This is a genomic window from Dyadobacter diqingensis (assembly GCF_024220585.1).
Classification (GTDB): domain Bacteria; phylum Bacteroidota; class Bacteroidia; order Cytophagales; family Spirosomataceae; genus Dyadobacter; species Dyadobacter diqingensis.
This window is the reverse complement of sequence record NZ_JAMXKF010000014.1, coordinates 1-115,343: the sequence shown is the minus strand read 5'-3', so window position 1 is coordinate 115,343 and position 115,343 is coordinate 1. Positions and strand designations below refer to the sequence as shown.

Below are 115,343 nucleotides of genomic sequence, written 5' to 3'. Positions count from 1 at the left end.
AAGGATACCGAAAATTCGACTTCACTGCATGCGCTGATCAAAACGGCCGATGTTATTATGCCCTGGGCAGTTGGCCGGTATGACGCATCCACCTATATCAGCGTTGCCGGAACGACTTTGCCGGGTGACATCACCTGGTGCAAAACGAACAAAATCGACTACGCGCCGCTGGTTTTTCCGGGATTCAGCTGGGGGAATTTAAAGAACGACAAATCCCTTTATAACCAGATCCCAAGGGCAAAAGGCGATTTTCTCTGGCAGCAAATTGCCGGTGCAAAAATGTCGGGCGCAGAGGCATTGTACGTGGCCATGTTTGACGAGGTAGACGAAGGGACAGCCATTTTCAAGACAAAAAAGATCGGAGAATTACCTTTAAATGGTGACGGTAAATTTGTCGGCATTGAAGCGGACCTGGATTCTGATTTTTATTTATGGCTTACAGGTGAAGGCGCAAAATGGTTTCATGGAGCCAGCGGTTATGGTGTGCAAAAACCGGTGCGGGCTAAATAGGAATCAAAATTGGTTTCTTATATAGAAATAAATCGTTTTCTTAGCCGGCCAATCAATCTGCTAGCGAATGAAATTTATCCCTGCCGTCTTTATTCTGATATTGCTTTTTGCCGGAAATACATTTGCTCAAAAGCTCAATCCGGGCCCGGTTATCACTTACCGGAATCCGGTTATTGCCGGTGATTTTGCTGACCCGTCGGTAATCCGGGTAGGAGATACTTATTATGCCGTCGGCACTTCTTCGGAATGGGGACCGGCTTATCCGATTTACAGCTCTAAAAATCTGGTCGACTGGCAATATGTCGGGCCGGTATTTGCCGAGCTGCCGGAATGGACAATGGGAAGTTACTGGGCACCTGAGCTGTTTTTTAGGAATGGTACTTTTTTTGTTTACTACACGGCACGAAGGAAATCCGATAAGCAGTCGTTTATTGGCGTGGCCAGCACGAAGGATCTGAAAAAAGGTTTTACAGACCACGGCCTGATCATAGAATGGACGAAGGAAGCGATTGACGCTTTTGTGGTTGAGGATAAAGGGAAATTGTTTATAACCTGGAAAGCATACGGACTGGACAAGGACCGGGGCATAGAAATTCTTGGCGCCGAGCTTTCTCCGGATGGGCTAAAAGTCATCGGCAAGGAATTCAGCCTGATCAAGGCAGATCCGACAGGCTGGGAATCCGGCGGTGCCGAAGGCCAGGCTATTTTCAAAAAAGGAAATTTTTGGTACATGCTGTACTCCGGTAATGCCTGCTGTGGTGATAAATGTGATTATCAGGTTGGATTTGCCAGAGCGGAGAAATTGCAGGGCCCCTGGACAAAGTATACGGGAAACCCGGCTCTTTTTGGCGATGATACCTGGAAATGTCCCGGGCACGGAACAGTCGTGGTGACACCGGATAACCGATATTTTTATTTGCACCATGCTTATAACGGTGTTGATTTTACATTTGCTGGCCGGCAGGGAATTCTTAGTGAACTGGTTTGGGACGAGACTTCCAAATGGCCAGCGTTCCGATATGGCAAAACACCTCCCGCACAGGCAGAATCGCCAATGGGCGCGAGCGCGCTGATTAGCGCAAACCTGTTGATTAACTACGATAAGGATACCCTGAAAGCACCATGGGTTTTCGACGTGAGTTTTCCAAAACCGGAATACCGGATCGAAAATGGCGGACTTCAAATCGAAAACAGCAATCATAACCCGACAGGGAATTTTCTTGGTCTGGTGGTCAAAAAGGGTAACTACACATTCAGTGCCGAAGTTGTCACGAAAGACGATCTTATGCAGAATATTGTCGTTTATGGCGATGCCAGTAATGCTGTTGGTTATGGCATTCGTAAAAATGTTATAGAATTATGGCAGGTAAAGGACGGCGTGCATGAAATCCTCAAACAGCAGCAGATTCCTGAAAAATATAAAGGCATCAGGCTTAAACTGGAAAGCAGATATGGACGTTTTTACGAATTCAGCTGGGATGTAAAAGGACAAAAAATTGACTCGCTGACCAGTACCGTTAAAATAGAAACACCATGGCTCCCACGCTGGGACAGAGCCCCGCGCGTAGGAATCAATGTTTCCGGGGATAAATCAGGGAAGGGTGATGTTCGTGCGATTCAGATGAAGTACGACTAAACTTTTCAGGAATGTAAAACTTCCGGCATATCCTTCTGAAAATCTTCACCATAAATCCGGTTATATTCTCTGGCAAAATTCTCGTACGTAGTTTTTGCCAGAGAATGTTTTCCCAAATGTGCCAAGGCCTTGCATTTGATAATCATCGCCTCCTCGTTCACCGGATCAAAGTAAAAAATATAGTTGGCCAGTTTAATCAGAAACTCGGGATCGTCGGCAATTTTCATTGTGGCGGCAAAGCGCAGATAGGTGTCTACGATTTCATTGGAAATCTCGGATTTAAAAGTATCAAGCCATTCATATTCCACGTTGGAAAGAAAATTTCCGCGTTTGGTAATGTTGGCCAGCTCCATAATATTCTGCTTGTTGAGTGCCTTTTTATTCCGGATCAGCGTCAGATAATGCGTGTAATCGACATGGATTTTTTCGAAATCGATCTTTATTTTCCAGTAGCCGGTTTCCTTTGAAACCTGGCAATATTTCATTTTGTCCAATATTCCTTTCAGCTTGGCGATATTCACCGAGCGGTTGTTACGCGCACTTTCCGACGGTTTATCGAACCAGAGCAACTCCTTTAATTTTTCAGAACTGATCCCTTCCCAACGAATAGAATAAAGCAAAATCACGAGGAAAAGCTCCTTCACCAGCGGACTGAACTGTTTTGTAATTTCATTGCCTTCTTCATCAAACAGTTGAAGGTTTCCAAACAAGAAGATGCTGCTGTGAAGCGCCTCACTCGTTATCTCAGAATGGTCATCCATTGCCGAAACAGATTCCGTATCAGAAGAATTTACCGAAACAGCAGGCACCGTACCAGGCGAAAGGGCAGAATTTCCCGGTTTCCTCTTTTTATAATAATTGAAATAAACATAAGCCAGCAGACCTGAGAGAAGCAAACCGCCAATCAGCCAGAAAGTTTTATCATTACCAGCTGTTGCTACGGTAACGGGCGGAACGGATTGCAGGGGCGGTGCATTCAGCGAATAAATGGAAACTTTTGTCTGGTTGTTTTCACCCAGGTACAGCGTCACGGCGACAAACCGGTTACTGGAATAATCAAAAAACAGGTCAGCGTACGACTGTATATCAACAAACTGGTAAGGGATTTTAGATCCAACCATTTTAAAGTCCGGGTCCGTAAGCGAACCTTTGATGAGCTGCAATTCAGAATTGAACTTATCCTTAGGGAAAATCAGGGTGTAAAAAGAGTTTTCTTTTTCATTGATGATCATCGAATTACTGAAAACGAAATCTTCTTTCGGCAATTTTAGCTCGTAACGTTTCTGGAAAGTCTTCGTTTTGGTATTAAAAAAAAGCAGGTCATACCAGTTGCGCGGGTTCAGCATTTGTTGTCCCGTTGAACTGCCATATCCTCCCAGTATATACGCGCCGTCCTTCGCCGGACCCAGCGCCGCCAGATAACGTGGCGTGAACAGCGAATCTTTCAAATTCAGGTCGGTCCAGGTTTTGGAAGGCACATGGTAACGTTGGATATTCTTTTTGTAGGATAAATGGCCATAACCTCCCAGCAAATAAATGGCAGAATCGGAAGGAGAATAAAACTTGTTGGCATGGATAAAGTGCGTTTTATCCACTGGTTTTACCCCGTTTTTATCCCAGCTGCTTGTTTTGAAATCGAAAGTGGAAACCTGTTTTTCATCAATATAAATGTGATAAAGCTTCTCGTTTAACTTGTCAAACAGCAACTGGTTATCGACATACACGGGCTGTGCGCCGGCTTCATGTTTTACTGAAACAGACTTATTGGTCGCAACCTTATAACTGATCAGTGAATCTTTGCCAACAATATGCAAAATGCCCTTGTTTTCATCGAATCCGACCCTGATATAATCTTTTAAGGTGATGGTTTTGGCCAGTTGCCATTCATAATGCAGTTTTTTTATCCAGACCGGGTTTGCAGCAACAGCATCCTTTCCCTGAATTTCCTCAATGGCTTTTGCCCCGTCAGTTTCATCAAGCGCCCACCGGAATTTTATTTTGGCATCTTCCGAGATGACGACATTCCGGATTTTCATTGGCGGGACGTCCGTCGATTTGAAATCCTTATACTGATTGGCACCAAAAAGGATTTTGAAGCAGCCTTCCCCGGAAAGTTTTACAGGCTGAGAAAAACTTTTGTCGCCATAAATAACCTGGATATTACTCGTTGCCTTATTGAATTTCAGCGTAACCTTATTCCATTTTTTGTATAAGTCCCCGTTTGGAAAATCGAAAGAAACGCGGGAGAATTTATCTCCGATCACCAGTTTGAAATGCTGATTGTCGGAGCTATTATCGTAGATCAGGTCGATGTTCTGTTTGTCATTTTCGATCAGCCGGACGATGTATCCGAAATATGTTTTTTTGTCGGATAAAAAGGAAAGCTCGAACGATAACGCGAAATCTTTTTTGAAGCAAAAAGTATTGTCGGGGCTTAAATCCAGTCCCGTTCTTTTGTCCTGAACCACTTCGTAGCTGTCAAAACCAAGACCATAGGATTGCGCCTGGCAAAAATTAATTGCGCCGGGAATCATTTGAAAAACTAAAAAAAGTAACAGGATTTTAAATTTCATAAGAATAAGATGGAGAGAAATGAAATAAAATTTCCCTCAGGCAGTCATTAAGGGTTTTGTTAATCAATTATTAATCCTTTTTTAATTGGTCAATGTTTATTTGGCATTTCTGTTCCTCTAGTCCAAATATGACATTATTGATTTAAAGTTAAACAATTGTTAGTGTTTTTAATAGCTATCGGGACGGATTAAAAAGTTTAGAGGCAAATGTGCTATCTATACCAGACAAAGAGAAAATCGTTAAAATTATAAGCACCATTACAGTAAATAAAATTTCAGTAAAGCATGATCCAATCCTTTAAAACATTAAAAATTTCCAGTTTAATAGTACTTAGTTGTTGCATTAATTTCAATTCGGAAGCACAAAAAAACGAGGTTTCCGGCAATCTTAAATATGTTGATTTACGCGTAGGAAATGTTGGCCAGCTTTTGGAACCGACCCGCCCGACGATCCAGCTTCCTAACCAGATGGTTCGGATGTTTCCGGAACGCAAAGATTATCTTGACGATCAGATCACGAGTTTTCCCCTTATCGTCGTTTCGCACCGTCTTGGGCAGGCCTTTTCAATCAAGCCATTTGTTAAACCGATCTCGTCGGTTAATTACAAGGAAAAACTGGCTTATGACCATGACCTGGAAATTACCCAGCCCTGGTATTACTCAACATACCTGATCGACGACGAAGTGCAGGTAGAATTTACGCCGGGTAAAAAAACAGGTATTTATCGCTTCGATTTTACAGGGAAAGCTTCGAAAAGCCTTCTATTCAATTTATACAACGGGGGAGAAGGATCCTGGAAATTTATTTCGGATCATGAAATTGTAGCTACTGAAACCTACCATGGCGACATTCCCGTGTACATGTACGGTGTTTTCAGCGAAAAAGGAACGACCGGACTGATCGACGGTGACAAGGCATTGACCGAGAAAAGTGCCAAAGGGAAAAAGGTAAAGGCCTGGATCAGTTTTCCGGATAATAAATCGGGAAAAATCGACTTTAAATATGCGATTTCTTACATCAGCCCGGAACAGGCCAAAAAGAATTTTGACAAGGAGTTACAATCAGCCGGGTTCGAGGATTTGAAGAAAAGCGGCGAAAAAACCTGGGGCGAGGTAATCAACCAGATTCAGGTTGAAGGCGGTACAGAAGCGCAGAAACGCAGTTTTTATTCTTCGCTGTACAGAACGTATGAGCGTATGGTTGATATCTCGGAAGACAACCAGTATTACAGCGGTTTTGATAAAAAAATCCACAACAGCACACGCCCGTTTTATACGGATGACTGGACCTGGGATACCTACCTGGCGCACCATCCTTTGCGGATTATCCTGAACCCGGCGAAGGAAGAAGATATGTTGAATTCGTTTGTGAACATGTACGAGCAAAGCGGCTGGATGCCGACGTTTCCGGTACTTTTCGGAGATCATGCCTGTATGAATGGTTTTCATTCTTCGGTTACGTTTCTGGATGGTTACAGAAAAGGGCTGAGGAATTTCGATGTCTCAAAGGCGTATGCGGGCATGTATAAAAACGCCACACAGGCGACAATGCTTCCGTGGAGAAACGGGGCTAAATGCGAACTGGATGATATTTATCGTACCAAAGGTTATTTCCCGGCGCTGCGACTGAACGAAAAAGAAAATGTGAAACTGGTTGACCCTTTTGAAAAACGTCAGGCCGTTGCGGTTACGCTGGGTGGAAGTTATGACGACTGGGCGGTTGGTGAATTGGCGAAAGATCTTGGCAAGACGGAAGATTTTAAAACTTTTAACGCCCGTGGTTTAAACTACAAAAACCTTTGGAATAAGGACAAAAGCATGTTCCTTCCGAAGGACGATAAAGGAGAATGGGTTTCAATTGATCCGAAATTTGACGGCGGCATGGGTGGCCGTGATTATTATGACGAAAATAATGGTTATACCTACAAATGGCAGGTTCAGCATGATATCAGCGGGCTGATCGGTCTGATGGGTGGCAAGAAAGGTTTTGAAAACGAGCTGGATCAGCTTTACCGGGAAGGGCTGGGGCGCAGTAAATATGAATTCTGGAGTAAATTCCCGGATGCAACCGGTCTGGTGGGGCAGTATTCCATGGGGAATGAACCTAGTTTTCATATTCCTTACCTGTATAATTACACCGATGCGCCCTGGAAAACGCAAAAAAGAATTCGTTTTCTACTCGATGTATGGTTCAAGGATAACATTTTTGGTATCCCCGGAGACGAGGATGGTGGTGGTATGACAGCGTTTGTCGTTTTTTCTTCCATGGGTTTTTATCCGATAACACCCGGAAAACCTGAGTACACGATTGGTAGCCCCGTTTTTGAAAAGGTGACAATTGATCTTCCAAACGGTAAAAAATTCAGAATGATCGCCAACAATTGTTCGGTGACCAACAAGTATATCCAAAGTGCCAAACTGGATGGGAAAGTATTAAATGTGCCATCCTTCACACATGATCAGCTAACGGCAGGCGGAACGCTGGAACTGGAAATGGGACCAAAACCAAATAAAACATGGGGGCTAGGCAACTAAATTTTTGACAGCCATTAAACCTTTTCCCCTAAACCGGCTCTTATCGTTAGCCATGAATTTTAAAATACAAACTATTCCTACCCCTGACTTTTATCTGTAAATCCACTTTTTGGAAAACACAAAAATCCGGCATCACTTACACTGATGCCGGATTTTCTTTTGGATTTTAAGTAACCAGGTTAAGCTATAAGTCACTATACCTGAGGATAGTTTTAAAAAGCCGGTGATTTGCACTAATCATGAATAACTATTGTTGCCTAATGGAGATTTAATCGTGAAATATTTTGGAACAAACGTTCTAAATAGTAAATTTGCAGTATGGCACGTAAAAAAGAGTTTGATCCGGAAGAAAGGATGGAAAAAGCGCGTGATCTTTTTTGGGAAAAAGGTTACAATGCGACTTCCATGGAGGACCTCGTACAGACCATGGGACTGAATCGGGGTAGTATATACGATACTTATGGCGATAAGCATAGTCTTTATCTGCAGTGCTTGGGAAACTACGCTGCGGAAAAATTAAGAGAGCATAAAGAAGCGGCACTGGGAACTTCACCCATGGAAAAGGTGGAAAATATGATCCTCAGTGTTGTGGAAGCGACTGTCAATACGGGTAAATGCTGTATGGCGGTTAACTCCACGTTTGAGCTTGCAACGGTTGACCAGAGTGTTCATTCCATCATTAATAACAACTGGAAGGATATCGTCAACTTTTTTGAGCAGCTCTTAACGGATGCAAAAAAGGTTGGAGAAATTTCATCCGATAAGGATCCAAGGTTGCTGGCGGAGTTTATCGCAGCGAATTTTACAGGGCTGTGGCAGACATACATTTTGTCACGGGACAAGAAACAGGTTGAAAAGCTGGCCCAGTTTCTGATTGGGATGATTAAGCACTAGTTTCTTTTTTATTTGAATTAATACGGAACAAAAATTCCTGAATTGATATTTCCGGCTTCGTTGTGTGAAGCGGATCGATATCAATTCAGGAATTTTTTTGTGCAGAAAATCAGATGATTAAGGGCTGAATATCCGAGTTTTTTATGCGTTTTAAGAATAATATTTTTTTGTATTTTTTGATATTATAATATTATTATTTTGTTTGTGACCGACTGGCGTTGAAAAAGTCTTATTGCTGAGTATTTATTTTGCATAACACACACTTAACCAGAGGACAAATGAAAAAAAGACAGCGAAAAAAGGCTTATAAAAAGCTGGTCGCGTGGTGGATCAGAAACTCCGATCGTTTCAGCGATGAAATAATTCAGTACCATCCGATCAACATTTTGTCGTAGGAGCGCGGTTGGCTGGAAGCAGTCATTTGTGGGCAACACGTGCATTAGTCCCGCTATTAATTGTCAAATATTCATATAGCTACTATCTTTGGATCATGTCAAAAATGATTACAGAAGATTTCAGAGCGATCATGATCCAGAATGCTTTCGAAGTTCAAAATGAACTTGGGAAAGATCATGCCCCGGTAGTTAAATTACATTCTCAATACGGTAAAGCGATCTGGTTATTATCAGAGCTTGATTCCGTTAATAATATTGCTTACGGTCTGTGCGACCTTGGACAGGGTACGCCAGAGTTAAGTTATGTCTCCATCGAACACCTCGAAAGTATCAAACATGCCAGGCTGAAAGTGCCGATGGTGGAAATGGATAAGGATTTCGTGGGGCAATATCCGATGAGTGTTTATTTTGAAGCTGCGAAAATGGTTAAAAGAATCACCGACGATGACGAGATTCTGAAACGGGCTGTCCGGGCCATCGCGGATCGCGAATTCAATTAAACCGGTATTTTTCAAAGTGTGAGGGGTCATTTTTGATCGCTGCCTTACACTTTGAATTTCATTTTTTTGCCGGATATTCTCCCTTACTCTGTATAAAATCCTTTCCTGCACAGGAAGTCCCGGAATTACCACGCTGCATTAAATAATTTCTTCTGCACTTAAGATTGAAATGTAAGGTTTCCTCGTAAATTTAAAAGTAGAAATAGTTCGAAAGAATATTTCGGTGCTTTACTCGCGTTAGTTGTAATCAGACTCTTTGTGCCCTCATGATGAAGCTGGGATTTTTACAAGTAATAACCTTCTTCCTGCTGATCACCAATTCCCGGGCACAGACCGTTGCACACGTATATCGTTTTGATAATAACCTCGAGGTAGCTCAGCCAACCTGCGGGCCTGATCTGGTCGCTGTGAATGCGCCGGGTAGTTGTGCCGTTGCGGGTAATGCCGGCAATTTCACAGAGGATGTTTTGTCCTGTGGTTTGCAGCGAAAGTTATACCACAATAATCTGCATGGCGGGTTGATGTATGCCAACAATGAGGGGACGATTACCGATACTTATACGATCCAGATGTATGTGAAAAATGTAAGCTGGGGTAAGATCAGGACCCGTATCATTGATTTTTCAAACGGGCAGTCGGACCAGGGAATTTATTTTAAGGACCTTGCAGGTTCTCCCGACCGTTGCCTTGATTTTTATCCGGGCGGCGGGGCAGGACCATGTCCTTTTTTTAACGCAAACACGTATTATTTACTGACGTTCACACGTAACGGACAAAGCGGAAAGATGGATGTGTACGTTAATAATACGCTTTTTGTTACTTACAATGACGCTGATAAGCGGTATGTAGGGAAGACGGGGACACCGGTTTACGTTTACAGGGACGATGGGCAGGTGACCTGTGAGTCGGGCGAGGCTAATTTTGCCTATTTGTCGTTCGCCAACTATTTTTCCGACCAGTCAGCAGTGTCTAAAACCTATCAGGATATCTGTGCGGTTTCCAGTATCAACGTCACGGCCGACTTTCTGATCAATCCCAATCCTTCCTGTGGCAACGGGAATATCAAAGTAGCGTATACCGGTGTTTTGCCTGCGGGATCAGGTTACACTTTTGAATGGGATTTCGATGGAGCAACCATCCTCAATGGTAGCGGAAGGGGGCCTTATGCGCTGCGATGGACTACAACGGGAACAAAAAGTGTAAGTCTTAGGATCATTAATGAAACCTGCGGCAATGCGATCATCAATATTAAAAAGACGACGGTAACTTTTCCGGATGTATCGGTATCCGTAAAGCAGGATGAATGCCAGATCGGGGCTGACCTGGTAATAAATGCTTCCAACGGTACATCACCATTTCAATATTCGCTGGACTCGGTCAAGTTTCAGGCGTCAGGTACGTTTAAAGTCGCTTCGGGTAGTTTCAGGATTTTTGTAAAAGATGCCAATGGTTGTATCAAGGAAACTTCGGTGGATGTGCCCTCTACTGGTGCAATTCAGCTGAGAACCCTTGCAGACACGATCATTTGCCTGGGACAAAAAGTGCAGTTACTGACAACCGGCAATGTTACAGATTATAGCTGGGCACCGGCCGATGGCCTCGATAATCCATCGGCGAAAGACCCGTTTGCGTCACCGGTACAGACCATGGAATACATTGTGAAGGCGGTAAAAGGTAACTGTTCCCGGCAGGACACCGTTTTGGTTACGGTTATCCCGGCCATTGAGGTTTCAGTTTCACCGGATGCCTTGATCCCTTATGACAAACCCTATCAGCTTTTTGCTTCTTCGGCTCAGCTAAACGGGATATCAGGTGTAAAATATAGTTGGCTTCCAGCGACCGGTCTGGATGATCCGGCCGTGGCAAATCCCCGGGCAACATTAAAGAGTAGTCAGGCTTATACCGTGGAGTTAAGTACCCCACAAGGCTGCAAAGGGCAGGGAAAAGTAAATTTAACAGTCATTCCGCCCGCCTGGATCGTACTGCCCGACGTGTTTACGCCCAACGGAGACGGTAAGAATGAAATACTTCTGCCCGTTGCGAAAGGAATATCTTCCCTGAAATATCTGAACGTTTACAACCGTTGGGGCGAAGTCGTATATTTTGGCAGTCAGCTGAGCGAAGGTTGGGATGGCCGGATAAAAGGGATTGAAGCAGCAAGCGGGACCTATGTCTGGAAACTTGAAGCAGTAACTGAGGATGGCGAGCGGATTACCGGTAAGGGGACGGTTTTGTTGATACGGTAATGCTTTCAAGCAAAAAGCACTGTGATGATGGTCATTTGTAAGACGCAAAGTGCACTATTTATGAAAAACGAGCCGGTTTACATTTCGACAATTATTAAGTCAATTTTTTTAATCGCACAACGCGTTTGGGAATTTGAATGAAGAAGAATACGGGTATCATCCATATTTTGGGGCTTACAAAAAGTTACTTAAGAAAAAGAATCAAATGGAAGATCCGGATCGCGAGGTTAAAAGTAGTATTTCCTTCACAAAACGGAATGGTATCGTGATCAGGATGGAGAACTGAAGCAGATAACTATTAAAACTTAGCTTTGGGAGTCAATCCATGTTTTCTGTATTAGTTGAGACTTAATCTGAAGCCTACCTATTTTACTTGAGAGTGTTTTTTAATTAGTACCTCTTTATTTTTTAATCTTACATTAACTAGTGAATCTACTCGCGAGTTTATAGCCTTACTGTTAATAGTTGGCGTAGAAATAACCAATGCATAGATAGTAGAAATGGCCAATCCAGCTATTAAAATCCAGTGAATCCATGGAATTTTTTTTATTGCAAATGAACTTTCCCGAGTAATCATCCAGATTATGATAATAAAAAGGATCATAACATAGGCGAAAATTAACATAAATCTTAATGCATCTTCAATAGTTTCTGTTTTGTTAAACACTTGAATATTTGACGAAACAAAAAGCACAATTGCTGCAAAAACACTTAAAATCTCAATATGTTTTTTATCTGTCTTCTCAATCGTTTCCTTGATATCTTGAATTTTTTTAATGTCAACTAAGATACTGCTTTGAACCTTTGAAATTGTCTCTAATTTAATATAATCAGAAGTTACAGTTGCCACATCTTTTTGAACACGTTCGTAATCAATAGGTAAAACAATCGAAGAAGCTAAAAATACCTGCACTTGATGTTCATCACGCTCAACCGTTCTTGTACATTCAGATATTGGCATTTGATAAGGAGAGAAATTACGATCCTTACACCAATCAAAGTTTTTCTTAAGTATTTCCTGAAATTGTCTGAGATATTTAAAATAGTAAATTATTTTTTCGAAATTCTCATCATACTTAGATTGTCTGCCGGGCTCAAGAAGTGAATCTAATTGTTTAGTTAGGTGTTGACAAATTTTTAAATACGGGAAATAGTTAAAAACTTTCGTTTCCTGCTGTAAAAAATCTATGTTATTGATTTCTTTCAATAATTCACTGAAAGGTATGTGATCGATATTCGTTAGGACTGAAAATCTATTATTGAATATGTAATTTTTAGTAATCTCATAAGCCCTTTTGTCAAAATCATTTATTTCTTCACTTTGGAAAGAAAAATGAGATGTGAACTTGTCCGAAATTTCGATAAGTTTACTTTCACTAACATTAAGGATCTTGTACTTTTTTACAATACAATGAAAGTTCTCATAAGTTAGGTTTTGATTATTTTGGTAGTTCCTAAGCGCTGTATTTAAGGTGCTTGTAAAATCCCTTGATGAAACACCGTTATCCACATCATAATGTAATTTCGTAATTACGCTAAAATCTTGGAAAAAGTATTGATCAAGATTTTCATCATTCAATTCTCTTTCGACAAAGTCAATTGCGTATAAAAAATTTTGTTCGCTTTGCTTATAACGATAGCTTATTTTTTGCAAAAGGAAGACACATTTATCAAGTAGTATCGAATAGATTATATTACTTTCTTGAGATCGCTCCTTCAGATTGTGAGATAATAAGACTAGCTCTTTTAAGATGTTGGGCCTAGCCGAAATATGATGATCGTATTCGGCGAGTTTTATATTAATCGTCCGAAATTCGTGAGCCTGATCAACCACTGATGCCAGTGAGGCTGGCATGTTGTCAAACCGCATGCTTTTTATTGCATTGAATCGAATTGAAGTATCAATTGAATTATAGTCTCGCGTAACGTTCGAATGAAAGTGCTTATAATTTCTTAAAGAATAGCTGTATATTTTAAATGCTGATATTATTAGATTGTTGAGTTGATTTACACTTTCGTCATCTGTAACTGATTGATCAAAGTAATAACTTGGGGAAAACAATTGCAGAGTACTTTCTAAATTATTCAGAAATTCAGGCTCTCGAATATATTCCCCCGAAATCAAAGAAAGATTTAAATTTTTATAAAAATCCTCCGAGAATGAAAGTAGTAAGTTTGTGGTTGCAACGATCTTGTTTTCAGTGTTTTGGCTGTTGGTTAAAGGGTCTAAGCCAGAAGAAAATGGATCACTAAAGGAGGATTGGATAGCACTTAAATACATTACGACTGGTATCTTAGTCTATATATCTTACTTTCTTTCTTTATAATCAGCGGATCAATGGGTAAAGAAAACTTGTTGATACTTCTCGCTAGGCTAAAGGTGCTTTTCCATGAATACCACTGATGACTCAGCTCTACTAGGTCGGAGGCAGAATAAGAAACCAAAGATCTATTTTTTAAAATTAAGGATTTTAATGATTCGTCCAATCTAGCTTTTAAATGATCAATTTCATCGTAGTAGCCTTCGGGTACAATATTTCTTGATATTCCACTTCTCGCGAGAGTATACTTAACGCTCTGGCCAAGGTTGTCATAAACGTCACTTTCCACGTGACCGAAAGGTAAGGCATAAAAATTGTTAAACACATCCAACAAGCCATCGTTGTCTGTGTCTGCGTTAACTGCAGATACAAAAAATAGAAGTTTGATTAGCTTCAACTTGGTGAAGTCCGAGGTATAGTCAGAATTAGGCTTCTCTCTTGTGTACCAAGTGACAAATCCGTCTATGAGGTACTCAAATGCCTTAACCTTAAACATAATTTTGAAAGTGTTTTATGTAGCAGAGATAAAACTAATATTTATCTACTTATAAATATTATTTATTTTTTTAAGGGACATTTAATGGGGGGATTAAATGTTGCTATTGAATCTATATATTTATAAGTTATTTCAATAACCACCGATTAAAATATCTGATTTTAGTTTAATAAATCGACTCTCAATCACATAACGGATTAATAGATAAAAAGATTTAAATGTAACACATCTGATGCCAATTTGATACCTTAACTGAAATAAATAAGGTAAGTTGTTTTATATAAATGTGTTATATATTCCCGTCACGATCACAACGGTCAATTGAATAAAAAAACAACTAAAGAGCGGTTCTAAGATTTTTTTGCTATCCTTGGCTGACAATACTAATTAACTGTTGTTAGTAACAAATGCGAGTAAGAAATTAAGACATTATCTGAGGGGGAAGATAATGGGATGTGGGAGGATTTTCGAATGATAAAAAAACAAAAAGAGGTCAATCAAATTTCTTGATTAACCTCTTTTTGTTTTCTCATTAGCCTTAATTTTTTTATTCTGAGAAAATTAAGTGCTTCATTTTTGTCGGGGAGACAGGATTCGAACCTGCGACCCTCTGGTCCCAAACCAGATGCGCTACCGGGCTGCGCCACTCCCCGAATCAAGAATTTTTCTTTTCAGTAAAAAGCACTTATCGGTTTGATAAGTGCTTTTTTGTGGACTTGTAGGGATTCGAACCCCAAACCTTCTCATCCGTAGTGAGATGCTCTATCCAATTGAGCTACAAATCCATTCCTTGAATTGGACTGCAAAGGTAGATGATGGATTTTTTGTATGCAAGTAAAAGAGGGAAAAATTTTAATATTTTTCAAATTATTTATTAGTTGCCTTGATAATCAGGTCGTTTCTTTTGTAAAAAAGATGAGATACCTTCCGCGGCATCCCGGCTGTGATACAGCTTTTCCTGGCTTTCTGCTTCAAGGTTCAGGATTTCGGCAAGATTTGATTCATACGATTTGTTAAAAACCTGTTTCATCAAACCGATTGCCAGTGTTGGCGCCTGCCGGTAATAAGCGACAGCTTGTTCGATCGCTGCATCAAGGTTTTCTCTGGGAACAGATTTGTTGATCAGCCCCATCTGTGCTGCTTCCGGTGCATAAACCTTACGGCCGGTCGAAGCCAGTTCAAATGTCCTGGCCATGCCGATCAGTCTTGGTAAAAAGAAACAGGAGCCGGCATCAGGCATCAGACCAATTTGCACAAAAATCTGGCTGAGGTACGCGTCTTCACTGGCTATAACCAGATCGCAGGCCAGAGCGAGGGAGCAGCCAGCACCGGTAGCCAGACCGTTGAGCCGGCAAATAACCGGTTTGGGAATATTTCGGATGGCCTGGATCATGGGATTAAAATCTTCCCGCAACATTTCTCCCGCAGTCTTTCCCGATTCCATGGCAGCTTTTAAATCGGAACCTGAGCAAAATGCCTTATCGCCTTCACCGGTCAAAACAATGACACGAGCCTTCGGATCGTTTTGGGCTTCGGTAATGGCTTGGGTAATTTCCCGGATCAGTGCCGAATTTAGGGCATGGTGTACATTCGTCCGGTTCAGGTTTATCCTGACAACCCCGTCGTTATGCTGAAAAAGAAGATGTTGGTACATGGTTATAGCATTGGGATGAAGATATGAAATCAGGGACTTAATATAGGAAAAATTAAGTCGCTAAGTTGCTGTCCCGATGCGATTAACGCTTAAAATAAAAAATATACCGTTGCACTGCTGACCGCCAATCCGCAGGCGACCCCTGCAACGATTTGTCCTGGTGTATGCGCATTCAGATAAAGCCGCGCACTTAGTAAAAAACCGGTGATCAAAACGACGATCAGTAACGGGGCCAGTAACAAGGGTTCGTCGAAACGGATGAGCATAGCAGTAAGTACACCCATAGCTCCCCCCATTCCGGTTGCGTGCGCACTGATTTTCCATGATAAACTGATCAGGGCGATCAGGATCATGGACACCGTTACACTGCCAAGCAAAATGGCTATCTGAGGCGCCAGTTCTCCGATGGGCTGCAACTGCCAGCCAAACAGATATGTAGCGATCGCATAAATGATTGCACAGGCGAGGTAGGGCAGGCGCCTTTCACGTAAAGAATCTACATGTAAAGTGCTGATAATACCGAGCCGGTAAAAGTAATAGACAACAATCGTGGGTGCTATAAATGTATTCAGAAATATCAGGAGTAATAAGCTGCCGATAGCAGGTAATTCCAACGCACTAACGCCCATAAGATCAGGAACTATAAAAAAGAGAAGTCCAAAAAGATACGTAGTGATGATCAATGGGTGGAACACTACGGATAATATTGTGGCGGTGCGGTTATTCAAAACAGAAAATACGTTAGTCATCGTTTGCAAGAAACAAAATTAAGCCATAAACCAGTTCAGACAATAGTCTTTTGGTACATAAAAGTAAGTTGGGTTTTTAGAATAGGTTTTCGTAGGGTATTTTGTAATTTTGCGCCTCATTAGAATGAAAAGGAAGTTTATAGTTGAGTTTATATAAGGATTGAATTTATATTAAGATGGGACCTTTGCAGATCAAAGAATTATTACAACAGACTCCGGATGCAAAATCCGTTACCCTGAAAGGTTGGGTACGTACGAAACGTGAAAGTAAAAATGCTATCTTCATAGCGCTTAACGACGGATCGACCATCCATAATATACAGGCGGTTGCAGCACCGGGCCAATTCTCTGCTGAACTTTTGCTTACGGTTACAACAGGTTCTTGTCTAAAAATAACGGGCCAGCTTGTAGCATCTCAGGGTTCTGGCCAGGCTGTGGAGGTTAAAATTGATGATATATTTGTTTATGGAACGGCAGATGTGGATTCGTATCCGTTACAGCCTAAAAGACATTCGCTTGAATTTTTACGTGAAATCGCGCATTTGCGTCCACGGACCAATACGTTCGGTGCAATCCTGCGTATCCGTCATTCCCTGGCTTTTGCGGTGCATCAATATTTTAATGAAAAAGGATTTTTCTACCTGCATACACCAATTATCACCGCTTCGGATGCGGAAGGTGCGGGTGAAATGTTCCGTGTAACGACTTTGGATCTTGACAAACTTCCAAGAACAGACGAAGGAGTGATTAATTTCAAAGAAGACTTTTTTGGAAGAGAGGCAAACCTGACTGTTTCCGGGCAGCTGGAAGGAGAGCTGGGTGCTATGGCCCTTTCCAAAATATATACTTTTGGCCCTACGTTCCGTGCTGAAAATTCAAACACAACACGCCATTTGGCAGAGTTCTGGATGATTGAGCCTGAAATGGCGTTTTTCGAGCTGGAAGATAACATGGAGCTTGCAGAGGATTTTGTGAAATACGTGATCCGTTATGCGCTTGAAAACTGCAAAGATGATCTGGCTTTCCTTGAAAACCGTTTGGCAGAAGAAGATAAAAACAAACCACAAAACGAACGTTCAATTCCACTTTTGGAAAAACTGAATTTTGTTGTTGAAAATGCATTTGAGCGTCTGACTTACACAGAAGCGATCGATATTCTGTTAAAATCAAAACCGCATAAGGAAAAGAAATTCCAGTATCCTGTGGGTTGGGGAATTGACTTATCCAGCGAGCACGAGCGTTACCTGGTTGAAAAACATTTCAAAAAGCCCGTGATCCTGACGAACTATCCACGCGAGATCAAATCGTTTTACATGAAACTGGATGACGATGGAAAAACGGTACGTGCGATGGACGTTCTTTTCCCGGGTATCGGTGAAATTATCGGCGGAAGTCAGCGCGAGGATAATTATGAAAAATTACTGGAACGTGTCCATGAAGTAGGAATCGATCCGGAAGTGATCTGGTGGTATCTGGAAACGCGTAAATTTGGTACGGCGCCTCACTCCGGGTTTGGACTTGGTTTTGAGCGTCTGGTATTGTTTGTAACGGGTATGAGCAACATTCGCGACGTGATTCCTTTCCCAAGATATCCAAAAAGCGCTGAGTTTTAATCAGCGCTTTTTGAAAACTATTTTTCACCGTAATAGCAGGCAAAAACGCTGTTGCGGTGGAGAATATCATAATGAGAAAAACCGGCATATCTCAGCAAACCAAGCTGAAATGGCAACGACCTCGGAGAGTCTTCCTTATCGATATAAGCGAAGACTTTTTCTTTATAATCCGGTCCGCCGATGGATTCAAGATAATCGCCATAACGCTTCCACATCACGTCATGCACGCCACGCTGGTCGAAGGAAACCAGATCCGAAACGTAAATCCGTCCTCCCGGTTTTAGCCACTTATAAAGTTTCTCGAAGGTTTCCTCCCAATCTTCGTCGTCGCGCAGGTGATGCAAAACCGCTCCTGCCAGAATACAATCAAAAGAGTTTTCTTCAAAATCCAGTTCGCGAAGATCCGAATGATAGGTTTGTACATACTTCACGCCGGATGCTTCCACACGCTGGCTGGCACGTGTCAGCATGGGTTGGCTAAGGTCTACCAAATGGCATTCGAGCGGGTGTACTTCCTGCAAAACACGCAAGGTGAAATTACCGGCTCCGCAGCCCAGATCGAGGATTACGTCATTACGTCTTAAATGCAACGCAGCCGTTTCTGCAACCAGGTCAAGAACCAATGGGGCATCAATAGTAGCCTGTTGGCCTGTTTCCAGTTTGCTAAACCGCTCTACATCATTGTCAAACCTCTGCTGGATTTCTCTGGTAGATGATTTTTGTTCTAATGGAGTCATCATATTGTTGTACTAATTATGTAGGATACTAAGTTATTTTGGAATCAATCTAAATGAGCGTTAGGGTCATTACTTTCTAATTTATATCTTTGTAAGCCTGGGAAATTTCGGTTTGTATATTGTTTTCGTTTACAATGAAGTACGAAGATAACGGATTCCATGGTTGCGGATACATTGAAATACATTAGATAAATTATAAAAATGCTGACAGATTATCGTTAGTATATTACGTTTGAAAACTTAATGGCCAAAAGCCTATGTTGAAAAAAGTGCAGCCGAAAATGTGGTGGGCGGCGTTGCTGGCCGTATTAGTAATAGTGATCTCGTGGGGATTGGTGAGGAAGAGTAACTCTGACGATCTTGTTAATTTCAAAAGAAATGCGAGGTCTAATCCAAATCTTGATCCTACGGAAATTAAAAATCCTGATGCCAAAACGACCCTGAAAATATCACAAATAGAGGATATATTTAGAAGAAAAAGGAATGCCGGATTTAATGGAAACGTGCTTGTCGTTCAGAAAGGCGAGATACTTTACCAGAATTCCTTTGGTTATGCACACCTGAAAGACAAGGATTCGCTTCAAAGTCATTCCAAATTTCAGCTGGCTTCTTTGTCCAAACCATTTACCGCTGTTGCGGTTTTAAAACTGGTGCAGGAAGGAAAGGTAAGTCTGGAAGATTCGATACAACGGTTTTTTCCTGATTTTCCATACCATGGTGTGAAGGTGAATATGCTGTTGAGTCACAGAAGTGGTTTGCCAAACTATATTTATTCTTTCCCTGACAGCGTCCGTCACGGCAGGAAATACCCGACCAACATGACGATTATGGACTGGTATGCCAAAGTGGTTCCGACTCCGCAGGCTTATAACCGTCCGGGACGTTCTTTTAACTATTGTAATACCAACTATTGCGTGCTTGCGGCGATTGTGGAAAAGGTTAGCGGCAGTTCTTTTGATCAGTACCTGCACAACGAAATTTTCACACCGCTTGGAATGAAAAATACCGTTTTGGTGACGGACACATCCGAAGCTGCAATGTCCTACCGCACCGTAGGCCATCAGTACGGGCGGTTTGTTGCCAAGGATTATTACGATGAAGTTGTCGGAGACAAGGGTTTGTATGCTACCACAGGTGATATTTACCGGTTTTATGCCGGCCTGACGTCGGGTTTATTGCTTAATAAAAACCTGCTGACCGAAGCCTGGACACCGAGGAGTTTTGAGCGCGAAGGCATCCGGAATTACGGTTACGGGTTCAGAATGCACGTAAAACCGGATCATTCCACGAGGTTTATTTATCACGGAGGCTGGTGGAAAGGATATAATTCCATGTTCTGGATTTGTCCGGAAGATGAAGCGGTTATTATTATTTTAGGAAATTCATACAACAGAAATATTTACGATATCAAGGAATTACTGCAGGTGCTGCACGGTGGTGACAGCGGTAAACTGGAAGATATCGAGAAAGACCTTTAGCATAGTTTGAAATCGGCGGCTAATTCAGGATATTTGCCGGACTTAACGAATACTCACCTCAATGTCAGAAACTGCTTATACTGTACCTGCTTCACTTCTTCTGGGTTTACCGATTCTGGCATTTTTTATTTTGTGGCTTGGCGGGAAAAAACTGAATAAGCCAGCGGGCTGGATAGGTGCTTTTGTAACGGCAATCGGGTTGGCTGTCAGCATAATCTATGCCGATCTTGAAACGCTTCATATTGTAAAATTCGACTGGCTGGTTATCGGGCAGACCAAAATCGTGCTTTCTTTCCGGTTTGATGAGCTCACGGCCATCATGCTGATCATCGTTCATTTTGTCGCACTGCTGGTTCAGATTTATTCTATGTCGTACCTGCACGATGACCAGAATTTACACCGTTATTTTGCCTTTATACAGCTTTTTCTTTTCTCCATGGTGGGGATCGTACTTGCCGGAAGTCTTTTGGTAATGTATATTTTCTGGGAACTGGTGGGGCTTTCGTCTTATCTGCTGATTGGTTTCTGGTATTTTAAACCGAGAGCAGTTTGGGCAGCACAAAAGGCATTTGTTTTAAACAGAATTGGGGACGCAGCTTTCCTGACAGGAATTTTAATGCTGTTTTACTATATTGGTTCTACCGACTTTGAGGTGCTTGTCACTTCTGTCACTTCACTGGATCCCGGCGTTTTGACAGCCATCGGGTTATGCCTGTTTGGCGGATGTATGGGGAAATCGGCCCAGTTCCCGTTGTCCGGCTGGCTGCCTGATGCGATGGAAGGGCCTACGCCGGTATCGGCACTGATCCACGCGGCAACCATGGTGGCGGCTGGAATTTTCCTTATTGCACGGATTTCCTTTCTTTTAACACCCGAAGCTCAAATCGTCATTGCCTGTATTGGAGCCATTACGATGGTCATTGGCGCGGTCAAAGCCACGCAGGTTTGGGATATTAAAAGGGTGTTGGCGTATTCAACCATGTCTCAGTTAGGGTTAATGGTAATTGCGGTTGGCCTTGGAAGCTGGCGTACAGCCCTTTTTCACCTGGCTACCCACGCATTTTTCAAAGCCGGATTATTCCTTTCGGCAGGTTCTGTTATTCATGCGGTGACCCCTGCTGATACGGATGAAACGTTTGATCCGCAGGACATGCGTACCATGGGCGGGCTGAGAAAATATTTGCCGATCACATTCATTTGTTTTGTCATCTGCTCTGCGGCGTTGGCTGGTCTTCCGTTTTTCTCAGGATTTTTGTCAAAGGATGCCATCATCGTAGAAGCATTTTTCTGGGCAGAGGCACATGGAATCTGGGCCTATTTGTTCCCGGTTATTATCATGCTGTCGGCCGGACTCACCGCGTATTACATGACGCGTCAGGTTTGGCTTATATTTTTGGGAGAAAAAAGATATCAGATCTTCAAATCCGTTCATCCACACGAATCGCCTGTGATGATGTGGGGGCCGATGGCTTTGCTTGCTGCACTTTCGGTTTTTATCTGGTTTTCCTGGAATCCTTTCGATGCGTCGTATGGCTGGTTTTTGGAGCTGGTCGGTGCGGAAGAATTCGGTCATATCATTTGGGTACCTTTCGTTGCCACAGGTGTGACTCTTATTGCGATTTTCCTCGCGTTCAGAGAAACGAAGGCGGAAGATCCTTTTTCAATTTATGCGGGTAATTCCAAAAATGCGATTCCTTTATTGCAGAAGCTGGCCGGACTTAATGAGTTTTCAAGAGATGTGTTTTTTATCAAGTCATTTCAATTGCTTTCCAATGGATTGAAACGATTTGAAGCACGGCTTATCGACGCCTTTGTAGATGGTTTTGCCAAATGGAGCGTGGTACTTGCGCATATCGTTAGCTGGGGAGACAGGAATATTGTGGACGGAGGGGTAAAGCTGACGGTTTTTACAATTAAATCGGCCGGACAGGGTGTCCGTGGTTTTCAAAATGGAAAAATACAATCCTATTATCTGGTCACAGCATTGGGGGTATTCCTGCTGATATTGTGGCTGATTGTTTTGTAGGAAAATAATTTCGGAGCCCGTTGGTTCTATTATCTCATATATTTTGTCTCAGTTTTTATACTAATGATTGACCATATACTTTCTCTGCTGATAGCCATTCCCTTATTCGGAGCCGTTGCCGTTGCTGTATGGCCATCCCAGCGCCCGGGTGATTTCAGATTGATTGCGCTCTCGGTTCTGCTTTTGGAATTTCTGGTGGGAATGACCCTGTTTCTGTTGTTTGAAAATCAAAACACAGGTTATCAGTTAAGCGAAACGGTGGACTGGATCACGCTTCCTGTGGGTTCGTTGGGCACGGTTTCTATTGATTATGCGCTCGCCGTGGACGGAATCAGTTTTCCGTTGGTATTACTGGCTGTCGTGGTGCTGTTTGTGGGAATGGTCAGTTCATGGAGTATAAACCAGAAAACAAGAGCCTATTTTGCATTGTATCTGGTGTTGAGTGGTAGCGTGATCGGCTGTTTTCTTGCCCAGGATTTTTTCCTTTTCTACCTCTTTTTTGAGTTTATGCTATTGCCGATGTACTTCCTGATCGGTTTATGGGGAGGGCCGAGAAGAGAATATGCCGCGCTGAAATTTTTCATTTATACGTTTTTTGGTTCTTTGTTAATCCTGATCGTAATGATCGGATTGTACCTGTCGGTGATCGATCCCGTAGAAACGGCACGTGCCGTTGGTATCATGGGGCCGGAAGATGTGGTACAAACGGATATTGTATTACAAATTCAGCAATGGCTGGCCGAAGGCAGAATCGGCACGGATCAACTGGTTCATACCTTCCGTTTTGCATACCTGACAGATGCCGGAAATTACATTCCCAATTCGATTTTAAGTCCTGAAACCGAGTTTTCTTTATTGGGCATACCGGTGCGTTTACTTGCCTTCTGGTTTTTGTTTATCGGTTTTGCTGTGAAATTACCGGTTGTGCCGGTTCATACCTGGTTACCCGACGCGCACGTGGAAGCGCCAACACCGATTTCGGTGGTGCTGGCGGGTATCCTTTTGAAGATCGGGGGATATGGTTTTATCCGTATCGTTGACGGATTTTTCCCTGGCGAAGCGCAATACAGCATGGTGCCACTGGCCATCCTGGGGATGATTTCGATCGTTTATGGTGGTTTCAACGCTTTGGGACAGACGGATCTGAAAAAGATGATCGCCTATTCTTCCGTATCACACATGGGTTTTGTGCTGCTGGGTGTTGCTGCTTTTACAGCGGAAGGGATCAATGGAGCGATTTATCAGATGGTAAGTCACGGAATACTTTCAGCGATGTTGTTCCTTTTGGCCGGCGTGATCTACGACCGTACCCATGACCGTAATATTGACAATTACCGAGGACTGATCGGGCCAATGCCGAAATACACGATTTTAACGGGTATTGCGTTTTTTGCATCACTTGGTCTGCCTGGTTTTTCAGGTTTTGTAGGGGAGTTATTTACCCTGATGGGCGCTTTCCAGGCGGGTGCTTTGCCTGTTTGGATTCCTGCACTTTCGACGCTGGGAATTGTACTGGCCGCGGCTTATTTCCTTTGGACTTATCAGCGCATGTTTTTCGGATCATTCTGGTATAAGAAAGACAGCGGCATCGTGCTCGAAGATCTGACGGCCCGTGAAACCGGACTGTTGCTTCCGCTTGCTATTCTTTCGGTCTTGTTAGGTATTTTGCCAGGGCTGCTTTTTAACATCACCGGTCCTACGGTACAGGCCTGGCTGGAGCGGTTGCAGTAGGGGGGCTCAGACTATACCGATATTCCCATACGTTGGTGAAGTAGATTTTGTCGGGAAGCATATTTCGTATCTTTGAAATATAACTTCCCTGTCACTACTCGTAAATGTCTTTTCTGTGGCCAAGTGTAATGACATCGATGATAAGTTCGCTATCAAATATTTCATAAATCACACGATAGTTGCCAATTCTGATGCGATAACCATCCCGACCTTTTAATTTCTTACATCCATTGGGACGCGGGATTACCCCCAAGATCGGTTATTGCAGGAATCAGGGTTGACACAACTTTATCGGGAAGATCATCCAGTTGTTTTTGAGCTTTTCTGGAAAGATAAACGGCGTAATCAGGCATTTTATGACAGTCGGTTTTTTAGATAGTCTGCCAATAATATCCTTGTGCCGTCGTCTTCCTTTTTAGCCTCATCATATAGTCTGATGTCGTTCTGGTCGTCGAATGCCTCCATAAGGGTTTCAAATTCGTTTTGGGGGAGAACGACGAGTTTTTTACCTGAGGGATCGACAATATATTGGGGATGAATATTAATCATAATTTTTTGCCTCGATTGAAATACGATTTCTATTATATCAATATTAAATAATAAGCTTCGTAATTCAAATATTTATGATCTAATAGGTTATATATTAATGTGTTGTAGCGAAATACACCGTGGTGGCGACTAAAATGCGTTGTAACGTCATTTCCCAAAAATCCGGTCAAAGCTAAACCTGTTTTTCTTCGAAAGGGTTTCCAGTTTTTGCTGCTGGTCGTTGGTGAGCACATATAGAATTTCCTCCCGTTTCTGTGCAGCCAGTTGTTTGTGATCACGGCGTTTGGCTTCGTCATTTCTCGACAGCTTTCTGTCTTTACGCGCATAACGTCTTTCGATCTTTTTGATTTGCTTCACCTGTCTTTTCGACAGATCAAGATCTGCGGCAAACTTTTCCAGATTTTTTTCAAGCCGTTTGTTGTTCAGCTTGTTGTTTATCGTGGTCGTTTCTTCATAGTCTTCCGAATCTTTTGACGACGGAGAGTTTGACGTTGCGCAGCCTGTAAACAGCAATCCTGTAACGGCCAGAAACAAAAAAATGAGTTTTTTCATGGATGGTATTTTGTTGGAATGAAATGTTGTTGGTACTAACGAAGATTGTTTTAGAAAGCATATAAAGCACCTTGAGAAAAATAAGCCGGGAATGGGCACTTTTTTCATTATGGACCAGTCCAATATGGTTATTTAAATAAAATCACCGCCGCTGAATACCTTCGATAGTATTTTTGAGATAGAATCCAGTAATTGTAGTTGAGTTTTCCTGTAATGTGTAATAACGTTTCAGACTGCGCTGTATTTACCAAATTTAATTCTCCTATACCCTGATTTTTCAATGAAAGAAAGTTCTACTTCGCACCGGCTGTTATCTCTGGATACGCTGCGTGGTTTTGACATGTTTTGGATTTCCGGTGGCGAAGATATCTTTGCTGTTTTGGCCAAAGTTACCGGTTGGTCGTGGGCGGTACTGATCGCACACCAGCTTACCCATCCCGACTGGAATGGCTTCCGGGCTTATGATCTTATTTTCCCTACGTTTCTGTTTATGGCGGGTGTATCCACTCCGTTTTCACTGGGGAGCCGTCTTGAGAAAGGTGTACCGGCTTCTGCGTTGATCAGAAAGGTTATTCAGCGCGGACTTATTCTTGTTTTCCTCGGTATCATATACAACAACGGTATTTTCCACACGGAATGGCATGACATGCGTTATCCAAGTGTTTTGGGGCGCATAGGGCTTGCGGGAATGTTTGCGCAGATTATTTATCTGTATAGCGGAAAAACCAGCCGTTGGATATGGTTTGCCGGTTTGTTATTGGGTTATTGGGCATTTATGATGTGGTTCCCGGTTCCCGGGTGCGAAGCAGGTTTGATGACCATGGAATGTAACCCGGCCAGTTATTTCGACCGGATGATATTACCAGGCAGACTGCACCTAAAAATTCATGATCCCGAAGGACTGGTATCGACTATTCCCGCGATTGCAACCGGTTTGATGGGAATATTTTCAGGAGAGATCCTGCGCACCGACGCGTCTAAACTTTCTCAAAACAAAAAAGTGCTCTACCTGATCGGTGGCGGCGTTGTCAGTCTGATCATCTCACAGCTTTGGGATATGGTTTTTCCGATCAACAAAAATTTATGGACCAGCTCGTTTGTGCTTTGTGCAGGCGGGTTCAGCACATTGTTGCTGGCACTGTTCTACTGGGTAGTTGACGTGATGAATTATCGCCGCTGGACATTATTTTTCGTGGTGATAGGAATGAATTCGATCGTTATTTACATGGTTGGCCGTTACATCAATTTTGAATATACTGCCGAAGCATTATTTGGCGGAGCATTGGAGTTTTTCCCGGATCCGGTAAGAGCCGTAGGAGGCGTGCTGGCGTTCATTATGATACAATGGTCATTTATGTATCTATTGTACCGCAACAAATTATTTTTAAAAGTGTAGGGGCCACCCTCGTGGTGGCCCAAAACCATCCCGAGCATAGCCCACATCCGAATTGACGACAATCCACCCGGGCAACCCAAAAAGTTGCCCGCCACAATATTTCCCCGTAAATCATTAATTTTGCAGGAAAGTCATCACGTACAACAGCATACATGTCAATTCAGGTTACGAATCTTACCAAGATATACGGGTCGCAGCGGGCGGTCGATGGGATTTCTTTTTCACTGAAACCCGGTGAGATCGTCGGTTTTCTTGGACCCAACGGTGCGGGGAAGTCAACGACGATGAAGATTCTTACGGGTTATCTGAACCCATCGTCGGGAACGGCGACAGTTGCTGATTTTGACGTAACCCAACAACCCATGCCTGCACGCCGGGCGATCGGCTATTTACCAGAGCACAATCCCTTATACCTGGATATGTACGTGCGAGAATTTCTGTTGTTTTCTGGAAAACTGTACGGCATGAGCGGTGCAGCCTTGAAAGCAAAAGTCGAAGAAATGATAGCCCTTTGCGGACTGGAAGTGGAAAAGAAGAAAAAGATCGGGCAGTTGTCGAAAGGATATCGCCAGCGGGTAGGATTGGCGCAATCCTTTTTACATGATCCCTCCGTGCTTATTCTCGACGAGCCTACCACCGGACTGGACCCAAACCAGATTCAGGAAATCCGCGAGCTGATCAGGACGGCCGGTCATAATAAAACCGTACTTTTTTCAACACATATCATGCAGGAAGTAGAGGCATTATGTGACCGCGTGATTATCATCAACAAAGGACGTGTAGTGAGTGACAGTTCATTGGAAGAATTGAGAAAAACAGGTAAAACACTGGAAGAGACATTCCGAAGTCTGACGGTTTAATTGGTAATGCCGGACGGCCGGTGCCGTTAGTTGTTAATTATGAATGGCGGCTTGATCGGATTTTTTTGAACATTCCACAGGTTTTCGAAGGGATAGATAAGTTGGTTTTGGATAGTGAAGCCAGGTTTTGGGAGATTAACCATTGATAATTAACCATTAACAATTTATTTAATCATTTATTAGAATTGCCTTAAAACGTGTTTAAACCGGATTTTTTATTGTTGAAAATTGTTATCATTGTAATTACAAAAAAGATATTTTGGCTCAACGACCGGATCAAATTGAATAGTACTTCCTCTTAAAGTCAGAGAAAATAGAAATGGAAAAAAGGTTGGGAAGCCATCTTCGTGTTGTTGCGGGTGTAGTAATTCTTGTGGTTTTAAGTACCGCTGCTGTTGCCTGGAAATTGATTAAATCCAGTGAGCCGGTGGCAGAGGTTGTTGTTCAGCGTGTTGTGGAAAAGAAGGTTCATCACGCGCCGAAAAAGCGCAGTGGTCCGGTTGTTGTGCTGCCCGAACATCAGTGGGTCGACAGCACGCTTGCTTCACTTACATTAGAAGAAAAAATAGGTCAGTTATTCATGGTGGCCACTTTTTCAAACCGAGAAGAATCCACAACCCGGTTTATTGACCGGTTGATCGATGATTTTCATTTAGGCGGATTGATATTTTTTCAGGGCGGGCCGGTGCGGCAGGCTCAGCTGACCAATCATTATCAGGCACGTTCAAAAGTTCCTCTTTTTATCGGTATAGACGGTGAGTGGGGGCTCGGCATGCGTCTGGACAGCACGATTTCTTTTCCCAAGCAAATGGTTTTGGGTGCAATCCAGGATGATGAACTGATTTATCGGATGGGGAGCGACATTGGCAGACAGTGCCGCCGGTTGGGTATACAGATTAATTTCGCCCCGGTTTCTGATATCAACAGCAATTCAAATAACCCTGTCATAGGCATACGTTCGTTTGGTGAAGACCGTGAAAACGTTACCCGTAAAGCGGTAGCCTACATGAAAGGTTTGCAGCATAACGGCATCATCGCGACTGCAAAACATTTTCCGGGCCATGGCGATACCGACGCCGATTCTCATTACACCCTGCCGGTTTTAACCCATTCTGTTGAGCAGCTGACCAATGTGGATTTGTATCCGTACCGTCAGTTGATCGCGGATAGTTTGATGGGCGTTTTGAGCGGACATTTGTTTATTCCGGCGCTGGATAATACGCCTCAACTTGCAAGTTCACTTTCTGATAAGGTAATAAACGGTTTGCTGAGAAACCAGATGGGTTTCCGCGGGCTCGTATTTACGGATGCGATGAATATGCGTGGCGTATTAAAGACGGGTCGCGCGGCGGAGGTTAACCTAAAAGCGTTGATGGCGGGGAATGATGTACTGCTTTATCCGGAAAACGTTGCAGAAACCATTACCAAAATAAAGGATGCTTTAAGACAAGGGACGATCAGTCAGAAATTTCTTGATGATAAGGTGAAACGGATTTTGCAGGCTAAATACTGGTCGGGTTTAAATCAGTATAAGCCGATCGATATCAATAATCTGTACAACGATTTGAACCGCGAAGACAGTAAAGAGCTTTACCGTGAACTTTGCGAAGCTTCGGTGACCGTTGTCAGAAATGAAAATAATATTCTGCCGGTTACCTCTGTAACGGGTTCCAATATGGCCGCCGTGACGATAGGAGAGGGAACGAGTTCGGCATTTCAAAAAATGCTGGCGAATTACAAACCGATTCGTCCTTTTACTTTTTATGAAGAACCTACTTCCCAGGAGCAGATCACCGAAATGCTCAACTACCTTCAGTCCTATGAAACCGTGGTGGTGGGAATTCACGGTATCGCGTCCAATCCAAGACGCAACTATGGAGTATCAACCGGAAGTGCGGATTTTGTGAGACAGCTGAAACAGCAGGGTAAGAAAGTGATTCTTTGTCTGTTTGGAACCCCGTACAGTATTCAGTTTTTTCCTGAAACGGATGCGCTGATTTGCGCCAATCAGGACGGGACGGATCAGCAGGAAATTGTACCGCAGATTATTTTTGGTGCTATTGCCTCGCGGGGCAAATTGCCGGTTTCCGTGCTTGCCTATAAGGCGGGTGACGGTATCATGACGGAGCCGATGGACCGCATTAGTTTTGGGACGCCGGAAAGTGTTGGTGTGAATGGTACGATGTTGAAAAAGATCGACGAGATTGCGAATGCTGCCGTTAACGACCATGTTTTTCCGGGATGCCAGGTTGTGGTGGCCAGAAGAGGCAAGATCATTTATGACAAATCTTTTGGCGGACTTAGTTACCGGACGCTGGATCGGGTCAATGCTGAAACCATTTATGACGTTGCTTCGGTAACCAAAGTGGCCGCGACACTGCAATCGGTGATGCTGCTATATGACAAAAAACTAATTGATCTTGACGAACGTGCTTCGCATTATCTGCCGGAACTTGTCGCTACCAACAAACAGAATTTCACGATCCGTGATCTGTTGATGCATCGCTCCGGCCTGTTATCGTTTTATCCGACTTTGTGGGACAGAACCAAAACCAGTGCGGGTGGTTTGTTGCCGGAATATTACAGCTCCAAGGCAGACAGCGCCTATAACCTTCAGGTGGCTCCCCGTTTGTTTGCAAAACCTGCGTTAAGGGATTCCGTCTGGAAATGGATTGTGAAATCGCCGATGAACAATGCGCGTGATAAGTCTGGCAAATACGGATATTTATATAGTGACCTGGGTTTTTTAACGCTGCAAAAAGTTGTTGAAAGAATAACAGGGCAGTCGCTTGATAACTTTATTACTGCCAATATTTATGAACCGCTGGGGTTGAGTTACACGGGTTTTAACCCGTTGCGCCGCTTTTCGGAAAAACAAATTGCCCCGACAGAACAGGATTATCGTTTCCGCAGTCAGCTGATCCAGGGAACCGTTCACGACCAGATGGCCGCCGTCGTGGGAGGTGTTTCAGGACATGCCGGGTTATTCTCTACGGCCACAGATCTGGCGGTTTTGTTTCAGATGGATCTGTGGAAAGGTAAATACGGAGGCAAGCAATTTTTTCAGCCGGGCACGGTTCCACTGTTTTCAAGAATGTATGACGAGGCACATCACAGAGGCCTTGGCTGGGATAAAATTCCGGCAGATGGCAACAGCTCTTATGTGTCGCCGCAGGCTTCAATCAACTCTTTTGGGCATACAGGTTTTACAGGAGCTATCGTGTGGGTGGACCCGGACGAGGATCTTATTTTCGTGTTTTTATCCAATCGCATCAATCCGGATGCTGAAAATACGGCTATAACCGCACAGCGTACCCGCCGGAAAATTCATGATGTCGTGTACTCCTCGCTCACCGAAAGGAAAAGTATTCTTCATTAAGGAGTTACAAATGTATTTGAAAAATATCTCTAACTTTACCTTTCAATAAAAGGTCAGTGAAAAGATATTTAGAGATATACATGAAAAAAACATTTATTAAAAAAGGAATTTTTGCATGCATTGCCGCTATTATTGGAATAGCTTCTTCATTTGCTCAAACTGTCATAAACACAGGAGCCGTTAGCCCGGCTTCTGTCTGCGCGGGCGGATCTGTCACAGTGGCGTATACCACTGTTGGAATCGTTACAGCAGGAACCACTTTCTCCGTTGAATTATCCAATGCGACCGGCGTTTTTCCGGCTACTCCGAATGTGATTGGAAGCGGCACTGTGAGCCCTTTAACTGCCGTTATTCCGTCTGGCTCTGCCGCGGGTACGGGATATAAAGTGAGGGTATCTGCGCCTACGCCTTTAACGCTTGGGACTGCAAGTGCTGATTTTACTGTCAATGCGGTACCAGCGGCTCCCGCGGTTGTATCTCCTGTAAACTATGCAGTTGGTGCGTCCGCTGTTGCCCTGACAGCTACTGGAACTGCTTTGAAATGGTATGATGTGGCTACAAATGGAACAGCACTTGCCTCTGCACCTGTCCCTCCAACAACGACTGCCGGTACTGATTCTTATTATGTTAGTCAGACCGTTGGTAGTTGTGAAAGTCCTCGTGCGAAAATTGATGTTATAGTTACTTGCGCAACGGTAGCACCGACTGTCACCACGCCTGTTAATTATACCGTGGGTGCGACAGCGGTTGCTTTAACGGCAACGGGTACTGCTTTGAAATGGTATACGGTTGCTACGGATGGTACGGCCCTTGCTTCAGCACCTGTTCCCTCGACGGCTGCTGTGGGCACCACTCCTTATTATGTTAGCCAAACGGTTGGCGGTTGTGAAGGTCCTCGTGCAAAAATCGATGTAGTGGTTAGTGCTGCACCTTGTACTACGGTGGCTCCAACAGTCACCACACCTGTTAATTATACAGTGGGTGCGACAGCGGTTGCTTTAACGGCAACGGGCACTGCTTTGAAATGGTATACAGTCGCTACGGATGGTACTGCTCTTGCTTCTGCACCTGTTCCCTCGACGGCTGCTGTGGGTACAACTCCTTATTATGTTAGCCAAACAGTTGGCGGTTGTGAAGGCCCTCGTGCAAAAATCGATGTAGTGGTTAGTGCTGCACCTTGTACTACGGTGGCTCCAACAGTCACCACACCTGTTAATTATACAGTGGGTGCGACAGCGGTTGCTTTAACGGCAACGGGCACTGCTTTGAAATGGTATACAGTCGCTACGGATGGTACTGCTCTTGCTTCTGCACCTGTTCCCTCGACGGCTGCTGTGGGTACAACTCCTTATTATGTTAGCCAAACAGTTGGCGGTTGTGAAGGCCCTCGTGCAAAAATCGATGTAGTGGTTAGCGCCGCGCCTTGTACTACGGTGGCTCCAACAGTCACCACACCTGTTAATTATACCGTGGGTGCGACAGCGGTTGCTTTAACAGCAACGGGCACTGCTTTGAAATGGTATACGGTCGCTACGGATGGCACCGCTCTTGCTTCTGCCCCCGTTCCCTTGACGGCTGCTGTGGGTACCACTCCTTATTATGTTAGCCAAACAGTTGGCGGTTGTGAAGGTCCCCGTGCAAAAATCGATGTGGTGGTTAGCGCTGCGCCTTGTACTACGGTAGCACCAACAGTAACAACACCAGTAAACTATACAGTAGGTGCGACAGCTGTTGCTTTAACGGCAACAGGTACTGCTTTGAAATGGTATACCGTTGAAACGAATGGTACTGCCCTTGCATCTGCACCCGTTCCCTCGACGGCTGCTGTGGGTACCACTTCTTATTATGTTAGTCAAACAGTTGGCGGTTGTGAAGGTCCCCGTGCAAAAATCGATGTAGTGGTTAGCGCTGCGCCTTGTACTACGGTAGCACCAACAGTAACAACACCAGTAAACTATACAGTAGGTGCGACAGCTGTTGCTTTAACGGCAACAGGTACTGCTGTACAATGGTATACAGTTGAAACGAATGGTCCGGCACTTGCATCTGCACCCGTTCCCTCGACGGCTGCTGTGGGTACCACTTCTTATTATGTTAGTCAAACAGTTGGCGGTTGTGAAGGTCCCCGTGCAAAAATCGATGTAGTGGTTAGCGCTGCGCCTTGTACTACGGTAGCACCAACAGTAACAACACCAGTAAACTATACAGTAGGTGCGACAGCTGTTGCTTTAACGGCAACAGGTACTGCTTTAAAATGGTATACAGTTGAAACGAATGGTACGGCACTTGCATCTGCACCCGTTCCCTCGACGGCTGCTGTGGGTACCACTCCTTATTATGTCAGCCAAACGGTTGGCGGTTGTGAAGGTCCTCGTGCAAAAATCGATGTGGTGGTTAGCGCTGCGCCTTGTACTACGGTAGCGCCGACAGTCACCACGCCTGTTAATTATACGGTAGGTGCCACAGCGGTTGCTTTAACGGCAACGGGTACTGCTTTAAAATGGTATACCGTCGCTACGGATGGTACTGCTCTTGCTTCTGCACCCGTTCCCTCGACGGCTGCAGTGGGCACCACTCCTTATTATGTTAGCCAAACAGTTGGCGGTTGTGAAGGTCCCCGTGCAAAAATCGATGTAGTGGTTAGTGCTGCACCTTGTACTACGGTGGCGCCGACAGTCACCACGCCTGTTAATTATACGGTAGGTGCGACAGCGGTTGCTTTAACGGCAACGGGCACTGCTTTGAAATGGTATACCGTTGCTACGGATGGTACTGCTCTTGCTTCTGCCCCCGTTCCCTCGACTGCTGCTGTGGGTACCACTCCTTATTATGTTAGCCAAACAGTTGGCGGTTGTGAAGGTCCCCGTGCGAAGATTGATGTTGTGGTTGGCGCTTGTACCACGATAGCACCAACAGTCACCACGCCTGTCAATTATACAGTGGGTGCGACCGCAGTTGCTCTGACTGCCACGGGTACTGCTTTAAAATGGTATACTGTTGCGACCAATGGTACCGCACTTGCTTCGGCGCCAGTTCCCTCGACTGCTGCTGTGGGCACAACTCCTTATTACGTTAGTCAAACAGTTGGAGGTTGTGAAGGCCCGCGTGCTAAGATTGATGTTGTGGTTAGCGCTTGTACAACTGTTGCACCTACGGTAGTAAGCCCCGTAAATTATACGGTTGGTGCGACCGCAGTTGCTTTGACCGCAACGGGCACTGCTTTGAAATGGTATACCGTTGCTACGGATGGTACTGCTCTTGCTTCTGCCCCCGTTCCCTCGACTGCTGCTGTGGGTACCACTCCTTATTATGTTAGCCAAACAGTTGGCGGTTGTGAAGGTCCCCGTGCGAAGATTGATGTTGTGGTTGGCGCTTGTACCACGATAGCACCAACAGTCACCACGCCTGTCAATTATACAGTGGGTGCGACCGCAGTTGCTCTGACTGCCACGGGTACTGCTTTAAAATGGTATACTGTTGCGACCAATGGTACCGCACTTGCTTCGGCGCCAGTTCCCTCGACTGCTGCTGTGGGCACAACTCCTTATTACGTTAGTCAAACAGTTGGAGGTTGTGAAGGCCCGCGTGCTAAGATTGATGTTGTGGTTAGCGCTTGTACAACTGTTGCACCTACGGTAGTAAGCCCCGTAAATTATACGGTTGGTGCGACCGCAGTTGCTTTGACCGCAACGGGCACTGCTTTGAAATGGTATACCGTTGCTACGGATGGTACTGCTCTTGCTTCTGCCCCCGTTCCCTCGACTGCTGCTGTGGGTACAACTCCTTATTACGTTAGTCAAACAGTTGGAGGTTGTGAAGGCCCGCGTGCGAAAATAGATGTTGTGGTTACCTGCGCTACCGCTGCTCCTACGGTGGTTACACCTGTTAAATATTGTGTAGGAGAAACTGCGGTTGCTTTAACTGCAACGGGTACAGCCTTAAAATGGTATACCGTTGCGACGAATGGTACGGCTCTTGCTTCTGCACCAATTCCTTCAACCGCCACAGCTGGAACTGTTTCTTATTATGTTAGTCAGACACTAAATGGCTGTGAAGGCCCACGTGCAAAATTAGATGTAGTAACTGAGGCGTTGCCAGTTGCTCCGGTTGTTGCGGCTTTGAGTTATTGTAAAGACGTTACGGCTGTGGCATTAACAGCGACTGCTTTGACCGGAAATACTTTAAACTGGTATGGGACAAACGCAACAGGAGGAATTGCCTCCGCAACGGCACCTGTTCCGCCAACGACCACTGTTGGATCCGTATCTTATTATGTAAGCCAAACGAACGCAAATGGCTGTGAAGGCCCAAGAGTGGCAATCGTTGTTACTGTGAAAGCGCTTCCTGCTGCCCCCGCAGTTGTCGACGTTAGTTATTGCAAGGATGTTACGGCTGTCGCACTTGTAGCTACGCCTGCTGCCGGATCAAAATTAAATTGGTATGGTACTGCTGCAACCGGTGGAACAGCCTCTGCTACCGCACCCGTACCACCAACTTCTGCAACGACTGCATATTATGTTTCTCAAACGGATGCAGCCGGTTGTGAAGGGCCAAGAGCTAAATTGGATGTAACTATCAAGCCAGTACCAGCAGCGCCAACCATTGCGAAATCATTGGTAGAATATTGCCAGAGTGTAACTGCTTCACCTTTATCTGCGACGCCATCCGCAACAGGAATTTTAAACTGGTATGGAACAAATGCAACCGGTGGAACTGCTTCGGCAACTGCACCGACACCATCCACAGATAATGAAGGAATAACTTCTTATTACGTTGGGCAAACATTAGACGGTTGTGCGAGCGATAGAGCGAAAATTGATGTTAAAATTAACGTTACTCCAAAACCGGTGGTTTTAACTCCTTCGGTTGAATACTGTCTGGGAGCAACTGCTTCTCCACTTTCAGCCACTGGCAATAGCCTGAAATGGTATTTAACTCTGAATGATACGAACCCGCGTACTTCGCCATTGACGCCATTTACTGAGAAGGTTGATGACTATTCGTTTTACGTTACACAAACGGGAACAAATACCTGCGAGAGTGCAAAAGCGGAAATTAAAATACATATCAAGCCACTTCCGTCTGCAACAATCTCCGGAAACAGCTCTATTGCACTGGGACAAACAGCGACAATCCAGGTGAATTTTACAGGCGATGCGCCGTGGAAATACATTTTATCAAGCGGCCAGACGGCGAGCACGAGCGATGCAAATTTGCAGATTTCGGTTAGTCCTACCGTTACTACAAGTTATGTGGTTACGGAGGTTTCCAACGCTTGCGGAAAGGGTATTCCAAACGGTGTTGCGCTCGTAACAGTGTTGATCCCGACGATCACAACCGGTATTCCTTCGGTATCGCAGTTGTGTGCAGGAAAATCATTTACGGTTCCATTCCAGCAATCAGGCGATTTCCCGGCGGGTAATAACTTTGCTGCACAAATATCGACGGTAAACGACGTGACCAAATTTGTATCGGTTCCATCCGTAGTGAATGGAAGTATATTAACGGCGACTTTACCTGATACGACCAAAGGAGGTAATTATTTCATCCGGATTGTTAGTCAGGGACAAGGAGAGGTTGTACCCGGCAGCGTGAGTTCTGTCAAAGTGATGGTTACTCCTTTGCCGGTAGCGACGATCAGTGGTCCTTCTACGATTTACATGGGTGAAATTGCGTCATTGAAAATTGATCTGACGGGTGATGCACCATGGACATTGAATCTGAACGACGGTGCAAAAGATACGCTGATATCAACCAGCAATACGCCGTTAACGGTTAAAATTTCGCCTAAAACGACCAGCATTTACAAGATCACAACGATCTCTAATGCCTGCGGTGTGGGTAGGGCTACGGGCACTTTCCGGGTACAGGTTGATCCCGTATTAGGTACGGAGCCGCCTGTTGCAGCAGCTGACTGGCTGAAAATTTATCCGACTATGATCGAAAACAAATGTACGGTAGAGATTACATCGACACTTTCTGCGAAGGAAGCCGTTGTTGAAATCTTCGATCTGGGAGGCCGGTCTTTGTCGAAGAAGGCAATCCGACAGAAAATTACGGAGGTTGATTTTTCTCAAAAACCATCCGGAATGTATCTGTTAAAAGTTCAGAATGGCGACCGTATTTCGGTGCAGCGAATTTTTAAACCTTAATATTATTAGTGAAATATTGAAAAGCGGGGAGTATATTGCTTCCCGCTTTTGTTTTAGGTGTTGTTTTCCAATTTTGATTGCCACATGACTGCTGATTTTCTGGACAATTATTTCATGGCTGAGGCTTTACGCATGGCACAATTAGCTTATGAAGAAGGGGAGATCCCCGTTGGCGCGATTGTTGTAGCAGGAGAAAGAATCATTGGCAAGGGATATAATCAAACCGAACGATTGCACGATGTGACGGCCCATGCAGAAATGCTGGCGATAACGGCCGCGTCTGAATATCTGGGAGGGAAGTATTTGCAGGATTGCACGCTGTATGTAACCCTTGAACCCTGCGTTATGTGCGCGGGAGCGCTGTACTGGACACAAATGAAACGTGTTGTTTATGGAGCTTCCGATGAGAAGAGAGGGTTTTCAAGATTAGGAAAAAACGTTTTACACCCTAAAACACAGCTGAAAAACGGCATTTTGGCAGACGAAAGCCAGGCGCTGATACTTAAGTTTTTTAAACGATTAAGAACATAAAGAAGTTTTCTGCTGTTAATCAAGTTATAAATCATATTTAATAACCAATAAACCTTATTCATAATGGCTTTTACACTTGCTCCTTTACCATACGCAAACAATGCGTTAGAACCGCATTTTGACGCGCTTACCATGGAGATTCACCACGATCGTCACCACCAGGCATATGTTACCAATTTGAACGCAGCAGTAGCAGGAACTGAGCTGGAAGGTAAAACAATAGAAGAAATCATTGCAAACATCAGCAAAGCACCGGCACCGGTTCGTAACAATGGTGGCGGACACTGGAACCACACGTTTTTCTGGAAATCTCTTTCTGCGACTGGCGGTGGAGAACCAACAGGCGAATTGGGAAAAGCGATCACGGCTAAATTCGGTTCTTTCTCAGCTTTCAAAGATGAGTTCAAAAAAGCTTCGATCGGTCGTTTTGGATCGGGCTGGGCATGGTTAATCGTGAAAGCGGATGGTGAAATTGCAATCACTTCATCTCCAAACCAGGACAATCCATTGATGGATATCGCTGAAACAAAAGGTACGCCTGTTATCGGTTTGGACGTGTGGGAGCACGCATATTACCTGAAATATCAAAATAAACGTCCTGATTATATCGACGCATATTGGAACGTAGTGGACTGGAAAGCCGCTGATGCTCTTTATGTTGCAGCGAAATAAGCAGCAGCTGATAAAAAAGGTTTACAGCTTTTTTGAAAAAAATCTTGAAATTCTCTTGGAAGCTGTAAACCTTTTACTAATTTTGTGTCCTCAAACGGAGGTTGTAGCTCAGTCGGTTAGAGCGCTAGATTGTGGTTCTAGAGGTCGCGGGTTCGAGACCCGTCTCCCTCCCATTTAGAAGTTTAAGGTAAGAAATCCTGTAAATCATTGATTTATAGGATTTTTTGCTTTTGAGGGTATCCCAAAGTATGCAAAAATTGGAGATCAAGTCGAAAACTTGTGGAGTGTATAGGATTTATCTTGGTTTGTATTGTTAATCAAATCAGTTCTTTTTGGAGAGCTTCCTGCCCATTATTGAATTTCTGCTGCCAGAGTTCATCCTCGAAAATTTTGAATTGACTTCCATCGATCAACAGGAGGTTGTTTTCCACGTGCGGTATTTCCGGCTTGGCATATCATCTGTATGAATCCCCACAATCCTTTTTGCTGCAGGTCGTGCAGGAATTGGAGGGATTCTACGAAGCATATTCAATAAATCGGGTGTTAATGAGTAGTGGGGACATCGTAACAATTTGGCAAGATACGACTGTGAATCCATATGAAAGGCCGAATTGTATAAATCTATGAAACCATTCGAACGTATTCAGAAACTATTGAAATAACAATATGGAGTTTAGCCAACTGATCTAGATATCGCCATACAATGTCGCCTAGAGTGATGATCTTCACAAAATTACTATATCCAAAAGACACATTCCATTATATACCCTCATAAGCTAATATACGGTCTTGTTCGTTATTTGCAAATTGCAAACTGTTTGTGGTTTAGGGATACTTACATTGGTGCTTTAATTTTTGCCCAAAGTACGAGACAAATAATTCCATTGCGTTTTCCTTACCTTTATCAGTACCGATATTCGGTCAATTTAATGAATTGGAGGGAAAGAAATATTAATACATCTCTCTGGTCACCAGGAGTAAATCGAAACCCCCATTAACGTATAAAGATGAGTGGCCGTAAGTTAATGAGTGTCCCAACGTCCCGTCGACTAGCGTATGCCTGCTGGTCCTTTCAAAATCAGTAGTCTAAACTCTTCGGTCATGGGACCATAGAAAGTGACAATCTTAGAAGTAATGAAAAATATTGGAATCAACTTACGAAGCTGAAGCACAGGGACAGTTATTTTTAGCCAGACACGAATATTTTATCTAGTTTTGGATAGATGTAACTTATTAAATACCATGAATGTTCCTGTAATGCGTGCATGCAATATCCTTTTCGGTGTTGTGTTCGCAGTCTTCTCCACCTTTTCTTGCAAAAAGCGAACACCTGGTGATGAGATATTATCGATAAGTTGTAAGTTGGAAGAATTTACACATTTTGGCATATCCTACGCCTTTAAATACGATTCTGGAAACCGACCAACCACCATGTCACGTGTTCGCGGCGGAGGGCCGGGATACCCTACGTTATTCTTCGAATATAAAGACGAAAAACTGCGGGTAATTTTCGTTGAGATAAACGGAAATAAATATCCGAAGACCAAATTTGAATATCAAAATAACAATCTAAGCCGCGTTCAGAATTTTGACGCTTACCTCACAGATTATACCAGCACGACCATCAATGTCACACTAAATGAAAGCATTGACTTTCGATACACTTCCGGCAATAAACCGACCGGACTAACACGTTGGTTTTCTGACGAAAAACGCCAACTTTACAAGAGTCATGAAAGTGTCTTTGAATACGATTCAAATGGCAATCTGGTGCGTGAGAGAATGCACGTCTTCGCACGACAAAACGTCTTTGAAGCAGATTATCTCTACGAATATTTTTACGACGAAAAACCAAACACGCGAAGGTCATTGCACAACTTCTTTTTTTCTGGTATGGAATCTGCCCCACTAGTATTTTCAACCAACAACATGAACAGGCTAAGGGTCACCTATGACAGCAAAACCTTTCGCGACCAAGCATTTAATCTGGTCTACGATCCGAGCGGAAATATCACTACCGATACTTATCAATATTCTGGCATTAAGTGGACATGCGAGTAATTGATGAAATTACTTGATCAATATCTCCCTGAAGTCTGCCGCCCTTAGGCAGGAAGTATTTCGCTGGTTTTTAAAATAGCTCTCATAAAAGGACTTGGGAACATAAACTTTTAAATGCTTGGCCTTGGTAAATTTGCAGCCTAGTTTTAAAAGTTAAAGGCTGCTAATAATATTGTATGGCTGGTCCCTTGGATCAATACATGAGCCTGTATCTAGAAAATGCCAGCTTCCAATGGAGCATTATTGATACAAAGTCAGCCTCGTACTGCGTCCGAAACATTCTCGGGGAATGATAAAAACGAGGCGATACAAGTAGCTGAGCGTTTTATCAATAGCTCTTTCATTAAATAGTTCAATTTGCATGTTTTTGCATTATATTAACTACACGCTAAACTTCTCGACAACCGTTACAAAGTAGTATCTATAAGTCTTTTGTAGGGTTTTACTCTAGATACTCTTTCAATTCCTCTCTCAATTGGTAATAATACTGCAACTTATTATCAAGCATCTTCTCTTTTGAAATGGTTGGTCGAATCCTGTGCGGGGGGCAAAATCCTGGGTGATCACTTTAATCGTAATCGTGTCCCGATCCTTCAACTCCTTTTTACCCACTCAGGATATTCGCCCGTCACCGAATTAAGTCCGGAGACTGTCAGACGTAGTTCATCAGGTTCGTTTAGCCGACGCAATGCATCAAGCATGCACGTAACGACGTGGCGATCGGTATCAATACCTGCTTTGCACAGCTGTTCTCCATTTACTTGAACTTCGAAGCCATAGCTTGACATATTGCTCATTTTGGGAAGAATTTTTCACTTTTTGGAATAAATATTCACTTAATAGAATGACATTCCTAACCATAGGAAAAAGGCAATGATTTATTAATATTCTGCTTGGAGACTTGAATCAGTTCTTTTCGAAAATTTAGGTAAAGTGTTTAATTTTCTATCACCTTTCCAACTGAGTGTATTATTTAATTGAGTTGACAAATTAAATTTCTTTATCTGTTTCCAACACCTGAATAGGCCCAACACGTCATAACTTTCCAGGCGAATCAATTTTGACTTAAAGCGTTATTTCCACTTCCAAAACGAAGGTTCAATAAGTAGGATCAATAAATTTTTTCACTGCACATTTCCAATGGGGCTTTTTGTACTAAATTTTCATTTAGCCCGTTTCTTTCCTTTCTTTTAATTAAACCTAAAATTGTGCAAACAGACCTGTTGCTGAAGGAAGTAGGCTACTACGGCTAAAAAATGCAATTGATTTAAGGCCTTGCGTAATGCGAAGTTTCTTTTCCAATTAAATCTTATTGCAAGAAGTCTGGATAGGGCAGATTGGGGCCACTTTATGTCATATACGTAAGGGCATTATATCTTCTTCTTTCTTTCAATTTAACTCTTATCTCAATTTTTAACCCACATACTTTAACCCGGTACTCACTTATGGGCAACTGATAATTGATTCATTAATTAATTAGAAACCGTCCTATGATTGAATTTGCAAGAAAAGCTTTTCCTGAATTATTTATTAGTCAAGAACTAGAGGAAGACTTACAAAAGATGAGTATAGTATTGGAACTTGATGAAGGACACACTCTTTTGCAACCTAGACAGTCCTTACAAAGTGTTTATTTCGTAAAAAACGGCGTAATACGAAGCTCCTTAAAGAAAGCGCAGATTGAGTTCACAAATTGGTTTTATGGTAAGGGTGATATGATGATTGCAGCGGAAAGTTTTTACCTCGATAAGGAATCAGGATTACTTTGGGAAGCTTCTTGCACATCCCAAATTATTGAGATAAAAAAAAAGACTTCTTTTTTTTATCTGAGAAACATCCAACTTTTAAACATCTGACCGATCTATTACTTTTCGATTACTCGAAAAAACGAGATTTTCATCAGTATATTCTGAGTGCACGGCGTGGCCAAGAGCGATACGAAGAATTTGATGAACTTTACAGACACATTACTCTCAATGTTCAGGTAAAGCATTTGGCTAGTTTTCTTGGGATGAAACCCGATTCTTTATCAAGAATTCGAGGAAGGAATATTTAAGAATTTATACAACCCGCAAAAGCCGGTTTCGTTCCTGTTTTTTGTGGGTTGATATAACATAAGGGAATCCTTACCTTTATGCCGTAATAATACTACATTGAGATTAAATGTAGTTCGGTATAGTAATTAAACATAGTTACCTTAATTTATTTAATTTGACTATCAGGAATGGACTGAATTAAATTCTATCAAATAGATTCGCTCCAATACTGAGTTGTTAGTTAATACAAGAAATTATGATTTTGTCTAATTTTTTATAAAAAGCAGGTTTTAGATATTTGCCCGCTTAATACAATTCTTATTCAATAAAGAAACTAAAATATAATCGTCGTATCTAAATTAAATATCTACTGTGCGCTTGTTAATTAAAATGAAGTAGCAAATAAATATACCAGAGCTTTTCGCAAAATAGCGGCTCTAATACATTAGCTAAGCGAAGTTCCCTATGGAAACTACTGGGGTCTTCCGTGTTACATAGGCCGAAGACGTTTTTCAATGTTCAATTGTAGTATGTGTATTAAGCTTTTTTGCAAATAACCGATCCGCCAGATAAGAAATAGCATTCATTGGCATTTATCAAATACGGATTACCAAAGCTCTGGCCACATAACTTCTCCAACTCATTTGCAGAATCAGACGGTCAGAATCACGCTTCATAGGCGGTTCTGATTCTGTCTAGTTACATTTCGAAACAACTAATCATATCTTAGTCAGTATCCGATGCAATTTTTTTTAGAATTCCTTCAATCGCATTTCAGGTTAAATTCCAATTTACAAGAATTCGTCAGTGAAGTATCTCATAGCCGGCACTATAAATCGGGAGCTACGATTTTGTCGCCGGGTGAAATTCAGGAAAATATTTATTTTATACAGGAGGGTGTGATCAGAGCATACTCAGTTATGGATGAGTATGAGTGGACAAACTGGTTTTTTTCCAAAGGAGAATTTGCAGTTTTGCCTGATAGCTTCATTTTCGACAATAAATCGATTGAATACCTCGAAACCTGCTGTCCAACGGTCTTAATATCCATTTCCAAAAAAGATTATTATCGCCTTCTGGAAAAACACGCAGAATTAAAAATGATAGTTGATTATTTAACACAAAACATAATTCGACAAGGTAAGGACAGAATCTATAACCTGAGCCATATGTCTGCATCTGAACGATATAAAGAATTTGTAAGCCATCACAAGTACGTTACAGATCGTGTACAAGGGCAACAACTGGCAAGTTATCTAGGGACAAATGCCGAATCCATATCAAGGTTCAGGAAGAAAAATGCGAAAGAGAAATTATGATAGTACTTGTCAAAAGTCAATGCATTTATTGCAAAAAGTCAATTGTCGGTTACTTTTGTTCATCGTACATTTACATCATAAAGCCCTGTACGAGTTTGCTGCTGGTGCGGTGCTTTGCCCGGTTTCTTTACTAATAAACATTATAGATTTATGAAAAGATTTAAACCCCCTCATATATGCTTTTTTGAAAATGGAAACACACCAGAGACCATCCCATAATGTACAGGTTAAAAAGCGTTGGATTTTCAGATTACATATAAACGATCAATAACCATCAAAAGTCTATTATGGTGAATAGATTTAACACCTACAAGGTTGATCGCATATCAATATGCTGGTGAACAATATTTTAAACAATTTGTAGAAAAGCTTAATCTTCAATAGAAAATATTTAAGAAGACGCAGAGAGCTATATGCGACACATATACCTTCAGGAAAAATGATCTAATTTTCAAAGATCAAAGTAAACTGTCGTTGTGTCGATGGGCGTTTCATACTATAACCGTACCAGTGTGAGTAAATCCACAACCGATGCGTAGACACAGATATCTTACAATCATTCTCGTTTGAAGCGTAAAGTCGACGTCAAAGCTGGTGTTCGGCGACCACAAAGGAAATTTGGAAATAGCGGTTAGACTCTTTCTTGCCACAAAGAGAGTAGAAAATTATTTCAGTATAATCGGAGTAAAACTTGACCGAAGGGGTAAGGTTGGCTAGCAATGGCGACATGCCGAAATTAATCTTAACTGTCTTTATTATATATGTTCGTAGGTAACAGTACGATCGCGACTTACTGTCCTGCCAATATCAGCTTTTATTGAAGAATGTTATTTACCTCATCAACGCGGTACATTTTGTATCGTGCTGTCAGTGAATTTTATTATTGCCCCGACAACTAAACATTTGTTTTATGGAACAAAACAGGAAAGCAGTACCAGGAATAACTTTATGGTCTATGCAAAAGCGTATTTGGCTTCACCTTTTCTTTACTTCAATTTTAAGTTCACCGTGTTTGTCAATAGCCCAAATTAGCGGAAATGTATCTTATAGTACTAATTCAGGTGTTAGTACGTCAGCTTTCAATCCAGGACAAAATATCCACAATGTTCGCATTAAAGCGTATGGGTTTTCACAATCTGGTAAATACGAAGTTATTGCGCAAACATTGAGCGATAAATCGGGCGATTATTTTCTGGATGTCCCGGAAGGTAAGTATGTAAAGCTTATTTTCGAGGAAGAGTCAAAAGCACTACAGAGCAGTGGGTTAACCCCCTCGGTACGTTTTGTCAGAAGCCCTGCGACAGAAGTGAACTGGAGCGGGTACCGACCAGAATATTATGTTTCACCCAGGCCATTTCTGGTATCTCCTGTTTACATCAATGGCAGCGGTAACAACAGTTTTTCAGCGTTAAATGCCTTAGCATTAGAAGATAGCTCAGCAGTGAGCCTGGCTAATTCGCGGCAGGTTGGAGCATTGTGGGGAGTGGCATTCAACAGGGCTTCACAACATTTGTATTCTGCTGCCTTGGCCAAGCGGCACGTCGGTTACGGCCCTCTTGGAACAGGAGGGATCTATCGTACAGATTGGCTGACGCACCATACCATTAGCTGGCTGGATCTTAAAACCCTTGGTGTGCCAACTGGCGACGATCACCACGAAGGATTAAGGCGTGCTGTTGACAGCAGTTATGTTGACGGTAAGTTTATGAGCGATGTAGGTAAAGTAAGTTTGGGCGGGATGGACATTTCCGACGACGGTCAATTTCTCTATATCATGAATTTGTTCGATCGGACATTGTATAGCATCAGGATTCCGGCGGACACGGCAGCAAGACCTACCTCTGCTGATATTACTACGTATAAAGTTCCTTTGTCGGGGTGCCCCGGAGGTACCAGCAGACCTTTTGCTGTGAAGGTACAGGGGAGTTACGTATATGTAGGTGCGGTATGCGATGCGGCCGGGTCCCAGTCAGTCGCTGATTTGAGGGCGACCGTATACGCACTGGACCCATCCACAAAAAAATTTAATGAAGTATTCAGTACATCGCTGGACTATCCTCGTGGTACAGCAGTGGCAGAACTGGGGCTAAAGAGCTGGAATCCATGGACCGATGATTTTAGTAAAGCTTTACAGAGCGCTCTGCCTTCTACGGTGGCCAGACCACAGCCAATCCTGTCCTCGATTGCATTTGATCAGCAAGGAGTGATGATACTTGGTTTTATGGACAGGTTTGGTCATCAGTCGGGTACCGGCCAACCTGACCCTACGGGAAAAGCCAGCTATGCTGCTGTGGCGGCGGGTGATATTCTACGCGTATTTCCCCGTAGACCAGGAAATAAGAATGTGAAGTTCAGTCTGGAAGATAATGCCGTAGCCGGCGATTTTTCAACGGAAGGAAGAGATAACACGCAGGGTCCCAAGGGTGGTGAATTCTTTTTTCAGGATGATTTTAAGTTCCGGGATGAAAAACGGGACAACCGTATCATACACGAAGAAACCGGGGCTGGAGGGATATTGGCGATCCCGGCGACCGGGGAGGTATTTATGACAGCGCACGAGCCAACCCAGGAATTCAATTCAGGAGGGATCAAATCATTTTTTATTGCAGATGGGAGGACCAGTCGTGGCTGGTTGCTTTACGGGAATGCGCAGCAGGGCACATTTGGCAAGGCGAACGGAGTAGGCGGTCTGGCGTTGATCACAGGGTTGCCCCCGATAGCGGTCGGCAACCGCGTATGGTCGGATACCAACGGTGACGGGATCCAGGATCCAGAGGAGCCCGCTCTTGCTGATATGCCGTTGGATTTATATGAGGCAGGAGCTAAGATAGCAAACACCAGATCGGATACAAACGGGATGTACCTGTTTAGTGAAGCGAACGTAAGCAAGGGGCTTAAACCCGGAACGGCCTATGAGATACGGATCGGCTTGAATGATGGGAAGCTTAAACCAAGCCGTGTCAGGCAAAGAGACGACAAGGAAATCGACAACGACGCTATAAAGGTTGGTAACCATGCGGTGATTGCCTTCCAAACCGGGGCGGCCGGCGTCAATATCCATGACCTGGATTTCGGGTTCCTGCCTGAAAACATAAAAGCTGATAATAGGGTAACATCTGAGGACGGAAAACTGATCGCATATCCTAATCCGGTTATCACAAATTTAGAAGTGACTATGCCTGCGTATGGCAATTCTGCAACGTTGAGGCTTGTCGATTTGTTGGGAAGGGAACTTCAGGTTCATCAACTAAGACCCGAAAAAGGGCTTTACAGAACAACTTTAGATACGACTGACCTAACAACTGGGAATTACATTATAAGTGTCGAAGAAAGCGGTGTGATTCGAAGTACTGTCGTGATAAAGCAGCCCGAATGATTGCTGGCGTTTTATGCAACGAATAGAAGATTTTTTGACAGCAAAAGTCTCCAAGATTCTAATGCTTCGATTTTACATCATCGATTTGGACATCACATGTGACTTTGGAAGCATACTAGCTAATAATACAGCCCGGATTCATGGAACACGGCTCATATAACGGCAACATTACAGCTAGTTCGTTGGAAAAGTATCGGGCCAGTTTGAGTGACGAAAAAATAGACACTAAAGAAAAATCGAACAATGGTACTGCCAAGCCAAAGCGATGATTTAAAATGATTTGGACGGTTACATTATTGAGTTATTGCCACGGTAAAATAAATTTCACTACATGAAGACTTTTAAATCTGCCCTTTTATTTCTTCTTATATTATGCGTGGGAGCGTATGGTCAAACAACGGATAGTTACATACCTAAGATCGTCCCACCATCCCCTCAGGCTGCCAGTTTAACCAGGTACGTTGACATACCTGTCAGTTACTATACAGGTACTGCCAATATATCTGTTCCGATTTATACTGCGCAGGAAGGCAAGGTAAGTCTGCCTATCTCCATCAGCTACCACCCTTCGGGTATTAAAGTAGCCGACGAGGCTAGCCAGGTCGGTTTGGGCTGGGCATTGAATGCCGGAGGAGTGATTTCCAGAACGGTGATGGGTGAAGACGACTTTACCCTGAGCAGATATTTTAGTCCTGCGGATAATCTGCCAACAAATTATTTCCCTACTGCAAATATGCAAATGGGAGCCGACATAGCTAACAACCAAAGTGCATTTAACTTCAATTTTTACTCGCAACAGGATGGCGGCCCGAAGACTGTGTCATTGAAGGTGGAAGAAAGCACTAACAATGAATACCAGCCGGATATTTATAACTTTAATTTCGCGGGGTATTCAGGTAAATTTATCATAAGCAGGACCAGGGAAATCATCATGAACGAAAAGAGCGACATTCGTATCAAGATGATTGAAGCAAATAATGGAGCTGATATTTCCTGGGAAATAAAGACACCAGACGGAACTGCCTATTTATTTAATCAGAAGGAAACATTCAGAAATGCCAGCGGTGGAAACTCGGTTTCGTCGTGGTATCTCACCCAGATAACTTCCCCGGAAGGATCTGCTATCAGCCTTAGCTATAATACAATAAATGATGCTTTTAATTATCCCCAGGGTGCAATCACTGAAACACTAGGGATACATTCTATTGGAGAAACTTGTAATACGGGAGAAAACCCGACACCTGTTCTTACTCATACGATTGGCCGTATCCCACCTAGATATATTTCAACGGTTTATTTGAATGAGATCACGTTTCAGAATGGTTCTGTGAAATTTATTTTTGAAAACCGGGAAGATCTATCGTACGATAAAAAGCTTAAAACTGTTGAAATTTACAATAAGCCCGGTGGTGTAAAGACCCTTTTAAAAGCATTTGATTTTAGCTACGCTTATTTTGATGGAACGGCGGATGCCGATGTGCCAGCCACCAGCGATGGAAGCGGTTCGGTATCGAAAAGGCTGAAATTGTTGTCAGTAACAGAAAAGTCCGCTAGTGGGAGTGCTCTAATGCCGCATGTTTTTGACTATTTTGAAAGCAGCACCGGATACTCTGATTTGCCTGCGAAAACTTCATTCGCTCAGGATCATTGGGGCTACTACAATGGAAAGCAGGGTACTACGAGTTTGATTCCTACTTTTTCACCTTTCTCTTCTTCCTCAGCTAACATCAAGGAAATTTTCGGGCAACTAACTGGCACCGAAAGGGATACCGGCCCGGATTATATTAAGGCATTCAGCCTGAAAAAGATCACCTATCCTACGGGAGGGAATACGGAATTTGATTTTGAAGCCCATGATTATGATGTTAATAACTCCAATAAAAACGATCATTCATTTGCGGGCAATAATATGGGGACCCCGGTAGCGAAGAATGTTAACCTACTATATAATAAGAACCAGCCAGGGGTATCTCAGGATTTTGAGGTTGATTTTTCCCGTGCGGTGACGGCAGAGGGTGGGCTGACCACAACCTTAAAATTAAGCGCATTCGTAAGGCTAAATAATCCGACGGCATGTAGCACAATATCAGGCCAGTCCGGTAAGGTGTACTTTGAGTTAATTGACAAGGCAACAGGGATTTCCCGGGGAACATATGATATGTTTACCATGCAGGAATGTACGGCAAATTCGGACGGTTCGACTTCTCCCTGCATCAAAAAAGGTTGCAGTCCTCAGGGAACAACGGGGGGGATTAGTCACGACAATACAATCTATAACATTATGCCTGGTAAGTATATCTGGCGTGCCATAGCCAGTAACGAAAACGGGGTCTTAATTGCTGATTTCGGAATCAATTTCTCCTGGTTTGAGCCTTTGGAAGCAACCGAGGGAGCTATGAAAAATGGTGGCGGCTTACGCCTGAAAACCATTACCGTCAACGACGGAGTGAAGAGCAACGTTAAGACATTTAAATATAGACTTACCCAGACAGGCTCCAATGGGCAAAGCATCGAGAAGTCAACAGGGAGATTGATGACAAAACCGCAATACACCTATGCGGAAGACAGAAAGTGTCTTGTTAGTGGCCCAGGTGGAACGGATACAAAAAATTCTATATTGATACTTCGTACTTCTAACAGCATCATTCCTCTGAGCGCTTCTGCTGGCGGGTCGGTTGTCGGTTATGATCAGGTGGTTGTAAGCTATGGTGCTGGTGGTGAAAATGGGCAATCTATTTTTTACTATGATAATCAATCTGATGTTGTCAACAATTTTTCCTATTACAGGCCTCCTCTCATTTCCAGTAAGCCATTTAAATCAAATGGTAACTTATTGAAGCAGGAAGATTTTGTAAAATCAGGTTCTGTTTTTGTAAAGGTTAAAGAGGCAGAATATGATTATTATTTAAGTACGCCTACTTATCAGTATGCAGCCGAAGTAAGGGACATTCCTTTTCCGGCAGGTGGAGCCATTTTTAATAAAAAAAACCATGGGTTCTTTTATCCGGCAATGATAAAGAATTGGAATTACTTAAAGAGCGAAAAAACGAAAGTTTACGATCTGAATAACCCTGGCACACCGATTGAAACCATAAAGGAGTATTTTTATAATAATCCAAATTTTACCCAGCTTAGTCAAAGCAAGGCCTCGGATAGCAGGGGGCGTAATATTGTTACATCTTATAAATACCCTTTCGACTATTCCACTGGGGTATATCCTGCGATGGTAACGAAAAATATGGTGAGTCCCATTATAGAGGAAACAAGGAGTATAGAAAATGGAGCAACATTGACTTGGGTTAACACTGAATATTTTAACCCGGGTGGCAGTTTGTATTTACCAAAGAAGGTGGATACCAAGATAGGGCAGGGCCCCGCATTTAACCTTGTGGAGTTTTTGACTTATGACGACCGCGGAAATCTGTTAACTTTTAAAGAAAAGGGAGGTGCAACTACCAAACTTGAATATTATGGATTAACCGATGTAGGTAAAACCGACTTGCTTAAAGCGAAGACAGAGGCTGACGGGACAACGGTTACTGCAACGACTACCTACAACTATAAATCGCTCGTTGGTGTCGAATCCATAACAGACCCTTCTGGCAAGGTCACTTGGTACAACTACGACAATTTTAGCCGTCTCTCCGACATCCGCGAAAACAATAGCGGTGGTAATTTGCTCAAGAGCTTCCACTATAACTATGCTAACCAGCCTGGGTGGAGTAACGGTATTACGGATGATCCGGCGGTAGATGTCCCATCTAGCCCTGGACTAGTCTCTGAGAAATATAGCCGGGTACTTATTGTAGGGAATAGCATTACAAAATTAATAGCCCAGTCCGGTACGGATGGCTGGCAATCACCTGAGCTTACTGCTGCCGGCGGATGGGGGCGGGCTTCCTCGACGAAAGAAAAAGATTTTGTCCATATTCTCGAAAAGCGTTTCAGGGATATAAATCCTGATGTGCAGGTTTTACCCTTATGGGAGGCACCCTTTGAACGGAATTATCCAAGTGGTGGCATTGCTGGGTGGCTTACCTTCAATTATACAGATTTTCAAAATCGTATTATCAGTGGCTTTGGTGGATCAGGAAACAAACCCGACTTAATAATTATCCGATTGGGAGAAAATGTTAATAATTCTGACGTCAACCCACAAAATTTTAAAGAAGCATTTAAGACGTTAATTGATAAGATCCTGGCAGTGAGTACGCCGGGTGCCAAGGTAATTGTGACTAACTCGATGTGGCCGGATCAACCGCTTGCCAATACCAAAATACAGGAGGTCGCAGCTGAACGCAACTTGCCTTTTGTAGATCTGAGCGACATGTCTGCAAACGAAGTTTATAAGGCAGGAAAAGATCCGGTTTCTATGGCTGCATTCCCTAACAATACGGGTGATACGCATCCAGGTGATGCCGGGATGTTAGAGATTGCGGATCGAATTTGGAGTAAAGTTAGAAATGTTGAATTAGCATCAAATATTGGCGGTAATGTTAGTAAGGTTCGCTTTTACCCTCGTACCGATTGCTGTATGGATCATATTGTCGGTAGCGTTATCCAGGGATCAAATGACATCTCAAATGCCAACGGGTGGACTACACTGGCTACGATTAATAAAATGCCAACTTCCGGATGGAATGAATACTTTATTCGAACAACTACAGCCTGGCGATATCTACGTTTCTTAGCTGGTCCCAATTGCAGCGGAGAATTAATTGAACTGGAATTCTACAATGGAAGTTCAAAACTAACCGGGGCAACATTTGGATCTGCCGGCTATGGCGTAGTTTTTGATGGTCAAATGATAAATTTTTGGCAGGGGACGGCTCCCGGTCCTCAGAACTATGCAGGACTTGATTTGGGTGTAGGTTGCTCGGCTTTGACGGCGAGTGTTCTTTCACCAACCAACAACGCCAGTGTAGTGGGTACCGCGAGCACAACTACTGCTAATCGTGTGACGACTGCCATCAGCGTCACGACCTGTGTTCCAACCGGCACCACCATCAATAGTGTGGAGATCTGGGCAGCAACCAGCGATGGCGGATGGCCTAACCGGATGGGCTATGCCGTAGCGGATGCCAGTCAAACAGGCGTTTACAAGCTGTCATCTGTGGAGGGCAGCGCCAACGGCCAGTGGCCTACACCTTACCTTGGCCCGGGTACTTACCGCTTTTATGCCATCGTAAAAACTGCGACTTCTACGGTCACCACTGACTACATAACCGTTACGCTCACGGCACCCCCAGTCACAGGTTGTCCTGTTCTGACGGCGAGTGTTCTCTCGCCGGCCAACAACGCCAGTGTGGTGGGTACAGCCAGTACAACTACGGCTAATCGTGTAACGACAGCCATCAGCGTCACGACCTGTGTTCCTACGGGTTCGACGATCAACAGTGTGGAGATCTGGGCGACAACCATCGATGGCGGTTTCCCAAACCGGATGGGTTATGCCGTAGCTGATGCTGGTCAACCGGGTGTTTACAAATTGTCCTCTGTGGAAGGTAGTGCCAACGGACAGTGGCCAATACCTTACCTTGGTCCTGGCACTTACCGCTTTTATGCAATTGTAAAAACGGCGACTTCTACGGTCACGACTGACTACATAACCGTTACGCTTACCGCGCCCCCTGTCACAGGTTGTCCTGCTCTGACGGCGAGTGTTCTCTCGCCAGCCAACAACGCCAGTGTGGTGGGTACCGCGAGCACAACTACTGCTAATCGTGTGACGACAGCCATTAGTGTCACTACCTGTGTTCCAACAGGTTCTACCATCAATAGTGTGGAGATCTGGGCGACAACCAGCGATGGCGGTTTTCCAAACCGTATGGGTTATGCCGTAGCTGAGGCTGGTCAACCAGGTATTTACAAATTGTCATCTGTGGAAGGCAGCGCCAACGGACAGTGGCCTATACCTTACCTTGGCCCAGGCACTTACCGCTTTTATGCCATCGTAAAAACGGCGACATCTACGGTGACTACGGACTACATCACTGTTACGCTTACTGCGCCCCCAGTCACAGGTTGTCCTGCTCTGACGGCGAGTGTTCTCTCGCCAGCCAACAATGCCAGTGTGGTGGGTACAGCCAGTACAACTACAGCTAATCGTGTGACAACGGCCATTAGTGTCATGACCTGCGTTCCTGCTGGCTCTACCATCAGTAGCGTGGAGATCTGGGCAGCAACCAGCGATGGCGGATGGCCTAACCGTATGGGTTATGCCGTGGCGGACGCCAGTCAACCAGGTGTCTATAAGCTGTCCTCTGTGGAGGGTAGTGCCAACGGACAATGGCCTACACCTTACCTTGGCCCGGGCACTTACCGCTTTTATGCTGTGGTCAACACCGGGACAGCTTCGTTCACCACGGGCTATAATACAATTACGCTGACAGCTCCGGCTGGCACGAGTTGTCCTGCTTTAACGGGCAGTGTGCTTTCACCAGCCAACAACGCCAGTGTAGTGGGTACAGCCAGTACAACTACCGCTAACCGCGTGACGACAGCCATCAGTGTCATGACTTGTGTTCCTGCTGGCTCCACCATCAGCAGCGTGGAGATCTGGGCAGCAACCAGCGATGGCGGATGGCCAAACCGTATGGGTTATGCCGTGGCGGATGCCAGTCAACCAGGTGTTTACAAATTGTCATCTGTGGAAGGCAGTGCCAACGGACAGTGGCCTACACCTTATCTTGGCCCGGGCACTTACCGCTTTTATGCTGTGGTCAACACCGGGGCAGCTTCGTTCACCACGGGCTACAATACAATTACGCTGACTGCTCCGGCTGGCACGAGTTGTCCTGCTTTGACGGGCAGTGTGCTTTCACCAGCCAACAACGCCAGTGTAGTGGGTACAGCCAGTACTACTACGGCTAATCGTGTGACGACAGCCATTAGTGTCACGACCTGTGTTCCTGCTGGTTCCATCATCAGCAGTGTGGAGGTCTGGGCAGCAACCAGCGATGGCGGATGGCCTAACCGGATGGGTTATGCCGTAGCGGACGCGAGTCAACCAGGTGTTTACAAGTTGTCCTCTGTGGAGGGTAGTGCCAACGGACAGTGGCCTACACCTTACCTTGGCCCTGGCACTTACCGCTTTTATGCAATCGTAAATACCGGGACGGCTTCGTTCACCACGGGCTATAATACAATTACTTTAACAGCCCCATAGAAAATTATTTTAAAAAGCGGGAAGTGAAAATGATTTTTCACTTCCCGCTTTTTAAAAAATATCAGTCAGTTTTTCTATGATCAATAACAAGGTAAATGCATCGGCGGTAGTTGCTCTGGTTACTTCGGAAAAGTTTTATAATTACACCTCTCAGGGACTGGCATCAGACAGCCGGTAGGGTAAATACACAACTGCCTGGGGGACCTCAAACTATACGACCACACCGGGCATCGATTAACCCCGCGTACTCGTAAACGCCCCCAAATGGCAAAACACCTTACAATGTCATCGGAATAAGTATTGAAAGAACGGATAGTAACAAGGTCAACATCTGGTATAACGATTCAAACGATTTATAAGGGATTTCTTATAAACTGGCAAAGCAGAGCTATCCTCTGTACATAGGAGACTTGGATTGATTGGAAGTAACGAACGCGTTGGTTAGAGGCATTTTTTTATTCAAAAATATCACTTTTCAAAAGTAATGATGACATCGGTTTCCTATTTTCGCTACCTGCTTTTCGCGGCAGTTCTTTATTCACAAGGCCTTTTCGGGCAGAGCACGGATAAGAACTTTGTGTTGGCCCGTACCTACAAAGGTGCGCGCACTACCGTCAGCGGTAATATCAAAGATGCAACCCAGGAGGTTGCTTATCTGGACGGCCTGGGGCGTCCCTTGCAGAGTGTCTCAGCCCAGGCGAGCCCGTTGCTTTCGGGCACACGTCCTTCCGACCTGGTGAGTCACACCGAATACGATGCGGTGGGCCGGGTGTCGAAAGTATATGCACCCTATCCGGCAGAATATGTGTCCAACCCTGCCGCCGGCAACGGAAAATATGCCGGCGACGCGGCTACGAAGTCGGTGGCGTATTATAACAATGCCGCAAACTTCAATGAACAAAATAACCGGGGTTATGCCTTGACTGAGTACGAGCCTTCCCCTTTGAACCGCGTGAGCAAACAGTTTGCTGTTGGTTCAGATCGTTCCGTTACTCTCGAGTATGGAGGCAATGCCAATGAAGTCAGATTGTATAAGGTCTCAGCAGACAATAACCTGATGGATGATAATGCCTTCTATGGAGCAGGTCAGTTATCGAAAACAAGCACTGCCGATGAAAATGGGAACATATTCAGAGAATTTAAAGACAAGGATGGCAGATTGGTGCTGAAAGCAGTGCAGGCTGCACAGGATACCTGGCTGAACACGTATTATGTCTATGATGATCTTTCCCGGCTCAGATTTGTCCTGCAGCCCGAGTATCAAAGGGAGGCCAGCGTCGGCAAATATGCATTTAAGTATATGTATAATGATCGCGGGCTGATAAGCAGTAAATATGTGCCCGGAGGAGGGACGACCACGATGATCTATGACAGCCGTGACCGGTTAACCGAAAGTACAGACGGCAATGGTAAAATCACCTATTTTAAGTATGATGAACTGGACCGCGTGATTGAAACAGGCGAAAAATCTGGTACTGAGTATCGGCCGCTGGTGAAAACACATTACGACAATTATTCGCCTCCTTTTGGGGGAACGCAGGCATTTGTAAACAATTACGGCAACGGTTATCCAACAACTTCCAGGTCCAATGTAAAGGGGAAGGTAACCGTAACCGCCACACGCATATTGAATCCGGATGGCAGTTATAGCGATGCGAGTACCGGATGGCTTTATACTACGACGTATTATGATGATCTCTTCAACGTAATAGAAACGATCAGAAGCCTATTTGATCTTGGCGGTGGCAACTATGAACATGTGGTGAGGCAGCTCCGTTTCGACGGTCGTGTGGAGAAGGAACTTGTCAAGCAAAAGGTAAGCACCGGAGATAACACGGTTGAGAAGCAGTATACATACGATCACGCCGACCGGCTGCTCAGTACCCGTTATATTGTCAAAAGCGGTACCACTGAGAGGAAGAACATTGTGGTGGCTGCCAACCGTTACGATGCACTCGGGCAGTTGAAAAAGAAATTTCTGAATTCAACGGATGCCAGTAATTTCCGGGAGCAACTGGACTACAACTATGTCCCTAGGGGCTGGATGAGCAAAACAGTTGGTAAGACAAGTGCTGGAGATAACTTTGGCGTTGAACTTAAATATGCAAACGCGACCACCCCTCAATACAATGGCAACATCGGCGAGATGCTCTGGAGGCAGGGCAGCGCCTGGGCCGGATACAAATTTACCTATGACAAAGCCAATCGTCTGACAAAGGGTGAAGGGTCTAACTACGAATACAGTGAAACAATTTCGGCCTATGACCTTAATGGGAATATCAAGGCGTTGCAGCGAAAAAAGAGTGCAGCTACCTGGGATGACCTTACCTATATATACGATAATGGTAACCGCCTGACCAAGGTGACCGATGCCGGCTCGACAGAAGGTTTTAACAATGGTTCTTCGGCTGACTCTGAGGATTACAAGTATGACGGCAACGGCAACACGGTTCAGGATAAAAACCGGGGTATCGCGGATGGTGGCATCCGGTACAATATGCTGAACCTGCCCAGGGAAGTGGCTATCAATGGCCTCACCATGCAGTATCACTATGATGCAACCGGTTCGAAGCTACGGATGCAGCGTGGAACGGATAACATCAAATATGCCGGTATCTTCGAATATAATAGCAGTAATTACCTTACCCGTATTGGAACGGAAGAGGGCCAGATCACAATCACCAACAACGGTGCTAGTACCACTGATTATTCCTTTGAATATTATCTGAAAGATCACCTTGGCAATACCCGACAAGTAGTAAACGAGACAGGAACGCTTTTACAAGAGACGGATTATTTTCCTTTTGGGTTGGCGATTCCTAGGGCAGCGGGAACAAATAAGTACACTTTCTTAGGTAAGGAGCGTCAAGCGGAGACCAATTGGATAGATCTTCAAGCCAGGTTTTATGACCCGACGATTGGCAGGTTCATGGTGGTTGATCCTGAAACCGAAGGACAAGACACTTTTTCTCCGTATCATTACTCGTTCAATAACCCAATACGTTTCTCTGATCCGGATGGAAGATTTGCGTGTTGCGGTGGTCCCGGTTCAATGTTGCTAACCGCAGCAAAATCTCAATGGGAAGCTGTTAAGTCTAACACACGGGAATTGGGGAGAAATATCGAACAAGGATTGGGTAAGGCTTTAAGCTATACGGATGCAAACGATGCGGCAGTATTAGCTACTACAATTACCCGTCACGGGAATGCTGTTAATCTGGATGGGACAAAAGCAACCACAACGGATAAAGTTATGGCAGCTGGCGGTGCTCTACTACCATTAGTAGCTGGTAGCACTTTAAAGAAAATAGGAGAAAGTATTGCGGAAATTCCGGCAGTTAAGGCGATAGTAGATATATTTGTAGATGGGAGTAAGCATCCAGAATCGGCAAAACACCTCTCCGAGGCGATCCAAAACGGCACGAGTAGTGAAGGTGTTATTGATAGAGCTGGGGCAAGTGCAAGAAGACGGGAGAACCTTAAGGGGACAAATACGCAAAGTGGTATGGATAGAGACGAAGTTCCCCCGGCAGTGATTAATACAGGTGGCTCATCTAGTGTTAGGCATATCCCATCATCGGACAATAGGGGTGCCGGTGCTAGTATTGGACAGCAAATAAGAAAATTGCCTGACGGCACAAGAGTAAGAGTACTTCCAATAAATGAGAATCCATGATACAGAGTATTTTAAGCAAAAAGTGCGACATAGAAGTTGCACCACATTTTACCCAAGAATTCGTCATATATGATTACGATTCGCTTTATATTGAGTTTATTAAAGCGTCAAATGGAGGTTTCTTTTACGGTAAATCTTTGCACATGTACTCATATGTAGCCCGTGACACGGAGCATGATATTGTCCAGTTAAATAAGATTATAAAGGACGAATTTGGAGATCTGACTAAAAATGCCTTTTTCTTCGGGCAAGACCTATTTGGTAATCAATTTGGATTCCTAGATAATCTTGTAGTTCTATTCAATATTGAGACAGGTGATTTTGAAGCCAATGGTAACAGTTTTTATGATTGGCTCCAATTATTGCATGAAGATGGAGATTATCTAACAGGTGAAAGTTTATTGGCAGCCTGGGAAAGTGAAAACGGTTATTTGAGTATAGACGATAGACTTTGCCCAAAGAAGCCCTTTGTAGTTGGTGGAGAATACCAAATAGAAAATCTGTCTGCACTAGGGATCGTAAAGAACCTCTCTTATAATTCGGAACTGGCAAAGCAGATCCACAACTTATCGGATGGAACGCCAATTAGATTCCAAATTAGATCCTGATCGTTTTTGTCTTACCAAAGAGGATAAGTATATTCGAGAATATGATTAAACACACAGGCTCTTGAACCGGGGCCTGTTCTGTTATTATATTAAACCGAAAAGCAAATATTACATATCCTGTACAAATTGAATGACGTGGATTCATATGATTTTTATTCATCTCAACACGCGGCGACATTATTAGACTATGGGATTCCATATGACCAAGCAGCAAAATTTTAACTTTATCATCCAGATGCCGTAAAGGATTCAGGATCATATTTTTAAATTATCTATATGAATAAGACCAATGTAATTCTTAGCTATTTAAATAAAATTACCGGGCATAGTAACTGGTATAAAATTCATCGAAAATATTCAGGTGATTCGCAATATGTAGCTGTTCTCGAAAATCTGGAAGACACAATTCAATATATGGAGAACCAGAAATTAATTTCCATTGAGAAAATACCTGGTGAAATAGATAGGATCGATATTACCGGGTTAGGTAAACAGTATCTTGAACTGAATTCTTAAGGTATACTTTTTAACCAAGCTAACCCTGATTGGTAATCAGGATTAGCTTGGTTCGGCGTTTTAAACGCGTCAATGTATGCGTTTCTGATCTACTACGAGGTAAGTCGCTTATCAGCAAGCACAGGACTGCTGGGTTAAGTTGATACTGAAAGCGGGGGGACCTATTACAAAAATGTCAACATCCATACACTGACACGTGCAAGAGCAGCCGTCGAAAACCTCACAACATACTGCCTTCTGGTATTAAAATCGCGGATCAGCGCGTCGATGACTATACAGATTTTGTATTCGGTCAGCATTCAGGTATTTTGAGATCTGCTACATCCGGTCCAGGGTTGGCTTGTCGAGTTCCAGATCAGAGCTAGGTTGAAAACCTGGAATATGATGAAAAATCCACTGAAATTACGATGCCTTTGGATTGGAAATAACCAGAACATCCGGAAGCAACCGTTACACTTTCTTAGGCCGTGAAAAGCAACTAGAAACGGGATACATGGATCTAATGAAGCGGTTTTATGATCCAACTATTGGTAGATTCACGCAAGTCGATCCGGTCACTGCCGATCAGGAAAACTACTCTACCTATCAGTATGGCTGGAATAATCCTATCTTGCGGAGTGACCCCAACGGAGATTGTCCTAGTTGTTTATTTGGAGGACTTGTTGGGGCAGCAGTGGAATATGGTACCCAAGTAGCAACCAATGCATTCAATAGCGGTAGGTTAACGTCCGATTCATTTACCAAAACATTAACTTAACTTATCTTCTGTTGGACTGGCTTTTGTGGAGGGAGCCGTAACTCAAGGAGCAAGTGTGGGACGAAAATTGTTGGTAAAAACGGCCGTGACGCTTGCAAACAATGTTGCTGAAGTCAGCGTAGATGGAGAAGGTTCTGTAAGTGGGAAATTGGAGACAAGGGCATCGAATGTGGTGAAAAACGCTTCAATAGATGCAATTTCTGATCTAACTACGGGAGGAATAATAAATAAATCGGCCAAAGGTCTGGCAAGTAATGTTGCTAAAACACTTGCAGGTGAAAACGGGAATATATTAGCAAAAGGCGTTAAAAACGCACTTAGAGATAAAGGAGAGCAAATCACAGGAAAGCAAATTAAACAAACAGCAAAAAATTTAGTTACAGTGGTACCTGAAAAATTTGGTAATTATGCCGAAAATGCAACAAAAGCTATAACCGCCCCAACAATAGATGAAATCAAGAAGAGAACAAACGAGTAAAGAGAAAAAAGCTCCGATAAAATTTTATTTCGGTCTGGCATTAATTTTTTTGCTAATCGGCTATCCAATATATTTTCTAATTAGAAGTGGCGTGGCAAGTCATAAGTTATCATCAGATAGCCAAACAATAAAGGGTGTTGTCATTGACGAAAAAAAATTTACTGGACACAGTCCTGTGAATCAGACTTTTTACTATTCCTATGAATTTCGTGTTGACGGTAAAATCTATAAGGGCAATACGGAGAATAGCAAATACGCCGTGGGTGATAGTGTTGAGGTGGAGTATGCAAAATCAAACCCCGATTATAATAGAATAAAAAAAAACTGAGACAAATTCTCTTTGTAAAAGAAATCAACTAGTTAAAGGTGTGGATCTGTCATATTAAAATAACGCTAGCTTCTAGCTTGGAGAATCGGAAGAGTAAGGCGGAGTAATATGAGGTTGATCGCTTTTGAGAAGGTTTGTTGGGTAACAATCGACCCCGTCACAGATACCCAGTAAGACCAATCTACTTATCAGGTTGTTCCTCCTTATAAAAATTGTCAAACAGGTTACGACCTGCTCAGAGGGCTATGTTACAATCGGGGAAGTAGAAGCAAAAGGACTGTCGAAGTCACCATAATGAACTACGGTCAAAACAATGGAGTTAGTATTCAAAGTGTTGGTGCAAGTAGGCCAATATGCGCAAGTTGCGCATTGGCTCTTCAGAGTACAGATGTAGCACCGGCAAGTCTTCTAAAATCTAAAAAAGAATAATAATTTTAAGGAGTAAAAATGGATAAATACCCATTAGAAATAAAAAAAGACTTGGGCAGGCTATCAGATAAGGCAAAACTATTTTTTGCTGCATTGACTTGTGATCATCTTTATCCTAACTACGTTCATTTTCAAGAAACAACTGGTTGGGGTGATCCTGAGACACTCAGAGAGGCAATTGATACCATCTATCAATATCTTATTAATGGCGACTTATATACTTCGAATGATATTCAGGTATGGATTGACTCGGTTGATTTAATAACACCCGATACAGAAGATTTTCCTGAAATTACAAGTTCCTATGCGTTGGATGCTTGTACTGCTGTTTTGAGTACTTTAAGATTTATCACTGAATCAAATTTAGATTGTATCGTTGAAGTGGCTACTTATGCGAGAGATACAGTTGATATGTATGTTCAGATCCGTGATGATTTTAATAGCAGTGATCCAAATATTGAAGCCCGAATCGCTGCTGATCCTCTTATGATCAGGGAAAAGCGGCGTCAATGTCAATTAATTGAGAGACTTTTAGTAATAGATCTTAATAAGGTTACAGATGCTTTAATCGAAAGCCTACGTAGTAGAGAGCCTATTATTGGCATTGATGCTTTATAATCAAGAAAGTTATTAAACTAACAAAACAGGCTCCGGTTCCGGAGCCTGTTTACAGAATAATGCCTTTTGGCATTAAAATCACGTATCAGCGCATCGATGACCATAAAAATCTGTTTACGGTCAGCATCGGGCATTTTAGAAACCTCCTGCATCCGGTCCAGGTTCGGCTTGTCGAGTTCCAGATCAGAACTAGGTTAAGAAACTTGGGGAACGTCGAAAAATTCATTGAAATTACTATCCCTTCGGGTGAGCGATACCCAGAACGGCGGGAACAAATAAGTACACTTTCTTAGGTAAGGAACGTCAAGCGGAAACCAACTGGATAGATCTTCAAGCCAGGTTTTATGACCCGACGATTGGCAGGTTCATGGTGGTGAATCCGGAGACCGAAGGATAAGACAATTTTTCTTCGTATCATTCTCGTTAAATAACCCGATATGGTTCTCAGATCCCGATGCAAAATTCCCCGAATGCTGTAAGGGTTTAGGAGATTTCTTTATCGGTGTTGCAAATGCACTTACAGAGGATATTGTCGGTGCCGCCAGTCCAATTATGGCAAGTCCAGGGTATCCGGGAGCTTACAATGCAGGAAGAACGGCAGGGTACTATGGAGCCCAGGCAATTGAAGCACACAATAGAAGTCGTCAACATGAAAAAAAATAAACCATTAAGAATGTCTCCCGAAGTAATTCAGTCGCTGTTAGACGGAGACCAAAATGCTGCTATATTGCATTTGAACAGCTTGGATAGGGATGGGCGCTCTCCGCTATTTTACAGCCTTCTCTTAGAAAAGACTGATTTATTAAATAAATTGATACTAGCGGGAGCAGATATCAATCAGCAAGATAAGCTAGGGTGCACTACTCTGCATCACGCGGTTCAGCGGTACAATGTGCCAGCGACTCATTTGCTGCTACAAAGTGGTGTTGATCTAGAAATTAAGGATGACTATGGAAATACTCCTTTGTTGCGAGCTGTCTTTGAATCTAAAGGTAAAGGCGACATTATCAAGTTATTACTAGAATTTGGAGCTGACATTGGTAACAAAAATAATTCTGGGATCAGTCCTGTCGAGTTGGCAGAGACGATTGCGAACTATGATATCATTCAATTTTTTTGAAACAGAATCACTTGATCACCCCAGATAAGCCTGTTGAGCTTTATTGTCTCGGATAACAGTATCAATCAAAATCTATTTGATTATCAAAAACCATTCCTTTGTTGATGGGAATAATTGAATCGCTACTGCCTGCTTTTTACTTTTTTTAGAAAGCAACAATATTTTGAAAACAAAATCCGGAGCCTTGGTCATAAGCAATGAAGTGCTTGCAAGTTTGACCCTTTTTGCTGCTGCAAATAAACCTGAGGAAATGGAGACGGTTAAGAAGTTAATTATTGGTGTGCTTAATAGGAATTATTAAACCTAATTTCAATTTATTATGTCCGATGTTTCAGATATAGATTCAGATTGATTACATAATATAAACGGTAAAGACAAAAACTCATAAACGACGTCAATGAAAAAGGGGCTGAGAATCCTCTGGCCCCTTCTCAAATTCAGTTTTTGAGTAATCCCTAAAAAAACTCAACTGTCAGATCTATTGTTGGCTATCACACTTTATGGTACGGTTTGCATGATTGTGACACACTTTAATTGCACTATGATTTAAGGGATCGCCTTTTAAGCCTAACTTTTAATTGTCTCTGGTAGAAGGATTGGGAGTGTTCGATGAACTGTGTCAGGATTTGAGTTGCGCAATGTATCAAATTGAGATAGCTATCTCAATACTGGCAGGATATATTTACACGTGGCTTCCAATCCTATTTTCCCATACGCGGGTTTTACCATATCATGATTTCCGCGGCCATTCCATATTAATTCGTTTAATTTTGTCTTTATAGTATGATTTGTATTCAGCCTTTATTGGTTCGTTTAAATAAGAACTATCAATTAGGAAATCGATTTTTTCTTCTTTTCCGTTAAACTCCGAAATAATTTTAATAATCCGGCTCTCCTTGATTCCTAAGACCTTCCCAAACTGTAAAAAGTCATCGTAAGTATAAAAGCCTTGGGCATCATAGGCGTCCGAAAAGCGATCTTTCAAAAGCATGAGCGCCATGTCTGACTCACTGGGCGAATGTATGCGGGTGCAAAGCAAATCGTAGGCCGGTGTTAAAACGTAGTCACCTGTTTCAATTTGAATAACAGAAAAATTCTTGACGTGTGCATCGCCGTTTGAAAAGATATAGTTGAACAGTATCAATCGGAAGAATTTTTCAATTTCTACCGGATATAATGAAACATGGATTTTCATTAATGCGCCTATTTCTTCATAGGAAAGATCATATTTGAAATTTCTTCCATGTGTAATCTCTGTAACTTGGGCGATTTGTGCGAAGTCTTCTTGTTGGAACTTGCTGCCGTCCTGCTTAACGTCAAATCTTTTTACCAGATAAGCTGGTGTTCGATCCTTGAAATAAATAATCGCATTGGGCGGGACTGCGATCCTGAAAAGTTGCCTTGCTAGTTGCATCGTCAAATGCTCATTGGCAGGGGCTTGATCCAGATTTTTAAACTGACCTATGGGAATAGGCTTCAGTAAAAATTGACCCCCTGTGTCCGTGAGAGCCAGTTGGCTTTTTGCCAGTTTCAGTGAGTATTTCACCTGAACTCCTGATATCGACATTTTTTTTGTCAAATCGTTGAAAAGGTCTGAATCTTCCGTGTAAGGGGATTGGAACGGTAAAATGTGACTCACCTTCTCGCCGTCAAATAATTCCTTAAGGCACTTTTTACAGTACCCATCAACTGCTACCTCTTTAAAACATCCAGAGCAATTCATGATAAAATTTCGTTAACTATTATTGATCCTATTGTATCTGATTTTGCTGTTGCTAATAAAAGACCGAAATGGTCATTTTCATCGATACGTAGTAAGCGGCATTGAGTCTGTTTGTTGACCCCTTCTGAAAGCAATCCGTAGAAGAAAGGAAAGAGAATATCAGAATAATATTGCTGATGTGTTTTTGGTAGCGATAGACTTATAGCGAATTGGTTGGAATCCTCGAAGTAGGCGTTGTCATATGTAAAAACATATTGCTGAGAATCGGTTCTCTCAAGAGTGCCTGCCAGTATTCCGTTGTTGTAGATTTCGGCCTTTCTTCCCATCACTTAACTATTTCTAATTTAATGACCATTCCAAGAACATTACAAATGCGCATGAGGGTTTCAAGTTCAGGATTGGCCAGGCCTTTTTCTATGTTTCGCAGGGTTCTGGGCGAAATTCCGGCAATATCCGCCAGGTCTCCCTGGATGATATGCCTGGATTTACGTCTTTTTTGAATAATCCTTCCAATATTCTCTTTTTGCTGCGTTTCTATATCCATAACTAAATGGGAATTAAACTGCCGTTTTAGATAAAATACACTTTATATTAATAGTTATACAAGGAAAACGGCAGTAAAATTCCGAAATGGAGAATAAGTTCTTACAATTCATGAAATTTCTATAAAAAAGGCATTATAATTCCCTTTTAATTTGAGCTTCTTCGGGGATAGGGTTTAACAGCTGGTGGGAGTCATCTTCGTTGATATATGAGCCGTAATTTTAAACTACTGCAAGGTTTTTTTTAGGACGATGCACAAGATGTCTTTGGAGGTTGAAGTACTGATTTGTAAAAGTAAAAAATGTAAATTTTTAATTTGGTAAAGATAGAATAACATCAATATAACTTATTAATTAGTTTAATAACTAATTAATAAGTTATATATTTAAGTTTTTGTGATTTAGAAAGAACACAAGCTTATTGTCTGATTAAATTCACGTTGCTATGATACAAAATTACATTAAAGTTGCCTGGCGTAGTATGTTGAAGAATAAGGCAATATCGTTTATTATGATTTTTGGGTTGGCTGCTAGTATAGCTGCCTTTCTCTTGATTACTCAATACGTATTCTCTGAGTTTAGCTACGATGAATTCCATACCAGTGCAGATAACATTTATCGTATTCGACTCGATGATTATAAACAGGGCATTCTGACTAACAGCAGTACAGTCAGCTACCACGCAGAAGCTCCGGCAATAAAAGAAGCCTTTCCTGAGGTTGAGAATTTTGTTCGACTGCACCGGGCAGATGGTATGATCAGTTACCGGAAACCATCGGGAGAATTGATCAGCCATCACGAGAAAAACGCATTTTATGCCGACTCTTCTTTATTTGATGTATTTTCATTCCCGTTGTTACAAGGTTCTGCCAATCAGGTACTACGTCGGCCAGAGTCCGTTGTAATTTCAAAAACGATAGCCCAGAAGTATTTTGGTCGGCAAAATCCGATTGGCAAAACGCTTTCGTTAAGTTCAGATTGGCAGGGAGGTGACTACATCGTGGAAGGGGTGTTTGCTGATATTCCAAGGAACAGTCATATCCATTTCGATTTTGTTTTTGCCATCCAGAATCTGCTTAAAAATCAGCAATTTGCCATTGGAGGCTGGTACTGGACCAATTTCTATACCTATCTTCTACTTAAACCAGGTACCTTACCAAAAGCATTAGAGAGTAGGCTGTCTGGTGTAATCGAAAAGCATATCGGTAAACAACTAAGGAAGTATAAGGTCAGGCAAACGTTCGTTTTACAGCCTCTGCGTTCCATTCACCTTTACTCTCAAACAGCATCAGAAATAGAACCGAACGGAAAAATTGGCGTCGTTTATATGCTTATTCTGGTTGCTTTTCTGATTTTAGCCATAGGCTGGCTAAATTATATAAACCTATCTACGGCCAGAGGTATTGAACGAGCTAAGGAGGTAGGTCTCCGTAAAGCACTGGGCTGTGAAAAACGACAATTGATTCAGCAATTTTTTGTTGAGTCTCTAGGTTTTAACTTGTTATCGGTCTTCATCGGAATTTGTCTTTTTTTACTCGCGCTGATGATCTTTTCTGATTGGATTCGGACTACCAATGGCTTTTCTATGCTTCTGAATCCCTTATTTTGGATCGTATCCTTGACTGTGATTTTTCTCGGGTTTTTTCTTTCCGCATTTTACCCTGCTTTTGTCCTTTCCTCGTTTAAACCGATTACAATTTTAAAGGGGCATTTGCCAAAGCAAACTGGTGGCGAATCGTTCCGTAAATCCTTAGTAGTGTTTCAGTTTACAGCTTCGATTTTCCTAATTATTGCCACACTTGTCATTAATCAGCAGCTTACTTTCATGCAGCAACAGGATTTGGGGATGAACATCAACCAGCAGCTTATAGTTAAAGCCCCCAAAATATTACGAACAGACAGCTTTACCAATGATATTCGCTTTTTTAAGGATCGGATGTTATCGCATACCGGTGTCCGCCAAGTAACCGCTTCCTCCGAAGTTCCGGGGCAGGAAATTTTCTGGACTGTAGAATGGCAACGATTTCATCAGGCTGCCGCCGATTTTAAACTGTGCAGTATGTTGGCTGTCGATGAAGATTTTATACCGACGTATAACATTAAGCTGTTGGCGGGACGAAATTTTAGTAAGGATTTGGTGCTTGATAACGAATCGGTTATTGTTAACAAAAGTGCCTTAAAGGCTTTTGGCTTTGCATCCGCTGAACAGGCAATTAATCAAGAAATTGGCAACGTGATACCTAAGAAGATTGTCGGCGTCGTCAATGACTTCCATCAGCAATCCCTAAAAACGGCAAATCGTCCTATTATTTTTCAGCATATACCCTGGAATAGTAGCTTTTTGACGATTGCATTACGAAGCGGTCATCCGGGGCAATCAGTAGCGATGCTTCAAAAAGACTACCAGGAAGTATTTCCGGGCAATGCGTTTGAATTTTTTTTCTTGGATGATCATTTTCAGCAACAGTACGAATCGGATGAACGAGTAGTCGATCTGTTTAGTTGCTTCGCGCTAGTAGCAATTAGTATTGCCTGTTTAGGTCTTTTGGGTTTGGCGATGTTCACGGCTAAAAATCGCACAAAGGAAATTGGTATTCGAAAAGTGTTGGGAGCCAGCGTTGGCAGCGTCGTTATGCTACTGTCAAGGGATTTTCTCAGGCCGGTGGGTCTGGCTATTCTATTAGCTTCGCCCCTTGCTTGGTGCGCTATGGCCTGGTGGTTACAGGACTTCGCGTATAAAACAGACATCAAGTTATGGACATTTTTGGTTGCTGGTGTGCTGGCAATAGGAATTGCCTTGGTAACCGTAAGTTTTCAAAGTGTCAAAGCAGCGCTGATGAATCCCGTCGAGAGCTTACGTAGCGAATAAGTTTGGAGTTTCACTTATGTTCCCCTCGTTAGAATTGTGAATTTTAGAATTATTTTACACTGGTTTAACAGAGATATTTTGCAATGATAGGTTCGTTTAAGCAGTGGTTAAAACGTAATTTTACTCAAATCCTGTTTTATAGCCCGTGCGTAACAAGAACGCTAACACAGTACTGTTAATACCGGCAATACAGGTTACTTTGTACCAAGCACTCCTAAATAGCTAGGTCGTTTTATGAGACGTTGAACTGTTGTAATCAAACATTATCCATTACGCACAAGCGATCGGAATGAAAGCTTCGAACAAGCTGCTTTATCACTGGCAATTGAAGGGAAAAGAAATCCGGGACTAGGTAAAATATTGCGGTTTGGGGTCGGTAAGGCTGCCATGGAAGGTTAGAGTTAAAAGGAAAAGAATCGCATCACCTGGTACGCAACAGATCTAAAACAAATGGGAAAGTAAACCCTGTTTCTCACTAACTCACGGCAGCTATCAAAATGATACTTTGATTTGTGAGACGACGAATTGATACACTTTTTGAGCCATTTTTAGGCAGTCAGATCACGGTCGGCACTGGTCTCAGAAAATGGACGTTTTGTAAGACCAACATAACTAAAACTTTATTCATATCAACTCGTTACGGTGGGCTCACTCGTTTCTGAGCAAACAGCCAATCTAATATTCCAGGTGTGGTATTTAAGCTTGGGTTAAGATAGTGTCCAACGTCTGCAAACTCTGTGTATCGTGGATGCCCTCCTGCTTGTTGCATTGCTTTGATAACTTTCCTTGATCCGTCAACTAATACGTTCCTGTCTGTTTCTCCATGGAATGCCCAGACAGAGACATCCACCATGTTTTTAGCCAAGGATGGGTCACCGGCTCCACTTAATGGAATAGCAGCAGCAAACACACCAGGACGTGTTCCAATGAAGTGCCAGGTTCCATATCCGCCAAGCGAATGACCAACCACGTAGACGCGGTTAGGATCAATACTAAATTCTGCTTTCAGGGCGCGCAGCAAGTCAAAAACAATAGTGTCGCGGGTAACCAGGTGCGGCAATCCGCCCCAGCTGGTTCCATGGAAGATCTGAGGGGCAAGGATAAAGGCTGGGTATTTTTTTCGACTTTTGGGCTCGGTCAGTTGTTGGATTTCCCAACTAGCCAGTTGCCGGACATTGTCTGTCCCATAACCCGCTCCACCATGTAGGCTAACCACCAGTGGATAGCGTTGGTCAGGATCATAACCCTCTGGCATCAGCAGCCGATAGGAGAGCGTGTCGCCATGCTGGCCCTTAAAAGTCCGGGCCTTAAAAAATTGAGCTTGTGCAATAGCCTCCGGCTGCGGACGAATAGCCCTCATTCCTTCGCCCATCAGGCTTATACCTAGGAATAGGAACATGGTTACGCCAAGTAGCCGGGCTGTGATGAGCAGGGTTGTTTGCTGTGAAGACTGGGACGAATCTGAGGATTTTGATTGGACCGCAGGAAGCTGCCGAAAGTAGCCAATGAAAAGCAACGGCTGTAAACTGGCGACAAAAGACAGGCATAGTTGCCACCTCTCGAGCGATGGTGTACTCCGACCGCCATGCACCTGCATCGACCAGATTAGTAAGGTCAAGGTAATGCACGCTATCAGGAAGCTTGATACGCCGGCGGTCTTTAACCATCCATTTTTCCCCGCGCGTGAAAGCACCAGGCTTCCGGCAGCTAAAAGAGTGGCAGCAAGATCAAATATTAAAATCAGGGGATAGTAGCGTTGAAACGCCTTTGTAAGCGGAACCAGTATACAATAAACCAACACCACACGTAACAAGGTGGTAAAAAAAGCGATCAAACCCGTTACAAAAGCTATCTTAAAATGCTGGTCATAGTAAGACCGCAATATAAATGCGCTAGCAAAGGAAGAAATTACATTAGCTAGCAAAAAGAAATTGGCAAACGAGTCCTGTGTCAGCAGGTCCGCGCCAACTGTGAAATATAGTAAGCAGTGGAAGATGCCCATTCCCACGGAAAGACCTAGGAAGAAAATGGCATCATTATTGAACGGTTTTATCATGATAAGCAAGGGAATGGCTAAATCCAGCTGCATGGATACCTCACGTTTACTATCTGATAAGCAAAGATCCTAGGCACTTACTGATTAAGGTAAATATTAAGGTATTTTACTACATTTTAGGATTCGCCTTATCTTGATTAAAGGTACTACTCATAAAGTAATCTGTGCTTTTTATATCTGCTGACGGCTCGGAACTCATAAATAGTAAGCTCTCCTTGTACTATATCAAGAACTTTTACCAACGGTCTGTTCCCCGCTTGTTCCCGTAATAATCACTTAACATAAATGAGTTATAAAAACAAGAGAAAGGATTTCTCGGTTTTGTCCTGGTTAATTGCTCTGTAAGCAAGTGCAGCATGTTGTATTTTTCAAATGCGTTGCTAATAATATCGCTGTCCTTCAACTATCCAATGTACAAACTCATGTTAACGAAAGTTATTTATCAATGTCAAATTTGAAATTGTCATTAACGAGTTTCCCTTTCTCATATAGTTTTTGATTTTTAATTTCCCCTTTTTCGTCACTGAAAGTCCACACACCTTCTTTTTCATTGTTTTCAGTCCACCCACCGGACTGTTTAGGTTGTCCGTTGGCGTAACGGGTTATCCAAGCTAAAAATTTATGCGATTTCTTTAATGTGTCAAAATCAATTGGTTGAAGTATTTCTTCGCTTTCAATTTTTAGAGTGTATTTTTTGCCATTAACGCCTTTTAAAATGACAATATCGTTTTTTATCGAATACGAACCGGTAGTAATTTTATCTGACAAAATCACATCATTTCCAATAAACTCATTTTTTTCTAGAGAAAACTTCCCCTTATTCAAATCAAGTGAGAGATTTGATTTGGGGCTAAACATCTCTATTAGCAAAGGGAATTCCTTCATCTTTTTCTGCCGCTGTTCGCACGATAGGATACAAAGAGCTGTCAATAAAAGTAAAAATCTCATAAATTGTATTTATAGATTGCTGTTAACTAAGCATTCTCTACATCTTTAAATTATTTCCAGGTTTTCTTCCTACATCATACCCTTCTCTCCGGAGTTTATCCCGGTCACCTGCTAACTGCAATTCACTTTTACCAATATCGGCTTGCAGCCGATGTAGGATATACTCGACCCCAATTTTCCCTTGTTCCTGCCTAAGTATTTTGCTAATTTATTCAATATCATCAGGTTGTAGACTTTTCAGGTATTTCGAAAATTCAGTGGCACTGCCTTTATGATGTATAAAACTCTTTGCTGCGGTTGTTTCATAAACAATTTTGGATTTTGCAGTAGCTTAACGATCCTGCTCAACCTGTGCATTTTATTTTCCTGGATACACCGTTAGTTATAAATTCAGAGCCTAAATATTGGGCTGATATTCATTTACCTTTCCCCTCTTTATTGAGCAGCACTTTACGTGATTCATTGCCAATAACTTCGTAATCCCCTTACATTTTTAATTCTATACCACTTTTTAGAAGTTCATCTTGAAATAATTGGCCTGAAGTGCAAGTTGATAAAAATACAAAACTGCTCGACATCATGCTAATGGTTGCTTACCCCAACTTTATAGATTTTGTCTATCAATGTCTGCCAAGAAATAAACCGGTAGTTAAAGTGTACTTTCGAACATGACGATTTTCCATTGATTTTTTTGAAAAAAACTTCAAATTCATATTGTTAAAATTACAGCTTAGCGGTACGACAAAACAAATTACTGTATATAGAAAATGAATAGGTTTAATTGAAATATTTAGGTGTACTGGGTTCAAAATCCGTCTCCCTCCCATTTAGAAGTTTAAGGTAAGAAAGTTCTGTAAATCATTGATTTATAGGCATTTTTTTCTTTAAAGGCTATCCCGAAGTATGCAAAAATTGGAGATCATTCTGAAAATTGGGTATAAAATCTAAGACTTGTGGAGCTGATAGGATTTCTCTAGGTTTGTTTTGGAGAGTTTCTTATCTGAATCAATGCCTGTTAGGACATTAACGCTACCCAAGTTCTGGCGCTGTGTTGACAAATTGAAGACAGGGTATTCTGCCTCAGGATATTTTTTTTCCAAAGAATTTGAAGATTTTTGATTCAACGGAAAATTGAAGCTTGATATTTTGTCCTCTTTATAGTTGTAATTCTAATGCTGATCTGAAAGGCATCCTGAATAATTGCTAACGCTAAGTCCTGCACTAAATAGTTCCAACTATTTTTATCGTTCGATTGTTCTGCCTAGAAATATTGGCCAGATGCTCAGTTCATGCAAATTCTGGCTTCTCTCTTTGAGATGTACGTATACCACTTGGTCAGACATAAATCGTACGTGATCTAAACCAGATATTTGTAAGAATGGTAACATTCGTGTAAATATTTAAAAAAAAAGCAGATATTTGTTTTTCTCCAAACCTGCGCTCAGACACTGATTTATAATGGAAGGAATTTTAACAGATGAGGCTAAACAACTGCAACTTTTAAGAGCAGGTGACAAAGCTGGATTTGAGCAAATTTACCATCAATTCAGGTTAAAATTGTATCGGTATGCCATCAGTAAGGTGCAATCAGAAGAAAATGCCATGGAAATTGTTCAGGAAATTTTCCTTGATCTATGGCTTCGCCGGGAACAGGTTATGATAGATGATATGGAAAGATATCTTTACGGTGCAGTTAAGTATAAGGTTCTCGATTTTTACAAAAAAGAATTACAACGGAAGCGTTATGCAGAATCTGTACAACTAGGGTCTCTTGATGAGTCGCGGGAAACAGAGGAGGAGTTAGCATACAAAGAGCTGTCTCAATCCATCTCGTTATGTATTGAAAAGCTACCGAAAAAAACCAAAACCATCTTTGAGTTGAATAGAATTGAATGTAAGTCTGCCGATGAAATTTCCCAGCTTCTTAGTGTACCATTGCGTACTGTTGAATACCATATAACACAAGGTCTTAAGGCTTTGCGTGTCAGCCTTAAAGATTATCTGATCCTCCTTCTTCTGTTTATAGCAACTCATTTCTGAGACTAATCAGGACAATAACAAATCCAATAATTTATCCTTAAAACGGTTAATTTTTTATAAATTTTCTAATAATTTATAAAATGATTTGCGGTAAAATCTGTTGGCCTCTACTTAATATATAAAGGCAGGGATTTTTCTATTACGCTTGGTTAACAAAACCAAGTCGTACCTCGCTAAAGTGAGAAAATTTCTATACCTCTAACAAATACATGATGAACATTAAAGCTTTTTTGAAACTGCTGGATCGTTATCAGAAAAAGAAGGTAACCGCTGATGAGAAGAAAATTATGGATTTATGGTACAACTCTATTGACCATACTGATGCAAAGCAAAATAAGCTCGATGAGCAGCGGGCTGACAAGATGATGTGGGCGGCAATTAGTAACGGAATCACTCAGGAGTCGGCTCAGGGGAAAATTATAGCGCTAAGTTTTTGGAAACGTAATTTTTATATCAGACTGGCAGCAGGCTGTTTACTTTTTGTAGCCGGATTTATCGGGTACCATTACGCTTTTGACGACACACCAATAATTGCAGGTATTCAGAATGAGGTTGTTGAAAAAATGAACAGTTTTACCAACGAAACATCTGCATCTAAAATATTAAATCTTCCGGATGGAAGCCATGCGACATTAGATCCGGGAGCTACATTGTACTATCCGAAGGTTTTTGCAGGAAATGAAAGAAGAGTGTATCTAAAAGGGGACGTTTTTTTCGAAATCGCGCATGATACAACCCGTCCTTTTTATGTTCATGCCAATAACATCGTAACCAAGGTTCTGGGAACAAGCTTTACAATCCGTGAGAACAAGCTGAAAAACAGTATTGAGGTTGCCGTAATAACCGGTGTTGTAGAAGTGCAGGAGCATAATAGTGAAGTATTTGGCGAAAAAGTGAATAAAAAAGTGATCCTTACTCAGAACAAAACGGTTACATTTTATCCAGAGGATGAACAGCTGATTACCGGCATTGTCGAGAAACCCAAAATTCTAAAAAGCAAGGTGGCCGAGGTGACCACGGCAAACTTTAATTACTCTGAAAAACCGCTCCCGGATATTGTTAAAATTTTGGAACAAGCTTATGGAGTGCAGATTAATATAGGGAATGATCCACTCAGAAATTGCATTATCACCGCAGATTTGTCTCAGGAAAATACGCTTTTTACACAACTAGAGATCCTTTGTGAAAGTATGGATGCAAAATATCAACTGACGGGAGATTCGGTTACGCTGACCGGAAAAGGATGTGATGTCCCAAGATAATTTTTATACTCTAAACCCATTTCGCCTATGCAATAAGTTACTGTTATAACATTAAAAAAGGCCGAAGATGCTGGAAACATACTTCGACCTTCTCCCTATCCGATTTGTAAAAAGCGGTCGCACATCTGGAAAATGGCGATGGGAGTTGTAAATCATCGTGTTAAGAGATCTAACAATTACAAATCAATGAAAAAAAGACATAAGATCATAAATCCTTTATGGACAATTATGAAGATTTCGAGTTTACAGTTGTTCTTGGTTTTTGCTGCAACTGCCTATGGCTATGCACATAGTTCGGGAGCACAGGAATTGCTTACGCAGCGCGTATCGATTCAAGTGGAACAAAAGGAGATACGAGAGGTACTTACCTCGCTGGAATCGAGCACCAATTTAAAATTCGTATATAGCTTACAGTTATTGCCTGTGAACCGTAAGATAACTCTTAAGGTGGAGAATAAAAGGTTAAGTGAAGTATTGGAAGCTATGTTTCAACCTGATAATATATCCTACAAACTTATTAGAAATAAGGTTGTGCTAAAAAAAATCGCTCCCAATATAGATGCAATGAACATGCTTGAACCTGTTCAGAAATTTGAATCCACGAGTAAAAATATTGACAAGAATATTACGGGCACTGTAAAGGATGATACCGGAGTTGGTCTGCCAGGGGTGAATATATCAATCAAAGGTACCACTTCCGGTACATCTACTGATATAGACGGACGCTTTTCATTGTCAATACCTGATGACAATGTCACATTAGTTTTCTCATTTGTAGGATACATCGCTCAGGAGATTCAGCCCGGGGTTCAGACTTCTCTTCAAATATCACTAAAACCTGATACAAAGGCACTGGATGAGGTTGTCGTAATTGGTTATGGTACGACCAAGCGTCAGGATTTTACAGGATCGGTTAGCTCTTTAAAGCTCGAAGGTTCTGCTGTGGCATTACTTCCAAGTATGAATGCGCTGGAAACACTCAAAGGAAACCTCCCCGGTCTTGACGTTGGAGCAACAAATAGTGCCGGCGGCCAACCCTCTATTCAGATACGTGGGCAAAATTCCATAAGCGGCAACAACGATCCCTTGATTGTTTTGGATGGCGTAATTTTTCTGGGCAGCCTTGCGGATATTAATTCAAGCGATATAGCCAGCTTTGATGTACTCAAAGATGCTACATCGGCGGCAGCCTATGGGTCTCGTTCTGCTAATGGAGTAATCGCTATTACTACAAAGAGAGGAAAGGTTGGTAAGCCAATCATTACCTTAAACTCATCCACTGGTTTTCAGACCTGGCAAAGAAGGCCTGTTATGATGAAGGGGGAAGAATGGCTTAGCGTAGTGAATGCGCGTAACAAGTATACCGAAGGTTCAACAAATTGGTTAAAACCAGGTGAGATCGCTAATCGTGATGCAGGCAGAGAGACAAACTGGCTTGATGAGGTTACACGTACCGGTGTGATACAAACTCATCAGGCAGCAGTATCAGGAGCGAGTGAAAAAGTTAACTATTATTTGTCCACCTCTTATGACGACAATAAGGCAATTGTAAAAGGAGACCAGTTCAATCGTATCTCCGTATTTGGAAAAGTGAAAACTGAAATTACTAAATGGCTCGAAATTGGTGTAGATGGTAGTTACTCGAAAAGAAATTATTCAGGACTTCCCGCTAATATCGGAGAAGCACAAACGATGTCGCCATATGGAGTAATGTTCCGGGATGAATTGGGCAACCTTGAAAAATACCCTTATACCCAGTCCGGCGTAAACCCTTTATGGGGGGTGGACGACAACACCCGAACCAATACAGATGTCCTGAACAGTTATCGGTTGAACACCAACGCTCTTTTTACGATTCCGTGGATTGAGGGATTAACCTACCGCGTGAACTTTCTGAATAACGTAACCAAAAACGAGAGAGGCACTTTTACCAACGAAAATTACTACATACAGGAAGGTGAAAGTGCGAGCAGATACTCCCCTTCCGTTATACAAGGTTTCCTGACGAATGCGAATGGCAATCTCGAAAGAAGTAGTACTTCGAGTTATGTATTTGATAACATCATCAACTACAAAAACACTTTTGGCAAACACGGAATAGATGTAACATTAGTCGCCACCCGTGACAATCAAAAATATACTTATATTAATACCACAGGCAATAATTTTGCAGCCAATGGCAATACGACACTTGGACTTTGGGGATTACACAAAGCTACTGTCCAAAGGGTTAACCTTGATGCAAATCAGCGTTCCAATGTGGGTTACCTTGGGCGTCTAAGCTATTCATTTGATGATAAATACTTCTTTACAGGATCCTATCGTCGTGATGGGGCATCCGTTTTCGGCGCCAATAACAAGTTTGCCAACTTTGCAGCAGCTGGTGTAGCCTGGAAAGTGAGTAACGAGGAATTTTTAAAAAGCTTTGCTCCGCTTAACAACCTGAAAGTGAAATTTTCCTTCGGGCAGAACGGTAATCAGGGAGTAGATCCTTATGGGACATTATCAACAGTAGCCAATGCTGCCAGTGGGGGTGTCAGGTATGAATGGTCCAATACTCCAGGGGCGATTAATTATGGCCTTTATCAGAGCGCGTTAGGGAATTCTGATCTGGGATGGGAAAAAACTACTTCCTGGAATGCCGGTTTTGAATCGTCATGGTTAAATAACCGAATCTTTCTGGATGTTGATACATATCTCGGTGCGACCACAGATCAGATCTTTACGAGAAACATACCTGTGATGACTGGTTTTAAAACGATTAAAACGTCCATGGGGCAGGTCAATAACAAGGGGATTGAAATTACGTTAAGAACGACCAATATTCAGAACAAGGATTTTACGTGGGGGACGTCTTTTACCTTCTGGCAAAACCGAAACAAGCTTGTTAAGCTGTATGGAGAGGATAAGGATGGAGATGGCATCGAAGACGATGACATAGCCAATAACCTGTTCATCGGTCAGCCGCTTGGCGTTATCTATGGTTATGAACAAATTGGAATCGTACAGACTAGCGATACTGAATACATTGCGCAAACCGGTGCCGCTGCCGGAGCTCCAAAATACAGAGATATTGATGGGGTTCCTGGTATCACAGTAGCTGATAGAAAGATCCTGGGATATTCACAGACAAATTTCCGCTTAAATATGAGCAATACAGTGAGCTATAAGAATTTTGACCTCTATGTATTGGTGGCTGGAAATTTCGGAGGGGGCAAATGGTATCAGAAGAGTAATGCTGCGGCTTACCTTACTGCGGGTACAGGAAGATTTAATGATAACATGACTTCCAAACCTTACTGGACCCCTGAAAACCAGAGTAATGAGTTTCCTTCGGCATTTTTTGCAGGTGACGGACGCTTTCTTGGCTTGCAGTCAAGAACTTTTGTCAGGGTGCAGGATGCAACACTTTCATATCGCGTGAAACCACAGCTGTTGTCAAAAATAAGGGTGAACTCTGCTAAGATATTTGTGAGTGCCAGAAATATAGCCACGTTTACCAAATGGTTTGGTGGAGATCCCGAAACAGGAACGCCTGTCCGTGAAAATACTTTCCCTGTTCCTTCCACCTATTCAATCGGCGCAAACATCAGTTTCTAAAATATCATTTTATGAAAAATATATTATCAAAGAAGACATTCTGGGCTTTGATTTTGCTCATGAATGTGGCAGGTTGTAAGTCAAATGATGACTTTCTGAAAGAAAATCCAGAAACATTTTATACAGTCGACAATGCTTTTTCGACCTCTGCACAGATTGATCAGGCACTTGTTGCCATCTATTCTCAAATAAGAGATCTTTGGGCTAACCCCTCAGAAGAAGGTTGGATTTTCGTTTTACGCGGCAATGGCACGGACATGTACGACGTAGCGAGTATACGGCGTGGAGCGACTTTTAATAATTACGGACTGATCAATGTGGATAACGGTACGTTCTATAATATCTATGGTACCTACTACCAAATGATTGCAAAGGCGAATCTGGCATTGGAAGCAGCGCAGCTTCCACATATTTCTTTTGCATCCGAAGCAGAGAAAGCAAATATTATCGCTCAGGCGAGATTTTTCCGTGCATATGCATACCGCAATTTGGGGGAGCTATTTGGTGGAGTACCTTTAGTAACAACAGTTTCTAAAATACCTCAGTACGATTTCAAGAGAGCTACAAGAGCAGAAACCTATCAATTTGCAATTGACGACCTTTTGGCAGCAGAAAAAGATCTTCCAGAAACGACTGTAAGCGGTGGACGTGTCGTAAAAGGTGCCGCACAGCACTATCTGGCAGAGTTGTACCTGGCCCTGGGAACACAGCTCGCTATCGAAAATAAAGCGTCGGAAGCTCAGGCTGCCTTCACCCAGTCAATATCATTCGCCAGCAAGGTGATTGACGGAGGCACGTATGCCCTGATGACGTCTCGTTTCGGAGCCAGAAGTAGTGAGACAAAGGGTAACGTTTACTGGGATTTGTTTCAGGAAAACAACGTAAATTACCAGAACGGTAATAAAGAAAGTATCTGGGCTTTACAGATTGACTATGCGGCCTATCGCGCTGAAGATGGTAAATCAAAGTTACCTTATTCACGTACTTACGGCGCTGTGTTCAGAGATGGTGCAAAAGACCATCTTACAGGTACACTGGAAGACGTTGGTGGCCGTGGTATTGCTCAAATGATACCAACCATGTATACTAGAGATGACATTTACGCGGATAAATATGCTTCCGATATGCGTAATTCAGATATAGTGTTCCGCCGCATATTCAACGGCAATGTTTCCAGCTCTCCGTATTTTGGCAAGCCAGTTCCATGGGAGGTATTGTACAATGGCAGCGCCGATGCAAATACCAATACCAACAACAAAAGTCTGGTATATCCAATATCGTGTAAAATCGCGACAGACAAGTATACCGGAATCGCAGACGGGGAGAATATGAGTAATCTTTTCAGGGATGACTATTTTATCAGACTTCCGGAAACTATTCTACTACGTGCCGAGGCGAAACAGAGGAGTGGAAACAAAGCGGGGGCAGCTTCGGATATCAACTTATTGAGAGCACGGGCTAATGCCAGTTATATGGTAACAGCTGCTGACATAGACGATAAATTTAATATGATTCTGGATGAGCGTGCCCGTGAGCTCGTATACGAAGAAGCCAGATGGAATACGCTCCTGAGAATGGGCGGCACAATTGCGGTGGAAAGAATTAGAAAATATGCTTACTGGCCTGAAGCAAAAGCAACCTTGACGTTTGACTACAATCTTTGGCCTATTCCGCAAACCATCATTGATACGAATAAAGATGTGGTGATTGAGCAAAATCCTGGATGGCAGCGATAGTTTAACTGTCAGATCGTTATTGACATTTTTTTACCCGGTCATAAAAAACCGGGTAATTTATTTACACCCAACATCCCGGCTTTCAATGAAAATTATTTGCCGGGCTAAAACCATTATTTCTCATGCTTCTCAAATTACGTTCGATTTACTTTTTGGCAGGGCTTCTCCTATGTCTAAGGGTATCTGCTCAGAAAAGCACTGCTATAGTTTCTGAATCAGTGTTTAAAAATCCATCGTCAGAATATGGTATACGCTGCTGGTGGTGGTGGCTTAACGGAAATGTTGATAAGGAGGTCATTACGAGAGATCTCGAAGAAATGAAGGCCAAGGGGTTCAGTGGCGCATGTCTTTTTGATGCCGGAGGAGCTGAGCAACGAGGGAATGGACAAGTTCCAGCCGGGCCGATGTTCGGATCATCGGAATGGAGCGACCTATATGTTCACGCTATGAAAGAAGCCGATCGCCTGGGGCTGGTGATGTCTATGAGTATTCAAAGTGGATGGAACCTGGGAGGACCGGATGTAACTCCTGCCGAAACCGCGAAACAGGTGGTATTTTCAGAAACAAAGGTTAAAGGCGGCATAAAAGTACCTATCGCACTGCCTAAGCCCGAAGTACGATACAATTATTACCATGATATTGTTGTTCTGGCTATCCCCAGCAAAACATTTAAGAATCGGGTTCCTATACGTGATTTTAAAAATAAAGCTGCTACCCGCGAAGTTGGGGGATCTGCGCCCGAAACACGTTCTCTGCTTACTGATATGGCCGGTACTCCGGGGGAAGAGGACGCCAGTAAAAAACAAGTATTAAATATTACAAGATACCTGAAAGGAGACAAACTTGAATGGAAAGTACCAGCAGGGGAATGGACGATACTACGTTTCGGGTATACTCCGACTGATGCTGAGGTGTCCACTTCCAGCGGAGCATGGCAGGGGCATGTAATAGATTATTTGAGTGAAAAAAACTTTAACCGTTATTGGGATACCAATATAGAGCCACTTTTAAAAGCAATTGGTCCATTGGCTGGTAAGACGCTTCGATATCTGCAGACAGATAGTTTTGAGGCAGGCGGGCTTAACTGGACTGAAGGCTTTGAAAAGGATTTTCTCAAATACAGAGGCTACGATCCGATACCCTATCTTCCGGTGATGGCTGGTAAGATCATTGACAGCCGGGAGATAAGTAACCGTTTTCTTTCTGATTTGAGAAAAACTCTTGGAGATCTGATTGCAGACAAGCATTATGGAACATTTGCTAAAAGAGCCGGTCAGTATGGAATTGGAATTCAACCCGAGTCTGCCGGCCCACATGCTGGCCCTTTCGACGGGTTGAAAAATTATGCATACAGCGAAATTATGATGAGCGAGTTCTGGTCCCCCTCTCCCCATCGTTCCAGACCCATTGACCGATTCTTCGTTAAACAGGCTGGTAGCGCGGCTAAAATTCATAATAAACAATTGGTTGGGGCCGAATCATTCACAACGATTGGACCTCACTGGAACGACGTGATGTGGTCGGATATGAAACCCAGCGTTGATCACGAATTCTGCGCAGGGTTAAATCTTGTCTATCTACATACATTTACGGCATCTCCTAAATCCATGGGACTGCCAGGACAGGAATACTTTGCCGGAACGCACTTTAATCCTAATGTTACATGGTGGAATTATTCGACGGAATTCATCAAATACCTGACCCGTTGCCAGTATCTGTTGCAGAAAGGACGTTCGATAGCAGATGTCCTCTACTACTACGGGGACCATTCTCCCAATATCGGAAGACTAAAAGAAGATGATCCTGCCAAAGCACTTCCCGGTTTTGATTATGACTTAATCGACGAGCAGCGGCTACTGCAACTGGAAGTGAAAAATGGAAACATTTTTTTGCCTCACGGAGTATCATACAAGGTACTTGCTTTGCCGGATCATAAAACGCTGTCACTTGCCGCACTAGTGAAAGTGCAGTCGCTGATCCAAGCAGGCGCATCTATTATCGGCTTCAAACCCGTTACAACTGCCAGTTTGGTGGGGTATCCATCTTCTGAGAAAAAAATCAGGGAAATAGCGGATGAACTTTGGGGTATGAGTTCTGAGCCAACAGGTGTAAGAAGTGTGGGGAAAGGTAAATTGATTTGGGGTAAGACGGCGGCGGAGTACCTGATGTCGGAAGGGATTGATCCCGATATGGAGGTTGAACAACAAGAAACAGGTAGTAAATATGATTACATTCACAGGAGAGAACAAGATGTTGATCTCTATTTTATCAGTAGTCAAAACAAAGCATCTTCGGAAATGACTGCCGCTTTTCGCATCACCGGAAAGCAACCAGAACTTTGGAACCCTGTAACGGGAGAGACAAAGTCAGTAAATGCATTTTACCAGAAAAACGGCAGAACTTATCTAACATTGAATTTTGATCCATTTGGATCGGCCTTTATTATATTTAAAGATGAGATTTCTCCTGAAAAAAATGGAGATAAGAAATCAAAACGTATTCATCTTGAGCACCAAGCCACTCTACATGGGAGTTGGAACGTGTCGTTTGACCCAAAATGGGGAGGCCCGGTCAGTACAGTATTTGATGAGCTTATCAGCTGGACTGATAAAAATGAGGAGGGAATAAAGTACTATTCAGGCACAGCCGTGTATCATAAGCAATTTGATGCGGATCAGGATTTGACAAAGGGCGAACCTGTTTACCTTGATCTTGGAGAAGTGAAAGATATAGGGATTGCCAGGGTTGTTTTGAATGAAAAGGATCTGGGTATTGTCTGGGCACCGCCCTTCCGGGTATCTGTAACCGGAATGCTGAAAGAGGCTGGCAATGATTTAAAAATAGAAGTTGTCAATACATGGCGTAACCGATTGATTGGCGACAGGCTAAAACCGACAGAAAAGCGCCTGACAAAAACTAACATTAAAGTGTTGGAAACTTGGCAACTGACTCCGTCAGGTCTTCTTGGCCCAGTACGTTTGCTTCGGGAAAAGGCATTTGACTAGTTTGTTGCCCCGTTAAATTTGTCTTGTGTGCGATTGAGCAGAGTCTCAGCCTCGTTCGATCGCGCACAGGAATGATTCCAGCTCGATATGAAAATTGATATATAAGGCTAAAACTAGCATACCGCACTCTAAATTGGCCTACAATAATTAAAATTTGAGGGAAAACTCAATAATAGCCCTTAGATCTTTTCCCCAGCCCAATTATCCATTTTACCCATGATCCAGACAAATACTTATCGTTTCCCGTTGTTCAGGCAGCTCATTGCGGGGTTCCAGACAGAATTTTGTAGTTGTAATGATCAAATTAACCATCGGAAAGTAAAACACAAGCCTTAAAAATCGTGGCAACAATCGGTTAAACCGGTTATTGCCACGCGAAAAATATACTGAACCAGCGTTTTCTTCTAAATCAACGCCACCCCAGTCCGGGTGCTACGTGCTCTAAAATAGAAGAAAGCACATGCACGTTGTAGTCAACGCCGAGTGTATTGGGTATTGTCAAAAGAATTGTATCAGCTTCCTGAATAGCTTCGTCCTGCGCCAGTTCTTTTATGAGTTGATCTGGTTCCGCGGCGTAACTTCTACCGAAAATCGCGCGTTTGTCCTGTTCAATCATTCCGATCTTATCCCTCCGATCAGCTTCCTGTCCAAAGTAATAGCGGTCCTGATCGTTTACCAGGGCGAAAATAGACCGGCTCACGGAAACCCTTGGTTCGCGCTGATGTCCCGCTTTTTTCCAGGCTTCTTTGTACAATCTGATCTGCTCGGCTTGCTGCACATGAAAGGGTTTGCCGCTTTCATCGTATTTCAAAGTAGAACTTTGAAGATACATTCCGTTTTCGGCAGCCCAAACCGCAGTAGCATTGGAGGCCGCGCCCCACCAAATACGTTCCCGCAATTCTTCTGAATGGGGCTCCAGACGAAGCAAGCCAGGCGGGTTCGGAAACATCGGGTATGGATTAGGCTGTGCAAATCCTACACCTTTTAGTCTTTCCAGAAACTCCAGTGCTTTACGACGTCCCATATCTGCGTCGGTTTCTCCCGTCTCCGGTTCGTACCCAAAATAACGCCACCCATCAATAACCTGTTCCGGCGATCCCCTGCTAATACCCAGCTGCAATCGGCCTTCTGAAATTAAATCCGCAGCGCCGGCATCTTCCACCATATAGAGTGGATTTTCATAACGCATATCAATCACGCCCGTCCCGATCTCTATTTTACTCGTTTTGGCACCAATAGCGGAAAGTAAAGGAAATGGCGATGCTAACTGCGATGCAAAATGGTGAACGCGAAAATAAGCGCCGTCTAAACCGATCTCTTCGGCAGCAACAGCCAAATCAATGGATTGAAGCAATGTGTCGCTCGCTGTCTGGGCTTTATAAGCCGGATGGTTAGACCAATGTCCGAACGATAGAAATCCTATTTTCTTCATAAAGCTTTCTTGTGAGTCATTTTAGAACTAGACAGATAATTAGGCGTTAAAAGTTCCTGGCTTCGGATGCACATTGGCATTACGCGGTAATTCCAATGTAGAAACATCTGCCGAGGGCTTAATCTTTCCATTTTTCAAAATGCTTGTGGCGTACGTATTAACAGTCGCAGCTCTGTTCCAAACTGTTCTGAAATCTGTTCAATTTTCAGAACAATTATCTTCAACTGATCCAAAGCGTTTTTCTCGCGTGATCGTCCGACTTTCAGAATTTTTAGTGACCTATACCTTACCCTTTCCCTAATGCGGTTTGTGGTACAATAAAAAAACAATTCTGCTTTTCGTCTGAAAAACAATCCAAATCAACTTTTTTTGTCTATTAAATTTATAGGCTATATATTCTTAATTGAAAAATGGATTAAATAAATCCGCGGTTCGTTGACCGTCGGATTTTTCTCGCGCGCATTTAGATAACCCGGTACTAACGGCGAAATCATCCTAGCTTCTACGAGCAGCACCTTAAGATAGTAGATCCAACTGGTATTCAAATCTGGAAAAAGTCAAATGCTAACCAGTATGATTCATTTTGGTGCCTACACATTTGAATATCAGATCATTTCGGAGCTGACCTTTTATAAACCAAACGAATTGCATATGTAACGACAGACAAAGAAACAGCATTAAATCATTTACAATTTTTTAGATCAAACCCTAATGATTAATCCGAAAATGTGCCATGAAAACCATCCTAAGCAAAATCACTCCTGACTTATGAAAAATAAATTACCAGCATTTGAGAGCCATTACAAGCGCTCGTTCTTCAAAAAAACACAGTACACATTTTTGTTCCTTATTGCCTGCTGTCTTAGCAGTTATGGACAAAGCGTGATCCGCGGGACGGTCCTCGACGACAAGAAACAGGTGATAGTAGGCGCCACCGTTATCATTAAATCAACGGATATCGGGACGATTTCTGATGCAAACGGGAAGTTTAGCATATCGACCAATAAACCTTTGCCGTTGACCCTCGTAGTAAGTTTTTTGGGGTATAAAACCCAGGAAATATCAACAGGCCTTAGCCAGGAGTCATTCAGTATCGAATTGGCTGAAACAACAAACCAGCTGGACGAGACCGTCGTCGTGGGTTACACAACAGCCAAAAGGTCGAGTTATACGGGATCTGTATCGGTGGTCAATGCACGTGACATTGAAAATCTGCAAATCACTTCCATCGGTAAGGCTTTGCAGGGCACTGTGCCGGGGCTTCAATCCATTGCGTCTGCCGGTCAGCCGGGTGCCGATGCCGACCTGTTTGTGCGGGGTGTGGGTTCTGTCAATGCGTCAACGGCTCCGCTTTATGTGGTCGATGGTATACCCGGAGCGAATGCCAATAATTTAAATCCCAGAGATATTCAGTCCATCTCCGTATTGAAAGATGCGACGGCAAGCGCACTATATGGTTCACGGGGTGCTAATGGTGTGATTGTTATTACCACAAAATCCGGATCATTGAATTCCAAACCCACTTTCAATTTTTCAGTCAACTACGGATATACGGGTCGTGCTGTGAAAGATTACGAGTATTTGTCAGCGAAGGATTATTATGAATTACAGTGGGAAGCCATCCGTAACACGCAGGTGGATCAGGGCAAAACAGCGGACGTGGCAGCTCAGTATGCGACGGATTATCTGGTCGATGGCTCATTGAAAGTCAATATCTTCGGGCCGAAGTACCCTAAGCCGGTTGGCCTGGACGGCAAGTTAGCTCCTGGCGCGACTGCCCTCTGGAATGACGATTGGGGGAAAGCCATCTCCCGTCGGGGGATCCGGCAGCAGTATGACCTGAGCATCGGCGGTGGGAGTGCTAACACCAAGTATTTTCTTTCAGCTGGATATCTGAACGAACAAGGCTGGATCAGAACCTCTGATTTCAGACGTTTTAATCTTCGTACCAACATACAATCGAAAGTCAATAGCTGGTTTGAAGCAGGCGCCAATGTCTCGTTGTCGTCAGGATTTCAAAAGACGCCTACACAAAGTGACAGCAATACCGGTAACTTTGCCAATTTTCAGCGGCTCATATCGAATATTTATCCTGTTTACGAACGTAACCCGGACGGATCTTATCTGTTGGATGAGGCTGGTAATAAAAAATGGGATTACGGAAGATATCGCCCGACTACCGCAGCGAGTGGTTCAAATATTCTGGGCTCGGCCGAGAATGCGATATCGGGTGAGCAGACAGACGCCGTATTGCTCGGAACCAATTTCACGATTACATTTCTGAAAGGGCTGTTTTTAAAAACGACTGCGAACGTGGATTATCGCGGGATTTCTTCGCATACCTATTCACATTCCTATTACAGTACAGGCGTAATAACCGACGGTGCAGGATCCGCATCCAGAAGTTCAAGCCGTGAACTTAACTATACTGTCAACAGCTTCCTGAATTACTCAGTCAACCTGGGTGCGAATCACTCACTGAACCTGCTTGCGGGTCCTGAGATTTATGTAAATAATATTTCTTCTTTATCCGGAAGTCGTACCGGTTTTCAGGTTTTAGAAAAAACCGAGCCATCTGCCGGCACGCTCAGTGGTGTATTTAATGGAACTTCATCGGATTACAGGTTAGGGAGTGGACTAGCCAAACTGGATTATGACTATCTGGGACGTTATCATTTTTCCACAAGTTATCGCCGTGACGGCTCATCCCGATTTAGTAAAGAAAGTAGATGGGGCAATTTTTGGTCGGTGGGCGCCGCCTGGAATATCAAAGAGGAAGCATTCCTGAAAAACATATCCCGTCTGGATAATCTTAATCTGCGTGCCAGCTACGGGGCACAAGGGAACGATAAAGTAGGCGATTACGCTTATGGTGGATTCTACTCTATTTACAACAGTCTGGATAAACTGGGGTTAAGGCCCTCTGCTCTTCCTACACCGAATTTAAAATGGGAGACCAACCTGAATCTCAATTTCGGTGTTGACATTTCCTTGTTTAACAACCGGATCTCGGCCCAGTTGGACGTTTTCGACCGCCGGTCAAAAGACTTATTGTTCAACAGGCCGCTTTCACCATCAACCGGTTATAGCGGGATTGATGCCAACATTGGCTCATTAAGTAATCGGGGGATTGACGGACAAATTACCGGTGTACCGATCCGCACCAAGGATTTCAGATGGAATGTCACTTTGAATTTCGGGCACTATACCAACAAGATCACAAAATTGCCGCAGAAGGAAATACTGACGGGTGCTATCGGCCAGTACGGGAATACAAAAAAGATGGTTGAAGGCGGATCTGTTTATGATTTTTACATAAAGGAATGGGCAGGTGTAAATCCGCAAAATGGCAAAGCCACCTGGTATAAGGATGTTTTGGACGGAAACAAAAATGTGACGAGCAGGACCACTACCGAAAATCAGACCGAAGCCACTCCTTATTTTCAGGGAAGTTCTCTTCCGGATGTGTACGGTGGGTTGAACAACAACGTTTCCTACAAAAATTTTGAGTTCTCCTTTCTGTTATCGTACAGCATTGGCGGGAAAATTTTCGACGGAGACCAGCCGATGATCACACATCTTGGTAATGCACCAGGTCGTGCCTGGTCGAAGGAAGCGCTTAACCGCTGGACACCGGAAAATACAAATACGGATTATCCTCGTCTCACCTACGTTTCGGACGCATGGAATACCATTCCTTCGACCCGATTCTTGTATGATGCCACGTATGCACGATTGAAAAATATCTCCATTGCGTATTCATTGCCTCGTAGCCTGGTGTCCCGACTTTCTTTAACGGACGTTAAAATACGTTTGGTAGGGGATAACCTCCTGACCTTTTACGGGCATAAAGGATTAGACCCGGAACAGACCATCTCGGGATCTACGTACTATCGCTATCCTGCGCAAAAATCATTTTCAGCAGTTTTAAATGTATCATTTTAACTACAACACTTATCAAACTATGATACGTAAATTCAGTTATTTACTCGTTGCCCTGGCTTTGTTTACATCGTGCAGCGACGATTTCTTCGATACCGCTCCCGCAACACAGATCACCACTCCGGAGGTATTTTCCTCTGAGGCCAATATTGATGCTTTTGTAAATGGTTCGATCCGTTTTCTTCTGGAAAACAGCACTTCTCAGGACAATCCGGGGCTGCCTACAATTTTCTTGACACACGACGTCATGGGAGAGGATGCGTTTGCAAGGGACGGCCGGTATGGGTTCAGGGACTCGTATCCTTACCGCGATCCGTTTGACAACACAACGAGGCGCGCACTGTTTTTCTGGACGTTGCAATACACATCGATTGATCATACCAACAATATTATTGCAAATATTAAAATCGACGATACCAGCAAGCCCAGTTTGAAATACCTCAAAGGACAAGCTTATGCGTTACGTGCCAACAACTACCTGAATTTAGTGCGGCAGTATCAATTTACATATGCCAAAGATGCAAAGGCGAAGGCTGTTCCTATTTACACAGATCCTACTACCCCGAGCACAGTGCCCAAACCGCGCGCAACGGTCGAGGAGATCTACAATCTGGTGATCAGTGATTTAACAGAAGCTGAAAAGTTGCTGACCGGATACACCCGCACCGTCAAAAATCGTCCCGACCTTAACGTCGTATACGGGCTGTTTGCGCGCACCTATCTTACACAGGAAAAATGGGAACTGGCCCGGGATTATGCCGTCAAAGCTCGTGCCGGCTATCCGATTATGACCGCGGAACAGTACACACAGGGATTCAGTGATGTAAGTAATCCTGAATGGATCTGGGGGCATCCGCAAACGGTAACGCAGAATTTGGGCGGGGCGTCGTATCTTGCCTATATCGAAACAACTCCATATGCAACGGATGCAGCCGGTACTAACCTCTATTATGGTTATAACAGCATAATGCCGGATCCGAATTTTATCGCTTTGTTTAATCAGAACGATATCCGCAAAACGTTATTCGAAATTGCCAAACAGCCGGCAGAGGCTCTTTACAGAGGTTATCGCTATAAAAAATTCAGGAATAAGTATCCTAATCATGAGGGACATATTGTATTAATGCGTTCGTCGGAGCAACTGCTGATTGAAGCCGAAAGTAAAGCAAGACTGAATAATCTGCCGGCTGCCATCGAAACTTTAAATGAACTGAGACGTAAACGAAACCTGGCTGATTTGACAGCTGGACTCGACAAAAACGCTTTAATCGATGAGATTTTACTGGAACGTCGTAAGGAGTTATGGGGAGAAGGTTTCCGTTTGTACGATATTTTGAGAACACAAACCGCACCGGTAAGAAAGGAAACAACAGAGAAATTTGTGGATACCAAAGGTGCTACGGTTAGTGTTTTGGGGCACTGGATCACCAAATTCCCGGATGGAACTGCCCTGGTTCCCAACAGTAAATATTACCTCTTTCCGATTCCGTTAAACGAGATCAATAATAATCCCAACCTGTAACGGAAAATGGTATAGTTATTAGACACGCGGTGAAGGGAAGAAGCAAGCTTTAAAAACGCTCGATAAACAACGTTACGTGACAGGAGACTGCCACGTAACGTTGCTTAAGGGGTACGGGTTTTCTGCCTGTTTGATATGGAGTTTTTTGTGGGTGGGCAGATAAGGGGATTCAAAGAGTTTTTGAGATAGTATCCTTTTAAATTCTATTTTTGTCACTTCCACTTTTAACATACATCTCACCGTGACAGAAGTACCGCTGCCCGAAGAACCCAAGTACACGCGACCAGAAGAAAAACTGCGCGAGCTCACGTCCCAAAGCTGGAATCTTGAACTGGTGATTTCCGGGGCAGCGATGTTTGCTATTCTTCAGTTGCCGGATTTGCTCGATGTAGTTTTCGATTACTTTCGGTTTAATTTGCTAAGCCACACCACAGGTATGCTGGCACTACTCCCGTCACTGGTTTACAGCATGATGAAAGCTTCCTGCTACGTACTGTTCGCGGCATTTCTGACAAACTTTGTGATGCGGGCTTTTTGGGTAGGACTGGTGGGCCTGTTAAGTGTATACCCTACCGGCATCCACTACAACAGAATCCCTTTCGTCTCCAAGTATGCCCAGGAGCAAATGTCGGATGAGTCGGGGTCTCTTCAGAACTATATTATAAGGCTGGATCGCCGATGCAACATTGTCTTTGCTGTATCTTTTCTGTTTGTCTTTTTTCTCATTACCGTCGCCATGGCCTACACGGTGAGTATCATTGGCTATTCTTTTATCCGACCTCTCATTCCGGATGAACATATGTCTGTGGTCAAAGTGTTGGCGCTGCTGCCGGTTATCGGTTATTTTGTAACTGCCATCATGCTCAGTTTGCCTGCTGTGCGGGCTAATCCCCGGGGAGCGCGCCTCCAATATAAGTTCAGCACCCTTTTGCAGCGTCTGTACTGGGGTTTATCCAGACCGTCCAGTTTTATCCTTAACACTTTTTATAGCCATATACCAGCTAAGAAAATGGTGCGGATGACCGGGTTAATGGCCATGCTTTTTATCGTGACTATGACCATAAGCTTTTTAACTGACCTGTCTCGCCAAAATGAACGGATATACACTGTTATTAACAGCCGGCATTTGTTTTCGTCAAGTGTTGACAGCCTTTTTGTAACGGCTGACACTTACGATAACCTGCGTTCAGAGGGGGAATATATAGAAACCGCATCCATTCAGTCCGACGTTATTCGTGAGCCTTTTGTACGTTTGTATGTAGCCTATCCCAAATCCCTTGATATGCTTCTGACCGCAATAAGTAAAGAACCGGTTGGGGACGATAACAAGCCCGTCGCTGAAAAGCGGCGCAATTATGCTACATGGAGCAATGCGCAAATCAATTCATTGATTCAGGTCAGTGTCAATGACTCTGTATACAAGGATGCGGGGTTACTCTTTACGATAAGAGAAAAACCCAGACAACAGGGCTGGCAGACATTGCTGCTTCCAAAAAACCTTAAAACCGGCAGAAATACCCTCAGGATTACTATTCAGCCTCCGAAAGGTGGGGAGCTTGTCGAAATAGCGAACATACCGTTTTGGTATGTTGCAGAATAAGGGTCATGCCTGGATTTACGATTCCAAATGATTTTATCTCAAATCCGGCGTATGATATGTGGCAAAATAAGAAGGGAGTGTTAGAGCATATTTTTGATCAACTATCCTCAGAAATTCGTTTTGTTTTTGGGCATAAATAATTCGATGTCTGACCAGTTTATGATTAATGTGGTATGAATAGCTATTGTCGCAAGAAACGAATTATGGATAAAATTATACTTATCATTATACTTGGATTTCTTTATTCTCAATGTACTCACAAACACGAAATCCTCATAGCCGAGAATCATTATGATTTAGGAGTAATTTATAGACTGGAGTTATATTCAGATTCTGTCTTTCATTTTTCCATGAACCAAGCTCTAAAGAACGACAGTATAACACGTTGTACCGGAAAGTTTTTTCTAAAAAATGATACTGTTATCTTCCCTAGTCCAACTTACCCTATTTTTGGAAGTACGGCAATTGTTAAAAATGGTTTTTTAGAATTTCTTGATTCGACAATGCCGTTCAAGTTACAAATATTAAAACAAGATATAGTCAAAAAAGGGAGGGCTGATTCTTTGAAAGTATCGGATGTTTCGATTTTTACTTATATGCCAAAATTTTATCATAATGTACTTCCTAACGCAATACATTATGATTTAAATAATGAAGATCTTATGGAAATTGACGATCTGGTGAGGCTATGTATTCAGGAAAATAAAGATCGGCTCACAATGGACATGAGCTCTTATGATAAACAGTATGTAGCAGTAATAAATCAGCAAAAGGAAAAAGAGGTTTGGGTGAATTGTGGATGCAAATGGAAATATGATCCGAACGGATATAAATACCGATTGATAGAAGCGGATGACGGTGGAGATTGCTATTTTAATGTCAAAATTAATTTAGATAAACATAAATATTATAGCTTATCGGTAAATGGAGAAGTTTGATTGCGACTCTCTCTGGCTCGTTAAATCTTAAATAACGACCAAAGAAGCATCTATTCAAATTAATGCATTTCTGATTTATCAAAGCGGGTAACTGTAAATTTATTTTGGAGCTATCAGGTTGTCTGGAAGGTTTGAAATGAGTTATTTTAGGGGTTTTTAAAGCACGATGCCGAATCGATTTTGATCGGATATGGTAATCCTGAGAGCTTTTTTGCGTGAAGAATGTATGCCCATAATAAAAGTTGGGTATTCTGAATACAAGGAGCATATTACACCATTAATTTCCTTCATATATCTACAAAATTCAACCCAAATAGGCCATCTTTCAAAAATGCAGCACCAAGAATTTGAACCTCCGAAAGCGCTACAAGATGCCATAAAGTGCTTTTGGTATGACAGGAGAGATTTTGGAGCACAACAATCGAGTTTTGAGGTGGTGCCGGATGGCTACGCTGAAATTATTTTTCATTTCGGAAGCGGTTGTGCGATTTCTGTCAATGGCAACTTGCAGTCTTTACCATCGCCGTTTATGATGGGGCTGCTGAACCAGCCTGCCGTTTTCTACACCAAAAACCGTTTAGAGATTATAGGTATCAGGTGTTTTCCCTGGACTGTGTTCGATTTGCTGGGACTGCCGTCAGGAAAAGGTGGAGTGCGCATATTTGAACATCCTATCGCCCGCCTTCAATCAATCCTCGGTGGCTGTATTCAAGCTGGCAAGATAGAAGAAGCAGTGACGGAGCTAAAAGAGTATTTCCTGAATGCGCAGTCGGGGATTGTTACAAACAGTCTGTTATTCAAAGCCGGAGTTGCTATGAGTGAAGCAAACGGCACCATGCCGGTAAGCCAGGTAGCGGAGGCGGCTCATGCGACGGTCCGTACGTTGGAAAGAAAGTTCAGACAATCCTCCGGTTATACTGTCAAAGACGTGTCCGGTCTGATGCGCTTTGAGTGCGTTCGAAACCAGTTATGGCTTGATCCTGACTCTAATTTTGCCGGCTTGGCGCATGAGTTTGGCTACACGGATCAATCCCATCTTAGCAGGGAGTTTAAGCGTTATAGTGGCACGACGCCAGCGGCATTCGCGCGAAAAGCAAAGCGTGGGAAACAGGTTGCAGGCAATGATTTTGTTGCGTTTGTGCCAGCCTGATGCAAGCGTATTGCAGAATACTTAATATCTTGAACAAAGCCGATAATGACTAAAAATACCAAATCCATACCGGTAAATTATTTTGGTGACGAGCACGATTCGGGTATTTCTATCGAGAAAATATCTGTTAAAGATTTCGGCAGCCCCGGAGATTCAGAGCAGTCACATCGGCACGACCGGCATTCGTTTTTCTTGCTTGAAAGCGGAACGGTTTCTATTGAAATCGATTTTCAACAGTATGAGATTGAACCTCCGTCTGTCATTTATTTGCATCCGAATCAGGTGCATCGTATACTGGCGTTTGAAGATGTGCTGGTGAGTAGTTGGGCAATCAATAACGAAAATCTGAATCCTGAGTATTTAAAATTACTGGAAGAAATTACGCCCGCAAAACCTTTGGGATTAAGCAAAGAAACATTCTCCATTATGTACGAAGCAGTATCACTTTCCATAAAATTTTCTGAGCGAAAAAGTGACAAACTGCATCGTTCATTACTCAAAGATAGCTGCAACGCATTAGTCGCTTTGGTTATTTCACAATATCTTGATCAGTCTAAACGGGTTGAAAAACTTTCAAGATTTGAAATTGTTACCAAAGCTTTCAACGATATTTTGGAACGTGACTTTATCAAAGCGAAACGTCCAACGGAATATGCCGAAAAACTAAATATATCGACACCCTACCTGAACGAGTGTGTTAAAAACACCACCGGTCTTTCCGTTTCACATCACATACAGCAACGGGTAATTTTAGAAGCAAAACGTCTGCTTTTTTATTCCAGTAAATCGGTAAAAGAAATAGCAACGGAGTTGGGTTATGACGATTATCCTTATTTCTCACGACTGTTTACCAAGGTTGCAGGAATGACGGCCTTATCTTTCCGAAACAAAAACCGCGATTAGTCCAATACTTGCTTTGTATTGCTGTTTTTTATCCTGGCTATACGATGGTCCTTTGTACCACCAAATAAATCGTATACCATGGAATTGACAAACGAAAAAAATATCGATCGTACCGTCGGACGGCGTACTGTCGGGCGGCGTACCGCACTGGTTTCCGGTGCTAGCATAGCCGGACTTTCAACCGCTTTTTGGCTGAACAGGCTGGGTTATAAAGTGACCGTTATTGAAATTGCAAATGAACCCCGAACTGCCGGTGCCGCCATTGATTTACGTGGTGATACCGTTGAGATCGCTAAGCGTATGGGAATTTACGAGCAATTAAAATCAGAGCGATTGCACGTGGACCTGATCGAATTTAAGAATGCCGACGATGTTACCGAGGGCTCGGTCCTTCTCAATGAAGAAAACTCAGAAGATACTGACGATGGGATAGAAATTGAACGTGATAAATTTCTGGGGATTATATTTGAAAGGCTGAAAAATGATGTTGAATTTATTTTCAATAACAGCATTACATCGTTAAAAGAGACCGAGGATAATATACAAGTTAAATTTAAAATTGGTCCGCAACGCTCATTTGATCTGGTTTTTGGCTGTGACGGCATACATTCCGTTGTAAGGAAAATCTGGTTTGGTCATGAGGCTGAATACTCATATTTCCTGGAAGCTTACTTTTCTATCACGATTGTTAACAAATTGCTGATCAAACAAAAAACGATGCAAATGTTCAATGTGCCTGACAAGGCTATTACACTGAATGCATATAACGGTAAGACTGACATCATTTTTTGTTTCTACTCAGAAAAAGAAATTCCCTACGATTACCGTGATACTGAACAACAAAGAAAAATTATTTTGGAACAATTTGCCGGACAAAACTGGCGAACCTCTGAACTCCTGAAAGAAGTTCAGGATTCGAAAACTTTTTATTTCGATAAATTCTGTCAGATCAAAATGCCATCGTGGACCAAAGGTCGGGTAGCGTTGGTGGGCGATGCCGGTTATTGCGCTTCGCCTGCTGCGGGAATGGGTGCATCATTGTCCATGAATGGGGCGGCGGCGTTGGCTGATGCTTTGGAAAAACACAACGGAAATTTTAACTTGGCGTTTCAGGATTACAACAAAAATTTACGTCCGTTTATTGAAGAAGTTCAGGCCACAGCCGAATTAAATGTGAGAGAAAATTTTATTCCGAGAACCGAAGAAGCTATCCGGAAAAGAAACACAGAAGGTTTTAGAATTTTTTTTTCAGATCGTCATGAATCGCTTTCGTATTGGCGTAAAATATTAAGAGCATCACACCGGAAGGATGGAGTGGGATCGGACAGATGAAAAAGGTTTAGTGAGAATTTGGGGATTCCAGTCTAATTTAAAAGCTAAGGCTTGCCGGATGAAACACTTATTGACAATAACTTCGCTTGTGAAACTTTTTGCAGGCTGTGATTCTAAAACTAAAAAATAAAGAATAAAGAATATGGACGAGCAAAAAGATCAAACAGGAAACCCGGCTTTACCTGGTGATACAACACCAAAGGTGACAGGAATCGGTGGTATTTTCTTTTCTTCCGACAATCCGAAAGAGATGAAAGAGTGGTACACCAAAAATTTGGGGCTTGAAATCAATGATTGGGGTTCGTCGAGTTTTGAATCCAGAAGTCTTAATAATCCTGATGAAGTAAATTCGCTTCAATGGACGCCTTTCAAAAAGGGCGATGAATATTTTTCGCCATCCAAAAAGGAATTTATGATTAATTACCAGATTCAGAATATTGAGGGACTTGTTGATAAATTAAAAGAAAACGGAGTGACCATACTCGACAGCATCGCGACTTACGACTTCGGAAAATTTGTACATATTATGGATAACGAAGGCAACAAGATTGAACTGTGGGAACCTTCGCGGTAAAATGCCCGGAGCGATTTGATTTTGTCGTGTTTATACAAGCCTGACACAACTGTATTCCTGAATTTTGCATCGTCAACAAACAATGCAAAATCATGTTACTTAAAAATAAAAAAGTTGCCATCATCGGCGCAGGACCCGTAGGGCTGACAATGGCCACACTATTGCAACAAAAAGGAGTGGATGTTACTGTTTACGAACGAGACCAAGACGCATTCACAAGAATATCGGGTGGCACCCTTGACCTGCATAAAGGTTCGGGGCAGGACGCTATGAAAAAAGCGGGGCTGTTGCAGCGATATTATGAAATGGCAGCACCCATGGGAAGAACGGTGGCTGACCAGCAGGGCAAAGTATTGTTTTCTAAAAAGCCTAGCCAGGAAGATCAGTATGATAATCCGGAGATCAACCGGAATGATTTAAGGAAAATACTACTGAACAGCTTAACCGGGGATACGGTTGTTTGGGATAGAAAACTTACAGGACTTCAAACCCATGATGGAAAATGGCTGTTGCATTTTGAAAATGATTTAAATGCAACCGCAGATATTGTCATTGGAGCCAACGGAGGCATGTCTCAGGTAAGAAAAGTAGTGACGGATGCTAAAATCCGGTACACCGGAACGCTGATCTTACAGGGTGAAGTATTGGAGCCGGAGACTAAATGTTCGGATTTCTACGGGTTATGCGGCGACGATATACTAATGACCTCTGGCGATGGCAGTTTATTGGTTGCAAACCCCAGCAATGGCGGGATGTTAACTTATAACGTAATTTTTAAAAAGCCGGAGGGGTGGGGTCAGGAAAATGGATTTAAACCTCAGGATACGCAGAGCCTCATTACATTCTTGTTAAACAGGTTTTCAGATTGGGATGAGTCGTTCAAACAGCTATTCCGCTCAACATCATCTTTTCTTATCTGGCCAACCCGGGAAATTCCGTTAGATCAACCCTGGAAGATCAACCGCCCCTTACCTGTAACGCTCATTGGCGATGCTGCACATATTATGCCACCTTTTGCAGGGCAGGGTGTGAATACCGGGCTGAGGGATGCCCTGATTTTATCGGACAACCTGACTAATGGAAAATTTGAAACCATAACATCTGCGATAAAGGACTATGAAGACAAAATGCTTGTCTATGCGTCAGAAGCTCAACTTGCGACAAGGAAGAACGAAATAGAAATGTGTAAGCCGGGTTTTTCTTTCCTTAGGTTTTATCAATAAGTTAAGCGATGGTTTATAACTTTTTGACCCCAATCTGTTGGTGGCTTAAACAGACCATTCCGTCGGAGCTTTTCCAAATTTTTTCTTAAAAGCGTGCGAAAAATGTGAGAGGCTTTCAAATCCCAGGTCGAGGTAAATGGCAGATGGTTTCCTGTTCTTGCTTTCTATGAGGTGCCGCGCCTCCGTAAGTCTTCTTTCCTGTAACCAATGACGGGGAGCCATTCCGAATATTTTTTGGAAGTCACGTTTAAATCCGGCCAGGCTTCTCCCGGTAAGAATGGCGAATTTTTCGACGGGAACGTTGTAATGGAAATTGCTGAGCATAAATTTTTCCAGATCCATTTTGTAGGGTTCTGAAAAGTCGAATAAAAACTCTTCCAGCCCAGGCATGGAGTAAAGGAGGAGAAGTACCGCCTCCTTTACTTTCAGCATGCCCAGCGAATGGGTGATTTTTTCCTCCGGATTACGGATATAAGGAATCACGGACTGAAAGAAAGCACGCAAAAACTCGTTTGGAGGAATAATAATGTTGGATGGACCCATATATTTTTGACCCATCTCAATTTGCTCTTCCAGAACAATCTGTCTGAGCAGATCTTCTTTCAGACGGATAACAATGGTTTGATATTCATTGTCTTCCAGAGGGATCTTGGTGATTTCTGCCAGTTGGTTTTTTTGTATCAATAACATCTGACCGCGTTCCATAGAAATCTTCTCGCTCGCAGTTTCCATCGAAAAGCGCCCTGAAACCTGCAATACAAGGGTGTTGTGTTCCAGAAATGCCACTTTCTCTTTTCTCATTTTTGAGAGGTAAGAAAAGAAAATCACTCCCGGGATTATTTCAGCTGGATTCGTCATAAAGTAAAGATATCAAAAAGAAGAACTTATGCGAAGCACTAGCGTTGAAGATAGGTGCCGCCAAGAATCGCGCCTTGTGCAAAATGTTTGTCGAGGGTACTCAGCTCATCAGCAGTGAATTGGTGCTGCATCGCCGCTGTATTTTCCGGAAGGCGTGATCTTTTGCTCATGCTGACCAGTGGCATAACATGGTCGCCTTGCGCATTTACCCAGGCAATCGCCAGTTGTGTCGGTGTATATCCTTTTGCTGTCGCCATTTGTTTTAACACATCGACTTTTTCAAGATTCTTTATCAGATTATCTCCCTGAAAGCGCGAGAAGTGATTATGGTAGTCGCCAGCCGGAAGCGGGGCTTTCATCTCGCCGGTGAGTAATCCTTCGGCAGTATTGGCAAATGCCACAACGCCTATACCCAGCTCTTTGGCCGTAGGAAGCAGGTCGTTTTCTATCTGGCGATCGGCCAATGAATAACCGATTTCCAGTGCAGTGACCGGATAAACGTCGTTCGCCTTGCGTAGTTGGTCTGCTGTTATTTCAGAAACTCCCAGATGCCGGACCTTTCCTTCTTTGATCAAATCGGCAATCGTTCCGATCACATCTTCCACCGGAACACTGTTATCGAGTCTGCACGGCTGATAAAGATCAATGGTGTCAATGCCCAGGCGCACCAGAGAATAATTGATGAAGTTTTTGATAGCTATGGGCCTCAGGTCTAGTCCGATCCATTGATTGTTGTAAAAAATGGCCCCGAATTTAACACTGATGAAAGCATCGTCACGCCTGCCTTTAATGGCTTTCCCTACCAGCAGCTCGTTGTGACCGCTGCCATAAAAATCTCCTGTATTCAGAAAATTGATACCGTTGTCCAGCGCCGCCTGAATGGTGGCAATACTTTCATTTTCGTCATTTACCGGGCCACCCCATATCGGCGACATGCGCATACACCCCAACCCGAGTTTGGAAACGAGTGGTCCATTTTTTCCAAGATTTATTTTTGTGATCGTTGTCATCGCTTTAAGTTTTTGTGATTTAACGATACAAAGATGGCTGATGTTCTTCTTCCTGAATTTCCTGTACGGCTCAAATAACTTGTCTGTACGGCTCGGCTTTGTGCTTACAGTTTGATAAGAGTACTAATCGGTTGGCAGCTGTGTTTGGTTTGGCAGTTCATCAAACATTTCTACCATTATTTTTAGTCCGTCTGGCGAGTATGTCCAATTTATGAAATCGGCTGTTACTTTCCCTTCTTCGACAAATCGTGCAAACATTTCTTTTTCATAATGGGTTATTGCTGATTTTAAATCTGCAAATTTTCCACCGGTCAGGCTTTCACTTAATTCCAGGGCATCAAGCATTGCCATATTTACGCCCTCTCCATTGGGAGGCAATAAGTGTGCGGCATCACCAAGCAATGTGATAGTAGGCCGGGCCTCCCAATATTGGTCTTGTGGCATCGCGTATAAGGGCCTTGGAATAAAATGAGTGTTTTCGTGTTCAAACATTTCAAGCCAAATGTTATCCCAGTTGGCATACTCTTTTTTAAACCATTCCGAAACTTGTTTACTATTCTTAAAGTCAATCCCGCTTTCTTTCGCCCAATTAACATCTGCTTTCCAGCTGATATAAAAATCCAGACTATCATCTCCTTTGGCACTTAAAAATATTGCTTTTGAATCACCCATAGCAGAGATTTTTCCACCCTTCAGCAGGTTGTGAAGTTTTGGGGTATTTTTTTCGGAATCAGGAATATTGCCTACCAAATAGGTCGCGCCTGAATAAAGCGGTTTGATTGGCGTAACGACCGGGCGGATTTTGGAATTAGCTCCATCTGCTCCGATTACAATATCGGCAGCAGCGGTATTGCCGTTTTCAAAAATGATCTTCCAGGTGTTGTCAATGTTCTCAAGGGAAACAATATGGCTGTTCCAAATAACGGTGCCCGGTTGCAGCGAATCCAGTAAAATATCTCTTAATGGTCCACGATCAATTTCGGGGCGGAACCATTCGTCGCCAAAGTTGCCGGTTGATTCTTTGCTATGATCGTCATAGAAAATGGTTGCATTTTTATCGACAACACGGTACCGGTCGTTCCCTGGTCTGTAATTCGCTTTGAAGGCATCCATCAAACCTGCTGCCTCAAGTGCCTTTAATCCCGATTCAAAATGCAAGTCAAGTGTTGCACCCTGCACTCTTACATTTCTGTCTTCATCTCTTTCATACACTTTTACATTGGCTCCACTGATTTGTAAAAGCCGGGCAAGTGTCAGTCCGCCCGGTCCGCCACCAATAATCGCTATGTTTTTATCTTCCAGTAACATATCTCTTGTTTTTATACCTGCAAAATTATGGCTACATTTATAATTAAAATAGCTGCAACTATTAATAAAATAGTCGTAAATGAAAATATCTGCGATTGGCCCGGGTATTATGGCAGATTTTACGAAGGCCATAGGTGCAACGATCCAGGGGCGCTTTATTCATATACCGGAAAGCAAAGGGGCGGGTTATATCACCGGGTTTAACTGGGGAAATGATATGCGTATGATGATCCGCAATTATTATCTGAAAGAAGATGTTTTTGTGGAATGGACCAATGAGTCGATGGAAAAACAGGAACATATTGCCTTTCTTTTGAGCGGTATTTTTCCTTCTCTGACAAAGCCCGATGAACAATTATTACCCGAGCAGGCGAATGTGCTGATTTGCAGGCAGCTAGTTTCCTCTATTATTACAATGCCTTCCAATACGGTTTTTGGAAGTGTTACCATTGGCGCGTCACGACAATATTTGCAACAGCTCTTCGGACATATAGATCACCCGGTGGTGGCAAGCGTTTTAGAAGCTGAGGATAATTTTATACTTGAAACCGGTATTTCTTCCCAGATAATTAATATTGCCAGTGAAATGCTGCATCAGTCTGTTCCTGAAAGTATAGAAAGCCATTATTACAAATTGAAATGTGAAGAGCTGCTTTGCCATACGTTTGCTTTGCTGATGCAGCGGGACGCCGTGCCCCTGAGTAAGATGCACATGGACGATATCAAGGCCATTTATGCGATTAAGCTCCGTTTGCAGTCGCATTTGAATGAGGCACCCGATATTGCTTCACTGGCGAAGGAAGCCGGCATGAGCGAACCTAAAATGCGGAAACTGTTTAAGCAAACTTTCGGCAAAGGTGTTTTTGAATATTACCAGTCAATGCGGATGCAGGAAGCAGCGCGATTACTGAGGGAAAAACGATTGACCGTTTCGGAAGTTGGCTATCAGCTCGGATTTACCAATCTGAGTCATTTTTCGAGAGTTTTTGAACAGCATCTGGGCATGAAGCCAAAGAAGTATTCAGCAACGTAGCTGAGACTTATTGATCAACATTGTTTAATTTATAGTGAATTACGGTTACGCCGCATTCGTATGGCGTAGCACTGATCAAAGAAAGTTTTTGTCGCTTGTCGAGCAGGTCAAAAATTCTCATTCCTTTATTGATCATCACGGGATTAACAAAGAAGAAGAATTCGTCAATGTGCCCGCCGGCAATGAGGGAAGACACGAAACCGGCACCTCCGTAAACTAAAATATCCCTGCCGTTTTGATTTTTCAGTGCTGCGATTTCGTCTGCCAGAGTTCCTTTTGCAAGCGAGGTATTTTTGCCGAATGGCTTGTCCAGTGTCCTGGAAAAAATAATTTTCGGAATATTGACCATTTTCTGAGCGAAAGTGATTTTCGTGCTGTCGGATGCAAATTCTTCAAAATGAGGTATGAAGGCTTCTGCCATTTTTCGGCCAAGCAGAAGGGTATCTGAATTGTCGGGCAATTCGTTGATGAGCTGCCAAAGTTTTTCATCTGAGGCCCTTACAACCCAGTCTTCTTCACCATTTGGTCCCGCAACATATCCGTCGATAGATATTTGCACTTGTAATTTTAGCTTTCTCATGGTTGGATTATGCAGAACGTTTGAGCGAAGAACTGGTTAAAGAGTATCCATATCAATGTCAAATCGACCCTCTGTGATTCGTGTAATCTCTTTGTTTACAATAAATTGAGCGTCAAACTCGAAGGTTCCTGACACGATACGATTGATGGTATCCAGGCGTGTGATTACTACTTTGCCCGGGTTTGCCTCCATCGAGTTAAAGAGCCTGAACTGGTTATCATAGTAAATGCCGAAGGGTTCATTGTACCGGTTTGTCAGGATGTTGGATCCGATTTTGCCTGCTGGCAAAGACAACTGAACGCGGTCTTTTGTGTTTGCATTGGTATGAATGAACAGATAAAAAGTGTTTGTGCTTAATTGCCTGAATTCTACCTCTATTGGTTTGGCTGATGGCCCCTGTTCATTAGTAACGCCATTCGCAATCCAAACTTTGCCATTGATTTTGCAACCGAATGTATTGCGACCTTCTGTCGTCGGAGCTGGCAGCGCGTCTTCTTTGGATTTGCAGCTATTTGCGATCAACAATCCCCATGCAACAACGAGCACTGATTTGAGGAAATATTTCATACAACATAAGGTTATCGCTTAAAAATCAGTACAGAAATGGTATTTGGAAAAAGTAAAAAAGCAATTTTAAAGAAAATTAAGAACTGACTCGAAGAGTCCGAAAGGCAATGAGCATCCGTTATCGTTGTTCACAGGGGAAGCTTAATTTGGAAAGCGCTCTAACTTAAAAGCTAGATAGGTGTAAAAGTTACTGTGGGGAAATTATAGGAGCTGATTTGATTTGAAAGTTTCCAGGCAATTTTATGTGTGATTAGGTTTACGGACGGCACTATTCAAGTTATATATAAACGATTATGCAGGGTTTCTCCAAAAGTAATTGATTTAAATCAGGCTTTTACAAATATTTTTTGAAGTAGCCGGCATTGGACTTGTAGCCAAGCGCTTCATAGAAGCTTTTCGCTCCGTAAGTTGCCAGGGAAACAATTACACAGCCTTTTTCTTTACTGGTCTTTTCAAACACGGTCATTAAAGCCGCTCCGATTTTCATTGCTCTGTGGTTAACATCCACTACAATTTCGTCGACATATGCTACCAACCCGCAGGCATAAATGGTGTCGTGGAAATAGCCAGATACGTAACCCACAACGACTTCATTTTTTACAGCAACAACCAGGCAGTGGCGGTCATTATCAATAAATTTAGAGAAGTTGCTTGTTAGATATGATTCTGATACATTTATCGTGTCGCTGAGTTGATTCGCCAGCTGCAAAATTGAGAGGAGATCATCCTGCGTGGCTTGACGAACAAGAACAGATTGGTCCATAAGTTGTTAGATAGTGTATAACCACTTGATTATGTACAGGTGGACTGATAATTTACAATTTAATAAATATCATAATATTTGTGTGTGTTGTATCAGTCGAAAATCATACATTAATTTGGTACAACAACAGGCTCAGCAGCATGAAGCAACATCCTCATCGCATTACTTTTGATGACGAGCGCGTCCTGGTATTTCACGAACTCTTCATCAGAGGAAAATATAAAATCAATTTCTCCTTTAAAAGCGGTAGAAAATAATGTCGAGGGATTGCCGAAAGGGAAAATGGTGCCGGGAGTATACAGGCTTTCGATTGTAAATGTGGAATATGCTTCTTTCAAGGTCACCCTACCCATGTTGGAAAGTGTAAAATCATGTGTCCCGCGGTCAGCTTTGGCATATTTTGTCATTTGCGGCAGGGACGACAAAAGCGACTCGCTGTACATCAGTACTTTGTTTATTTCCATCTTCTCCATTTTCGTCAATAGCTCTTCTTTAAACTGGCGTGCCTGCATCCGGAAATCTATTGATTTGTCGTTTTTGAGATCCAATCCAATCATAGCGGGAAACGCAAATGTCATATCATTTTTGATATCAGGAATGAACTTTCGCATGTCTACCGCGCAGTAAAGCCTGGAATGGGTTTTGATTGTTTCCACACTTTGGTAGGCTTTCAGAAATGCAACGCACAGCGCCGAGTGAATGGTGCTGCCTTCGGATTTGCATTTTTCGAGAAGGGCGGCGGACTCTTCCTTGTTTAATTTCCAGTGTATCAGGTATGGGTTTTCTCTTTTTACCTCCTTTTTCAAGGAAACTACCATCAAGGCCAGTCTGGCCAAACGGGCGATAACCGCTGCCGTTAATCTATTGATCTTATTGTTTTTTATAGTGTCCGGAATAAAATCTGAAATGGAGGAGAATGTGTCATAAGTGCCAATTTCTATATCAGGCTGTTCCAGTAAGCGAAGCGTTTCATCAATAATGTTCAACACGGTTTTTCCATCACAAATACAGTGATGACCAACAAAAATGAGATCAGAAACATGATCGGATTTTAACCAGACAAGCCTGACCAACGGGCCATTTTTACAGTCGAAGGCTGTCAGGCATTCGTTTGTATATTCTTTTTTCCAGTCTTCATCGTTGCCTCTGGGCAGTACGCGAACAGGGATTTTACGGATAAGCTTTTGCGTTACGAAATAGGGGATATTTGTTTCGTCTTCCAGAACATTCGTTTTAAGCATGGGATGTCTGTCCTGAACCTTGGCTAGCGCATGGTGTAAATTTTCTTCACTGATATTTCCCAGTATTTTAACCCCGGCGACCACGTTTACAGGCACGCGCCCACCAGCGTACATGGTTCCCTCAATAAAGGTTAGGCTCCGTCTCACTTTTGAATATTTTGCTATTAATTTGTATTATAAGTGAAAAATTTTGGCTTCTACTTGTTAATTTGGATGTCTGACAGATATTTACCCGGCTTTGGAATGTATCAATTGCCGTAACGGCTGACTCTGTACGGTTTTAATTCCTGAGATCAGGCAACACATGTATTTTGTCCTGATCGCCCCGCCCGAAAGTCCATTTTACCCCCTGATTAAATGATGTTTAGATAATAAATTTGATGGAACGATTTCATAATCAAAAACATATCTAAAATGACAGCGTCAGATTTTACAACAACTATTCTGGTAGACAAAAGCCCAAAGGAGGTATTTAATGCCATCAATCATGTTAGCGGGTGGTGGTCGGAAGAAATTGAGGGCGGTACTACCCAACTCAACGACGAGTTTATTTATCATTACGAAGATGTTCATAAGTGCCGGATGAGGCTGATAGAAGTCATACCTGATAAGAAAGTCGTTTGGTATGTGGTGGAGAACTATTTTAGTTTCACAAAAGATAAAAGTGAATGGCAGGATACAAAAATCATTTTTGAGATTTCTGAGAAAGATAACAAAACGCAAGTCAGCTTTACCCACAAGGGTTTGGTTCCGGAATATGAGTGCTTCGAGATCTGCCAAAATTCATGGACCCAATACCTGCATCAAAGCTTGTTTAACCTGATCACGACTGGCATAGGTCAGCCAAACGGGACGGGCAAGCCAACAACCGCAAATGAGGAAAGGCTTGGATCTGCTCACAGATAGTTATGGGGATATAGGTTTGAAACTATATTTCTAATTGCGATATTTTAAACTTTTAACATTTTGAATTACAGCTTGTTGGGTTGCGCGTGTCGTAATTAAGTTAAACAATTGATCTTTCATACAACCATTTTTACATTTTATGCCTCCTTAGTGCACCCTGTTATTTTATAACAGGGGCAAAAGTGTTTGTATGACATACTGATCTAAACGAAAATGAGACCTTTAATAATGGGCGGATTTAATGAAATATAGAAAGTGTCTGATTTTAGTATTGTCATTAATGCCGCTGCTGATCAACGGGCAGGATACAACAGGAATTGTTTTTTCTCAGGAATTGGACACGCTTGTTAAACAGCGTTTTATTGATCGTTACGAAAATGTTTTTATGACCAAAGTGCCAACCAGGCATATGTTTAAAATAGGATTTTCGCAATATAGCCAAGCCCGTGTTTTTCCATTAAAGGAAGATCATATCTGGAATAATTCATCTCTTCAGCTTGGATATGAATTCAAGTTTTTACCGGCATTTTCAATTGCCCTTTCCGGGCATATGCCTTTTTATGGTACTGATGTTCCCATAAGATATGCCTGGCAAAATACGGTTATGGATGCACAGCTCAGATGGTTCTTCAATATGGTTAATAGAGTCAGGTCCGGAAGGGGTGCCAGTAATTTTAGCGGAAACTATTTGGCAATGAACTATACTTTACCAGGCACCTTGGATTTTACGCCCACCATTGGGTTGAAGCTGGGGTTTCGGCAGCGTTTTCTCAATGCCGGGTTCATGGATTTTTCTATTGCATTGCAGCAGGAAACGCCATTGTTTCATTACGGTTTGCTGTATAACTGGTCGTTTTCCTCCCAGGTAAGTTTTGGACTGGCGTTTGGCGACTGGAAAAAGTCGGGCAGGATACCGCTCTGTGATTTATTGCTTTGTGATGAATATCTCACGGATCAATGGAAAATAAAACTGCCAGAGTTGACCATTGGCGTTTATTTATCCAGGATTAAATTGGGAATGGCTTACGAAAGAAAAATAAAATCATCACCATTTTCACTCAATGTTCAATTTGATGTCGGATTAAATAACGGGTATAATTATATGAGATTTGAACATCGTAAGCCCGGTGGCTTTAACGGCAAGTATCGTAATGCACGTTCCAGAGAAATAAACGCGGCCTTTTCCATCCAGCCAAGATATTATTTCCTCCAAAAGAGGCAACAGTTAAGAGGAAAGGCCGGCAACGGATTCTCAGGAATATACACGGGGGTAAATACTGAATATAACCTATATCTTGGTAAACATAATTATCTCCAAAGTCGGGAGATGTTCAAAATGAATGATCATATTTTTAGAGCCGGACCGCTTTTGGGTTTTCAGCAAAGATTGTTCAGTCATGGATATGTGGATTTTAATACTTCCTATAATTTTCAGGGGTATGCAAATTCTACTGAAACGTCTTTTAAGATTAAAGGAAACCTTACGATCGGGTTTGCGTTTTGACATACTAATATTTGATCAGGAAGGACAATTAAAAAGCCGCCAACACCGATGTTTGTCGATGTTGGCGGCCAACTAATAAGTACGCTTCTTAACGATTATGCAAAAAAGCCAGGTTTCTGCAAATAGCCAGGCTGCCAGCTTGAATCTCTGCGGCGTAAAGCGCGGGAGATGGTAAGCACCTCATTCAGACGGTTACGTTGGTCGCTGATTGGATCCTGGCTGTGGAAATATTGTCCGATAATTTCCCACTCAAATAAATCTGTTTTGGCATCATAAATCCCTACGGGAATACGATTGCCGTCGGTCATCAGGATACCTAACGCAGATTGCGCTTCTGCCTGAGAAGAACAGCCAACGTGGTGATATTGTCCATTGATCGTGTACAAAACCGAATAGCGATTCTCTGATACTTCCTGATTTTTATTTTTTGACAGCTTTGGCGCATTTGTATCTGATGTACTTTTTCCAAAAGGTAATGCACGTCGTGATAAAGCCGTTAATGCATCTGAATACTTGTCAGCATATGCTGAAACAAAATGCTGGAAAGAGCTTCTGAGGTCCGCTAACGGACTTGTATATTTTTGTATTTGTGCCATAATTTTTTCTGTTTGATGAATAAGTATTTTCAGAAAATGAAGGAATTTGTTGTTTCAGGGGCCGGTGATTGTTGGTTGAGTTAAATTGTTATAGTACAATTATGTCTCGTATTCGTCGGGTTGATCTGTTCCTGTTTTTTGTTATTTTCTGATAATGTTCTTATTGGTTTTATTCTTTAAATAGTTATGTTAGTTCGGTAAATTTTAAATTTTAATTTAGGTTATGTAGTTACCTCTTTATTTATAAACGTCGATTGTATTTCAATAGTTTAGTTAATTATTAAAAAATATTAAAAATCTTTAAATCCTTAGTGTTGTTATTTAAATAGTACTATTTATGGTCAAATTTTGTGCTATTTTTAATTCGGCTTATTGGTGAAAATGTAAATGTGATTAGCCATTACGATGAGTAGGGTATAATGAAATAGTCATATAGTAATATTCCCGGGCAGACAAAGATGACCAGCCTGGTGTCGCCTTTGTCTGCCCGGGAACTTGTCTGTGCAGCGTGTAAAATGATGTGATGTTCTCTGTCTTGTAGGTATTACTTCGTCAAACCAGTTGCATAAAATTCCAGCACTTTTTTTCGGACGGTATACTCGTATTTTGTTTGGACCAGGCTTGCTTTTACACGATCAAGATTTGTTTTCGCCATCGTATATTCTAGTAGGTCTGTAACCCCGTTTGCCAGTTTTACTTCTGAAACATGTAAAGCCTTGTCGAGCACGTATACCTGTTTTTCGAGTGTTTTATATCTTTCGGCAGCGTTTTGCAGGGTAACAAATGCCTGTTCGGTCTGTTGTCTCAGTTGCTGCTCAATCTGCAATTGCTGATTTGAAACCATCATTTTTTGAATTTTGGCCTCCTGGATTTTATACGAAGATTGCGTCGCGTTAAAAATCGGGATTCTGACAGAAAGGTTAACCGAAAATGCCCTGTTAAGTCCCAGTTGATTAAAGTATCCGATATTGCGTTGTTCTACCGACTGGCTTACCGACGTCGCCTGATACGTTTTTCCATCCACATTTACGAAGGCATTAATTGGTGTTTCTGTAAAACTGTCGCTGATAAAGGCTCTTTTGGCAGCCGAAGAAAAAGCGGTTCCGAAAGAACTGCTCAGGGACAATGTCGGATGCTTTAATCCTCTGGCGATATCCAGTCCTTTCTCGGCAGACTGCATACGGATTTTTATCGCTTTTACTTCCGGCAACAATGTCAATGAAGTCTGATAAATGTCCTGCCAGGTTCCGTCGGTTAAGGTTACAGTATTCACTTCCATGGGATCCAACTGATATTCTGCCTGATCAATTCGTCGGTTCAATAACTGGCTTAACGTCATGCGGGCGATCTTGATATCATTTTTGGCATTGGTGATCTGAATTTCGTCGTTCGCCAGTTGGGCCTGCAAATTGTACAAAGCAGATTCGGGAACAACCAGCAGTTTCACCTGTTTTGTTATTCTGTCCAATTGCAGCTGGGTTGATTCAGCCTGTTTCAACGCAACATTGAGCAATTCCTGCGACATGAGCACCTGCATGTAAGCCTGCAGGGTATTCAGAGTAATGTTATTTTTCGAAGATTGCACATCCAGCTGGCTCGCCGACAAATTAAGCGCGGCCTGCTCCTGCGTATTCTTGCGTTGATACCCATTGAAGATCAGCCAGTCGGCGCGGATACCGAGGCTGTTGGTCCCGATCTGATTGTTGGTGATCGAGTTGGTATAAGGGTCAATACTTCTTCCCAGAGAATAACCGGGGTTGAAAACCCCCGTTACGGCAGGCAAAAGGTCGCGTTTGCTTTGTTGATGTGCATTGATCGTGGATTGCAGGCCCAATTCAGACTCTTTGATTTTAAGGTTTTGCGCAATCGCTATTTCAATACATTCCGACAAAGACAATTCGTCCTGCGCTACGGCCGGGCCAGCTAGCAAAACCGCCAGCATGGCCCGGAATATTGTTTTATTTTTAGAAAGAAGCATGGCCGGAAACGTTGTTGGTGATGGATGAATCAAGGGGCATCGTTGTGCCGTTTGCACTTACCTGCATCAAACTGGCAGGATCCAGAGGATCTGGCTGAGGGCTCACCAGATATTGCGAGGCCCACAACCGGTAGTAGGCATTGTGATTCGCCAGCAGTGTTTGGTGATTGCCTTCCTCAATCAGTTTTCCCTCTTCGATCACCATAATTTTATCAGCGTTCATGATCGTACTCAGTCTGTGCGCAATGATGATAATGGTTTTTCCGGCGTTTCGCAGCTTTTCGATGGTATGCTGCACGGCTCTTTCTGAGAGTGAATCGAGCGAAGAAGTGGCTTCGTCAAGAATAATAATTTGCGGGTTTCTGTACAGCGCACGGGCTATGGCCAGCCTCTGCTTCTGACCGCCAGACAAACTTGCTCCGTTTTCACCCAGATACGTGTGAAATCCGTTAGGCAGTTTTTCTATAAATTCGGCGATACCGAGCAAATGGCATATTCCTACCACACGCTGCATATCAGGCTGATATTCTCCAACGGCTATGTTATCAATAACATTTCCTGCAAACAGATCAACCTGTTGCGGCACCACACTTACCAGCTGCCGCAGGCTTTCATTGCTGATGTGTTTGATATCATAGTCTCCGATGTGAATGGATCCGTTTTGCAGCGGATACATATTTTGCAGTAAGGACAGGAGCGTAGATTTTCCCGATCCGCTTTCCCCGACGACCGCGGTCACCTTTCCCTTGGGAATGGTCAGGCTGAGATTTTCAAAAACCTGTACCCTTGAACCGTAGCGGAACGACATCTGGCGAAAGGTTATATCGCCGATCATCTGCGGTGTCAGTTCAATTTTATTTTCAGTGGCCTCCCGTTCAAGATCCATGATTTCAAAAAGGCGGTCAGCGGCGATTAATGCATCCTGGATCACTTTGTTGGCTCCGATCAGGTTGCTGGCTGGTGTGGTGAAATAGCCTATGAGCGCATAAAACGATAACAATTCACCCGGCGTTAAGGTATTGTCCAAAACGAAACCTGAGCCTACCCAAAGTAAAATAATTGTGAAGAGCCTTGAAATAAGTTCAGATCCGTTACTTGCCCAGATGGACACTGAAGCCGACGTGAAAATACTTTTTAGCACTTTTACAAACCGTGTCTCGGTTTTCACGTTCGCAAACGATTCAAGGCCAAATCTTTTGATCGTTCCCATGGCATTAAGTGATTCCACCAGTTGGGATTCAAGATCGGCCGAATTCTCCATGAGTGTTCGTTGCCCTGTTTTATTAATCCGGTTTACGATGTAATAAATGAGGGCATAAAACGGAATAACCGCCAGCATAATCATGGCCAGTTTCCAGTCGTACGAGAACATCATACCAAAAGAAAACAGGACAATAAAAAGGTTCACCACCAGCGACAAGGCTGTATCATTGATAAAAGCACGGATTTTGACGGCGTCGTTTATACGTGAGATAATCTCGCCGACACGCATGGTGTCAAAAAATTGCTGAGGTAACCTGAGCAGGTGTTTGTAATAACCCAGAATCAATCTGGCATCTATTTGCTGACCGGTTTTCAGAGCAAATACGCTTTTCATGGATCCTATAAAAAGCTGTAATCCCAGGATCAGGACCATGCCCACACTGAGCAGATTCAGCAGGTTTCGGTTCCCTTCAACCAGAACATTGTCAACGATTTTCTGAACGTAAATGGATGTGGATAAGCCCAGTACGGTGTACATAATCGCTCCGAAAAGCGCCTGGGTCATAACCGAACGGTGAGGTTTGATCAGGTTCCAGAAGCGACTGGTTATGGATTGTTTGTTGTTTCCTGTTTCGAATTGCTCGTCCGGGAGCAAGATGACCAGAACACCGGTCCATATCTTTTTGAATTCTTCCAGCGTATGTTTTTCCAACTTCCCGACAGCGGGATCCATCACGGAAACGTGTGTTTCGGTAACGTCATAAATCACAACAAAGTGGTGGAGCACTTCTTTGATGATCACGTGGGCAATAGCGGGTTTTGGTATTTTGGACAGACTGTCAAAATTGCCTCTCACCCCTTTTGCCTGAAAACCAAGCTTTTGGGCCGCTTCAATCATTCCCAAAACATTGGTGCCTTTTTTATCCGTAGATGCCAGCTGACGTATACGGGCGATAGGCATCATCAATTTGTAATGGGCAGAAATCGATGCCAGGCAGGCAGCTCCGCAGTCGGTAACGTCGTGCTGCTTAATACATATTTTTTTATTAAACATGACTGAATTTTTTAATGATGGAAATGAGGACTTTTGGAGTTACCTGACTGCGACTTTATCTGCACTTGCAGGCATATTTTTTGGGTTTAACCAGTCGTCTGCCTTATCGTAGAGCAAGTCAAACAAGCTGCGCTCGGTTATTACAAAATGTGCGCGCAGGGTCATTCCTTTTTTCAGATAACCTTTGATGCCTTGTTTGAGCGACAAGCTGTTTTTGCTCAGCAGGCATTTAACGATAAAAAACGACTGCTGCTGGTCGGTGATGGTTATGTCATTGGAAATACTCGTGATCGTACCTTCGGCCATTCCCCACTGGTTATAGTTATAGGCATCAACCTGCATTCTGGATTTCATACCGGGGCGGAGCAGACCTATATCCTTGGGTGAAATGTAACACTCCACAAGTAAATTCGAGTCGGGAGAAATGACGCCGAGTACTTCGCCGGCCTGGACATAACTGCCGGCATATTTCCCGGTCAACTGGCCGAAACTTCCGGCCACAGGCGCCTTTATGGTAGACTGCTCCTTTTCTTTCATGAGCTGCTGTTCCTGAGCCTGAAGTTCATCCAGTGCCATGCGATACTGAGATAGTGCCGTTTGCCAGTCGCTTATCTGGCGTTCGATTAAGGAACGATACTGCGCCTGCGCGGTATTGGATGCAAATTCTTTGTCTTCCAATTCCTGTTGTGCTATGACTTTTTCAGCAAATAGCTTTTGGTTGACATCCAGTTCACGTTTTCTCTTGCGTTGGGTTTCCGCAAGTTCGGCCTGCTGGAAAATATATTGCTCGTATTGCTGACGGTATAGCGAAGATTTAAGACCGGAAATATTACGGTCTGCGGTGCGGGCAGAAACAAGTAATACGAGGTCGTTGATGTAGAGCTTTTTTTCTGTCTGTTGAGCTCTTACCAACCGAAGTTTACTATCTGTAATATCGGTTTGCAGCTGAAAAAGAGGCTGACCTGCCGTTACCGGCTGATTTTCATGGACAAACACTTTTGAAATCGTACCACCGAGCAAGGGACGAAGCTCATTACGTTCAGCCTTGGACCTTACAATACCGGAGCTTTGTACCGACACCTCCGTTCGGATAAACGGGAGGGAAACCAGTGCTGCCAGGGCTGCAAGCACGACGGCAATGTAAATGATCTGTCCTTTGACAGAAACCTGGGGAAGATAAGCCTCGGTAGTATTTTCGATTACCTCGGCGGGATGTAGTTGCTCGCTCATTGTTCCGATGTTTTGACTTGATTTTAAATTCTATGTCAAAGTTCGGATAGATAGCCTGGGGGCTCAACAACAGGGAGTTTTACTTTATAACCAAAGTGAATATGCCGTTGTTAAAGGTATGATGGCTGAAAACGGTCAGTACTTTTTTTCCGGATGACCCGTCAAAAAATTATGAGAAAGCACTGTACGCATCACCCGGGGAACTTAAATATCAGCTCGGGCAGTAAGTAAAGCATCACGAATGGCGGAAGCCATCCGTGACACTGCCCATAACCCTTGAACGGCAGCTTTCGCCAAAATCACATGCCAATAGTTACTTTATAATTTTTTCTATTTGAGCCAGTATCTCGTTGTTACGGGCAGATCTTTTCGCGGATTTTTCTTTATCGTTACGGTCGCAGATCAGCACCTTGATATTCTCAGCGATGATTTCATCCGGACCTAAAATATAGTCTGTGTTACTACCAATTTGCTCGTTGAAATTTTTGAAAGTAGCGGAGTCGACCTTTTTGTTTATAACGGATGTGTTGTTCTCCTCCGTTTTGATTGTGTAGAAGCTGTTATCCACATAGTCAAACAAAACAGAGAATATACCGATGAAACCTCTTATTCCGTCATACTTATCGTATTTGCTGGTGAGTAACATCACCACCGGCTGGGTGGTATTGTCCTTCATCGTAATGTCAATTTTGTAATTCTGATGATAAAAATCGGGATTCGTTACCCTTATTTTTTCAACCGAATCCGGAATTTCCAGAGTATCCAGCCTCGAAAATCCTATTACTTTATATAATTCTTCGCGTTTGGGCGTATTGTAGCGTGTGTAAATGTGACAGTACTCATGAACAAGCGTTTGCTCGACCTTCGCCCTTCTTGCTTTAATGGATAAAAATTCCAGTTCCTGCTTAGGGATCACAATGGCTTTTTGATTGGTGTAATAAGCATTAAATTCTTCCTTTCCGGTTGTTTTTACGAGGAACAGCGTGTCCAGCATCAGCGAGCCGGAAACGTCACGTATTTTGGCCTGTGCGTTTTCCAAAATAGAGGTGATCTTCTCAATGTCGTTTTCTCCCCAGTTTAAGCATTGCGCTTTGAGGTATTGCTTGTATTCTGTAAGGTTACTTTCTTTGGTTCCTGTTGTCAAATCTTTTTCCAGCCGCAATGAAGCATCGATGAAAGGAGACCAGTTGTGAAAAAACGGACTGTCCGATAGATAGTTATAACCGTTATCCTTGTTTAAAAAGATAATAGTCTGATGTTTCGTTTTCACCGTCAGATCATTGGATACTTCTTTTCCGGAAGCTCCCCTGAAGATGAAAAAACAACTTATTGCGGCTATAAATAATCCAAGAAGAATCAGTTTCATTTTTTTTTGTCAGTTTAATCTCCAATGTAAGATATGCCATAATCACGGGTTTGAGGCTCCGTGTTATGATTTGGCGTAAATAAAAGAGGACAGGTGACCGGATGATCGCCTGTCCTGATGTTGCGTATTAGTTGTGAGAAGAACCGAATTCGATCGCGCCCCAAAGCAATGATACGTACCATCCGCCGTCAACGTTTGCCAATTCAGCAGCGTTCAATTCAACCAGTTCCGTGTTTTTGTCGTTTACGATTTCCATTGTAGTGTTTGTTTAGAAGTTTGAAAAAAGATGTCTTTGAGAAAATAGTTGTGAGAAGAACCGAATTCGATTGCGCCCCACAGCAGAGATACGTACCATCCGCCGTCAACGTTTGCCAATTCAGCAGCGTTCAATTCAACCAGTTCCGTGTTTTTGTCGTTTACGATTTCCATTGTAGTGTTTGTTTAGAAGTTTGAAAAAAGATGTCTTTGAGAAATTAGTTGTGAGAAGAACCGAATTCGATTGCGCCCCAAAGCAGAGATACGTACCATCCGCCGTCAACGTTTGCCAATTCAGCAGCGTTCAATTCAACCAATTCCGTGTTTTTGTCGTTTACGTTTTCCATTGTAGTGTTTGTTTAGAAGTTTGAAAAAAGATGTCTTAGAGAAAATTAGTTGTGAGAAGAACCGAATTCGATTGCGCCCCAAAGCAGAGATACATACCATCCGCCGTCAACGTTTGCCAATTCAGCAGCGTTCAATTCAACCAGTTCCGTGTTTTTGTCGTTTACGATTTCCATTGTAGTGTTTGTTTAGAAGTTTGAAAAAAGATGTCTTAGAGAAATTAGTTGTGAGAAGAACCGAATTCGATTGCGCCCCAAAGCAGAGATACGTACCATCCGCCGTCAACGTTTGCCAATTCAGCAGCGTTCAATTCAACCAATTCCGTGTTTTTGTCGTTTACGTTTTCCATTGTAGTGTTTGTTTAGAAGTTTGAAAAAAGATGTCTTAGAGAAAATTAGTTGTGAGAAGAACCGAATTCGATTGCGCCCCAAAGCAGAGATACATACCATCCGCCGTCAACGTTTGCCAATTCAG

Annotated in this window: 80 protein-coding genes, 3 tRNA genes and 2 pseudogenes (1 of these 85 running past the window's edge); 49 read left to right on the top strand and 36 right to left on the bottom strand. The window is 42.9% G+C overall.

Features of this window, described 5'->3' with window-relative positions; genetic code table 11:
* Nucleotides 1-510: the final stretch of a glycoside hydrolase family 99 protein gene (locus M1L62_RS27660; RefSeq protein ID WP_254562887.1), read on the top strand. The gene continues 798 nt to the left of window position 1, outside the view; only the last 510 of its 1,308 coding nucleotides appear in the window; its start codon lies beyond the left edge, outside the window; the stop codon is at nt 508-510.
* A 67-nt stretch (nt 511-577) separates the two neighbouring features.
* A complete protein-coding gene (locus tag M1L62_RS27655) occupies nt 578-2,146 on the top strand; it encodes a glycoside hydrolase family 43 protein (RefSeq protein ID WP_254562886.1) in 1,569 nt (522 codons plus the stop codon).
* A 5-nt stretch (nt 2,147-2,151) separates the two neighbouring features.
* Here the strand turns inward: M1L62_RS27655 and M1L62_RS27650 are convergent, their stop codons facing one another.
* Complete coding sequence (locus M1L62_RS27650) at nt 2,152-4,719, bottom strand: Kelch repeat-containing protein (protein WP_254562885.1); 2,568 nt, start codon at nt 4,717-4,719, stop codon at nt 2,152-2,154.
* 285 nt (nt 4,720-5,004) lie between these two features.
* On the opposite strand from M1L62_RS27650, the gene M1L62_RS27645 reads away from it, so the two are divergent.
* The 4 genes from M1L62_RS27645 (at nt 5,005) to M1L62_RS27630 (ending at nt 11,289) form a co-directional block, all read left to right on the top strand.
* The gene (locus tag M1L62_RS27645) at nt 5,005-7,254 is read left to right on the top strand and encodes a GH92 family glycosyl hydrolase (protein ID WP_254562884.1); all 2,250 of its coding nucleotides are present in this window, start codon (nt 5,005-5,007) and stop codon (nt 7,252-7,254) included.
* Nucleotides 7,255-7,572: 318 nt separating this feature from the next.
* The gene (locus M1L62_RS27640; protein ID WP_254562883.1) at nt 7,573-8,148 is read left to right on the top strand and encodes a TetR/AcrR family transcriptional regulator; all 576 of its coding nucleotides are present in this window, start codon (nt 7,573-7,575) and stop codon (nt 8,146-8,148) included.
* 490 nt (nt 8,149-8,638) lie between these two features.
* The gene (locus M1L62_RS27635; protein WP_254562882.1) at nt 8,639-9,043 is read left to right on the top strand and encodes a DUF2958 domain-containing protein; all 405 of its coding nucleotides are present in this window, start codon (nt 8,639-8,641) and stop codon (nt 9,041-9,043) included.
* A gap of 266 nt (nt 9,044-9,309) precedes the next feature.
* A complete protein-coding gene (locus M1L62_RS27630) occupies nt 9,310-11,289 on the top strand; it encodes a T9SS type B sorting domain-containing protein (RefSeq protein ID WP_254562881.1) in 1,980 nt (659 codons plus the stop codon).
* 364 nt (nt 11,290-11,653) lie between these two features.
* Here M1L62_RS27630 and M1L62_RS27625 read toward each other — a convergent pair whose 3' ends face one another.
* From M1L62_RS27625 to M1L62_RS27600, 6 genes are all read right to left on the bottom strand, one after another.
* Nucleotides 11,654-13,570: a hypothetical protein gene (locus M1L62_RS27625; protein WP_254562880.1), complete on the bottom strand. Its 1,917-nt coding sequence runs from the start codon at nt 13,568-13,570 to the stop codon at nt 11,654-11,656.
* Nucleotides 13,570-14,106: a Panacea domain-containing protein gene (locus M1L62_RS27620; protein ID WP_254562879.1), complete on the bottom strand. Its 537-nt coding sequence runs from the start codon at nt 14,104-14,106 to the stop codon at nt 13,570-13,572. Before M1L62_RS27620 ends, M1L62_RS27625 begins: the two co-directional genes overlap by 1 nt.
* A gap of 579 nt (nt 14,107-14,685) precedes the next feature.
* Nucleotides 14,686-14,759: transfer RNA gene (locus M1L62_RS27615), tRNA-Pro, on the bottom strand.
* Between the two features lie 58 nt (nt 14,760-14,817).
* A tRNA-Arg gene (locus M1L62_RS27610) sits at nt 14,818-14,891 on the bottom strand.
* 89 nt (nt 14,892-14,980) lie between these two features.
* Complete coding sequence (locus tag M1L62_RS27605; protein ID WP_254562878.1) at nt 14,981-15,760, bottom strand: enoyl-CoA hydratase/isomerase family protein; 780 nt, start codon at nt 15,758-15,760, stop codon at nt 14,981-14,983.
* Between the two features lie 89 nt (nt 15,761-15,849).
* Nucleotides 15,850-16,509, bottom strand: coding sequence for a phosphatase PAP2 family protein (locus M1L62_RS27600; protein ID WP_254562877.1), 660 nt, complete (start codon nt 16,507-16,509; stop codon nt 15,850-15,852).
* 176 nt (nt 16,510-16,685) lie between these two features.
* Between M1L62_RS27600 and asnS the strand changes: the two genes are divergently transcribed.
* Nucleotides 16,686-18,122, top strand: a complete 1,437-nt coding sequence (asnS, locus tag M1L62_RS27595; RefSeq protein WP_254562876.1) for an asparagine--tRNA ligase — start codon at nt 16,686-16,688, stop codon at nt 18,120-18,122.
* 17 nt (nt 18,123-18,139) lie between these two features.
* Here the strand turns inward: asnS and M1L62_RS27590 are convergent, their stop codons facing one another.
* Complete coding sequence (locus tag M1L62_RS27590; protein WP_254562875.1) at nt 18,140-18,862, bottom strand: class I SAM-dependent methyltransferase; 723 nt, start codon at nt 18,860-18,862, stop codon at nt 18,140-18,142.
* 254 nt (nt 18,863-19,116) lie between these two features.
* On the opposite strand from M1L62_RS27590, the gene M1L62_RS27585 reads away from it, so the two are divergent.
* From M1L62_RS27585 to M1L62_RS27575, 3 genes are all read left to right on the top strand, one after another.
* Entirely contained in the window at nt 19,117-20,337 is a 1,221-nt protein-coding gene (locus M1L62_RS27585; protein WP_254562874.1) for a serine hydrolase domain-containing protein, read from the top strand.
* A 61-nt stretch (nt 20,338-20,398) separates the two neighbouring features.
* Complete coding sequence (nuoL, locus tag M1L62_RS27580) at nt 20,399-22,363, top strand: NADH-quinone oxidoreductase subunit L (RefSeq protein ID WP_254562873.1); 1,965 nt, start codon at nt 20,399-20,401, stop codon at nt 22,361-22,363.
* A 63-nt stretch (nt 22,364-22,426) separates the two neighbouring features.
* Entirely contained in the window at nt 22,427-24,094 is a 1,668-nt protein-coding gene (locus tag M1L62_RS27575; RefSeq protein WP_254562872.1) for a complex I subunit 4 family protein, read from the top strand.
* Between the two features lie 94 nt (nt 24,095-24,188).
* On the opposite strand, the gene M1L62_RS29645 is transcribed toward M1L62_RS27575, so the two are convergent.
* The 4 genes from M1L62_RS29645 to M1L62_RS27560 form a co-directional block, all read right to left on the bottom strand.
* Nucleotides 24,189-24,266, bottom strand: coding sequence for a type II toxin-antitoxin system RelE family toxin (locus tag M1L62_RS29645; protein ID WP_254562923.1), 78 nt, complete (start codon nt 24,264-24,266; stop codon nt 24,189-24,191).
* Between the two features lie 49 nt (nt 24,267-24,315).
* Nucleotides 24,316-24,447, bottom strand: coding sequence for a hypothetical protein (locus M1L62_RS29505; RefSeq protein ID WP_256527786.1), 132 nt, complete (start codon nt 24,445-24,447; stop codon nt 24,316-24,318).
* Nucleotide 24,448: 1 nt separating this feature from the next.
* A complete protein-coding gene (locus M1L62_RS27565) occupies nt 24,449-24,643 on the bottom strand; it encodes a hypothetical protein (RefSeq protein WP_254562871.1) in 195 nt (64 codons plus the stop codon).
* Between the two features lie 147 nt (nt 24,644-24,790).
* Nucleotides 24,791-25,195, bottom strand: a complete 405-nt coding sequence (locus tag M1L62_RS27560) for a hypothetical protein (protein ID WP_254562870.1) — start codon at nt 25,193-25,195, stop codon at nt 24,791-24,793.
* A gap of 280 nt (nt 25,196-25,475) precedes the next feature.
* Here M1L62_RS27560 and M1L62_RS27555 point away from each other — a divergent pair, with 280 nt between their 5' ends.
* The 21 genes and pseudogenes from M1L62_RS27555 to M1L62_RS27465 all read left to right on the top strand — a co-directional run bounded on the left by M1L62_RS27555 (nt 25,476) and on the right by M1L62_RS27465 (nt 62,675).
* Complete coding sequence (locus M1L62_RS27555) at nt 25,476-26,591, top strand: acyltransferase family protein (RefSeq protein WP_254562869.1); 1,116 nt, start codon at nt 25,476-25,478, stop codon at nt 26,589-26,591.
* A gap of 152 nt (nt 26,592-26,743) precedes the next feature.
* The gene (locus M1L62_RS27550; RefSeq protein WP_254562868.1) at nt 26,744-27,451 is read left to right on the top strand and encodes an ATP-binding cassette domain-containing protein; all 708 of its coding nucleotides are present in this window, start codon (nt 26,744-26,746) and stop codon (nt 27,449-27,451) included.
* Nucleotides 27,452-27,770: 319 nt separating this feature from the next.
* Nucleotides 27,771-30,830 carry a serine hydrolase domain-containing protein gene (locus M1L62_RS27545; protein ID WP_254562867.1) on the top strand — a complete coding sequence of 1,020 codons (3,060 nt, stop codon included), beginning with the start codon at nt 27,771-27,773 and terminating at the stop codon, nt 30,828-30,830.
* 80 nt (nt 30,831-30,910) lie between these two features.
* Nucleotides 30,911-36,982, top strand: a complete 6,072-nt coding sequence (locus M1L62_RS27540; RefSeq protein WP_254562866.1) for a T9SS type A sorting domain-containing protein — start codon at nt 30,911-30,913, stop codon at nt 36,980-36,982.
* 84 nt (nt 36,983-37,066) lie between these two features.
* Nucleotides 37,067-37,513 (top strand): nucleoside deaminase, encoded by a 447-nt coding sequence (locus M1L62_RS27535; RefSeq protein ID WP_254562865.1) that lies wholly within the window; start codon nt 37,067-37,069, stop codon nt 37,511-37,513.
* A gap of 63 nt (nt 37,514-37,576) precedes the next feature.
* Entirely contained in the window at nt 37,577-38,185 is a 609-nt protein-coding gene (locus M1L62_RS27530) for a superoxide dismutase (RefSeq protein ID WP_254562864.1), read from the top strand.
* Between the two features lie 96 nt (nt 38,186-38,281).
* Nucleotides 38,282-38,357: transfer RNA gene (locus tag M1L62_RS27525), tRNA-His, on the top strand.
* Nucleotides 38,358-39,427: 1,070 nt separating this feature from the next.
* Nucleotides 39,428-40,246: a hypothetical protein gene (locus tag M1L62_RS27520; RefSeq protein WP_254562863.1), complete on the top strand. Its 819-nt coding sequence runs from the start codon at nt 39,428-39,430 to the stop codon at nt 40,244-40,246.
* 1,490 nt (nt 40,247-41,736) lie between these two features.
* The gene (locus tag M1L62_RS27515) at nt 41,737-42,102 is read left to right on the top strand and encodes a cyclic nucleotide-binding domain-containing protein (RefSeq protein ID WP_254562862.1); all 366 of its coding nucleotides are present in this window, start codon (nt 41,737-41,739) and stop codon (nt 42,100-42,102) included.
* A gap of 920 nt (nt 42,103-43,022) precedes the next feature.
* The gene (locus M1L62_RS27510; RefSeq protein ID WP_254562861.1) at nt 43,023-43,601 is read left to right on the top strand and encodes a Crp/Fnr family transcriptional regulator; all 579 of its coding nucleotides are present in this window, start codon (nt 43,023-43,025) and stop codon (nt 43,599-43,601) included.
* A gap of 1,165 nt (nt 43,602-44,766) precedes the next feature.
* Nucleotides 44,767-46,977 carry an SdrD B-like domain-containing protein gene (locus M1L62_RS27505; protein WP_254562860.1) on the top strand — a complete coding sequence of 737 codons (2,211 nt, stop codon included), beginning with the start codon at nt 44,767-44,769 and terminating at the stop codon, nt 46,975-46,977.
* Between the two features lie 331 nt (nt 46,978-47,308).
* Nucleotides 47,309-54,145, top strand: coding sequence for a GDSL-type esterase/lipase family protein (locus M1L62_RS27500; RefSeq protein WP_254562859.1), 6,837 nt, complete (start codon nt 47,309-47,311; stop codon nt 54,143-54,145).
* Between the two features lie 484 nt (nt 54,146-54,629).
* Nucleotides 54,630-57,821, top strand: a complete 3,192-nt coding sequence (locus M1L62_RS27495; RefSeq protein ID WP_254562858.1) for a DUF6443 domain-containing protein — start codon at nt 54,630-54,632, stop codon at nt 57,819-57,821.
* Nucleotides 57,818-58,429, top strand: a complete 612-nt coding sequence (locus tag M1L62_RS27490) for an SMI1/KNR4 family protein (RefSeq protein ID WP_254562857.1) — start codon at nt 57,818-57,820, stop codon at nt 58,427-58,429. Before M1L62_RS27495 ends, M1L62_RS27490 begins: the two co-directional genes overlap by 4 nt.
* A 276-nt stretch (nt 58,430-58,705) precedes the next feature.
* Nucleotides 58,706-58,945 (top strand): hypothetical protein, encoded by a 240-nt coding sequence (locus M1L62_RS27485; RefSeq protein ID WP_254562856.1) that lies wholly within the window; start codon nt 58,706-58,708, stop codon nt 58,943-58,945.
* 415 nt (nt 58,946-59,360) lie between these two features.
* Nucleotides 59,361-59,702: pseudogene (locus M1L62_RS29790) on the top strand (RHS repeat-associated core domain-containing protein); the annotation flags it as partial.
* Nucleotides 59,703-59,787: 85 nt separating this feature from the next.
* Nucleotides 59,788-60,180, top strand: a complete 393-nt coding sequence (locus M1L62_RS27480; RefSeq protein ID WP_254562855.1) for a hypothetical protein — start codon at nt 59,788-59,790, stop codon at nt 60,178-60,180.
* Nucleotides 60,152-60,508 (top strand): DUF3592 domain-containing protein, encoded by a 357-nt coding sequence (locus M1L62_RS27475; RefSeq protein WP_254562854.1) that lies wholly within the window; start codon nt 60,152-60,154, stop codon nt 60,506-60,508. The genes M1L62_RS27480 and M1L62_RS27475 overlap by 29 nt, the downstream gene beginning before the upstream one ends.
* 447 nt (nt 60,509-60,955) lie before the next feature.
* Entirely contained in the window at nt 60,956-61,555 is a 600-nt protein-coding gene (locus M1L62_RS27470) for a DUF416 family protein (protein WP_254562853.1), read from the top strand.
* A 253-nt stretch (nt 61,556-61,808) separates the two neighbouring features.
* Nucleotides 61,809-61,952 carry an RHS repeat-associated core domain-containing protein gene (locus M1L62_RS29785; RefSeq protein ID WP_374760328.1) on the top strand — a complete coding sequence of 48 codons (144 nt, stop codon included), beginning with the start codon at nt 61,809-61,811 and terminating at the stop codon, nt 61,950-61,952.
* A 252-nt stretch (nt 61,953-62,204) separates the two neighbouring features.
* Entirely contained in the window at nt 62,205-62,675 is a 471-nt protein-coding gene (locus M1L62_RS27465; RefSeq protein WP_254562852.1) for an ankyrin repeat domain-containing protein, read from the top strand.
* Nucleotides 62,676-63,405: 730 nt separating this feature from the next.
* Here M1L62_RS27465 and M1L62_RS27460 read toward each other — a convergent pair.
* Genes M1L62_RS27460 through M1L62_RS27450 form a run of 3 tightly spaced genes read right to left on the bottom strand, consistent with a single transcriptional unit; the run spans nt 63,406 to nt 64,942 of the window.
* Complete coding sequence (locus M1L62_RS27460) at nt 63,406-64,398, bottom strand: type II toxin-antitoxin system HipA family toxin (protein WP_254562851.1); 993 nt, start codon at nt 64,396-64,398, stop codon at nt 63,406-63,408.
* Nucleotides 64,395-64,724 (bottom strand): HipA N-terminal domain-containing protein, encoded by a 330-nt coding sequence (locus M1L62_RS27455; RefSeq protein ID WP_254562850.1) that lies wholly within the window; start codon nt 64,722-64,724, stop codon nt 64,395-64,397. Before M1L62_RS27455 ends, M1L62_RS27460 begins: the two co-directional genes overlap by 4 nt.
* Nucleotides 64,724-64,942, bottom strand: a complete 219-nt coding sequence (locus M1L62_RS27450; RefSeq protein WP_254562849.1) for a helix-turn-helix domain-containing protein — start codon at nt 64,940-64,942, stop codon at nt 64,724-64,726. Before M1L62_RS27450 ends, M1L62_RS27455 begins: the two co-directional genes overlap by 1 nt.
* 443 nt (nt 64,943-65,385) lie before the next feature.
* On the opposite strand from M1L62_RS27450, the pseudogene M1L62_RS27445 reads away from it, so the two are divergent.
* A pseudogene (locus tag M1L62_RS27445) lies at nt 65,386-67,773 on the top strand (ABC transporter permease); the annotation flags it as partial.
* Here M1L62_RS27445 and M1L62_RS29780 read toward each other — a convergent pair.
* The 3 genes from M1L62_RS29780 to M1L62_RS27435 all read right to left on the bottom strand — a co-directional run bounded on the left by M1L62_RS29780 (nt 67,755) and on the right by M1L62_RS27435 (nt 70,813).
* The gene (locus M1L62_RS29780) at nt 67,755-67,823 is read right to left on the bottom strand and encodes a YSIRK-type signal peptide-containing protein (protein WP_374760327.1); all 69 of its coding nucleotides are present in this window, start codon (nt 67,821-67,823) and stop codon (nt 67,755-67,757) included. The pseudogene M1L62_RS27445 and the gene M1L62_RS29780 sit on opposite strands and share 19 nt — an antisense overlap.
* 623 nt (nt 67,824-68,446) lie before the next feature.
* The gene (locus tag M1L62_RS27440; protein WP_254562847.1) at nt 68,447-69,898 is read right to left on the bottom strand and encodes a carboxylesterase family protein; all 1,452 of its coding nucleotides are present in this window, start codon (nt 69,896-69,898) and stop codon (nt 68,447-68,449) included.
* Between the two features lie 402 nt (nt 69,899-70,300).
* Entirely contained in the window at nt 70,301-70,813 is a 513-nt protein-coding gene (locus M1L62_RS27435) for a toxin-antitoxin system YwqK family antitoxin (RefSeq protein WP_254562846.1), read from the bottom strand.
* Nucleotides 70,814-72,271: 1,458 nt separating this feature from the next.
* On the opposite strand from M1L62_RS27435, the gene M1L62_RS27430 reads away from it, so the two are divergent.
* The 5 genes from M1L62_RS27430 (at nt 72,272) to M1L62_RS27410 (ending at nt 82,456) form a co-directional block, all read left to right on the top strand.
* Nucleotides 72,272-72,853 (top strand): RNA polymerase sigma-70 factor, encoded by a 582-nt coding sequence (locus M1L62_RS27430; RefSeq protein ID WP_254562845.1) that lies wholly within the window; start codon nt 72,272-72,274, stop codon nt 72,851-72,853.
* Between the two features lie 209 nt (nt 72,854-73,062).
* Nucleotides 73,063-74,115 carry a FecR family protein gene (locus M1L62_RS27425; RefSeq protein WP_254562844.1) on the top strand — a complete coding sequence of 351 codons (1,053 nt, stop codon included), beginning with the start codon at nt 73,063-73,065 and terminating at the stop codon, nt 74,113-74,115.
* 186 nt (nt 74,116-74,301) lie between these two features.
* Complete coding sequence (locus tag M1L62_RS27420; RefSeq protein ID WP_254562843.1) at nt 74,302-77,715, top strand: TonB-dependent receptor; 3,414 nt, start codon at nt 74,302-74,304, stop codon at nt 77,713-77,715.
* A gap of 11 nt (nt 77,716-77,726) precedes the next feature.
* On the top strand, nt 77,727-79,451 hold the full coding sequence (locus M1L62_RS27415; RefSeq protein ID WP_254562842.1) for a RagB/SusD family nutrient uptake outer membrane protein: 1,725 nt from the start codon (nt 77,727-77,729) through the stop codon (nt 79,449-79,451).
* A gap of 218 nt (nt 79,452-79,669) precedes the next feature.
* On the top strand, nt 79,670-82,456 hold the full coding sequence (locus tag M1L62_RS27410) for a glycosyl hydrolase (RefSeq protein ID WP_254562841.1): 2,787 nt from the start codon (nt 79,670-79,672) through the stop codon (nt 82,454-82,456).
* A 409-nt stretch (nt 82,457-82,865) separates the two neighbouring features.
* Here M1L62_RS27410 and M1L62_RS27405 read toward each other — a convergent pair whose 3' ends face one another.
* Nucleotides 82,866-83,888 carry an LLM class flavin-dependent oxidoreductase gene (locus tag M1L62_RS27405; RefSeq protein WP_254562840.1) on the bottom strand — a complete coding sequence of 341 codons (1,023 nt, stop codon included), beginning with the start codon at nt 83,886-83,888 and terminating at the stop codon, nt 82,866-82,868.
* A 768-nt stretch (nt 83,889-84,656) separates the two neighbouring features.
* Here M1L62_RS27405 and M1L62_RS27400 point away from each other — a divergent pair.
* From M1L62_RS27400 to M1L62_RS27360, 9 genes are all read left to right on the top strand, one after another.
* Nucleotides 84,657-87,833 carry a SusC/RagA family TonB-linked outer membrane protein gene (locus tag M1L62_RS27400; RefSeq protein ID WP_254562839.1) on the top strand — a complete coding sequence of 1,059 codons (3,177 nt, stop codon included), beginning with the start codon at nt 84,657-84,659 and terminating at the stop codon, nt 87,831-87,833.
* Between the two features lie 19 nt (nt 87,834-87,852).
* Nucleotides 87,853-89,352, top strand: a complete 1,500-nt coding sequence (locus M1L62_RS27395) for a RagB/SusD family nutrient uptake outer membrane protein (protein WP_254562838.1) — start codon at nt 87,853-87,855, stop codon at nt 89,350-89,352.
* Between the two features lie 241 nt (nt 89,353-89,593).
* Nucleotides 89,594-90,952: a hypothetical protein gene (locus M1L62_RS27390; protein ID WP_254562837.1), complete on the top strand. Its 1,359-nt coding sequence runs from the start codon at nt 89,594-89,596 to the stop codon at nt 90,950-90,952.
* Nucleotides 90,953-91,302: 350 nt separating this feature from the next.
* A complete protein-coding gene (locus M1L62_RS27385; protein ID WP_254562836.1) occupies nt 91,303-91,890 on the top strand; it encodes a hypothetical protein in 588 nt (195 codons plus the stop codon).
* Between the two features lie 331 nt (nt 91,891-92,221).
* Entirely contained in the window at nt 92,222-93,040 is an 819-nt protein-coding gene (locus M1L62_RS27380) for a helix-turn-helix domain-containing protein (protein WP_254562835.1), read from the top strand.
* A gap of 45 nt (nt 93,041-93,085) precedes the next feature.
* Nucleotides 93,086-93,943 (top strand): helix-turn-helix domain-containing protein, encoded by an 858-nt coding sequence (locus tag M1L62_RS27375; RefSeq protein WP_254562834.1) that lies wholly within the window; start codon nt 93,086-93,088, stop codon nt 93,941-93,943.
* Between the two features lie 78 nt (nt 93,944-94,021).
* Entirely contained in the window at nt 94,022-95,275 is a 1,254-nt protein-coding gene (locus tag M1L62_RS27370) for an FAD-dependent monooxygenase (RefSeq protein ID WP_254562833.1), read from the top strand.
* Between the two features lie 142 nt (nt 95,276-95,417).
* Nucleotides 95,418-95,849, top strand: coding sequence for a VOC family protein (locus M1L62_RS27365; protein WP_254562832.1), 432 nt, complete (start codon nt 95,418-95,420; stop codon nt 95,847-95,849).
* A 92-nt stretch (nt 95,850-95,941) separates the two neighbouring features.
* Complete coding sequence (locus M1L62_RS27360; protein WP_254562831.1) at nt 95,942-97,072, top strand: FAD-dependent oxidoreductase; 1,131 nt, start codon at nt 95,942-95,944, stop codon at nt 97,070-97,072.
* 45 nt (nt 97,073-97,117) lie between these two features.
* On the opposite strand, the gene M1L62_RS27355 is transcribed toward M1L62_RS27360, so the two are convergent.
* The 3 genes from M1L62_RS27355 to M1L62_RS27345 form a co-directional block, all read right to left on the bottom strand.
* The gene (locus M1L62_RS27355) at nt 97,118-97,873 is read right to left on the bottom strand and encodes a helix-turn-helix domain-containing protein (protein WP_254562830.1); all 756 of its coding nucleotides are present in this window, start codon (nt 97,871-97,873) and stop codon (nt 97,118-97,120) included.
* Nucleotides 97,874-97,968: 95 nt separating this feature from the next.
* Nucleotides 97,969-98,940 carry an aldo/keto reductase gene (locus M1L62_RS27350; RefSeq protein ID WP_254562829.1) on the bottom strand — a complete coding sequence of 324 codons (972 nt, stop codon included), beginning with the start codon at nt 98,938-98,940 and terminating at the stop codon, nt 97,969-97,971.
* A gap of 123 nt (nt 98,941-99,063) precedes the next feature.
* Nucleotides 99,064-100,248 (bottom strand): FAD-dependent oxidoreductase, encoded by a 1,185-nt coding sequence (locus M1L62_RS27345; RefSeq protein ID WP_254562828.1) that lies wholly within the window; start codon nt 100,246-100,248, stop codon nt 99,064-99,066.
* Between the two features lie 79 nt (nt 100,249-100,327).
* Here M1L62_RS27345 and M1L62_RS27340 point away from each other — a divergent pair, with 79 nt between their 5' ends.
* Nucleotides 100,328-101,281: a helix-turn-helix domain-containing protein gene (locus M1L62_RS27340; RefSeq protein ID WP_254562827.1), complete on the top strand. Its 954-nt coding sequence runs from the start codon at nt 100,328-100,330 to the stop codon at nt 101,279-101,281.
* Between the two features lie 7 nt (nt 101,282-101,288).
* Here M1L62_RS27340 and M1L62_RS27335 read toward each other — a convergent pair whose 3' ends face one another.
* The 4 genes from M1L62_RS27335 to M1L62_RS27320 all read right to left on the bottom strand — a co-directional run bounded on the left by M1L62_RS27335 (nt 101,289) and on the right by M1L62_RS27320 (nt 104,579).
* Nucleotides 101,289-101,861 (bottom strand): dihydrofolate reductase family protein, encoded by a 573-nt coding sequence (locus tag M1L62_RS27335; protein ID WP_254562826.1) that lies wholly within the window; start codon nt 101,859-101,861, stop codon nt 101,289-101,291.
* Nucleotides 101,862-101,897: 36 nt separating this feature from the next.
* Nucleotides 101,898-102,428: a Riean_0653 family protein gene (locus tag M1L62_RS27330; RefSeq protein ID WP_254562825.1), complete on the bottom strand. Its 531-nt coding sequence runs from the start codon at nt 102,426-102,428 to the stop codon at nt 101,898-101,900.
* Nucleotides 102,429-102,762: 334 nt separating this feature from the next.
* Nucleotides 102,763-103,191 carry a GNAT family N-acetyltransferase gene (locus M1L62_RS27325; protein WP_254562824.1) on the bottom strand — a complete coding sequence of 143 codons (429 nt, stop codon included), beginning with the start codon at nt 103,189-103,191 and terminating at the stop codon, nt 102,763-102,765.
* 110 nt (nt 103,192-103,301) lie between these two features.
* On the bottom strand, nt 103,302-104,579 hold the full coding sequence (locus M1L62_RS27320) for a condensation domain-containing protein (RefSeq protein WP_254562823.1): 1,278 nt from the start codon (nt 104,577-104,579) through the stop codon (nt 103,302-103,304).
* Nucleotides 104,580-104,846: 267 nt separating this feature from the next.
* On the opposite strand from M1L62_RS27320, the gene M1L62_RS27315 reads away from it, so the two are divergent.
* Both M1L62_RS27315 and M1L62_RS27310 read left to right on the top strand, forming a co-directional pair.
* Nucleotides 104,847-105,338, top strand: coding sequence for an SRPBCC family protein (locus tag M1L62_RS27315; protein WP_254562822.1), 492 nt, complete (start codon nt 104,847-104,849; stop codon nt 105,336-105,338).
* A 241-nt stretch (nt 105,339-105,579) separates the two neighbouring features.
* Nucleotides 105,580-106,842, top strand: coding sequence for a hypothetical protein (locus tag M1L62_RS27310; RefSeq protein WP_254562821.1), 1,263 nt, complete (start codon nt 105,580-105,582; stop codon nt 106,840-106,842).
* 95 nt (nt 106,843-106,937) lie between these two features.
* Here M1L62_RS27310 and M1L62_RS27305 read toward each other — a convergent pair whose 3' ends face one another.
* The 10 genes from M1L62_RS27305 to M1L62_RS29485 all read right to left on the bottom strand — a co-directional run bounded on the left by M1L62_RS27305 (nt 106,938) and on the right by M1L62_RS29485 (nt 115,218).
* Entirely contained in the window at nt 106,938-107,438 is a 501-nt protein-coding gene (locus M1L62_RS27305) for a hypothetical protein (RefSeq protein ID WP_254562820.1), read from the bottom strand.
* Nucleotides 107,439-107,982: 544 nt separating this feature from the next.
* Entirely contained in the window at nt 107,983-109,416 is a 1,434-nt protein-coding gene (locus M1L62_RS27300; protein WP_254562819.1) for a TolC family protein, read from the bottom strand.
* Nucleotides 109,403-111,673, bottom strand: coding sequence for a peptidase domain-containing ABC transporter (locus tag M1L62_RS27295; RefSeq protein WP_254562818.1), 2,271 nt, complete (start codon nt 111,671-111,673; stop codon nt 109,403-109,405). Before M1L62_RS27295 ends, M1L62_RS27300 begins: the two co-directional genes overlap by 14 nt.
* A gap of 39 nt (nt 111,674-111,712) precedes the next feature.
* Complete coding sequence (locus M1L62_RS27290) at nt 111,713-112,903, bottom strand: HlyD family secretion protein (RefSeq protein WP_254562817.1); 1,191 nt, start codon at nt 112,901-112,903, stop codon at nt 111,713-111,715.
* Between the two features lie 313 nt (nt 112,904-113,216).
* Nucleotides 113,217-114,269 (bottom strand): hypothetical protein, encoded by a 1,053-nt coding sequence (locus M1L62_RS27285; RefSeq protein WP_254562816.1) that lies wholly within the window; start codon nt 114,267-114,269, stop codon nt 113,217-113,219.
* A 127-nt stretch (nt 114,270-114,396) separates the two neighbouring features.
* Nucleotides 114,397-114,525 (bottom strand): hypothetical protein, encoded by a 129-nt coding sequence (locus tag M1L62_RS29500; protein ID WP_256527775.1) that lies wholly within the window; start codon nt 114,523-114,525, stop codon nt 114,397-114,399.
* Nucleotides 114,513-114,698 (bottom strand): hypothetical protein, encoded by a 186-nt coding sequence (locus M1L62_RS27280; RefSeq protein ID WP_254562815.1) that lies wholly within the window; start codon nt 114,696-114,698, stop codon nt 114,513-114,515. Before M1L62_RS27280 ends, M1L62_RS29500 begins: the two co-directional genes overlap by 13 nt.
* Nucleotides 114,699-114,742: 44 nt before the next feature.
* Entirely contained in the window at nt 114,743-114,871 is a 129-nt protein-coding gene (locus M1L62_RS29495) for a hypothetical protein (RefSeq protein WP_256527781.1), read from the bottom strand.
* A gap of 45 nt (nt 114,872-114,916) precedes the next feature.
* Nucleotides 114,917-115,045: a hypothetical protein gene (locus M1L62_RS29490; protein WP_256527775.1), complete on the bottom strand. Its 129-nt coding sequence runs from the start codon at nt 115,043-115,045 to the stop codon at nt 114,917-114,919.
* Between the two features lie 44 nt (nt 115,046-115,089).
* Complete coding sequence (locus tag M1L62_RS29485; RefSeq protein ID WP_256527781.1) at nt 115,090-115,218, bottom strand: hypothetical protein; 129 nt, start codon at nt 115,216-115,218, stop codon at nt 115,090-115,092.
* Nucleotides 115,219-115,343: the final 125 nt, after the last annotated feature.

Bases quoted from the DNA above. Each gene is read 5' to 3' on its own strand.
- M1L62_RS27655 (WP_254562886.1), top strand. From the start codon at position 578: ATGAAATTTATCCCTGCCGTCTTTATTCTGATATTGCTTTTTGCCGGA.
- M1L62_RS27650 (WP_254562885.1), bottom strand. From the start codon at position 4,719: ATGAAATTTAAAATCCTGTTACTTTTTTTAGTTTTTCAAATGATTCCC.
- M1L62_RS27645 (WP_254562884.1), top strand. From the start codon at position 5,005: ATGATCCAATCCTTTAAAACATTAAAAATTTCCAGTTTAATAGTACTT.
- M1L62_RS27640 (WP_254562883.1), top strand. From the start codon at position 7,573: ATGGCACGTAAAAAAGAGTTTGATCCGGAAGAAAGGATGGAAAAAGCG.
- M1L62_RS27635 (WP_254562882.1), top strand. From the start codon at position 8,639: ATGTCAAAAATGATTACAGAAGATTTCAGAGCGATCATGATCCAGAAT.
- M1L62_RS27630 (WP_254562881.1), top strand. From the start codon at position 9,310: ATGATGAAGCTGGGATTTTTACAAGTAATAACCTTCTTCCTGCTGATC.
- M1L62_RS27625 (WP_254562880.1), bottom strand. From the start codon at position 13,570: ATGTATTTAAGTGCTATCCAATCCTCCTTTAGTGATCCATTTTCTTCT.
- M1L62_RS27620 (WP_254562879.1), bottom strand. From the start codon at position 14,106: ATGTTTAAGGTTAAGGCATTTGAGTACCTCATAGACGGATTTGTCACT.
- M1L62_RS27605 (WP_254562878.1), bottom strand. From the start codon at position 15,760: ATGTACCAACATCTTCTTTTTCAGCATAACGACGGGGTTGTCAGGATA.
- M1L62_RS27600 (WP_254562877.1), bottom strand. From the start codon at position 16,509: ATGACTAACGTATTTTCTGTTTTGAATAACCGCACCGCCACAATATTA.
- asnS (WP_254562876.1), top strand. From the start codon at position 16,686: ATGGGACCTTTGCAGATCAAAGAATTATTACAACAGACTCCGGATGCA.
- M1L62_RS27590 (WP_254562875.1), bottom strand. From the start codon at position 18,862: ATGATGACTCCATTAGAACAAAAATCATCTACCAGAGAAATCCAGCAG.
- M1L62_RS27585 (WP_254562874.1), top strand. From the start codon at position 19,117: ATGTTGAAAAAAGTGCAGCCGAAAATGTGGTGGGCGGCGTTGCTGGCC.
- nuoL (WP_254562873.1), top strand. From the start codon at position 20,399: ATGTCAGAAACTGCTTATACTGTACCTGCTTCACTTCTTCTGGGTTTA.
- M1L62_RS27575 (WP_254562872.1), top strand. From the start codon at position 22,427: ATGATTGACCATATACTTTCTCTGCTGATAGCCATTCCCTTATTCGGA.
- M1L62_RS29505 (WP_256527786.1), bottom strand. From the start codon at position 24,447: ATGCCTGATTACGCCGTTTATCTTTCCAGAAAAGCTCAAAAACAACTG.
- M1L62_RS27565 (WP_254562871.1), bottom strand. From the start codon at position 24,643: ATGATTAATATTCATCCCCAATATATTGTCGATCCCTCAGGTAAAAAA.
- M1L62_RS27560 (WP_254562870.1), bottom strand. From the start codon at position 25,195: ATGAAAAAACTCATTTTTTTGTTTCTGGCCGTTACAGGATTGCTGTTT.
- M1L62_RS27555 (WP_254562869.1), top strand. From the start codon at position 25,476: ATGAAAGAAAGTTCTACTTCGCACCGGCTGTTATCTCTGGATACGCTG.
- M1L62_RS27550 (WP_254562868.1), top strand. From the start codon at position 26,744: ATGTCAATTCAGGTTACGAATCTTACCAAGATATACGGGTCGCAGCGG.
- M1L62_RS27545 (WP_254562867.1), top strand. From the start codon at position 27,771: ATGGAAAAAAGGTTGGGAAGCCATCTTCGTGTTGTTGCGGGTGTAGTA.
- M1L62_RS27540 (WP_254562866.1), top strand. From the start codon at position 30,911: ATGAAAAAAACATTTATTAAAAAAGGAATTTTTGCATGCATTGCCGCT.
- M1L62_RS27535 (WP_254562865.1), top strand. From the start codon at position 37,067: ATGACTGCTGATTTTCTGGACAATTATTTCATGGCTGAGGCTTTACGC.
- M1L62_RS27530 (WP_254562864.1), top strand. From the start codon at position 37,577: ATGGCTTTTACACTTGCTCCTTTACCATACGCAAACAATGCGTTAGAA.
- M1L62_RS27520 (WP_254562863.1), top strand. From the start codon at position 39,428: ATGAATGTTCCTGTAATGCGTGCATGCAATATCCTTTTCGGTGTTGTG.
- M1L62_RS27515 (WP_254562862.1), top strand. From the start codon at position 41,737: ATGATTGAATTTGCAAGAAAAGCTTTTCCTGAATTATTTATTAGTCAA.
- M1L62_RS27510 (WP_254562861.1), top strand. From the start codon at position 43,023: ATGCAATTTTTTTTAGAATTCCTTCAATCGCATTTCAGGTTAAATTCC.
- M1L62_RS27500 (WP_254562859.1), top strand. From the start codon at position 47,309: ATGAAGACTTTTAAATCTGCCCTTTTATTTCTTCTTATATTATGCGTG.
- M1L62_RS27495 (WP_254562858.1), top strand. From the start codon at position 54,630: ATGATGACATCGGTTTCCTATTTTCGCTACCTGCTTTTCGCGGCAGTT.
- M1L62_RS27490 (WP_254562857.1), top strand. From the start codon at position 57,818: ATGATACAGAGTATTTTAAGCAAAAAGTGCGACATAGAAGTTGCACCA.
- M1L62_RS27485 (WP_254562856.1), top strand. From the start codon at position 58,706: ATGAATAAGACCAATGTAATTCTTAGCTATTTAAATAAAATTACCGGG.
- M1L62_RS27475 (WP_254562854.1), top strand. From the start codon at position 60,152: ATGAAATCAAGAAGAGAACAAACGAGTAAAGAGAAAAAAGCTCCGATA.
- M1L62_RS27470 (WP_254562853.1), top strand. From the start codon at position 60,956: ATGGATAAATACCCATTAGAAATAAAAAAAGACTTGGGCAGGCTATCA.
- M1L62_RS27465 (WP_254562852.1), top strand. From the start codon at position 62,205: ATGAAAAAAAATAAACCATTAAGAATGTCTCCCGAAGTAATTCAGTCG.
- M1L62_RS27460 (WP_254562851.1), bottom strand. From the start codon at position 64,398: ATGAATTGCTCTGGATGTTTTAAAGAGGTAGCAGTTGATGGGTACTGT.
- M1L62_RS27455 (WP_254562850.1), bottom strand. From the start codon at position 64,724: ATGGGAAGAAAGGCCGAAATCTACAACAACGGAATACTGGCAGGCACT.
- M1L62_RS27450 (WP_254562849.1), bottom strand. From the start codon at position 64,942: ATGGATATAGAAACGCAGCAAAAAGAGAATATTGGAAGGATTATTCAA.
- M1L62_RS27440 (WP_254562847.1), bottom strand. From the start codon at position 69,898: ATGCAGCTGGATTTAGCCATTCCCTTGCTTATCATGATAAAACCGTTC.
- M1L62_RS27435 (WP_254562846.1), bottom strand. From the start codon at position 70,813: ATGAGATTTTTACTTTTATTGACAGCTCTTTGTATCCTATCGTGCGAA.
- M1L62_RS27430 (WP_254562845.1), top strand. From the start codon at position 72,272: ATGGAAGGAATTTTAACAGATGAGGCTAAACAACTGCAACTTTTAAGA.
- M1L62_RS27425 (WP_254562844.1), top strand. From the start codon at position 73,063: ATGATGAACATTAAAGCTTTTTTGAAACTGCTGGATCGTTATCAGAAA.
- M1L62_RS27420 (WP_254562843.1), top strand. From the start codon at position 74,302: ATGAAAAAAAGACATAAGATCATAAATCCTTTATGGACAATTATGAAG.
- M1L62_RS27415 (WP_254562842.1), top strand. From the start codon at position 77,727: ATGAAAAATATATTATCAAAGAAGACATTCTGGGCTTTGATTTTGCTC.
- M1L62_RS27405 (WP_254562840.1), bottom strand. From the start codon at position 83,888: ATGAAGAAAATAGGATTTCTATCGTTCGGACATTGGTCTAACCATCCG.
- M1L62_RS27400 (WP_254562839.1), top strand. From the start codon at position 84,657: ATGAAAAATAAATTACCAGCATTTGAGAGCCATTACAAGCGCTCGTTC.
- M1L62_RS27395 (WP_254562838.1), top strand. From the start codon at position 87,853: ATGATACGTAAATTCAGTTATTTACTCGTTGCCCTGGCTTTGTTTACA.
- M1L62_RS27385 (WP_254562836.1), top strand. From the start codon at position 91,303: ATGAACCAAGCTCTAAAGAACGACAGTATAACACGTTGTACCGGAAAG.
- M1L62_RS27380 (WP_254562835.1), top strand. From the start codon at position 92,222: ATGCAGCACCAAGAATTTGAACCTCCGAAAGCGCTACAAGATGCCATA.
- M1L62_RS27375 (WP_254562834.1), top strand. From the start codon at position 93,086: ATGACTAAAAATACCAAATCCATACCGGTAAATTATTTTGGTGACGAG.
- M1L62_RS27370 (WP_254562833.1), top strand. From the start codon at position 94,022: ATGGAATTGACAAACGAAAAAAATATCGATCGTACCGTCGGACGGCGT.
- M1L62_RS27365 (WP_254562832.1), top strand. From the start codon at position 95,418: ATGGACGAGCAAAAAGATCAAACAGGAAACCCGGCTTTACCTGGTGAT.
- M1L62_RS27360 (WP_254562831.1), top strand. From the start codon at position 95,942: ATGTTACTTAAAAATAAAAAAGTTGCCATCATCGGCGCAGGACCCGTA.
- M1L62_RS27355 (WP_254562830.1), bottom strand. From the start codon at position 97,873: ATGAGAAAAGAGAAAGTGGCATTTCTGGAACACAACACCCTTGTATTG.
- M1L62_RS27350 (WP_254562829.1), bottom strand. From the start codon at position 98,940: ATGACAACGATCACAAAAATAAATCTTGGAAAAAATGGACCACTCGTT.
- M1L62_RS27345 (WP_254562828.1), bottom strand. From the start codon at position 100,248: ATGTTACTGGAAGATAAAAACATAGCGATTATTGGTGGCGGACCGGGC.
- M1L62_RS27340 (WP_254562827.1), top strand. From the start codon at position 100,328: ATGAAAATATCTGCGATTGGCCCGGGTATTATGGCAGATTTTACGAAG.
- M1L62_RS27335 (WP_254562826.1), bottom strand. From the start codon at position 101,861: ATGAGAAAGCTAAAATTACAAGTGCAAATATCTATCGACGGATATGTT.
- M1L62_RS27330 (WP_254562825.1), bottom strand. From the start codon at position 102,428: ATGAAATATTTCCTCAAATCAGTGCTCGTTGTTGCATGGGGATTGTTG.
- M1L62_RS27325 (WP_254562824.1), bottom strand. From the start codon at position 103,191: ATGGACCAATCTGTTCTTGTTCGTCAAGCCACGCAGGATGATCTCCTC.
- M1L62_RS27315 (WP_254562822.1), top strand. From the start codon at position 104,847: ATGACAGCGTCAGATTTTACAACAACTATTCTGGTAGACAAAAGCCCA.
- M1L62_RS27310 (WP_254562821.1), top strand. From the start codon at position 105,580: ATGAAATATAGAAAGTGTCTGATTTTAGTATTGTCATTAATGCCGCTG.
- M1L62_RS27305 (WP_254562820.1), bottom strand. From the start codon at position 107,438: ATGGCACAAATACAAAAATATACAAGTCCGTTAGCGGACCTCAGAAGC.
- M1L62_RS27300 (WP_254562819.1), bottom strand. From the start codon at position 109,416: ATGCTTCTTTCTAAAAATAAAACAATATTCCGGGCCATGCTGGCGGTT.
- M1L62_RS27295 (WP_254562818.1), bottom strand. From the start codon at position 111,673: ATGTTTAATAAAAAAATATGTATTAAGCAGCACGACGTTACCGACTGC.
- M1L62_RS27290 (WP_254562817.1), bottom strand. From the start codon at position 112,903: ATGAGCGAGCAACTACATCCCGCCGAGGTAATCGAAAATACTACCGAG.
- M1L62_RS27285 (WP_254562816.1), bottom strand. From the start codon at position 114,269: ATGAAACTGATTCTTCTTGGATTATTTATAGCCGCAATAAGTTGTTTT.
- M1L62_RS29500 (WP_256527775.1), bottom strand. From the start codon at position 114,525: ATGGAAATCGTAAACGACAAAAACACGGAACTGGTTGAATTGAACGCT.
- M1L62_RS27280 (WP_254562815.1), bottom strand. From the start codon at position 114,698: ATGGAAATCGTAAACGACAAAAACACGGAACTGGTTGAATTGAACGCT.
- M1L62_RS29495 (WP_256527781.1), bottom strand. From the start codon at position 114,871: ATGGAAAACGTAAACGACAAAAACACGGAATTGGTTGAATTGAACGCT.
- M1L62_RS29490 (WP_256527775.1), bottom strand. From the start codon at position 115,045: ATGGAAATCGTAAACGACAAAAACACGGAACTGGTTGAATTGAACGCT.
- M1L62_RS29485 (WP_256527781.1), bottom strand. From the start codon at position 115,218: ATGGAAAACGTAAACGACAAAAACACGGAATTGGTTGAATTGAACGCT.